The 112,830-nt window shown below is 71.0% G+C and carries 103 protein-coding genes, 4 tRNA genes and 3 pseudogenes (1 of these 110 only partly in view); 53 read left to right on the top strand and 57 right to left on the bottom strand.

Annotated features, from left to right (window positions below; translation table 11 throughout):
- From IF22_RS0112020 to rdgB, 3 genes are all read left to right on the top strand, one after another.
- On the top strand, positions 1-559 hold the 3' portion of the coding sequence (locus tag IF22_RS0112020; RefSeq protein WP_030331266.1) for an MBL fold metallo-hydrolase. It extends 185 nt beyond the left edge of the window; the window shows 559 of its 744 coding nt (coding positions 186-744); its start codon lies off the left edge, out of view; the stop codon is at positions 557-559.
- 157 nt (positions 560-716) lie between these two features.
- Positions 717-1,448 (top strand): ribonuclease PH, encoded by a 732-nt coding sequence (rph, locus tag IF22_RS0112015; protein WP_030331265.1) that lies wholly within the window; start codon positions 717-719, stop codon positions 1,446-1,448.
- A 52-nt stretch (positions 1,449-1,500) separates the two neighbouring features.
- Positions 1,501-2,115 carry an RdgB/HAM1 family non-canonical purine NTP pyrophosphatase gene (gene rdgB / locus IF22_RS0112010; protein WP_030331263.1) on the top strand — a complete coding sequence of 205 codons (615 nt, stop codon included), beginning with the start codon at positions 1,501-1,503 and terminating at the stop codon, positions 2,113-2,115.
- 79 nt (positions 2,116-2,194) lie between these two features.
- Here rdgB and IF22_RS0112005 read toward each other — a convergent pair whose 3' ends face one another.
- From IF22_RS0112005 to IF22_RS0111975, 7 genes are all read right to left on the bottom strand, one after another.
- The gene (locus IF22_RS0112005; protein ID WP_030331262.1) at positions 2,195-3,664 is read right to left on the bottom strand and encodes a glycosyltransferase family 39 protein; all 1,470 of its coding nucleotides are present in this window, start codon (positions 3,662-3,664) and stop codon (positions 2,195-2,197) included.
- 271 nt (positions 3,665-3,935) lie between these two features.
- Positions 3,936-5,474, bottom strand: coding sequence for a histidine ammonia-lyase (gene hutH / locus IF22_RS0112000; RefSeq protein WP_030331260.1), 1,539 nt, complete (start codon positions 5,472-5,474; stop codon positions 3,936-3,938).
- Complete coding sequence (gene hutI, locus IF22_RS0111995; protein WP_030331259.1) at positions 5,471-6,667, bottom strand: imidazolonepropionase; 1,197 nt, start codon at positions 6,665-6,667, stop codon at positions 5,471-5,473. Before hutI ends, hutH begins: the two co-directional genes overlap by 4 nt.
- A complete protein-coding gene (locus tag IF22_RS0111990) occupies positions 6,664-8,025 on the bottom strand; it encodes a formimidoylglutamate deiminase (RefSeq protein ID WP_030331258.1) in 1,362 nt (453 codons plus the stop codon). Before IF22_RS0111990 ends, hutI begins: the two co-directional genes overlap by 4 nt.
- Positions 8,026-8,281: 256 nt before the next feature.
- On the bottom strand, positions 8,282-9,484 hold the full coding sequence (locus tag IF22_RS0111985; protein ID WP_030331257.1) for an allantoate amidohydrolase: 1,203 nt from the start codon (positions 9,482-9,484) through the stop codon (positions 8,282-8,284).
- A complete protein-coding gene (hutU, locus tag IF22_RS0111980) occupies positions 9,481-11,139 on the bottom strand; it encodes a urocanate hydratase (protein WP_030331256.1) in 1,659 nt (552 codons plus the stop codon). The genes IF22_RS0111985 and hutU overlap by 4 nt, the downstream gene beginning before the upstream one ends.
- Before the next feature lie 16 nt (positions 11,140-11,155).
- On the bottom strand, positions 11,156-12,007 hold the full coding sequence (locus tag IF22_RS0111975) for a MurR/RpiR family transcriptional regulator (protein ID WP_030331255.1): 852 nt from the start codon (positions 12,005-12,007) through the stop codon (positions 11,156-11,158).
- A 200-nt stretch (positions 12,008-12,207) separates the two neighbouring features.
- On the opposite strand from IF22_RS0111975, the gene IF22_RS33730 reads away from it, so the two are divergent.
- From IF22_RS33730 to IF22_RS0111960, 3 genes are all read left to right on the top strand, one after another.
- Positions 12,208-14,202, top strand: a complete 1,995-nt coding sequence (locus IF22_RS33730; protein WP_051708390.1) for a trypsin-like peptidase domain-containing protein — start codon at positions 12,208-12,210, stop codon at positions 14,200-14,202.
- Entirely contained in the window at positions 14,202-15,944 is a 1,743-nt protein-coding gene (locus IF22_RS33725; RefSeq protein WP_030331253.1) for an O-antigen ligase family protein, read from the top strand. The genes IF22_RS33730 and IF22_RS33725 overlap by 1 nt, the downstream gene beginning before the upstream one ends.
- 269 nt (positions 15,945-16,213) lie before the next feature.
- Positions 16,214-17,179, top strand: a complete 966-nt coding sequence (locus tag IF22_RS0111960; RefSeq protein ID WP_081883808.1) for a glycosyltransferase family 2 protein — start codon at positions 16,214-16,216, stop codon at positions 17,177-17,179.
- Positions 17,180-17,239: 60 nt separating this feature from the next.
- On the opposite strand, the gene IF22_RS0111955 is transcribed toward IF22_RS0111960, so the two are convergent.
- Genes IF22_RS0111955 through IF22_RS0111935 form a run of 5 tightly spaced genes read right to left on the bottom strand, consistent with a single transcriptional unit; the run spans position 17,240 to position 22,480 of the window.
- Positions 17,240-17,950, bottom strand: a complete 711-nt coding sequence (locus IF22_RS0111955; protein WP_030331248.1) for a nucleotidyltransferase family protein — start codon at positions 17,948-17,950, stop codon at positions 17,240-17,242.
- The gene (locus IF22_RS0111950) at positions 17,947-18,963 is read right to left on the bottom strand and encodes a GDP-mannose 4,6-dehydratase (RefSeq protein WP_030331246.1); all 1,017 of its coding nucleotides are present in this window, start codon (positions 18,961-18,963) and stop codon (positions 17,947-17,949) included. Before IF22_RS0111950 ends, IF22_RS0111955 begins: the two co-directional genes overlap by 4 nt.
- 20 nt (positions 18,964-18,983) lie before the next feature.
- On the bottom strand, positions 18,984-19,928 hold the full coding sequence (locus tag IF22_RS0111945) for an NAD-dependent epimerase/dehydratase family protein (RefSeq protein WP_030331244.1): 945 nt from the start codon (positions 19,926-19,928) through the stop codon (positions 18,984-18,986).
- The gene (locus IF22_RS0111940) at positions 19,925-20,956 is read right to left on the bottom strand and encodes a glycosyltransferase (RefSeq protein ID WP_030331241.1); all 1,032 of its coding nucleotides are present in this window, start codon (positions 20,954-20,956) and stop codon (positions 19,925-19,927) included. Before IF22_RS0111940 ends, IF22_RS0111945 begins: the two co-directional genes overlap by 4 nt.
- A gap of 33 nt (positions 20,957-20,989) precedes the next feature.
- On the bottom strand, positions 20,990-22,480 hold the full coding sequence (locus IF22_RS0111935) for a lipopolysaccharide biosynthesis protein (RefSeq protein ID WP_156057491.1): 1,491 nt from the start codon (positions 22,478-22,480) through the stop codon (positions 20,990-20,992).
- Between the two features lie 307 nt (positions 22,481-22,787).
- Between IF22_RS0111935 and IF22_RS0111930 the strand changes: the two genes are divergently transcribed.
- Positions 22,788-24,008 carry an endo-1,4-beta-xylanase gene (locus tag IF22_RS0111930; RefSeq protein WP_245233612.1) on the top strand — a complete coding sequence of 407 codons (1,221 nt, stop codon included), beginning with the start codon at positions 22,788-22,790 and terminating at the stop codon, positions 24,006-24,008.
- Between the two features lie 200 nt (positions 24,009-24,208).
- Positions 24,209-25,666 (top strand): sugar transferase, encoded by a 1,458-nt coding sequence (locus tag IF22_RS0111925; protein WP_051708389.1) that lies wholly within the window; start codon positions 24,209-24,211, stop codon positions 25,664-25,666.
- Positions 25,667-25,785: 119 nt separating this feature from the next.
- On the opposite strand, the gene IF22_RS0111920 is transcribed toward IF22_RS0111925, so the two are convergent.
- Positions 25,786-26,865 (bottom strand): LCP family protein, encoded by a 1,080-nt coding sequence (locus IF22_RS0111920; RefSeq protein ID WP_081883806.1) that lies wholly within the window; start codon positions 26,863-26,865, stop codon positions 25,786-25,788.
- Between the two features lie 140 nt (positions 26,866-27,005).
- Between IF22_RS0111920 and IF22_RS0111915 the strand changes: the two genes are divergently transcribed.
- From IF22_RS0111915 to IF22_RS0111905, 3 genes are all read left to right on the top strand, one after another.
- Positions 27,006-27,839, top strand: a complete 834-nt coding sequence (locus IF22_RS0111915; protein WP_030331232.1) for a class I SAM-dependent methyltransferase — start codon at positions 27,006-27,008, stop codon at positions 27,837-27,839.
- A 4-nt stretch (positions 27,840-27,843) separates the two neighbouring features.
- On the top strand, positions 27,844-28,662 hold the full coding sequence (locus tag IF22_RS0111910; RefSeq protein ID WP_030331230.1) for an MOSC domain-containing protein: 819 nt from the start codon (positions 27,844-27,846) through the stop codon (positions 28,660-28,662).
- 111 nt (positions 28,663-28,773) lie between these two features.
- Positions 28,774-29,766: an expansin EXLX1 family cellulose-binding protein gene (locus IF22_RS0111905; RefSeq protein ID WP_245233611.1), complete on the top strand. Its 993-nt coding sequence runs from the start codon at positions 28,774-28,776 to the stop codon at positions 29,764-29,766.
- A 4-nt stretch (positions 29,767-29,770) separates the two neighbouring features.
- Here the strand turns inward: IF22_RS0111905 and IF22_RS0111900 are convergent, their stop codons facing one another.
- From IF22_RS0111900 to bcp, 4 genes are all read right to left on the bottom strand, one after another.
- Entirely contained in the window at positions 29,771-30,298 is a 528-nt protein-coding gene (locus tag IF22_RS0111900; protein ID WP_030331226.1) for a GNAT family N-acetyltransferase, read from the bottom strand.
- 108 nt (positions 30,299-30,406) lie between these two features.
- Positions 30,407-30,480: transfer RNA gene (locus IF22_RS0111895), tRNA-Leu, on the bottom strand.
- The gene (locus IF22_RS33720; RefSeq protein WP_209444544.1) at positions 30,471-31,067 is read right to left on the bottom strand and encodes an HNH endonuclease signature motif containing protein; all 597 of its coding nucleotides are present in this window, start codon (positions 31,065-31,067) and stop codon (positions 30,471-30,473) included. Before IF22_RS33720 ends, IF22_RS0111895 begins: the two co-directional genes overlap by 10 nt.
- Positions 31,068-31,097: 30 nt before the next feature.
- Positions 31,098-31,574 carry a thioredoxin-dependent thiol peroxidase gene (bcp, locus tag IF22_RS0111885; protein WP_030331222.1) on the bottom strand — a complete coding sequence of 159 codons (477 nt, stop codon included), beginning with the start codon at positions 31,572-31,574 and terminating at the stop codon, positions 31,098-31,100.
- 296 nt (positions 31,575-31,870) lie between these two features.
- Here bcp and IF22_RS0111880 point away from each other — a divergent pair, with 296 nt between their 5' ends.
- Genes IF22_RS0111880 through IF22_RS0111865 form a run of 4 tightly spaced genes read left to right on the top strand, consistent with a single transcriptional unit; the run spans position 31,871 to position 34,570 of the window.
- Complete coding sequence (locus IF22_RS0111880) at positions 31,871-32,587, top strand: energy-coupling factor ABC transporter permease (RefSeq protein ID WP_030331220.1); 717 nt, start codon at positions 31,871-31,873, stop codon at positions 32,585-32,587.
- Positions 32,584-33,030 (top strand): PDGLE domain-containing protein, encoded by a 447-nt coding sequence (locus IF22_RS0111875; RefSeq protein WP_051708385.1) that lies wholly within the window; start codon positions 32,584-32,586, stop codon positions 33,028-33,030. Before IF22_RS0111880 ends, IF22_RS0111875 begins: the two co-directional genes overlap by 4 nt.
- A 14-nt stretch (positions 33,031-33,044) precedes the next feature.
- Complete coding sequence (gene cbiQ, locus IF22_RS0111870; RefSeq protein ID WP_030331216.1) at positions 33,045-33,815, top strand: cobalt ECF transporter T component CbiQ; 771 nt, start codon at positions 33,045-33,047, stop codon at positions 33,813-33,815.
- Entirely contained in the window at positions 33,812-34,570 is a 759-nt protein-coding gene (locus tag IF22_RS0111865; protein WP_030331215.1) for an energy-coupling factor ABC transporter ATP-binding protein, read from the top strand. Before cbiQ ends, IF22_RS0111865 begins: the two co-directional genes overlap by 4 nt.
- Here the strand turns inward: IF22_RS0111865 and IF22_RS0111860 are convergent.
- The 4 genes from IF22_RS0111860 to IF22_RS0111845 are packed head-to-tail and all read right to left on the bottom strand — an operon-like array spanning position 34,554 to position 37,516.
- On the bottom strand, positions 34,554-35,666 hold the full coding sequence (locus IF22_RS0111860; protein ID WP_081883805.1) for a hypothetical protein: 1,113 nt from the start codon (positions 35,664-35,666) through the stop codon (positions 34,554-34,556). The genes IF22_RS0111865 and IF22_RS0111860 overlap by 17 nt on opposite strands.
- A complete protein-coding gene (locus IF22_RS0111855) occupies positions 35,663-36,379 on the bottom strand; it encodes a DsbA family protein (protein WP_030331213.1) in 717 nt (238 codons plus the stop codon). Before IF22_RS0111855 ends, IF22_RS0111860 begins: the two co-directional genes overlap by 4 nt.
- Positions 36,372-36,893, bottom strand: coding sequence for a MauE/DoxX family redox-associated membrane protein (locus tag IF22_RS0111850; RefSeq protein ID WP_030331212.1), 522 nt, complete (start codon positions 36,891-36,893; stop codon positions 36,372-36,374). Before IF22_RS0111850 ends, IF22_RS0111855 begins: the two co-directional genes overlap by 8 nt.
- A gap of 32 nt (positions 36,894-36,925) precedes the next feature.
- A complete protein-coding gene (locus IF22_RS0111845) occupies positions 36,926-37,516 on the bottom strand; it encodes a sigma-70 family RNA polymerase sigma factor (protein ID WP_030331211.1) in 591 nt (196 codons plus the stop codon).
- A 172-nt stretch (positions 37,517-37,688) separates the two neighbouring features.
- Here IF22_RS0111845 and IF22_RS0111840 point away from each other — a divergent pair, with 172 nt between their 5' ends.
- From IF22_RS0111840 to IF22_RS36440, 3 genes are all read left to right on the top strand, one after another.
- Entirely contained in the window at positions 37,689-39,356 is a 1,668-nt protein-coding gene (locus tag IF22_RS0111840) for a copper resistance CopC/CopD family protein (RefSeq protein WP_030331209.1), read from the top strand.
- A 17-nt stretch (positions 39,357-39,373) separates the two neighbouring features.
- Positions 39,374-40,111 carry a YcnI family copper-binding membrane protein gene (locus IF22_RS0111835; RefSeq protein WP_030331207.1) on the top strand — a complete coding sequence of 246 codons (738 nt, stop codon included), beginning with the start codon at positions 39,374-39,376 and terminating at the stop codon, positions 40,109-40,111.
- Positions 40,112-40,261: 150 nt separating this feature from the next.
- Positions 40,262-41,293, top strand: a complete 1,032-nt coding sequence (locus tag IF22_RS36440; RefSeq protein WP_051708383.1) for a hypothetical protein — start codon at positions 40,262-40,264, stop codon at positions 41,291-41,293.
- Positions 41,294-41,439: 146 nt separating this feature from the next.
- On the opposite strand, the gene IF22_RS0111825 is transcribed toward IF22_RS36440, so the two are convergent.
- Positions 41,440-42,723 carry a glycosyltransferase 87 family protein gene (locus tag IF22_RS0111825; RefSeq protein WP_030331204.1) on the bottom strand — a complete coding sequence of 428 codons (1,284 nt, stop codon included), beginning with the start codon at positions 42,721-42,723 and terminating at the stop codon, positions 41,440-41,442.
- 72 nt (positions 42,724-42,795) lie between these two features.
- Here IF22_RS0111825 and orn point away from each other — a divergent pair, with 72 nt between their 5' ends.
- Positions 42,796-43,386 (top strand): oligoribonuclease, encoded by a 591-nt coding sequence (orn, locus tag IF22_RS0111820; protein WP_036411320.1) that lies wholly within the window; start codon positions 42,796-42,798, stop codon positions 43,384-43,386.
- Positions 43,387-43,490: 104 nt separating this feature from the next.
- Positions 43,491-43,566: transfer RNA gene (locus IF22_RS0111815), tRNA-His, on the top strand.
- A 114-nt stretch (positions 43,567-43,680) separates the two neighbouring features.
- Here the strand turns inward: IF22_RS0111815 and IF22_RS0111810 are convergent.
- Together IF22_RS0111810 and IF22_RS0111805 are read right to left on the bottom strand one after the other, a co-directional pair.
- Positions 43,681-44,973 carry a L,D-transpeptidase gene (locus IF22_RS0111810; RefSeq protein ID WP_030331200.1) on the bottom strand — a complete coding sequence of 431 codons (1,293 nt, stop codon included), beginning with the start codon at positions 44,971-44,973 and terminating at the stop codon, positions 43,681-43,683.
- Between the two features lie 247 nt (positions 44,974-45,220).
- Positions 45,221-46,483 (bottom strand): L,D-transpeptidase, encoded by a 1,263-nt coding sequence (locus IF22_RS0111805; protein WP_030331198.1) that lies wholly within the window; start codon positions 46,481-46,483, stop codon positions 45,221-45,223.
- Between the two features lie 188 nt (positions 46,484-46,671).
- On the opposite strand from IF22_RS0111805, the gene IF22_RS0111800 reads away from it, so the two are divergent.
- Positions 46,672-46,747: transfer RNA gene (locus IF22_RS0111800), tRNA-Lys, on the top strand.
- Positions 46,748-46,828: 81 nt separating this feature from the next.
- Here the strand turns inward: IF22_RS0111800 and IF22_RS0111795 are convergent.
- Positions 46,829-47,677, bottom strand: a complete 849-nt coding sequence (locus IF22_RS0111795) for a LysR family transcriptional regulator (protein ID WP_030331196.1) — start codon at positions 47,675-47,677, stop codon at positions 46,829-46,831.
- A gap of 108 nt (positions 47,678-47,785) precedes the next feature.
- On the opposite strand from IF22_RS0111795, the gene IF22_RS0111790 reads away from it, so the two are divergent.
- On the top strand, positions 47,786-48,517 hold the full coding sequence (locus tag IF22_RS0111790) for an SDR family oxidoreductase (protein WP_030331194.1): 732 nt from the start codon (positions 47,786-47,788) through the stop codon (positions 48,515-48,517).
- A 101-nt stretch (positions 48,518-48,618) separates the two neighbouring features.
- Here IF22_RS0111790 and IF22_RS0111785 read toward each other — a convergent pair whose 3' ends face one another.
- Together IF22_RS0111785 and IF22_RS0111780 are read right to left on the bottom strand one after the other, a co-directional pair.
- A complete protein-coding gene (locus tag IF22_RS0111785) occupies positions 48,619-49,554 on the bottom strand; it encodes a GlxA family transcriptional regulator (protein WP_030331193.1) in 936 nt (311 codons plus the stop codon).
- Positions 49,555-49,570: 16 nt separating this feature from the next.
- Positions 49,571-50,005, bottom strand: a complete 435-nt coding sequence (locus IF22_RS0111780) for a DUF6010 family protein (RefSeq protein WP_245233610.1) — start codon at positions 50,003-50,005, stop codon at positions 49,571-49,573.
- 215 nt (positions 50,006-50,220) lie between these two features.
- Here IF22_RS0111780 and IF22_RS0111775 point away from each other — a divergent pair.
- A tRNA-Lys gene (locus IF22_RS0111775) sits at positions 50,221-50,296 on the top strand.
- 105 nt (positions 50,297-50,401) lie between these two features.
- On the opposite strand, the gene IF22_RS0111770 is transcribed toward IF22_RS0111775, so the two are convergent.
- Positions 50,402-50,986 carry a transglutaminase-like domain-containing protein gene (locus IF22_RS0111770; protein ID WP_030331189.1) on the bottom strand — a complete coding sequence of 195 codons (585 nt, stop codon included), beginning with the start codon at positions 50,984-50,986 and terminating at the stop codon, positions 50,402-50,404.
- 191 nt (positions 50,987-51,177) lie between these two features.
- On the opposite strand from IF22_RS0111770, the gene IF22_RS0111765 reads away from it, so the two are divergent.
- Entirely contained in the window at positions 51,178-51,735 is a 558-nt protein-coding gene (locus IF22_RS0111765) for a hypothetical protein (protein WP_030331187.1), read from the top strand.
- Positions 51,736-51,776: 41 nt separating this feature from the next.
- On the opposite strand, the gene IF22_RS0111760 is transcribed toward IF22_RS0111765, so the two are convergent.
- Positions 51,777-53,312 carry a sigma-70 family RNA polymerase sigma factor gene (locus IF22_RS0111760; protein ID WP_051708416.1) on the bottom strand — a complete coding sequence of 512 codons (1,536 nt, stop codon included), beginning with the start codon at positions 53,310-53,312 and terminating at the stop codon, positions 51,777-51,779.
- Between the two features lie 82 nt (positions 53,313-53,394).
- On the bottom strand, positions 53,395-53,865 hold the full coding sequence (locus IF22_RS0111755) for a TspO/MBR family protein (RefSeq protein ID WP_030331183.1): 471 nt from the start codon (positions 53,863-53,865) through the stop codon (positions 53,395-53,397).
- Between the two features lie 273 nt (positions 53,866-54,138).
- Between IF22_RS0111755 and IF22_RS0111750 the strand changes: the two genes are divergently transcribed.
- On the top strand, positions 54,139-56,619 hold the full coding sequence (locus IF22_RS0111750) for a M14 family metallopeptidase (RefSeq protein ID WP_036411317.1): 2,481 nt from the start codon (positions 54,139-54,141) through the stop codon (positions 56,617-56,619).
- Between the two features lie 124 nt (positions 56,620-56,743).
- The gene (locus IF22_RS0111745) at positions 56,744-57,958 is read left to right on the top strand and encodes an FUSC family protein (RefSeq protein WP_081883803.1); all 1,215 of its coding nucleotides are present in this window, start codon (positions 56,744-56,746) and stop codon (positions 57,956-57,958) included.
- Positions 57,959-57,974: 16 nt separating this feature from the next.
- Here IF22_RS0111745 and IF22_RS0111740 read toward each other — a convergent pair whose 3' ends face one another.
- Positions 57,975-59,654: a Na+/H+ antiporter gene (locus tag IF22_RS0111740; RefSeq protein ID WP_030331177.1), complete on the bottom strand. Its 1,680-nt coding sequence runs from the start codon at positions 59,652-59,654 to the stop codon at positions 57,975-57,977.
- Positions 59,655-59,861: 207 nt separating this feature from the next.
- On the opposite strand from IF22_RS0111740, the gene IF22_RS0111735 reads away from it, so the two are divergent.
- The 3 genes from IF22_RS0111735 to IF22_RS0111725 all read left to right on the top strand — a co-directional run bounded on the left by IF22_RS0111735 (position 59,862) and on the right by IF22_RS0111725 (position 63,654).
- Entirely contained in the window at positions 59,862-60,170 is a 309-nt protein-coding gene (locus IF22_RS0111735) for a hypothetical protein (RefSeq protein ID WP_030331175.1), read from the top strand.
- Positions 60,170-62,824 carry a DUF4132 domain-containing protein gene (locus IF22_RS0111730; RefSeq protein ID WP_030331173.1) on the top strand — a complete coding sequence of 885 codons (2,655 nt, stop codon included), beginning with the start codon at positions 60,170-60,172 and terminating at the stop codon, positions 62,822-62,824. Before IF22_RS0111735 ends, IF22_RS0111730 begins: the two co-directional genes overlap by 1 nt.
- Before the next feature lie 155 nt (positions 62,825-62,979).
- Positions 62,980-63,654, top strand: coding sequence for a YdcF family protein (locus IF22_RS0111725; RefSeq protein ID WP_030331171.1), 675 nt, complete (start codon positions 62,980-62,982; stop codon positions 63,652-63,654).
- Between the two features lie 6 nt (positions 63,655-63,660).
- Here IF22_RS0111725 and IF22_RS0111720 read toward each other — a convergent pair whose 3' ends face one another.
- Complete coding sequence (locus IF22_RS0111720) at positions 63,661-64,887, bottom strand: helix-turn-helix domain-containing protein (protein WP_030331169.1); 1,227 nt, start codon at positions 64,885-64,887, stop codon at positions 63,661-63,663.
- A 370-nt stretch (positions 64,888-65,257) separates the two neighbouring features.
- On the opposite strand from IF22_RS0111720, the gene amcA reads away from it, so the two are divergent.
- The 3 genes and pseudogenes from amcA to IF22_RS36295 all read left to right on the top strand — a co-directional run.
- Complete coding sequence (gene amcA, locus IF22_RS35375) at positions 65,258-65,422, top strand: multiple cyclophane-containing RiPP AmcA (RefSeq protein WP_167337295.1); 165 nt, start codon at positions 65,258-65,260, stop codon at positions 65,420-65,422.
- Complete coding sequence (locus IF22_RS0111715) at positions 65,419-65,766, top strand: hypothetical protein (RefSeq protein WP_030331167.1); 348 nt, start codon at positions 65,419-65,421, stop codon at positions 65,764-65,766. The genes amcA and IF22_RS0111715 overlap by 4 nt, the downstream gene beginning before the upstream one ends.
- Positions 65,763-65,956, top strand: a pseudogene (locus IF22_RS36295) (cyclophane-forming radical SAM peptide maturase AmcB); the annotation flags it as partial. The gene IF22_RS0111715 and the pseudogene IF22_RS36295, both read left to right, overlap by 4 nt.
- Positions 65,957-66,031: 75 nt before the next feature.
- Here IF22_RS36295 and IF22_RS0111710 read toward each other — a convergent pair.
- The 4 genes from IF22_RS0111710 to IF22_RS0111695 form a co-directional block, all read right to left on the bottom strand.
- Entirely contained in the window at positions 66,032-66,376 is a 345-nt protein-coding gene (locus IF22_RS0111710) for a YnfA family protein (protein WP_030331165.1), read from the bottom strand.
- Positions 66,377-66,521: 145 nt separating this feature from the next.
- Entirely contained in the window at positions 66,522-66,854 is a 333-nt protein-coding gene (locus tag IF22_RS0111705) for a hypothetical protein (RefSeq protein ID WP_030331163.1), read from the bottom strand.
- A gap of 128 nt (positions 66,855-66,982) precedes the next feature.
- Positions 66,983-70,105, bottom strand: coding sequence for a hypothetical protein (locus IF22_RS0111700; protein WP_156057485.1), 3,123 nt, complete (start codon positions 70,103-70,105; stop codon positions 66,983-66,985).
- 65 nt (positions 70,106-70,170) lie between these two features.
- On the bottom strand, positions 70,171-70,806 hold the full coding sequence (locus IF22_RS0111695; protein ID WP_030331159.1) for an acyl-CoA-like ligand-binding transcription factor: 636 nt from the start codon (positions 70,804-70,806) through the stop codon (positions 70,171-70,173).
- A gap of 95 nt (positions 70,807-70,901) precedes the next feature.
- Here IF22_RS0111695 and IF22_RS0111690 point away from each other — a divergent pair, with 95 nt between their 5' ends.
- Both IF22_RS0111690 and IF22_RS0111685 read left to right on the top strand, forming a co-directional pair.
- Positions 70,902-71,840 (top strand): oxidoreductase, encoded by a 939-nt coding sequence (locus IF22_RS0111690; RefSeq protein ID WP_030331157.1) that lies wholly within the window; start codon positions 70,902-70,904, stop codon positions 71,838-71,840.
- Positions 71,841-72,248: 408 nt separating this feature from the next.
- A complete protein-coding gene (locus tag IF22_RS0111685; protein ID WP_030331155.1) occupies positions 72,249-75,233 on the top strand; it encodes a glycoside hydrolase family 3 protein in 2,985 nt (994 codons plus the stop codon).
- Between the two features lie 52 nt (positions 75,234-75,285).
- Here the strand turns inward: IF22_RS0111685 and IF22_RS36435 are convergent.
- The 4 genes and pseudogenes from IF22_RS36435 to IF22_RS0111670 all read right to left on the bottom strand — a co-directional run.
- A pseudogene (locus IF22_RS36435) lies at positions 75,286-75,663 on the bottom strand (cellulose binding domain-containing protein); the annotation flags it as partial.
- A 90-nt stretch (positions 75,664-75,753) separates the two neighbouring features.
- Positions 75,754-77,382: pseudogene (locus tag IF22_RS36430) on the bottom strand (CotH kinase family protein); the annotation flags it as partial.
- Positions 77,379-78,200 carry a polyphosphate polymerase domain-containing protein gene (locus tag IF22_RS0111675; RefSeq protein ID WP_030331152.1) on the bottom strand — a complete coding sequence of 274 codons (822 nt, stop codon included), beginning with the start codon at positions 78,198-78,200 and terminating at the stop codon, positions 77,379-77,381. The pseudogene IF22_RS36430 and the gene IF22_RS0111675, both read right to left, overlap by 4 nt.
- On the bottom strand, positions 78,197-78,799 hold the full coding sequence (locus tag IF22_RS0111670) for a DUF4956 domain-containing protein (protein WP_030331150.1): 603 nt from the start codon (positions 78,797-78,799) through the stop codon (positions 78,197-78,199). Before IF22_RS0111670 ends, IF22_RS0111675 begins: the two co-directional genes overlap by 4 nt.
- 1,212 nt (positions 78,800-80,011) lie before the next feature.
- Between IF22_RS0111670 and IF22_RS0111665 the strand changes: the two genes are divergently transcribed.
- The gene (locus tag IF22_RS0111665) at positions 80,012-82,708 is read left to right on the top strand and encodes an RICIN domain-containing protein (RefSeq protein WP_030331148.1); all 2,697 of its coding nucleotides are present in this window, start codon (positions 80,012-80,014) and stop codon (positions 82,706-82,708) included.
- A gap of 105 nt (positions 82,709-82,813) precedes the next feature.
- Here the strand turns inward: IF22_RS0111665 and IF22_RS0111660 are convergent, their stop codons facing one another.
- Positions 82,814-83,116 (bottom strand): amphi-Trp domain-containing protein, encoded by a 303-nt coding sequence (locus tag IF22_RS0111660; RefSeq protein WP_156057482.1) that lies wholly within the window; start codon positions 83,114-83,116, stop codon positions 82,814-82,816.
- A 153-nt stretch (positions 83,117-83,269) separates the two neighbouring features.
- On the opposite strand from IF22_RS0111660, the gene IF22_RS0111655 reads away from it, so the two are divergent.
- Positions 83,270-83,566, top strand: a complete 297-nt coding sequence (locus IF22_RS0111655) for a DUF6582 domain-containing protein (RefSeq protein WP_030331144.1) — start codon at positions 83,270-83,272, stop codon at positions 83,564-83,566.
- Between the two features lie 4 nt (positions 83,567-83,570).
- Here the strand turns inward: IF22_RS0111655 and IF22_RS0111650 are convergent, their stop codons facing one another.
- Positions 83,571-83,996, bottom strand: coding sequence for a VOC family protein (locus tag IF22_RS0111650; RefSeq protein WP_030331142.1), 426 nt, complete (start codon positions 83,994-83,996; stop codon positions 83,571-83,573).
- A gap of 151 nt (positions 83,997-84,147) precedes the next feature.
- On the opposite strand from IF22_RS0111650, the gene IF22_RS0111645 reads away from it, so the two are divergent.
- Positions 84,148-85,980: a glycoside hydrolase family 15 protein gene (locus IF22_RS0111645; RefSeq protein WP_030331140.1), complete on the top strand. Its 1,833-nt coding sequence runs from the start codon at positions 84,148-84,150 to the stop codon at positions 85,978-85,980.
- Between the two features lie 10 nt (positions 85,981-85,990).
- Here the strand turns inward: IF22_RS0111645 and IF22_RS0111640 are convergent, their stop codons facing one another.
- Complete coding sequence (locus IF22_RS0111640; RefSeq protein ID WP_209444547.1) at positions 85,991-86,806, bottom strand: DUF72 domain-containing protein; 816 nt, start codon at positions 86,804-86,806, stop codon at positions 85,991-85,993.
- 118 nt (positions 86,807-86,924) lie between these two features.
- Between IF22_RS0111640 and IF22_RS0111635 the strand changes: the two genes are divergently transcribed.
- Both IF22_RS0111635 and IF22_RS0111630 read left to right on the top strand, forming a co-directional pair.
- Positions 86,925-87,944, top strand: coding sequence for a glycosyltransferase (locus IF22_RS0111635; RefSeq protein ID WP_030331136.1), 1,020 nt, complete (start codon positions 86,925-86,927; stop codon positions 87,942-87,944).
- A 61-nt stretch (positions 87,945-88,005) separates the two neighbouring features.
- Positions 88,006-88,773, top strand: coding sequence for a Clp protease N-terminal domain-containing protein (locus tag IF22_RS0111630; RefSeq protein WP_030331134.1), 768 nt, complete (start codon positions 88,006-88,008; stop codon positions 88,771-88,773).
- A 52-nt stretch (positions 88,774-88,825) separates the two neighbouring features.
- Here IF22_RS0111630 and IF22_RS0111625 read toward each other — a convergent pair whose 3' ends face one another.
- Positions 88,826-89,344 (bottom strand): hypothetical protein, encoded by a 519-nt coding sequence (locus IF22_RS0111625; RefSeq protein ID WP_030331132.1) that lies wholly within the window; start codon positions 89,342-89,344, stop codon positions 88,826-88,828.
- Positions 89,345-89,479: 135 nt separating this feature from the next.
- Positions 89,480-89,674, bottom strand: coding sequence for a hypothetical protein (locus tag IF22_RS0111620; RefSeq protein WP_030331130.1), 195 nt, complete (start codon positions 89,672-89,674; stop codon positions 89,480-89,482).
- 171 nt (positions 89,675-89,845) lie between these two features.
- Here IF22_RS0111620 and IF22_RS0111615 point away from each other — a divergent pair, with 171 nt between their 5' ends.
- Positions 89,846-90,508: a GNAT family N-acetyltransferase gene (locus IF22_RS0111615; protein ID WP_030331128.1), complete on the top strand. Its 663-nt coding sequence runs from the start codon at positions 89,846-89,848 to the stop codon at positions 90,506-90,508.
- Positions 90,509-90,899: 391 nt separating this feature from the next.
- Here IF22_RS0111615 and IF22_RS0111610 read toward each other — a convergent pair whose 3' ends face one another.
- On the bottom strand, positions 90,900-92,354 hold the full coding sequence (locus IF22_RS0111610) for a glycoside hydrolase family 3 protein (RefSeq protein ID WP_030331125.1): 1,455 nt from the start codon (positions 92,352-92,354) through the stop codon (positions 90,900-90,902).
- A 169-nt stretch (positions 92,355-92,523) separates the two neighbouring features.
- Between IF22_RS0111610 and IF22_RS0111605 the strand changes: the two genes are divergently transcribed.
- Complete coding sequence (locus IF22_RS0111605) at positions 92,524-93,699, top strand: ROK family transcriptional regulator (protein ID WP_030331123.1); 1,176 nt, start codon at positions 92,524-92,526, stop codon at positions 93,697-93,699.
- A gap of 126 nt (positions 93,700-93,825) precedes the next feature.
- Here the strand turns inward: IF22_RS0111605 and IF22_RS0111600 are convergent, their stop codons facing one another.
- Both IF22_RS0111600 and IF22_RS0111595 read right to left on the bottom strand, forming a co-directional pair.
- Entirely contained in the window at positions 93,826-94,836 is a 1,011-nt protein-coding gene (locus tag IF22_RS0111600; protein WP_030331121.1) for an ABC transporter permease subunit, read from the bottom strand.
- Positions 94,833-95,831: an ABC transporter ATP-binding protein gene (locus IF22_RS0111595; protein ID WP_030331119.1), complete on the bottom strand. Its 999-nt coding sequence runs from the start codon at positions 95,829-95,831 to the stop codon at positions 94,833-94,835. The genes IF22_RS0111600 and IF22_RS0111595 overlap by 4 nt, the downstream gene beginning before the upstream one ends.
- A 131-nt stretch (positions 95,832-95,962) precedes the next feature.
- On the opposite strand from IF22_RS0111595, the gene IF22_RS0111590 reads away from it, so the two are divergent.
- Both IF22_RS0111590 and IF22_RS0111585 read left to right on the top strand, forming a co-directional pair.
- Positions 95,963-96,805, top strand: a complete 843-nt coding sequence (locus IF22_RS0111590; RefSeq protein ID WP_030331116.1) for an ABC transporter ATP-binding protein — start codon at positions 95,963-95,965, stop codon at positions 96,803-96,805.
- A 23-nt stretch (positions 96,806-96,828) separates the two neighbouring features.
- Positions 96,829-97,725, top strand: coding sequence for a ribokinase (locus IF22_RS0111585; RefSeq protein WP_030331114.1), 897 nt, complete (start codon positions 96,829-96,831; stop codon positions 97,723-97,725).
- A 44-nt stretch (positions 97,726-97,769) separates the two neighbouring features.
- Here IF22_RS0111585 and ftrA read toward each other — a convergent pair whose 3' ends face one another.
- Positions 97,770-98,798, bottom strand: coding sequence for a transcriptional regulator FtrA (gene ftrA / locus IF22_RS0111580; protein ID WP_081883802.1), 1,029 nt, complete (start codon positions 98,796-98,798; stop codon positions 97,770-97,772).
- A gap of 70 nt (positions 98,799-98,868) precedes the next feature.
- Between ftrA and IF22_RS0111575 the strand changes: the two genes are divergently transcribed.
- Positions 98,869-99,327 carry a rhodanese-like domain-containing protein gene (locus IF22_RS0111575; protein ID WP_030331110.1) on the top strand — a complete coding sequence of 153 codons (459 nt, stop codon included), beginning with the start codon at positions 98,869-98,871 and terminating at the stop codon, positions 99,325-99,327.
- A gap of 24 nt (positions 99,328-99,351) precedes the next feature.
- Here IF22_RS0111575 and IF22_RS0111570 read toward each other — a convergent pair whose 3' ends face one another.
- The 3 genes from IF22_RS0111570 to IF22_RS0111555 form a co-directional block, all read right to left on the bottom strand.
- Positions 99,352-100,080, bottom strand: coding sequence for a hypothetical protein (locus tag IF22_RS0111570; protein ID WP_030331108.1), 729 nt, complete (start codon positions 100,078-100,080; stop codon positions 99,352-99,354).
- 64 nt (positions 100,081-100,144) lie between these two features.
- Positions 100,145-100,624 (bottom strand): DUF6232 family protein, encoded by a 480-nt coding sequence (locus IF22_RS0111565; RefSeq protein WP_030331106.1) that lies wholly within the window; start codon positions 100,622-100,624, stop codon positions 100,145-100,147.
- Positions 100,625-100,936: 312 nt separating this feature from the next.
- Entirely contained in the window at positions 100,937-101,416 is a 480-nt protein-coding gene (locus IF22_RS0111555) for a DUF6232 family protein (protein ID WP_051708379.1), read from the bottom strand.
- A 98-nt stretch (positions 101,417-101,514) separates the two neighbouring features.
- On the opposite strand from IF22_RS0111555, the gene IF22_RS0111550 reads away from it, so the two are divergent.
- Positions 101,515-102,288, top strand: coding sequence for an enoyl-CoA hydratase/isomerase family protein (locus tag IF22_RS0111550; RefSeq protein ID WP_030331104.1), 774 nt, complete (start codon positions 101,515-101,517; stop codon positions 102,286-102,288).
- 82 nt (positions 102,289-102,370) lie between these two features.
- Complete coding sequence (locus IF22_RS0111545) at positions 102,371-103,993, top strand: acetolactate synthase (RefSeq protein WP_030331103.1); 1,623 nt, start codon at positions 102,371-102,373, stop codon at positions 103,991-103,993.
- A gap of 47 nt (positions 103,994-104,040) precedes the next feature.
- Here IF22_RS0111545 and IF22_RS0111540 read toward each other — a convergent pair whose 3' ends face one another.
- The 3 genes from IF22_RS0111540 to IF22_RS0111530 are packed head-to-tail and all read right to left on the bottom strand — an operon-like array spanning position 104,041 to position 105,179.
- Positions 104,041-104,457, bottom strand: coding sequence for a PLD nuclease N-terminal domain-containing protein (locus IF22_RS0111540; protein ID WP_030331102.1), 417 nt, complete (start codon positions 104,455-104,457; stop codon positions 104,041-104,043).
- Between the two features lie 27 nt (positions 104,458-104,484).
- Positions 104,485-104,790 carry a DUF202 domain-containing protein gene (locus tag IF22_RS0111535; RefSeq protein WP_030331101.1) on the bottom strand — a complete coding sequence of 102 codons (306 nt, stop codon included), beginning with the start codon at positions 104,788-104,790 and terminating at the stop codon, positions 104,485-104,487.
- Positions 104,787-105,179 (bottom strand): YidH family protein, encoded by a 393-nt coding sequence (locus IF22_RS0111530; protein WP_030331099.1) that lies wholly within the window; start codon positions 105,177-105,179, stop codon positions 104,787-104,789. The genes IF22_RS0111535 and IF22_RS0111530 overlap by 4 nt, the downstream gene beginning before the upstream one ends.
- A gap of 42 nt (positions 105,180-105,221) precedes the next feature.
- Between IF22_RS0111530 and IF22_RS0111525 the strand changes: the two genes are divergently transcribed.
- The 4 genes from IF22_RS0111525 to IF22_RS0111510 all read left to right on the top strand — a co-directional run bounded on the left by IF22_RS0111525 (position 105,222) and on the right by IF22_RS0111510 (position 108,371).
- Positions 105,222-106,019, top strand: coding sequence for a GNAT family N-acetyltransferase (locus tag IF22_RS0111525; protein ID WP_030331097.1), 798 nt, complete (start codon positions 105,222-105,224; stop codon positions 106,017-106,019).
- Positions 106,016-106,429, top strand: coding sequence for a hypothetical protein (locus tag IF22_RS0111520; protein ID WP_030331095.1), 414 nt, complete (start codon positions 106,016-106,018; stop codon positions 106,427-106,429). The genes IF22_RS0111525 and IF22_RS0111520 overlap by 4 nt, the downstream gene beginning before the upstream one ends.
- A 187-nt stretch (positions 106,430-106,616) precedes the next feature.
- Positions 106,617-107,396 (top strand): electron transfer flavoprotein subunit beta/FixA family protein, encoded by a 780-nt coding sequence (locus IF22_RS0111515; protein WP_030331093.1) that lies wholly within the window; start codon positions 106,617-106,619, stop codon positions 107,394-107,396.
- 15 nt (positions 107,397-107,411) lie between these two features.
- Entirely contained in the window at positions 107,412-108,371 is a 960-nt protein-coding gene (locus tag IF22_RS0111510) for an electron transfer flavoprotein subunit alpha/FixB family protein (protein ID WP_030331091.1), read from the top strand.
- A gap of 95 nt (positions 108,372-108,466) precedes the next feature.
- Here IF22_RS0111510 and IF22_RS0111505 read toward each other — a convergent pair whose 3' ends face one another.
- Together IF22_RS0111505 and IF22_RS0111500 are read right to left on the bottom strand one after the other, a co-directional pair.
- Positions 108,467-109,264 carry an anti-sigma factor gene (locus IF22_RS0111505; RefSeq protein WP_030331089.1) on the bottom strand — a complete coding sequence of 266 codons (798 nt, stop codon included), beginning with the start codon at positions 109,262-109,264 and terminating at the stop codon, positions 108,467-108,469.
- Positions 109,218-109,820, bottom strand: coding sequence for an RNA polymerase sigma factor (locus IF22_RS0111500; RefSeq protein ID WP_030331088.1), 603 nt, complete (start codon positions 109,818-109,820; stop codon positions 109,218-109,220). Before IF22_RS0111500 ends, IF22_RS0111505 begins: the two co-directional genes overlap by 47 nt.
- A gap of 230 nt (positions 109,821-110,050) precedes the next feature.
- On the opposite strand from IF22_RS0111500, the gene IF22_RS0111495 reads away from it, so the two are divergent.
- From IF22_RS0111495 to IF22_RS0111485, 3 genes are all read left to right on the top strand, one after another.
- Entirely contained in the window at positions 110,051-110,881 is an 831-nt protein-coding gene (locus IF22_RS0111495) for a DUF4397 domain-containing protein (protein ID WP_030331087.1), read from the top strand.
- Positions 110,878-111,537: a class F sortase gene (locus IF22_RS0111490; RefSeq protein WP_030331086.1), complete on the top strand. Its 660-nt coding sequence runs from the start codon at positions 110,878-110,880 to the stop codon at positions 111,535-111,537. Before IF22_RS0111495 ends, IF22_RS0111490 begins: the two co-directional genes overlap by 4 nt.
- Positions 111,538-111,644: 107 nt before the next feature.
- The gene (locus IF22_RS0111485; protein ID WP_030331085.1) at positions 111,645-112,820 is read left to right on the top strand and encodes a cysteine desulfurase family protein; all 1,176 of its coding nucleotides are present in this window, start codon (positions 111,645-111,647) and stop codon (positions 112,818-112,820) included.
- Positions 112,821-112,830 lie beyond the last annotated feature (10 nt).

Below are 112,830 nucleotides of genomic sequence, written 5' to 3'. Positions count from 1 at the left end.
CGACCACATGTTCGACGCCGTGCTCTACGTGGTGGTGCGCCGCTACGCCCCGGACGGCCCCTACCCGGCCCTGCCGGTGTACGCGCCCGCCGGCGCCCCGGACCGGCTCAGCGCCGCGTACGGCGACGACGGGTCGGTGGAGGACGTGTACCAGTTCTACGCGCTCCAGCCGGGCACCTTCCCGATCGGCCCGTTCGCCGTCACCGTCGACCGGGTCAACCACCCCGTCGAGACGTACGGCGTGCGGCTGGAGCACGACGGCCGGTCGCTGTGCTACTCGTCGGACACCGCGCCGTGCGAGGCGCTGCTGCGGCTGGCGCAGAACGCCGACGTCTTCCTCTGCGAGGCCAGTTACCTCGACGGGATGGACAATCCACCGGATCTGCACCTCACCGGTCGGGAGGCCGGTGAGGCGGCCACCAAGGCCGCTGTGGGCCGGCTGCTGCTGACCCACCTGGTGCCCGCCTGGGGCAGCGAGGCGCACACCCTGGAGTCGGCCGCCTCCGCGTACACCGGGCCACTCGAGGTGGTCCGGCCCGGCGCCAGCTACGACGTCTGACCCGGCACGTCCGTCTCACGGTGCCGGGCCGCCCCAGGCGCGAGCCGAGGAGTTCGGCTGGCCGGCCGCTGTCGACGGGTTCCTCGGTGTGCACGGCGCCGACGTTCGCCGGGGCACCCCGAGCGCGGCGGATCACCGCACCGCATAAGGTGCAGGCATGGCGCGACCTGACGGGCGAGGGCCCTCTCAACTCCGACCGGTGACAGTGACCCGTGGCTGGAGCACCCACCCGGAGGGCTCGGTGCTCGTCGAGTTCGGTGGCACCCGGGTGCTCTGCACGGCGAGCGTCACCGAGGGCGTGCCCCGCTGGCGCAAGGGCTCCGGGCTCGGCTGGGTGACCGCCGAGTACGCGATGCTGCCCCGGGCCACCAACACCCGCTCCGACCGGGAGAGCGTCAAGGGCCGGGTCGGTGGCCGCACCCACGAGATCTCCCGGCTGATCGGCCGTAGCCTGCGGGCCAGCATCGACCTCAAGGCGCTCGGCGAGAACTCGATCGTGCTCGACTGCGACGTGCTTCAGGCCGACGGAGGCACCCGCACCGCCGCGATCACCGGCGCGTACGTCGCGTTGCACGACGCGGTGGGCTGGCTTGCCGCCCGCAAGGCGTTGGCCGGCAAGCCGGAGAAGGTGATGCACCGGTCGGTGGCCGCGGTCAGCGTGGGCATCATCGCGGGGGAGGCCCGGCTCGACCTCTGCTACGAGGAGGACGTCGCCGCCGAGGTGGACATGAACGTGGTGTGCACCGGCGCGGGCGACTTCGTCGAGGTGCAGGGCACCGGCGAGGCGGGCGTGTTCGCCCGCGACCAGCTCGACGCCCTGCTCGACCTGGCCGTCGCCGGGTGCGCCGAGTTGGCGGAAGCCCAGCGAAAGGCACTTACCTCCCCGTGAGCGCGAGGAGTGAGCTTGCGAGCCCCGCAGTCGCGAACAAAGGTGATTCAGCATGAACAAGGTCCTGCTCGCCACGCGTAACCGCAAGAAGCTCGTCGAGCTGCAGCGGATCCTGGACGGTGCGCTCGGCGCGCACCGGATCGCCCTGCTCGGGCTGGACGACGTCGAGCAGTACGCCGAACTGCCGGAGACCGGCCTGACCTTCGGCGAGAACGCGCTGATCAAGGCGCGGGAGGGGTGCCGGCAGAGCGGGTTGCCGACCATCGCCGACGACTCCGGGCTCGCCGTCGACGCGCTCAACGGGATGCCGGGCGTGTTCAGCGCCCGCTGGTCCGGCAAGCACGGCGACGACCGGGCCAACCTTCAGCTGGTGCTGGATCAGATCGCCGACGTGCCCGACGAGCAGCGGGCCGCCTCGTTCGTCTGCACCGTGGCGTTGGTGCTGCCCGGCGGCAAGGAGCACCTCGTCGACGGCCGGCAGCCTGGGCGGGTGCTGCGCGCACCGCGCGGTGACGGCGGCTTCGGCTACGACCCGATCTTCCTGGGCGACGGGCAGGACCGGACCAACGCCGAGCTGACCCCGGCGGAGAAGGACGCCATCAGCCACCGGGGCAAGGCGTTGCGTGAGCTGGCCAAGCTGGTCGCCAAGGTGCTGCCGCCCGCCTGAACACCCGGCCCGTTCCAGCTGAGCCCCGAGTGGGCTGGCTGGCGAAGGTGACTGACGGACGACCGTAACGGCCCGTCAGTCACCCCTTCTTGGGCCGGGGGGTGAGCAGTGAGACGCTCACGTCGGTGAAGCGGTCCACCTGGGTCACCACGAACCGGGCCCGCAGCGCCTTCTCCACCTCGGGATTCATCCCCGCGAACGAGGTCAGCTTGGTGGTGGACGGTTTCGTGTTGATCAGCCAGATCCGGGCCCTGGTGTCCAGGCACTTGGCCGGCCCGCCGCACCACGCCCGGTAGTTCGGCGTCGCCTGCCCCTCGGTCGCTTGGAACACCTCGGGGAGCGGCTTCTCCTGCAGGTAGTACTTGATGCCAGCGTTCGCCCACCACGGGAACGGGCCGGTGTACGCCACCAGGTCACCCGTACGTCGCTGCTGGTCGATCACCGCCGCGGCGCCCCGCAGGTCGGGTTCGAACTCGGTGACCGGAACCCTGAGCGCGACGTGGCTGCTGAGACCCACGAGGAGCACCAGCACCGGGACCGCCACGGTGAACGTACTCAACCGCTGGGCGGCGACCTGCACCCCGGCAGCCGCCAGCAGGCACCACGCGGGCAGCACGAACAGCAGGTAGCGCTCGGTGAAGAGCAGCATGACGGGAGTCAGCGCCCACAGCAGAATCAACGGACCGAGGGCCCAGGCGGCGAGGTAGCCGACGCGGGGTCCACCGCCGACACAGCCGAGGATGCCGAGGCCCAACAGCACCCCGCCGACCCCGATCGCGCCGGGCAACTCCAGCATCCACTCGCTGAGGTCGCCCACCGGGACGGGTTGGATCCACGCGATCTGACCGCTCTGCGCCTTGGCCAGCCACACCAGCGGTGACAGGACTGCGACAGCGGCCGCTGTCGCACCCATCCACCAGGTGACCGGCTGCCAACTCTGCCGTCGGCGGGCCTCCAGCAGGACGAGCAGGCCATGTGCGGGCAGCACCACCAGGGCGATCAGGTGCAGCCAGCCGACCAGGACGAGCATGAGGGCGTAACAGATCCAGGCCACGCGGGAGTGCCGCTGCGTCGCCATGACCGCGAACAGGCCGGCCGCCGCCACCGCGGCGATGACCAGACCGTAGGGCCGCGCCTCCTGCCCGTACCGGGTCACGACCGGTAGGAGCCCGAACAGCACGCCAGCCAGCAGACCCACCCGTGGGCCGTACAACATTCGGCCCTGCAGGGCCGTCAGGGCGGCCGCGATCGCCACGGCGATCATCGAGGGAAGGCGGAGCGCCACCTCGCTGTCGCCGAAGAGCCGCACCCAGAAATGCATTCCGAGGTAGTACGGAAGGAGCACCAGATCCTTCTGCTGCACCAACGCATACAGCTCTCGGAGCCCCATTCGGGCGGCGTCGAGTGTCGCGAACTCGTCTCGCCACAGCTGGCGGCGTCCCGCGGCGATCAGCACCACGACGAGGGTCAGCGCGCCGGCGGCCAGCGGTACCGCCGCGGGCCGCTGCCACCACTGCTGGCCAGTGCCGGTGCCGGTGTCGGTGGCCACCGGCGACGCGGTGCCATCACCATCACCACCAGCGGCTGGCGTTGCCGCCGCCGCAGACCTCTGTGCTGGTATTCCGGAATAGCGATCGCCGAGATGCAACTCTTCAGTGACGTCGTTCACGCCTGCTCACCTTCGGAACCCATTCCGGACGCCCCCGTCGGGCGGGAGGCTCCGGATACCCCCGCCGGGCGGGAAGCCTAGCAAGGGCCTGGACCAGCGAAATCCACCTGAACGGCTCAACCTTCCGGACGGTGGGCGCGTCTTTTCCGCGTCAGCTGAGCGTGCCGATTTCCGATTCGATGGCGGCTCGCAGGTTCGGACCGCTCACCACCGCACGGGCCGTCTCCACCAGGGGAGCGAGGAACACGTCGGGCCCGGGCTCGCCGATCACGTCGGTGAGCGCCTCCACGGCGGCCTTACCGGCCGGTGACGGCTGCAGCGGGGCCCGCAGTTGAAGGCCGCGTACGCCGGCCAGCAGCTCCACGGCGAGCAGGCTGGTCAGGTTGTCCAGCACGGTACGCAGCTTCTTGGCTGCGGCCCAGCCCATCGAGACGTGGTCCTCCTGCATTCCGCTGGTGGGCAGCGAGTCCACCGAGGCGGGGGCGGCGAGCCGACGGTTCTCGGCGACGATCCCGGCCGCCGTGTACTGGGCGATCATCAGCCCGGAGTTGACCCCGGCGTCGGGGGAGAGGAACGCCGGCAGCTCCCGGGAGCGGGTGACGTCGAGCAGCCGGTCCACCCGCCGTTCGGCGATCGCGCCCACCTCGGCGGCGGCGATGGCGAGGAAGTCCGCGGCGAAGCCGAGCGGCGCGCCGTGGAAGTTCCCGGTCGACTCGACCCGGCCGTCCGGCAGCACCACCGGGTTGTCCACAACGGACACCAGCTCCCGGGCGGCGACGGTGCGGACGAAGTCCAGGGTGTCGCGGGCCGCGCCGGCCACCTGCGGCGCGCACCGCATCGAGTACGCGTCCTGCACGGCGTGCGCCAGGTCGTCGCGGTGTGAGTCCATCACCCGGGAGTTCTGCAACAGCCGGTGGATGTTCGCCGCCGACGCCGCCTGACCGGGGTGGGGCCGGATCGCGTGCAGCTCGGGCAGGAACGGTCGCTCCGAGCCGAGCATCGCCTCGATGGCCAGCGCGGCCGTCACATCGGCCATGGCGAACAGGTGCGCCGCGTCGTGGATGGCCAGCAACAGCATGCCGAGCATGCCGTCGGTGCCGTTGATCAGCGCCAGCCCCTCCTTGGCGGCCAGCTCGATCGGCTTGAGCCCGGCGGCGGTCAACGCGTCGGCCGCGTCCTGCCGCTCACCGGCCGGGCTGAGGACCCAGCCCTCGCCGAGCAGCACCAGCGCGCAGTGCGCCAGCGGCGCCAGGTCGCCGGAGGCGCCCAGCGAGCCGTGCTCCGGCACCCACGGGGTGATGTCGTGGTTGAGCAGGTCGACCAGGGCCTCGGCGACCAGCGGCCGGACCCCGGAGCGGCCCAGGGCGAGCGACCGGACCCGTAGCAGCATCATGGCCCGGACCACCTCGCGCGGCATCGGAGCGCCCACCCCGGCGGCGTGCGAGCGGATCAGCGCGTGTTGCAGCTCGGCCCGTCGCTCCGGGGCGATGAAGGTGTTGGCCAACGCCCCGAACCCGGTCGAGACCCCGTAGACGGGGCGACCCGACGACTCGATGCCGTCCACGATGGCCCGGCTGGTCGCCATCGCCTCGATGGTGGCGGGGGCGAGGACGACCGTGGCGGTGCCGCGGGCCACCGCGAGAACGTCGTCGGCGGTGATCCCGGTGGGCTGGATGGTCACGTTCGTCATTGCGGAACTCCGTTGCGTATTACCTGGCGGATCAGGGGGACACCGGGCCGGTAGGCCAGGTGCAGGTGTGACGGCGCGTCGAGGACGACGAGGTCGGCCCGCGCGCCGGGGGTGAGGACACCGATGTCGTCGCGGCGCAGCGCCCGCGCGCCACCGGCGGTGGCGGCCCAGACCGCCTCCGCCGGGGTCATCCGCATCTCGCGGACCGCGAGGGCCACGCAGAAGGGCATCGACGAGGTGTACGACGAGCCGGGGTTGCAGTCCGTCGCCAGCGCCACTGTGACACCGGCGTCGAGCAGCCGGCGCGCGTCCGGGTACGGCGAGCGGGTGGAGAACTCCGCGCCGGGCAGCAGCGTGGCGACTGTGGTGGTGTGCAGGCCTTCATGGCACATGCAGTCGATCCGGTTCGACGCGAGCGCGTCGATGTCGGCGTCGGACAGGTAGGTGCAGTGGTCGACGCTCGCCGCGCCCAGCTCCACGCCGAGCTGAACGCCGGGGCCGGGGCCGAGCTGGTTGGCGTGGATCCGGACGCCCAGACCGACGGCCTGACCGCAGGCCAGGATGGCGCGGGCATGGTCCACGTCGAAGGCGCCCCGCTCGCAGAAAACGTCGACCCACTTCGCGTACGGCGCGGCGGCGGCCAACATCGGGCCGCAGACCAGCCCGACGTAGTCGTCGGGGCGGTCGGCGTACTCGGCGGGCACCACGTGCGCGCCCAGGAAGGTGGTCTCGGTGCTGCTTTCGGCGGCGATCCGCAGCGAGCGGGCCTCGTCGGCGACGGTCAGCCCGTACCCACTCTTGATCTCCATGGTCGTGGTGCCCTGGCGCAGCGCCTCCCCGCGCAGCCGGCGCACGTTGGCGCGCAGCTCGTCGTCGGTGGCGGCCCGGGTCGCTCCGACAGTGGTCCGGATGCCGCCGCCGGTGTAGGGCTCACCGGCCATCCGGGCGGCGAACTCGGCGGCCCGGTCCCCGGCGAAGACCAGGTGGGCGTGGCTGTCCACGAAGCCGGGCAGCACGGCGGCCCCGCCGGCGTCGATGTGATGGTCGGCGGCCGGCGCGTACGCGGACGGCCCGACCCAGGCCACCCGGCCCTCCTCGACCAGCACGGCGGCGTCGCGGCGGATGCCGAGCGGGCCCTCGCCGGCACCGTTGGTGACCAGCTCCCCGATGTTGTCGACCAGCAGGCTGCTCATGTGGGGTTCACCGCCTCGACGGCCGCCGCCAGCTCGGCCGGCACGTCGACGCTCAGGTGCCGGCCCTCGGCCACCACCACCCGGCCGTCCACCATGACCTGCTCGACGTCCGCCGCACCGGCCGCGAAGAACACGCCCACCGGCGGCACCCCGGCGGTGCGGGCGCTGTCCAGGCGTACCGTCACCAGGTCGGCGCGGGCACCCACGGCGATCCTCCCGGCGTCGGCCCAGCCCAGCGCGGTGTGCCCGGCGGCGGTGGCCGCCGTCAGCAGGTCGAGCGGTGCGAAGTGGCCGCGCCGGCGGGTACGCAGCCGCTCGTCCAGCTCCACCGCCCGGGCCTCCTCGAACAGGTCGATCACCGCGTGACTGTCGCTGCCCAGGCTGAGCCGGATGCCCGCCTCGGCCATCAGCCGGGCCGGGCCGATCCCGTCGGCGAGATCCCGCTCGGTGGTCGGGCAGAGGCACACGCCGGTCCGGCTGTCGGCGAGCAGGGCGAGGTCCGCGCTGGTCGGGTGGGTGGCGTGGACGGCTGTGGTGTTCGACCCGAGCACGTCGTGCTCGGCGAGCAGCGCGGTCGGCGAGCGCCCGTGCACCGCCCGGCACTTGTCGTTCTCGGCCGGCTGCTCGGAGAGGTGCACGTGCAGCGGCGCCTGCCGCTCCCCGGCCCACTCGGCGACAGTGCGGAGCTGGTCGGCCGGGACCGCCCGCACCGAGTGCACAGCCGCGCCGACCCGGACGTGCGGGTCGGTCGGCTGGAACGCCGCGGCCCGTTGTGCCCAGCGGGCCGCGTCCCCGTCGCCGAAGCGGCGCTGCGGCCCGGCCAGCGCCTGGCCGTCCACCGTGGAGGTGAGGTAGGCGGTGTCCAGCAGGGTGAGCCGGATCCCGGCGTGCGCGGCGGCCTCGACCAGCGCCGCGCCCATCTCGTTCGGGTCGTCGTACGCGCCGCCGCCGGGCCGGTGGTGCAGGTAGTGGAACTCGCCCACACAGGTGACCCCGGCGAGCGCCATCTCCGCATAGACAGCGCGGGCCAGGGCGAGATAGGTGTCCGGATCCAGCCGGTCCGCGACCGCGTACATCTGGTCCCGCCAGGTCCAGAAGTCACCCCGGCCGCCGTGGGTGCGCCCACGCAGCGCCCGGTGGAAGGCGTGCGAGTGCGCGTTGGCGAGACCGGGCACCGTCAGGCCGGGCAGCGGTACCGCGTCGGGGTACACCTCGACCCCGGCCGGTGGCCTGCTGCTGGGGGTCAGTGGCGTCACCGCCGCGATCCGGCCGGCTTCGACCTCGATGAGCACGTCGGGTGTGGGTTCGGCGTGCTCGGGCAGCCAGGCGTACTGGGCGAGCCAGCGGGCGGTGGTCATGCTCCTCGCTCCCTTTGGAGCTGAATCGTCTGCGACATCAGCGGCCGGGATGATGTCGACGGCTCGGGTGACATCCGCGGCCGGGGCGCTGTCGACGGTTCGGGTGGTGTCAGCGTGTGGGGCGCGAGGGCTGATTCGTTTGCGACATCAGCTCCAAAGCACGACGGCAAGAGGTGCCGACCAGCGCCGCGCCGCAGACCACGCACCCGCGCTCGCCGGAGATCCGAGGCCCCCGGCCACCAACTCGCCAGCTCGTTCACACGCATGTCAGCTCCTCCAGCACCTGGGCCAGCGCCCGTACCCCGGCCGCACAGTCATCGTCCGTCGCGGCCTCGGCGGGGGAGTGCGAAATCCCGGTCGGGTTGCGCACGAAGAGCATCGCGGTGGGCAGGTGCCCGGCGAGAACCCCGGCGTCGTGGCCCGCCCCGGTGGGCAGCACCGGGGCGTCGAGCAGCGTGGCCAGCCGCTTGGCCAGCCCACCGTCGAAGGCGACCAGTGGAGTGGCCGACTCCTCGGTGACTGTCACCTCCGTACCGTCGCGGCGGGCCCGCTCGGCGAGCTTGCCGCGCACCGCGTCGATCAGCCCGGTCAGCGTCTGCGGGTCGGCGGCCCGGGCGTCCAACCAGCCGGTCACCTTCGACGGGATCGCGTTGGTGGCGTTGGGTTCGACGGCGACCCGGCCCACCGTGGCGTGCGCGCCGCGCAGCCGGGCCTCCTTGTTGGCGGCCAGCACCGTGAACGCGTAGGTCAGCATCGGGTCGCGCCGGTCGGCCATCCGGGTGGTACCCGCGTGGTTGCCCTCGCCGACGACGTCGAAGCGCCACCTGCCGTGCGGCCAGATCGCGCTGGCCACCGCGACCGGCGCGTCCGTGTCGACCAACGCGCGGCCCTGCTCGACGTGCAACTCCACGAAGGCGCCGAACCGGCCCAGCAGCTCCGGCCGGGCGCCCGCCGGCCGGTCGCCGAGCGCCTCGGCGAAGCTCACCCCGGCCGCGTCGCGCAGGCCGGCCGCGCGCTCGGCCGACAGCGCGCCGGTGAGCAGCCGCGACCCCAGACACGGTACGCCGAAGCGCGCCCCCTCCTCCTCGACAAAGGCACCCAGCACCAGCGGCCGGGCGGGGGTGACGCCGGCGGCGCGCAGCTCGTCCACGGCGAGGAACGCGCTGACGATGCCGAGCGGCCCGTCGTACGCCCCGCCGTGCGGCACCGAGTCGAAGTGGCTGCCGGTGAGCACCGCGTCGGGCGCCTCCGGGTCACCCCAGTGGGCGAAGAGGTTGCCGTTGCCGTCCTCGGTGACCGGCATGTCCCGACGCTCGGCCTGCGCGCGGAACCAGGCGCGCAGCTCCCGCTCCGGCTCGGTCAACGCGTAGCGCAGGTAGCCGCCGCTGTCGGCGTCCCGCCCGACCGGCGCGATCTCGTCCCACAGCGCCCGGAACCGGGCCGAAAGGTCGTCGCTCACGCCGGTCCGCCCTCGGTCATCGGCACCCGGACGCCGGTGCGGTCGGCGACCTCGCGGGCGCTCTCGTAGCCGGCGTCGACGTGCCGGATGACACCCATCGCCGGGTCGTTGGTGAGCACCCGCTCGATCTTCTGACCGGCCAGGGCGGTGCCGTCCGCCACGCACACCTGTCCGGCGTGGATGGACCGGCCGATGCCCACCCCACCGCCATGGTGAATGGACACCCAGGACGCGCCACTGGCCGTGTTGACCAGGGCGTTGAGCAGCGGCCAGTCGGCGATGGCGTCGGAACCGTCGGCCATCCCCTCGGTCTCCCGGTAGGGGCTGGCGACGCTGCCGGTGTCCAGGTGGTCCCGGCCGATCACCACCGGGGCGGAGAGTTCGCCGGAGGCGACCATGTCGTTGAACCGCACGCCCGCCAGGTCCCGTTCGCCCTGGCCCAGCCAGCAGATCCGGGCCGGCAGGCCCTGGAAGGCGACCCGCTCACCGGCCAACCTGATCCAGCGGGCCAGCGACTCGTTCTCCGGGAACAGGTCGAGGACGGCCCGGTCGGTGGCCGCGATGTCGGCCGGGTCGCCGGAGAGCGCCGCCCACCGGAAGGGACCCCTACCCTCACAGAACAACGGCCGGATGTACGCGGGCACGAAACCCGGGAAGTCGAAGGCGCGCTGATAGCCGGCGAGTTGCGCCTCGCCCCGGATCGAGTTGCCGTAGTCGAACACCTCGGCGCCGGCGTCGAGGAAACCGACCATCGCCGCCACGTGCCGGGCCATCGACGCCCGGGCCCGCTCGGTGAACTCGGCCGGCTTGGCCGCCGCGTACTCCCGGGCGTCGGCCAGCTCCACCCCCACCGGCAGGTACGACAGCGGGTCGTGCGCGCTGGTCTGGTCGGTCACGATGTCGATCTCCACGCCCCGCACCAGGAGTTCGGGGAAGACCACCGCCGCGTTGCCGACCACACCGACGGAGAGCGCGCGCCGGTCCCGCTTCGCGGCGAGCACCCGCCGCACCGCGTCGTCGAGCGAGTCGGCCACCTCGTCCAGGTAACGGTCGTGCACGCGGCGGTCGAGCCGGGTGCGGTCCACGTCCACGATCAGGCAGACGCCGCCGTTCATGGTGACCGCGAGTGGCTGCGCGCCGCCCATTCCGCCGCAACCGGCGGTCAACGTCAGCGTGCCGGCGAGAGTGCCCGCGAACCGCTTGGCGGCCACCGCCGCGAACGTCTCGTAGGTGCCCTGAAGGATGCCCTGGGTGCCGATGTAGATCCACGAACCGGCAGTCATCTGCCCGTACATGGTCAGGCCGAGCTGTTCGAGGCGGCGGAACTCCGGCCAGGTCGCCCAGTCGCCGACCAGGTTCGAGTTGGCCAGCAGCACCCGGGGCGCCCACTCGTGGGTGCGCATGACCCCGACCGGGCGGCCCGACTGCACCAGCATCGTCTCGTCCTCGCGCAGGTCGGTCAGGGTGCGGACCAACGCGTGGTACGACGGCCAGTCGCGTGCCGCCTTGCCGGTGCCGCCGTAGACCACCAGGTCGTCGGGGCGCTCGGCCACCTCGGGGTCGAGGTTGTTCATCAACATCCGCAGGGCGGCCTCCTGCTGCCACCCGCGGGTGGTGAGCTGGCTGCCTCGTGCGGCACGAATGGGCTGGGTCATCTCTGGTCTCCTCCGGTCAACCGAGGAACAACTGTCGGCGGGCCGCCGAGGCTTCGAACGCCTCCAGTCGGCGCTGGGTGTCGGCCGGCGCGGCATCGCAGATCGCCTGCAGCAGCACCATGGCCAGGGTCATCGGGGCGGTGTGCAGGTCGAAGACGAGCTGCGCGCCCACCGCGGCGGCGAGCACCACGTCGGCGTGCTCGGTGGCCGGGCTGACCGGTGAGTCGGTGATCGCCACCACTGTCAACCCGGCGTCGCGGGCGTCGCGCAACGCGTCCAGGGTTTCCCGGGGGTAGCGGGGCAGCACGAAGGCGAGCACGGCGCTCGCCCCGGCCTCGGCGGCCTGCTCCAGGCGGTCGGTGAGCAGGCTTCCCCCGTCGTCGAGGACGCGCACGTCCGGGTGCACCTTGGCCGCGAAGTAGGCGAAGTACGCGGCCAGCGGTGCGGCGGCGCGCAGGCCGAGCACCGGCAGCGGACGACTCGCGGCGAGCAACCGCCCGGTTTCGGCGATCCGGTCCCGGTCGGCGAGCTGACCGGCCAGTCGGTCCAGGTTGTCCATCTCGGCGCGGACCGCCTGCTGGAGCTCGTTGCCGGCGTCCGCCGACCCGCCCGGTGCGGTGGTGGTGAGGTCGCGCAGCCGGCGGCGCAGCGCCGGGTAGCCGTCGTGGCCGAGCGCGACGGCGAACCGGGTGACCGACGGCTGACTGACGCCGGCCAACTCGGCCACCTCGGCGGCGGACAGGTAGGCCACGGTGGGCGCGTGCTGCACCAGACAGTGCGCGATCCGGCGCTGGGTGGGGGTGAGCCGCACCCCCTGGAGCAGGTCGAGCACCTGCTCGGCCGGTGCCCCGACAGCTCCTTCATTCACACGGTGACTCTATGCATGAAAACTTTCAATAAGCAACAGGCGTCACACGTCGCTTGCCGGCTGGCCGGGGAACCCCTTGACGGGCTGGGAAAGTGCGCCTCGCGGGCCCCGTCAACCGGCTGTCGGGCCGACGACCACCAGGGCGGCGGACGAGCGCGCTCTCTGTAGTATCCGCACGGCGGTTGAGCAGAGGAGTGCGCATGCAACCGGTTGGTCCGTACAGGTTCACCCACATGCTGGGCACCTGCCCGGCCGGTAAGGCATGGGCAGCCATCGACGGGCAGGGCCGGTTGGTGACGATTGCCGTGCTGAACGCGGCCGTCGCGGACGCGCCGGGCTGGCGGGAGGCCTTCGTCGGCACCGCCAACGGGTTGGCGCAGGCGCCCGGCGGTCAGACCTTCGCCTACGCCGACTTCTCCGCGGCCGAGCCGTGGGTGGCGTACCCCGCGGAGGCAGGCCCGGGCGCGGAGCGACTGTTCCGGGCGCTCGGCCAGGACTACCAGCCGGTGCCCACCGAGGGCGTTCCCGCCGCCCCGGTCTCCGGCATCCCGCAGCAGGTTTCCGGCGTGCCGCAGCAGGTGTCGGGCATCCCTCAGCAGGTGTCTGGTGTGCCGCAGCAGGTTTCCGGGATCCCGCAGCAGGTGTCCGGCGTCCCGCAGCAGGTGTCCGGCGTCCCGCAACAGGTGTCGGGTGTGCCGCAGCTGACCTCGGGCCCTCCGCCGGCGCCCTGGGCGCTGCACGCCGGCCCGCCGGTGGCGCCCAACCCCAACCCCGCGCCCACGCAGCCCGCCACCGACGAGCCGCAGCCGCCCGCCGTCGGACCGGTGGACGCCCCGCCACCGCACGATCCGTTCGCCGCGCCGGTGCGACGGATCCAGCCGTCGGCCCCACCGAAGCGGCGCACCGGCCTCTGGGTCAAGGTGGCCGCGCTCGCGCTGGCGGTGGCGGTGGGCAGCGGTGTGGCGGTCTGGGCGCTCGCCCCCGACGAGCCGACCGACCCCGACATCCCGCCGACAGTTGGCGCCACCGCGTTCCCCACTGCCGCCGCCGTCGACCCGCCACTGAAGCCATGGGCGCAGGCCGCCCCGTACAGCCCCGAGGAGCGCGCGTTGGCGGTTGCCGCGCCCGCGCTCGTCTTCGTCGAAACGGTCTTCACCGGCTACGTCCGCGACGCCAGCACCAACGCGCCGATACGGGCCACGCCCATCACCTTCACCCGCAGGTGCAGTGCCTTCGTGGTCACCCCGGACGGGCACGCCCTCACCAGTAGCGCGTGCGTCAAGCCCACCCAGGAAACCGCCCGGCAGATCGCGCTCGACACGGTGGCCCGGATGCTCGTGCGCGAGCAGACACTGGTCCCCGCGCAGGTCCAGGAGTACATCCGGACCAACATGGGCAAGACGAAGTTCACCGGCATCGATCCGGGCACCGAGCCCGGTACCGAGATCCACGGCCAGCTCAACACCGCCAAGGGCAACCTCACCACGGAGCCGGCGATCCCGGCGCAGGTCGTCCGGGCGCTGCCTCCCGACACCGGCAACATCGCGCTCATCAAGCTGGGCCGGGGGAGCCTGCCGGTGGCGGAGCTCAACCCCTCGGCGACCCTCACCGACGGAAGTTCCCTGCTGATTGTCGGCTTCGCCACCACCGATGACGACTTCCGCACCGCAACCTACGGCCCAAAGTCGAAGCTCGTCGGTATCACCGGCACCGGGCGGCGGGGGTCGGCGTCGATCTCCCGCATCAACCAGGATCTCGGAACCACGTCCCACGGCGGTATCGCCCTGGACGCGAGCGGCCGGGTGGCGGGGATGATCGACCAGGATCAGGCTCGCCCCGACAGGGCAAATCGGGTGATTGTCCCGTCGTCGAGCCTGAACGCGCTGATCGGCGAGGCCGGAACCGCCAACAAGCTCGGTGACTCCGACAAGCTGTATCGCAAGGCCCTGGACGCCTACTTCGCTGGTCAGCACTCGGCGGCGATCACCCAGTTCGACGCGGTCGCGCAGGCATCCCCCGGCAACCTGCTGGCGAAGGCGTACCGGCAGAATGCCGTGGAACGGCAGCAGAACGAGTCCGAGCCGAGCGACCAGTCGGTCTGGCTGATGGCGTTGCTCGCCGGTGCCGGCGGCGCGATCTTCGTCGGTCTCATCGTGCTCGTGGTGATGCTGGTCCGACGCCGTAGGGACGTGTGATGAACGGTTCCATCCAGAGCATGGCCCCGCCGACGGACCGGCCCGCCCGGCCCATCTCGGGGCTGCTCTCCACCGCGATCGTGGTGGTCGTCGGCGCGCTGCTGGTGCATGTGCTGCTCGAAACCTGGGCCCAGGTGCTGAGTGGGCCGACGAGCGTGGATCCGCGCGCCAACCTCGACGGCTCGGCCCAGTGGCCCAAGCAGCTGAAGACCGTCCTCTACCTGGGGCTCGCCGGGCTGACGGTGGTCAAGGTCGCCGTCGATCGGCTGTGGCACCGGTTCCTTACCGGCGCCGACCTCGCCCTGGTGGTGCTGGGACTGGTGATGGTGCTCGCCGGTCTGGTGAACGACTCCTCGATGTCCCTGATGGGCGAGGCGCTGTTCGTCTACTTCCGTGGCGTCATCGTCTTCTACGCGCTGCGCGCGGCCGACCTGAACTCGATGATGATCCGTCGCCTGCTCATCGTGGTGGCCGTGGTGGTGAGCGTCAACGTTCTGCTCGCCCTCGTCCAGATGATCGTGGGTGAGCCGGCCTACCGCGTACTCGGCTGGGTGGACCTGACCTGGTCGGAGCAGAGCCGCGCGCAGGGGCTGCTCTCCCACCCGAACCACCTCGGCCACGTCCTGGGGCTGACCCTGCTCGGTTTCGTCGCCTGGCTGGCGACCGCCACCGACGTCCGACGGCGCTGGTGGGCGGTGGCCGTCGTCGCCACCGTCGCCATGTCCGCGACACAGTCCAGGGAAACGCTGCTGGGCGTCCTGATCGGCGCTGTGGTGATCGCGGTGGTGGCCCGCACGAACACGCGACGCATCCTCGCCGTCTGCCTGCTGGTGGTCCTCTGCACCGTCGCCCAGATCGCCGCCCGGCCCGACAACCGGGCCGAATGGGAACGCCGCATCGGCAACGCGTTCACGAGCTTCAATCACCCGGCGGGCAGCGAGTCGTCCCCGCCAGCTCCGCCGGCGGCGGCCACGGCCAAGCCCTCCCCGACGGCCACCCCCCGGCCGGACGGCGGCTCGACCGCGTCAGGTGGCCCCAAGACCTCGGCGAAGCCGTCGACGTCGCCCGGGACCAGCGGATCCGGCGGTCCGGGCGGATCGCCGGGCGCGGCCACGCCGCAGCCCACCCACTCGCCCGCGCCGGTCCGCGAGATCCGGGTGCTCTACCTCCAGCAGGCAGGGAAAATCCTGCCGCGTCAACCCCTTCTCGGCTTCGGTATCGGCCAGTTCGGCGGTGTGGTCGCCGAGAAGGACAATCCGAACTGGCACAAGAACCCGAAATTCGGCCCGGGTGGCTTCAACCGCTACGGCTTCCAGGCGGTTCAGGTGGACTCCTTCTGGCTGCACCTGATCATGGAGGTCGGCGTTCTGGGGTTCGGCGCGTACCTGGTGTGGCTCTTCATGATTGCCAAACCACTGCTGGCCCGGACCCGTCAACTGCGTCGTACGGGCCACCGGCCGGCACCCAACGTGCTGTGGGGAATCGCCGCACTCATATTCGCCTGCATCGTTGGCTTCCTCTCGCCGTCGATGGAGGATCCCCTGCTCCCGCCCCTTCTCTGGACGGTCGTCGGTCTGGCCTGGTGGGCCGCACGGCGCTCCGCCCCCATCGATCAGAAGGACGGCGGGCCCGCCGATACCACGGGCCCCGCCGGTGCCCGGGAGGACGACACCCGCATCCTCGCCACCGACGAGATCCTGGCGCAGGCGCGTCGGGTGCGACCCCCGGCGGGGTTCCGCTGAGGTAGCGCGACACGCGTTTGTGTCACTACTCGTCCACATTCAGTAGTGGTGCGATCATGAGTGCGTCGCTAGAATCCATCTGCCGCGCGCGGCGTTCAGATCGGGCATCCTTCGGCGTGACGGTCCTACCGGAGCGTCGCCAAGGGACGACCAGCAGTGACCATCACGGGGGTTGTGGGCATGGGCGATACAAGTAGAGCCGATGGCTCGTCCGTTGGCCGGGCACCGGTCGACGCGAGCCTCGCCCCGAGCGGCGGTCGACGCTCGCGGTGAGCGAGGGCCCTTTCGCGGTGCGCGCCGCTCAGTTGACCGACCGGGATCCTCGCGCACTCCAGCCACTGCCGGGCGCCCCCGGCCGTCACGTCGACGCGCCGACGGTCGGGCTCACCGGGCCGGTCCGTCCCTCCGTCGACGCGCCGACGGTCGGGCTCACCGAGCCGGTGCGCCGGGTAACTCCGGCGATCTCGGTCTGCATCGCGGTACGGGACCGTCCCGAACTGCTCGTGACGTCCATCCGCAGCGTGCTCAGCGGCACCTTCGACGACTTCGAGATCGTCGTGGTCGACGACGGCTCCACCGTGCCGGCCCAGGAATGCCTGGCCGCCGCCGATCTCCTGGCCGATCAGCGCATTCGACTCGTGCGTCAGAAGCCGTCGGGCATCAGCGCAGCCCGTAACACGGCCCTGCGCGTCGCTCGTGGCCGTTACGTCACCGTCCTCGACTCCGACGACGAGTTCACTGAGGACGGGCTGGCCCGCATCCAGGAGTTCCTGACCCGGACCGGGGCCGTCTGGATCTACACCGACTACGAAGAGCTGGTGGGCAACTCCGCTCGGTCGATCAGCCTCCCGTCCTACCCGACGGCACGCCGCATGCTCTGGTCGGTCCTGACCCGTCCGCGGCTGCCGTTCAAGCACTCCGGCATGTCCATCGAACGCGAGCTGCTGGTCCGCCTCGGCGGCTACGACGAGAAACTACCGATCAAGGTCGACGTCGAGCTGGTCCTGCGGGCGCTCGCCAGCGGCGTCCACCCGGCGCACCTCGACCATCCGGTCGTCCGGTTCCACCGGCACGAGGGCAGCATCAGCCGCCGCCGGATCGCCGGGCTCAGCGTCTGGTTCCAGCTGATCAGCCGGTACACCCGCCCACGGGTGCCGGGCCTGGCGCTGGTCATCAAGGCGGTGCGCGCCAGCAGCGAGATCGGCAAGTGGTTGGTTTCCGCGCTCGGTCGCTGAACCAAACGACTCGGCCCGGCCACCCCTCGGGGGCGGCCGGGCCGAATCGTCGTGGTGGCGTTAGTCGGGCGGCAGGAACCCGGTCGGGTTCTCCGCGAACATCTTGTTGGCCAGGCTGTAGTCGTCCACCCGCCCAATGTCCAGCCAGAAGCCGCGGTGCCGCCAACTGGAGACCCGCCCGTTGGTGCTCAGCTGGTCGAGGATGAGTTGCGGCATGTCGTACGCGCCGGCCGGAATCTTCTCGAGCGCCTTGGGTGACATGGCGTAGGCGCCCATCGAGACGTCGAGGTTCAGCGTCGGCTTCTCGTCGTAGCCGACCACGTCACCGGACTCGTCAATCTTGAGGATGCCCAGCTCGATCTTCTCCGACCGGGTGTACACGCTGATCGTCACCGGGGCTCCGCTGCCCCGGTGATGCGCCATCAGGGCCGTGAAGTCCAGGTCGGTGAGCAGGTCGCCGTTCATCACGAAGAAGTCGTCGTCCAGGGTGCCCGCCAGTTGGCGCAACGGCCCCGCCGTACCCAGGGGCTGCTCCTCGCGGACGTAGTCGATGTGCAGGCCCAGCTTGCGGCCATCCTCGAAGTACCCCTCCAGCAGGTACGCCAGGTGACCGGTCAACAGTGTCACGTCGGTGACGCCGTGTGCCTTGAGCTGGCGGAGCAGGATCTCCAGGATCGGGATGTCACCGACCGGCATCAGCGGCTTCGGGAAGCTGGTGGTGAAGGGACGCAGCCGGGTGCCGCGCCCACCAGCGAGAATGATCGCCCTCATACCACGTACCGGTCCACATCGAACCGGCCCAGATTCGCCCGCACGTAGTCGACGACCTCGGTGAGGCCCTGACGCAGCGACACCGTGGGCTCCCAGCCACAGCGTTCCCGCGCCCGCTCGGTGCCGGCGATCAGTTCGAACACCTCGCTCTGCGGGGGCCGCAGCCGCTGGCTGTCCTCGACGATGTCGATGTCCGGTCGCCCCGCCACCTCCGCGATGAGGCGCGCCAGGTCACCGATGGCGATGCCCCGGCCGTTGCCGATGTTGGTGACCTGCCCGACGCACTGGTCGGCAGCCGCCACGGCCATGAACCCGGCCGCCGTGTCGGTGACGTACGTCAGATCGCGCACCGGCCGCAGGTCGCCGAGGGCGATCTTCTCCCGCCCCGCCACCACCTGGGCGGCGACGGTGGGGATCACCGCGCGTGCGCTCTGCCGGGGACCGTAGGTGTTGAACGGCCGGATCACGGCCACCGGCAGATCGAACGACCGGTAGAACGACTCGGCCATCGCGTCGGCGCCGATCTTCGAGGCCGAGTAGGGCGACTGGGGCTGAATCGGGTGGTCCTCGTCGATCGGCGTGTAACGGGCCGTCCCGTACGTCTCGGACGTGGACGTGTGAACCAACCGGCGCACCCCGAGGTCACGCGCCGCCTCCAGCACGTTCAGCGTGCCGGTCACGTTCGTCGCCACGTAGGACGCCGGGGCCACGTAGCTGTACGGGATCGCGATCAGCGCGGCCAGGTGGAAGACCGTGTCGCAATCGGCGATGGCACGGCGGACCGCGAAAGGATCGGTGATGTCGGAGTGCACCACCTCCACCGACCGGCGGACCTCCGGGTCGACGTCGGCGAGCATGCCGAGGTCGGACCGGCCGGTGTACCGGACCATGGCGCGTACCTCCGCCCCGGCCCTGACCAGTCGCTCGGTCAGGTGGGAGCCGATGAACCCGCCGGCACCGGTGACCAGAACTCGGCGCCCCGCCCAAGCCCCATCGGTTGATAACGCCGTCATCCCGTGCCTCTCCTTGTCATTCATTGGCCGGCTCCGGCCGGCGTTGCCAACTCCGTCAGCAGGCCACGTAGGCTATCCCGCAACGGCGTCTCAGCCTTCCAGGGTGTCTCGGCGGCGAGTTTGGCCGCCGAACCGACCTGACAGCGAAGGTCGCTGTGCCCGGCGACCACGTCAACGACGGACCAGTCCAGCCCGGCCAGGTCCAGCAGGATCTCCAGGACCCGCCGGACGGTCACCCCGGAACCCGAGCAGACATTGTAGATTTCACCGGCCCTGCCCAGCTCCGCCAGCTCGACGTACGCCCGCGCGACATCTCTGACGTCGGTGAAGTCGCGCACCGCGTCGAGGTCGGCGACCTGGACCCGGTCGGCGCGCCCGGCCACCACGTCAGCCACCCGTCGGGCCAGCGAGCCGGCCACCGTGGCACCGTCCTCGCCCGGGCCGACATGGTTGAAGGGACGGGCGGCCACCACCGCGATCCGCCCGTCGGCGCCGAGCGCGAGGGCCAGCGACTCCGCGGCCGCCTTGGCATGACCGTAGGCGCCCACCGGTCGGGGCAACGTCTGCTCGGTGATCGGGTTCAGTTCCGGCGGCACCGCGCCGTACTGGGCGGAGGATCCCGCCAGGACGAGACGCGCCGGCCGGCCCGACCGGGTGTCGACCCGGCGCAGCTCCTGGCACAGGTTGTAGGTGGTGTGCACGGCATCGGCCACCACGTCCGCCCCGCTGGCCCCCCGCTGGGGGAGGGTCGCGGCCAGGTGGAAGACGACGTCGGGGCGTACCGCCTGGAGCCGGGCGCGGACCGCCGCCGGATCGTGCAGGTCCAGCTGGTGGTAGGTCTCGCCTGGACCAGGCTGCCGGGGCCGGCGACCCAGCCCGACCACCCGCTCACCGTTGGCGGCGACCAGGCGACGCAGGTGGGTGCCGACCCAACCGTGCGACCCGGTCACGAGCGTGGTGCTCACGACCCGAGCACCGACCGGTAGATCTCGGCGATCCGCTGCGCCACCAGGCGCTCGTCCAGCCAGCTGCTTCGCTCGCGCCCGTTTGCCCGTACGCCGTGGTGCAGCACCTCGCGGACCCGGTTGGCCAGCTCCGACACCAGGTGGTCGCGGGCCGCCCCGGTCAACGGACCGGCCGGGAACGGCACGACCGCTCCCGGTCGTACGTCGGCCAGCACCTCCCCGACGTCTCCGACATCGACGGTGACGACCGGCAGGCCCATTGCCGTGGCTTCCTTGACCACCGTGGGGGAGCCCTCACTGCCCGGCCGTGACGTGAACAGCATGACGTCGGCCGCGTCGTACTTGCGGACCAGGTCGGCCTCGGGCTGACCCGGCGCGGACAGGATCAGCTCCTGCACCGAGGGGTCCTGGCGCCGCAGCTCGGCCAGCGCGTCACGAAAGACGTCGTAACCCTTCACCGCGCGGCCGGGGTCGGCGCCGAAGAGCACCACCCGCGCGTCGGGGGCGATGCCGAGTGCCTGCCGGGCGGCGAACCGGTCACCGGGCTGGAACAGCTGGAAATCGACCCCGTTGGCCACCACGTGGCCGGCGGCGTCACCGGCCGTCTCGGCCAGCCGGCGGGACACGTAGATCCGGGCCCGGGTGCCACCCCAGCCCAGCTTCGTCATGAAACGTTGGCGGGGTGCGTTGACGTCACTGCCGTAGAGCGACAGCACGCGGGCCGGGTGACCGGCGAGCCGCGCCGCCGGTGCCGTCATCCCGTAGTGCACGTGGACGATGTCGTAAGCGCCGGACCGGGCCCGACGACGGATCCGGCTGGCGGCGGTGAAGTAGTCCAGTTTGCCGCGGGACTGGGCGACCACCTCGACATCGACGTGGTGGCCCAGCGCGCGCAGCGCGGACACCTGTCGCTGCACGAAAATGCCCCGGTAACTGCCCTGCTCCGGCCACAGGTTCGTGACCGCCAGGATCCGCAGGGTGCGCTGCTGGGCGAGGGGTGGGGACAACTGCTCGGACGTCTCGTTCACGCTTTTCTCTTTCTTCAGACGCTCTGTCGGGTCTCAGACGGCAGTGGTGACCGGGGTGGACGCGGAACCGCGGCGGTGGCTGCGGGCGAGGACGAGCAGCCGGCGAATGTCACCACTGAGCACGAGCCCGGCCACGACGAACCCGGCGAGGGTCACGCCGGCGGCGGTCCACGACCAGGTCTGCATGACGTCCAGGCGGGTCACCAGCGCGGCGACCACGACCAGGGCGATGCTCCGGACCAGGGTCATCGTCCAGGCGAGCCGGTGCAGCCACCAGACCGCGACGACCGGAATGGTCGCGGTGACGGCGGTGCCCACCAGGTAGCCGATGCCGACCCCGGTGGCACCCATCGACCTGGCCGCGGCCACCACCACGGCCAACCCGATCAGGCAGCCCACCACGGCGGAGATCACCGGCACCCGGGCCTGGGTCAGCGGGCCGCTGGCCAACGCGTTCACCGACGGCACCTGAAGGATGCCGAGGAAGGCGGCGCACAGCATGACGCGCAGCACGGTGGCGCCGGCGGCGTACTCCTGGCCGCCGAAGAGGCCCAGCACGAGGGGCGCGGCGAGCAGGCCCACCACGAAGACCGGGGCCATCGTCACCGCCAGGGCACGCGTGGACGCGTCCACCTGTCGGCGTACCGCTGTGGTGTCCCCGGCGCCCTGAGCCCCCGCCATGGCCGGGAAGAGCGCCAACGCGAGCGCCCGGGGCAGGAACCACAGCGGTGCGATCAGGGCGACGGCCGCGACCAGGTAGGCCACCTCGGACGGGTCCGCGAAGTGACCGCCGAGAAGCTGGGTCGTCTGGAGGAAACCGGCGCTGGCCAGCGTGCCGATGCTGCCCAGGACAGCGAACGTGACGACCTCGCGTCGGTCGAACCGGCCACCGGCCGGCACCCCCTCCCGCCGACGGTGCGCGCGCAGCTGGTGCCGGCACAGTGCGACGAAGACGCCGTAACCGAGGCAGAGCGGCAGGAGGTAGGCGGTCTCACCGGTGGCGATCACCACGACGGTGGTGACCACCGCCAGCGCGGACGTGGCCAGTTCGATGCGGGCGTACTGGGGGACGAGGCCGTGGCCGTACATGGCCGCCTTGTCCACGGTGTAGAGCGAGTAGGTGGCTGTCAACACCGCGAGCGTCAGGGTGTCCACCACGCCGAGGTGGTAGATCCCTTGCACCACCAGCGCCGTCGCCGCGCCGAGCACCAGGCAGGCCGTCAGGCCGAGCCGGGAGAGGAACCGGTGTACGGCCCAGGCCCCGGGCAGGTCGCCGGCGCCACGATGAAAGGCGACGAACTTGGACAGGCCGCTGGAGACGCCGCCGGGCAGCAGCAGGCTGGCCACCATGCTCGCGGCCAGCATGATGCCGACCAACCCGTAGGTGGCGCGGTCCGTGGCGTGACTGGTGAGTGAGCCGTGCACCAGACGGGTCGCGCCCACCGCCACCAGGGCGAGCATCGAGAGCGCGCCGCTGCGCACGATGGTGGAACCACCACGAACCGGAGGCTTCGGTGGGGGCACCGCGGCGACTCCGCGCGCGGCGGCGTCACCAGGTGCGCCGCCGAACGGTGGGACCCCCGGATCCCGCAGGCGTGCCGCGCTGCCGTTGATGGGATGACCGTGCTGCACTGTCAGACCGCCGATGTCTCTATGGGTCGCGGCGCGACCGGGGATGAACGCTGGCTGCGGTCGGCCTGCACGGCAACGTCGGCGCCGAGGAGGTCAGCCGACAGGCGGGCGGACCCTTATGGTCGAGGGTCGTAGGATCGATCAGGCGCATCAGTTGGGCCTCGTCATGCTGCGTCGCAACTTCTGTCTGGGGATGCTAATGACCGAAGAGGTCCGCGCCGGTGCCGCGACGGGCACCGTTGTCCGAACGGACGACGGCTGGCCGGTGTCGCCATCGCGGGTGCCGACATCGGTCGACCGCACGATGTCACGGCTGCCCCGGGCTCGTGTGGTGGTGCTGTCGGTGGTGGTGCTGGTCCTCGTCGCCTGCGCAGCATACTTTGGCTGGGACCGCGGGGTGGGCCCGGTCGAGTCGGTCGCCGCCCCCACCGCACAGCCGTCGGCAACCCCGGGTCCGCCGGCGCTGCGGGACCTGATGCCGCCGAACGTCAGGATCGGAACCGCCGTCAGCGGGCAGATGTTGGCTTCGGACCCGCGGTACCGCGCGACGCTGTCGAGTCAGTTCAACGCCGTCACGTCCGAAAACGCAATGAAGTGGACGATCCTGGAACCGAAGCGCGGCGTGTACGACTGGTCGGCCAGTGACCAGTTTGTCGACTTCGCCAAGGCCAACGGGCAGGCCGTCTACGGTCACACCCTGCTCTGGCACAGCAACACTCCGGTGTGGGTGACCGAGAGCTGGTCGCCCGAGCAGCTGCGCGCCGTGCTCAAGCAGCACATCACCACAGTCGTCAGCCGCTACCGGGGCAAGATCTGGGCCTGGGACGTGGTCAACGAGGTGCTCGCCGAGGACGGGTCGTTGCGAGACTCGTTGTGGCTGCGCAAGCTGGGCCCCCGCTACATCGCCGACGCGTTCCGCTGGGCCCACGAGGCGGACCCGGACGCCCGACTGTTCATCAACGATTACGGCACCGAGGGTCGCACCCGGAAGGCCGACGGCCTGCTGCGGCTGGTCAAGGAGCTGCGCGCGGGTGGCGCGCCGGTGCACGGGGTCGGCTTCCAGAGCCACATCCGGTTGGGGGCGCCGCCGAAGGACGCGACGGGAAACCTGCGCCGCTTCGCCGCGTTGGGCGTCTCGGTGGCCATCACCGAACTGGACGTACGGATTCCGTTGCCGGTCACCACCCAGAAACTGCTGGACCAGGCGCTGCTCTACCAACACATGCTCAAGGCCTGTCTCGCCGTCGCCACCTGCGAATCGGTGACGTTGTGGGGCTTCACGGACGTCAGCAGCTGGATCGGTTCGCACTATCCCGGGTACGGCGCCGCCTGCGTCTTCGACGAGGAGTTCGCGCCGAAGCCGGCGCACGGTGCGCTCGCCCAGGAGTTGAGTGCCCGGAAGTCGCGACCACCGAACTGATCCGGCTGAGGAAGGACCCGAACCGCCACTAGGCACGACGTGGCATGGACGCATAGGGTGCACGTCGCGATCTCCCGACGGGGGCGACATGGGAAAGGAAGGTCGTGTCCGCACACACGCAATTCCTCACGGCTGTCTCGTCGCAGCAAAGACCGAGCTTCGACCCCGACCTGGGTGTGATCACGCCTCCGTCCAACGGCATGGCCCGGTCGGTGTTCGCCCGTCCGGTCGCGCCTCGGGCCAACTGGCGTCGCCGCTACGTGGCCTGGCTGGTCCTGCTCGACGTCCTCGCGGCCCTGGCCGCCAGCCGGACGGTCGTCACCCTGCTGGCCGACGCCGACGCCGGTTTCTGGGACCAGCGGGTGCTCGGGAACGTCAGCTCCTTCAGCCTCGCGGCCTTCGTCGGCGTTCCGGTGGGCTGGCTGATTTTGCTCGTCGCGTCCGGGGCGTATGACCAGCGGGCGCTCGGGCTGGGCACCGAAGAACTCAAGCGGGTCGCTAGGGCGAGTCTCGCGATGGCCGCCGCTGTCTCGTTCCTGGCGCTCGGCTTCAAGAAGGACCTGTCCCGGGCCACTGTCGCTGCCATCATCGTCTGCCTGCTGCTCTACACGCTCGTCGTTCGGTTCGCCGCCCGGGTGGTGCTTCGGCGGATCCGGCGTACCGGGCGGGCGTCGCAGAAGGTGCTGCTGGTGGGCCGCCTCGTCGACGCGCTCGCGCTGCACGAGGTGGTGACCCGCAACTACGGGGCCGGGTTGCACCCGATCGCCATCCACCTGCCCCACCATCCCCGTCCGGGCGAGCGGGTGAACGCCCCGGTGCCGGTGTACGTGGGCTGGGACCTGGTGCCGCTGGTCCAACAACTCGGCGCGGACACCATCGCGGTCTGCGGGCCCGCCAGCCTGGAGTCGTACGAGCTTCGCAAGCTCGCCTGGCAGTTGGAGGGCACCGGCCTGAACCTGGTGGTGGTCCCCCAGGTCACCGACGTCACCGGTCCCCGCATCCACGTCCGGCCCATCGAGGGCCTTCCCCTGCTCAATGTGGACGAGCCGACCATCTCCGGTCTCTCGCTGTTGGCCAAGAGCGTGCTGGACCGGGTGACCGCGCTGGTCGGGCTGGTGCTGCTGAGCCCGGTGCTGTTCGCCATCGCGCTGGCCATCAAGATCAACGATCCCGGGCCGGTGATGTTCCGGCAGACCCGCATCGGCCACGAGGGACGCGCCTTCAAGGTGTGGAAGTTCCGGACCATGTACACCGACGCCGAGCAGCGGCTGGCGACCTTGAAGGATCGCAACGAGAGCGACGGCCTGCTCTTCAAGATGAAGGACGACCCCCGGGTCACCCCGATCGGCCGGCACCTGCGGGCGCTCTCCCTGGACGAACTGCCCCAGCTGATCAACGTGCTGCGCGGGCAGATGTCGCTGGTCGGGCCACGTCCACTGCCCACCGAGGACGACGACTACCGCGGTGACGTCCGCCGGCGGCTGCTGGTGCGGCCCGGCATCACCGGCCTCTGGCAGATCTCCGGCCGCTCCGACCTCACCTGGGACGACGCGGTCCGACTGGACCTGCACTACGTGGACAACTGGTCGCTGGTGTACGACCTCGCCATCCTGTGGAAGACGGCCAGCGTGGTGCTGGCCCGGCGCGGAGCGTACTGACCGACACCCGATCACCGGGGTTTCCCGGAAGAACCACCGACAGCGACGGGCGGCGGCCGTGAGGCCGCCGCCCGTCTGGTGTCTCGACTGCCGGCGGTTCCCGCGCCGGCTCCCAGGTGTTACTTCTTGCCCAGGCTGACGATCTCGCCGACCGAGTCCCGGCGGACCGCGTCGTAGAACGTCTTGGCTCGGGCGTTGTCGGCCAACACCACGCTCTCCGAGCCGATCCGGCCGGTGCCCTTGGTCGGGCTGGTCACGAAGGTCATGTTCCCGCCGCGAACGCCACGCATCTGCGTCGCCATGTCGAACAGCGACAGTTCCTTGTCCACCGAGACGGAGTTCGAAGTCGCCTTGAGGAAGCTGTTCAACTTGCCGGGGTTGGTGAGGATGCCGCCGGAGGAGGCCTTGTCGATGATGGCGCGGATCACCTGCTGCTGGTGGCGGATCCGGGCGAAGTCACCGTCGGCGAACTGCTTGCGCTGGCGGGAGTAGTCCAGAGCCGCCTCGCCGTCCATCCGCTGCACACCCTTCTTGAAGGTGCGGAACGGCTCGTGGATCGAGGTGAAGCTCTTCTCCGAGTCGATGTCCACGCCGCCCAGCGCGTCGATGATCTCCTTGAAACCAGCGAAGTCGATCAGCGTCACGTGGTCCACCCGGACCCCGGTGAACTTCTCCACCGTCTGCACCATGAGGGGCACCCCACCCCAGGCGTACGCGGCGTTCACCTTGGCGTCCCGGCCACCGTTGTTGCCGTCCGCCGACTTCGGCACCGAAACCCAGGTGTCGCGGGGAATCGAGATCAGCTGGGCGCTCTTCCGGTCCTTCGGCAGGTGGGCCAGGATGATCGTGTCGGTACGCGAGCCGCTCGTCTTCTCCGGGTCGCGGGAGTCGCTGCCCAGAATCATGATGTTCATCGCGCCGTCGACGGCCGCTTGGGGGCGCGACTCCTCGGGCACGCCGTCGAAGGCGTCGACCCGCTCGATACCCGACTCGACCGACCGCAGGTAGAGACCGCCGGCCACCATGCCGCTGCCCCCCAGCACCAGCAGGATCAGCAGGCTGAACAGGGCGATCCGGCGCCAGCGGCGGCGGCGCGGCGGTGCGGCGGCCGGCGGAATGTCCTCGGTCGGTTGAGGCCCGCCGGCGGCGCCGTAACTCGGTTCCGTCCAGTGCTCCGCTGTATGTTCACGACGTGGCATGGGCGCGATGCTACTGAACGTGGTTTCTCAGCGCGTACCCTCGTCCGGACACCATCGTGCGACGTAAGTCCCAAATCGGGCGGCGCACCATCCGCCGTTTCCCTCTGCCGACGCTCCCGGGGAAGTGGTATGAACCTTCGGTGGACGCAACGAAGCTCCGCCGAGCCATCGCCCGTACCCCGCTCGCACCCGTCGCCGCCTTCCCCAAGCGGTTCGCCCGGGTCGCCCGCCACGACGCCAAGGTGCTGCGCGCCTCGGCCCGGTGGCTGGTCACCTCCCGTGAGCATCACAACTACACCTACGAGCTGACCAAGCTGAGCCGCCACCACCTGACCTGGTTCGTCAGCGTCGTCTGCGACATCCCCGTGCAGCAGGTCCGCGGCTACGTCGCCGAGATCGAGTCCGACGACGCGCTGCGCCACCACATCGAGCAGGCCACCGCCACCGCAGCCCGCCGTGGCCTCGCCGACCGGAAGGTCCGCTACGCCCGACGCGTCGGCTGGTACGCGATCGTCCGGGCCACCCACCCCGCACACGTCGTGGAGACCGGCGTCGACAAGGGGTTGGGCACCTGCGTCCTGGCGTCCGCCCTGTTGCGCAACGCGCAGGAGGGGCACCCCGGGCGGGTCACCTCCCTGGACATCAACCCGGAGGCCGGCTACCTCGCCCGGGTCGCGCCCTGGTCCGAGGTCGTCGACCTGGTGATCGGCGACTCGATCGCCTCGATCGGCGCGCTGGACCGCCCGGTGGACCTGTTCCTGCACGACAGCGACCACAGCCGTGCCCACGAGAAGCGTGAGTTCGACGCCGTGGAGCCCACGCTCGCCCCCGGCGCGATCCTGCTCACCGACAACGTCACCAGCACCAACGTGCTCGCCGAGCACGCCGAACGCACCGGCCGCCGGTTCCTCGCGTACCGGGAGAGCCCGGTCAACCACTGGTACCCGGGCGACGGGATCGGCGTGGCATGGTAGCCGGGTGCGGCTGACCTCCATTCACACGTACCCGATCAAGGGTTGTCACCGGCTCGACCACGACGGTGCGTTCGTGCACCGGTGGGGGCTGGCCGGCGACCGGCGCTGGATGGTCGTGGACGCCGACGGCGTCGGCGTCACCCAGCGGGACACCACCCGGCTCGTGGGCCTGCGCGCCTCGGTGCGCCCCGGAGGTCTGTCGCTGCGCGCCGACGGGCAGCCCGACCTCGACGTGCCCGAGCCCGCCGGCGGTGAACCGGTACCGGTGCGCACCTTCCGCAGCCGCGCCTTCCCGGTGCCCGCGCTGCCGGCCGGCCAGGACGCCGACGACTGGCTCACCGCCCTGCTCGGCCGACCCGTCCGGTTGGTCTGGCTGGCCCAGCCGACCCGCCACCTGGCCGCCGGGTCCCGCGAACACGACACCGGTGACCAGGTCAGTTTCGCCGACGCCTACCCGGTGCTGCTGGCGAACGCCGCCTCCCTCGACGGCCTCAACGACTGGCTCGCCGAGGCGGGGGAGGAACCGGTGCCGATGACCCGGTTCCGACCCAACCTGGTGGTCAGCGGCGCGCCGGCCTGGGCCGAGGACGACTGGGTCGGTCGGCCACTGCGCATCGGCGACCGGCTGTTCCGCGCCGCCGGGCCGTGCGACCGCTGCGTGGTGACCACCACCGACCAGGAGACCGGCGTACGCACGAAGGAGCCGCTGCGCACCCTCGGGCGGCACCGCAACGTCAAGCAGAAGCTCCTCTTCGGACTGAACCTGGTGCCGATCGACAGTGGACCCCTGGCCGTGGGCGCCCCGATCGTCGTCGAGCCCTGACCCTGCCAGCAACCGGCAATCCGCACCCCTTCATCACCGTCCGTCGATGCTGTCTTAGCTTTGGCTTAGCCCGCTTGTCGGCACCCGCCAGAATCCGGCAGCATCGCCGTCGTGCCGGACGGAAGCGTTGTCGACATCACCATCGACCTGGACCATCCCCCAGCGGACCGGCCGGCACCGTCGTCCGGCGCGAAGCCCTGGCTGGTCGCCACCGGCGTCACCGTCCTCGCGGCGACGCTCGGGCTCACCCTCGCCCTACGCTCCGGATCCACCCCGGCCTGCGCCGCCGGCCGGACGCTCGCCGCCGCGCCGCCCACCGGCAACGCCACGCACACCGGAAAGGCGACCTTCTACGACTCCAAGGGAGCCGGCGGCAACTGCTCGAACCCGTCCGCCCCGGCCAACCGGCTCTACGTCGCGCTCGGGCCGACGGAATACTCCGTCGGTGCCGCCTGCGGCGGATTCCTCGACGTCGTCGGCCCGAAGGGCACCGTCCGGGTGCTCATCATGGACCAGTGCCCGGAGTGCCAGCCCGGCCACCTCGACCTGTCCCGTGAGGCGTTCGCCCGGATCGCCGACCCGGTCCAGGGCGTCGTTCCGGTCACCTACCGCGCGGTCGTCAACCCCCCGCTGCCCGGACCACTCACCTTCCGGATCAAGGAGGGCGCGTCGCAGTGGTGGTTCGCCGTCCGGGTCGGCAACCACGGCAACCCGCTGCGGTCCGTCGAGGTCCGGCAGAGAGACAGCGACCCCTGGCAGCCGGCCGCACGGCAGGACTACAACTACTGGTTGATCGCCTCCGGCGTCGGGCCGGGTCCGTTCACCCTCCGGGTCAGCGACGTGTACGGCAACCGGGTCACCGTCGGCGGCATCCGGATGGCCCCGGGCCAGGTGCAGAACAGCACGGTCCGGATGTACGCACCCGGCGGCGCGGCGGCGGCCACCCGGCGTCCCGCCGCGTCGACCCGACCGCCGGGCAACCGACCCGCCGCCACGCCGACGCCGACCCGTCGCCCGGTCGAGGTCGCGAAGGCGAGCGCGCCGGCCACCGCCACGTCGACCACCAGTTCGGCCCAGGCGAACGCCCGTCGGTGCGCCGGCTGACCACTCAGTCGGCCACAGCCAGATCGAGCCACATCAGGATCTCGTCCCGGTCGTCATCGGGGGCCACCCGCAACGCGCCCGGCAGACGGCCGATCTCCCGATACCCGAGGCCGGCGTAGAACCTGTCCAACCCCAGCCCGTCGCGCACCGTGACGTGCAGCGCCTCGTGGCCGAACGCCCTGCCCAACCGGGCCGCCTCCGTCATCAGCGCCGCGCCGTAGCCGGCGCCCTGGGTGTCGGGGTGGACCATCACCCGCTTCACCACACACCAGTGCGTCTTGAGCGCGAACCGGTTGTCACCGAAGATCAGCATCGCCGCCAGCCGGTCACCGGCGTAGCCGACCAGCAGCCGATCCGGCCCGTCGGTGATGCCCGCGAAGGTCGGCTCGGAGATGACGTGCACGTCGGCGGTGCTGACCGGTGGCACGAAACCGACGGCGCCGCCGGCGTTGCTGACGTCCACCCAGAGGTCGACGATCTCGGCGCGCAGCTGCGGGGTCAGGTCGGGGTCGAGGACGAAGCGCAGACTCACGCCCGCCATCCTGACCCGATGACCAGGCCCGCGACCCACGACAGTGACGCGCCCAACAACAGTCCTGGCTCTGACCGAGCCAGGATCCGTCGTCATTCAATGGCGATGTGGGGCCGACGGGATTCGAACCCGCACTGGTGCGGACCTAAACCGCATGCCTCCTGCCGTTGGGCTACGGCCCCTTGAAGCTGAACTCCACCAGCGTCCACGGCCACTCCATCCGGCGCGGCAGTCGCCTGCCCAGTGGGAAGCCGGTGGGAGTAACCGCATCAGGATCGTAGACCACCTCGGGCGCAACGACCGCAGGCCGTCGCTGACCTGCGTAGGTGGAGGTCTGGCTGTGGCAATTAGGGCAGAGCAGACGGAGGTTGCGTGGTCGGTTGTCGAGAAAATCGCCATTGATGTGGTCGACGTGCAGCGTCAGTTTGGCGCCTTGCCACGTTGACCCCGTGCCACACACCTCGCAGGTCTCGGGTAGGCCGATTGTTGCCAGGGCGCGTTTGAGGCGGACTCCCGGGATTCGCCGAGAGTCGGGCGGCAGCACCACCAGCAGTTCCGTCGGGGACACCCGTCGCCACCGCACGCCTCGATTGTGTGCCTGACCGGTGAAGTGTGACGTGTCGATGCCGAACCGCTTGAGCTGCCGGCTGATGTGCGCGTGCGAGCCGCCGCTGACGCGTACGCCGAGCAGCCGCATCACCTCGGTGATGTTGCGGGCGGCGGCGGCAGCGGCGGCCAGTGCTTCGGGCGTGTACTTGTATCGGACCACTGACGGACCGTAGCGAGCCGGTACGACAGGTCAGTCCAGGCCGAGGTCGCGGCGGAGTTTGGCGACGTGCCCGGTGGCCTTGACGTTGTAGAGCGCGCGTTCGATCTTGCCGTCGGCGTCGATCACGAAGGTCGAGCGGATCACGCCGGTGACGGTCTTGCCGTACAGCTGCTTCTCGCCGTACGCGCCGTAGGCGATCAGGACTGCCCTGTCCGGGTCCGACACCAGCGGGAAGGTGATCGCGTCGCGCTCGCGGAACTTCGCCAGCTTCTCCGGCTTGTCCGGGGAGATGCCGATGACCTCGTAGCCGGCGGCCTGGAGGGAGGCGAGCGAGTCGCGGAAGTCGCAGGCCTGCTTGGTGCAGCCGGGGGTCATCGCGGCCGGGTAGGCGTACAGGACGACCTTGCGGCCTCGGAGGTCGCTGAGGGAGAGCTGGTCGCCGGTGTCGGTGCCGAGGGTGAACTCGGGGGCGGGGTCACCGGGGGAGAGGCGGTCGGGCGCGGTCATTGCTCGACGATACCGCCGCGCTGGCGAACTCCGTCGTCGGCGACCCGCAGCCGGTCGCGTGTAGATCGAGGCACCGCCCGGGATGCCGAGGCGTCGGCACGTCGCGGGCGTCCAGAGTGCGGGAGAGGTCGGTTGATTGCCAGGAGGTCGAGCGCCCGAAACTTGCCGTTCACGGGCCTGACCTGGAGGAGGTGATCAACGCCATGCGTTGTTGCCATGCTCTGGCAACAACGACTGATGGGAAATAGGCTGAGGCCCGCCGGCCCGCTCGGGCCAGCTCAGGCGTGGGAGGTCGCGTGGAGACACTGGCGATGCACATCTCGAACGGGATCATCGACGGTCCCGTGGCAGCGGTCTTCGCTGCGCTCGCTCTGGCCGCGCTGACCGTCTGCGTTCTGCGCGGCCGACGGGACCTGGACGACCGACTGGCCCCGATGGCCGGCCTGGTGGCGGCCTTCATCTTCGCCGTCCAGATGCTCAACTTCCCGATCTTCACGGCCGGTGTCAGCGGGCACCTGCTCGGTGGCGCGCTCGCCGCCATGCTGGTCGGCCCGTGGGTCGGTGCGCTCTGTGTGGCAGTGGTGCTCGTCGTGCAGGCGCTGATCTTCGGCGACGGCGGCGTGGCGATGCTCGGCCTCAACATCACGAACATGGCGTTGCTCGGCACTGCCGCTGCGTACGCGCTGATCGCGCTGCTGTTGCGGGTGCTGCCCCGCACGCGGGCCGGCCTGGCCGTGACCGCGTTCGTCGCCGCGATGCTCAGCGTGGTCGTCGCCTCGCAGGGCTTCGTCCTGCAGTACTGGCTCGGCGGCACCACCGACCTGGGCGGCAACCTGGCCGGGCTGGCCGGCACCATGGCTGGCGTCCACCTGCTCATCGGCATCGGCGAGGGCCTGATCACGGCGACCACCGTGCTCACCGTCGCGAAGGTGCGCCCCGACCTGGTGTACGCGCTGCGTTCCCTGCGTACGCCCGCCGTCCCCGCCGTCCCGGTCGCCGGAGGTGTCCGATGAAGAACCGCTCCTGGGCCTTCCTGGCCGGCGGCCTGCTGGTCGCCCTGCTGCTCGCTGGTGTGGTCAGCAACTACGCCTCGTCGCACCCGGACGGGTTGGACTCGTCACTGCTCAAGGGCTGCACCGTCGACGCCGACGACAACATCGTCGGCGGGAGCTGCCCGGCGCAGCAGGCCCGCGACCACGAGTTGGCCGACAGCCCGCTCGCCGACTACGCCGTCCGCGGTGTGCAGAACAGTTTCGTCTCCACCGGCCTGTCCGGGGTGCTCGGTGTGCTGGTGACCTTCGCGATCGGCGCCGGCGGGTTCTGGCTGCTCCGCCGGCGGGGCACCCCGCCGACCGACGGTGACGCGCCGACGCCCACGCCCACCGACGGTGACGCGGCGGTGCCCACGCCCACCGACGGTGATGCGACAGCGTCGCGCGCCGGCACGGCCAGCTGAGCAGGGGTACGCGGATGGGTGCCGGTCACGGGCACGTGCTGTACCGCGAGTCGGACTCGCCGGTGCACCGGCTCCCGCCCGAGGTCAAGATCGTGGCGATGGTGGTCTTCACCATCGCCGTGGTGGCCACCCCGCGCGAGGCGTTCTGGGCCTTCGGCGCGTACGCGGTGCTGGTGGCCGTGGTGGCGGCGCTGGCCCGGGTGGGGCCACGGTGGTTGCTCAGCCGAGCGTTGATCGAGCTGCCGTTCGTGCTGTTCGCCGTCGCCCTGCCGTTCCTCGGCAGCGGCGACCGGATCGAGGTGCTGGGTCTGCGGCTGTCCGAGGACGGGCTGCACGGCGCGTGGAACATTCTGGCCAAGGGCACCCTGGGGGTGCTCGCCTCGCTCCTGCTCGCCGCGACCACCACCACCCGGGATCTGATCGTGGGGCTGGACCGGCTGCACTGCCCGCAGGTGCTCACCCAGATCGCCACGTTCATGCTGCGCTACCTGGACGTGCTGGTGGGCGAGGCCCGGCGGATGCGGGTGGCCCGGATCTCCCGGGGCGACGACCCGCGCTTCCTGTGGCAGCTGCGTGGCTTCGCCGCCGGGATCGGGGCGTTGTTCCTGCGCGCCTTCGAGCGCGGCGAGCGGGTCTATCTGGCGATGCTGTCCCGGGGTTACACCGGGCGGATGCCGGCCGTGTGGCAGGGCGAGGGTGCGGCGAGCGCCGGTCAGTGGCTGGTCGCGGCTACCGTGCCGGTGGTGGCGGCCTCCATCGCCGCCACCGCCGTCGTCCTGTCATGATCGGTGTCGTGCAGACCGCTGTCTCGCTCGACGTTCGGGGTGTTCGCTACGCGTACCCGGACGGGCACGTCGCCCTGCAGGGGGTTGACCTGGTCGTGCCGCGCGGCGACCGGGTGGCGCTGCTCGGGCCCAACGGCGCCGGCAAGACCACGCTGGTGCTGCACCTCAACGGCATCCTCAGCCCGACCGAGGGGAGCGTGAGCGTCGGCGGGCTGACTGTCACACCGGACCGGGCCACCCTGGCCGAGGTGCGTCGCCGGGTGGGCATCGTCTTCCAGGACCCGGACGACCAGTTGTTCCTGCCCACGGTGGCGGAGGACGTGGCGTTCGGGCCGGCGAACCTGGGTCTGCGGGGGGCCGAGTTGGCCGCCCGGGTGGACGAGGCGCTCGCCGCGGTGGGGATGGGTGAGCACCGGGACCGGGCCCCGCAGCACCTGTCGTTCGGGCAGCGCCGCCGGGTGGCGGTGGCCACGGTGCTCGCCATGCACCCGGAGATCCTGGTGCTCGACGAGCCGTCGTCGAACCTGGACCCGGCGGCCCGTCGTGAGCTGGCCGAGATCCTGCGCGGTCTGCCGGTGACCCTGCTGATGGTCACGCACGACCTGCCGTACGCGGCGGAGCTGTGTGAGCGTTCGGTGATCCTGGACGGCGGCCGGATCGTCGCCGACGCCCCCACCAACACCCTGCTCAACGACCCCACCCTGCTGGCACGGCACCGCCTGGAACTGCCCTACGGGTTCACCCCGCAGCCGTAGACCCACTCTCGGCGGGCTCGACCCGTGGTGCGGCCGCAGTGCTGCGGGAGGCGGCGTGCAGGCGCAGGATGCCGGCGGCTGTCGCGCCGGCGCCGGTGATCAGGAAGAGCGCCACCAGCACGCGGGCGGTCGTCGGCGGCCAGGGCACCGGGGCGATGGCGCGGGCGAACACGGCGGCGTTCGCCGCTCCGGCGAAGAGCGCCAGGCAGGCCCCGGCGAGCGCGACCACGAAGTCGGCGGCCGGGCGGCGGCGTAGCGCGTACCAGCCGGCGGCTATCGCGCCGAGGCCGGTGAGCAGGGACCAGATCTGCCCGGACAGCAGCCCGACCAGCACGCCACCGACGCCCTGGGCGCCGGCGTCCAACTCGCGTCCCACCGGGTAGCCGACGGTCAGCGCGCCGCCGACCATCAGCAGCACGCCCAGCGCGGACAGCGCGCGGGCGCCGGCCGGGCCGGCGGCGGGGAGCAGGCCGAGCGCGCCCACCGCGAGCAGCCCCACGATGGTCACCGCCCACCAGGTGTACGCGTCCGGTGGCGGCACCCAGTCCAGCGTGCCGCCGATCGCCACCGGGTCGGTGCCGTCGCGCAGCGGGATGCTCCAGTTCCGGACCCGGTGTTCGCGCTCCGGTGCGGCGCGGACGGCGGCCGGTGGAGCGGACTCCTGCCACAGCGCGCGCTGGTCGTGCCATCGTGCCGTGGTGCCGTCGGCGATCCGCCGCCAGACCGGTGCGGCGGCCGGGTCGGCCTCGGCCGGGAGCGCGGTCTCCCCGGTGATGGTGCTGTTGAGGTACGTGGCGGGGGAGCGGCTGTTCTCGAAGACCCCGTCCGGGCCGACGCGCAGGTACGGCTCGCCGGAGTAGCCGATGACCTCGATGGTGCGGCCGGTGTGGTTGGTCAGCTCCAGTCGGGCACCCGCCTCGATGACGCGTACCTCAAGTCCTGGCCGCGCCGGTGCGACGCCGGTGGTCCGGGTGCGGTAGTCGGTGCCGTCCGGGGCGTCCGCGCCGTGCGCGGCGGCGGGCGCCGCGCTGATCACTGTCGCGAGGCCGGCCGCGGCCGCGACCAGGCCGGCGCGGCCCAGCAGGGTACGGATCACTTGCCGGCCGCCGCCACGGCTGCGGTGAGCGCGTCCGGGGTGGGGTTCTCGACGGCTTGACCGTTGACCCTGACGGTCGGCGTGCCGGTGACGTTGTTCCGGCTGGCGTCGTCGGTGACGTGTTCGGTCCACGTCCGGTACGTCTGGTCCTTCACGCAGGTGCCGAAGGAGCCCCGGTCGAGGCCCACGCTGGTGCCGATGTCGATCAGCTGGTCGTCGGTGAGCCCGGCGCTGCCCTCGGGTGGCTGTTGGGCGAAGAGCGCCTTGGCGTACTCGTGGTACTTGCCGCCGGCCGCGGCGCAGCCGGAGGCGGCCGAGGAGCGGGTGGAGTACTCGGTGGTGGAGAAGCGGTTGAGGTACGCGACCGGGTGGTAGACGACAGTTGCCTTGTTCTCGGCCACCAGTTGTTCGAGCGTCGACCCGCTGGTCTGCTCGAACTGCTTGCAGGCCGGGCAGAGAAAGTCCTCGTAGACGTCGACGGTGACCGGGCCGTTGCCGGTGACGATGCCCGTGCCGGCGCTGTTGGCGCCGGGCGGGGTGGTGAAGTCGTCGGAGCGCTGGTTGGACCAGACGGCCCAGCCGACGACGCCGGCGATGACCAGGACGACGACCGCGGCGGCGGAGACCCAGATCGTGCGGCGGCGACGCCGTTCGCGGGCCAGTTGCTCGCGGACCACCCGGGCGGCGTCCCGCTGCCCCTTTCGACTACTCATCCTCGTCCTCCACAACGGGTTCGCCGGACAACCACCCGTCCACCGATACCGGCGTACGCGGCCAGATCAGCAGAAATCCGGCTAGAACCAAGAATCCCAGGTCCCGGAGGATCTCCGGGAGGTAACTGGGTGCCTGCCCGGCCGCCAGCTGCCCGCCGCTGCCGAAGCAGCCGCAGTCGATGGCCAGCCCTCGCGACCAGGCCGAGGCGATCCCCGCGATGAAGACCACCAGCAGTGCGGCGGAGACCCCGGCGACGAGCCGGGTGGCCAGACCGAGCAGCAGCAGCACGCCCAGTGCCAGCTCGACGAAGGGCAGGGCCGCGCCGATCACTGTCGCCACGTCGTACGGCAGCACCTGGTAGGCGTTGACCGCCCGTCCGGAGGCGGCGAGATCGCTGACCTTCGACGCGCCGGCGACCAACCAGACGGCGGCGAGGCCGAGTCGGGCGGCGATGCCGAGCCAGGGGCGGACCACTGGCCACCGGCCGCCCCGGGTGGAAGGTGTCACGCTCATTTGTCGTCCCGTCCGCGCCGGAAGTTCCACTGTCAGCCGGTCAGGGCGTCGCCGACCGCCTCGACCAGGTCGTCGCGGGCCCGGGCGACCCGGGAGCGGATGGTGCCCACCGGCACCCCTTCGACGGCGGCGGCCTCGGCGTACGACAGGCCGAGCAGTTGGGTGAGCACGAACGCGGAGCGCCGCTCGGGACCGAGGCGGCGGACCAGGTCGGCGGCGCCGAGCTGGCCGGCCGGGTCCGGGTGCGGTCGATCGGTGTACGCGTTCGCCGTCAGTCGCTCGTCGAGCCGCCGACGCCGGATGACAGTGCGTAGGTGGTCGGCGCAGGCCCGCCGGGCGATGCCGAGCAGCCAGGTGCGGGCGCTGGAGCGACCCTCGAACGCGGGCAGCGCCCGAAACGCCCGCAGGTAGGTCTCCTGGGTCAGGTCGTCGGCGCTGTCCGGGTCGACCAGGGCGGCGGCGAACCGCCAGACGTCGGCCTGGGTCAGCCGGACGAACGCCGCCTGGGCGGTGGGGTCACCGTCGCGGGCGGTCAACGCCCACCCGGTTGCCGGGTCCCGGGCGACGTCGTCGACCGGCTCCGCCGGACCGGCGGCACCGGAGTCACGCGGGACAGGGATCACGACACACCAGGTTACGCGGCACCGGGCGACGCGTCAGGGTCGTTCGGCCCTTGGATGGTCTGCGCCACGTCGGGAACTTTTCCCCGACCCGGGCCGACTACCCGTTCATGACGTGCGATCTCCGACGCGGCCACCCCCCTCGGGTCGCCGAACGGGACACCGATCGGCGACCATGGCCGGCATGACTGTCGCCCCCCGCCGCTGGGCCGCCCGACTGGCCGCCGCCGCCGGCCTCCTGGTCACCGTCGTCGCCTTGTTGATCGCGCCAGCCACCTCCGCCAGCGCCCACGCGGTGCTGCAGAGCAGCAGTCCGGCTGCCTCATCCGTCGTGCCGAGCGGGCCGTCCGAGGTGGTCCTCACGTTCAGTGAGTCGGTCCGCAAGGTGCCCGGCAAGATCCGGGTCATCGCGCCGGACGGGTCCCGGGCCGACCGGGGCGAACCGTCGTTCAGCGGCGGCGTGGTGACCATCCCAGTGGACCCGGGCGGCGCGCGCGGCACCTACCTGGTCAGCTTCCGGGTGATCTCCGCCGACAGTCACCCGGTCTCCGGGGCGTTCACCTACTCGGTCGGCGCCGCCTCGACCCCGCCCGTCGACTCCGGCACGGACAGCCGCGCCAACCCGGTGGTGGGGACGGCGGTGAAGGTGGCCCGCTTCCTCGGCTACGCAGGTCTGGTGCTGCTGGTCGGCCCGGCGTTGGTGCTCGCCGCGCTCTGGCCGCGCCGGCTCTCCCGGCGGGGGCCGACCCGGCTGGCCTGGACCGGCCTCGGTCTGGTGGCCTTCGCCACCCTCGCCGATCTGTGGTTGCAGGTGCCCTACACCGCCGGCGGTGGTCTCTTCGACGTCACCGGTGAGGGGTTCGGCAGTGTCTTCGGCAGCGCCTTTGGCGCCGCCCACCTGGTCCGGCTCGGCCTGCTGGCGGCGTCGATCTTCCTGCTCCGCCCGCTGCTGGCCCGGCCCGCCGGTAGGGCGGACGCGATCATCCTGGCCGTGCTCGGCGGTGCCGCCCTGCTGACCTGGCCGCTGGCCGGGCACCCGGCGGCCTCCCCGGCGCCGGCGGTGTCGGTGGTGGTCGACGCGGTCCACCTGGGCAGCATGGCGGTCTGGCTGGGCGGGCTGCTCATGCTCGCCGTCTTCCTGCTGCGTCAGGCCGACGAACGGGAGCTGGGCGCGATCCTGCCGATCTGGTCACGCTGGGCGGCGCTCGCCGTCTCGGCGCTGCTGCTCGCCGGCACCGTCCAGGCGCTGATCGAGGTGGCCACCCCGCGGGCGCTGATCGACACCACGTACGGGCGTCTGCTGCTCGCCAAGATCGGGCTGTTCGCGATTGTCATCGCCGTGGCCGCGTACTCCCGGCACCTGGTGCGCAGCCGGGTCGCGGCGCAACGCCCGGCGCCGGTGCGCCGGGCGGTCCTGGTGGAGTTGGCAGTCACCGTGGTGGTGCTGGCGGTGTCCGCCACGCTCGTGCAGACCACGCCCGCCCGCACCGCCGTGGCCGGCCCGTCGGCCGGGGCCGAGTCCGGCTTCTTCAGCACCAGGCTGGACAACCCGTTGTTGGCAGTGGAGGTCGAGGTGAGCCCGGCCCAGCGGGGCAACAACTCGGTGCACCTGTACGCGTACGACAAGAACAACCAGCCGCTGCTGGTCGCGGAGTGGAAGGCGACAGTCGCGCTGCCCTCGGCCGGGATCGAGCCGATCGAGGTGCCGTTGCTGCGGTTGACGGACAGTCACGCCTACGGCGACATCAGCCTGCCGACCTCCGGCGAGTGGCAACTGAAGATCACCGCCCGAACGACCGACATCGACCAGGCCACGGTGACCGCCACCGTGCCCATCCGTTAGAGAGGTTCGCGAAACCCATGACCCGATTCCGGCGCACCGCAACCGCCGCTGCCGCCCTGGCGTTCACCGCCGCCGCCACCGCTGTGCTCGGCTTCGCCGGGCCGGCGTCCGCGCACGTCACGGTGAACCCGAAGGAGGCGACCCAGGGCGGCTACGCCCGGGTGGCGTTCCGGGTGCCGAACGAGAGCGACACCGCGTCGACCACCAAGCTGGAGGTCGTGTTGCCGGAGAACGCCCCGGTCGGTTCGGTGTCGACGATGCCGGTGCCCGGCTGGACGGTCACCACGGAGAAGCGCAAGGTGGACCCGCCGATCGAGGTGCACGGCAGTCAGCTCACCGAGGCGGTCTCCAAGATCACCTGGACGGCTTCCGGTGACGCGGGGGTGAAGCCGGGGCAGTTCCAGGAGTTCCCGGTGTCGCTGGGGCCGCTGCCGCAGGTCGACTCGATGATCTTCAAGACCCTGCAGACCTACTCGGACGGCAACATCTCGCGTTGGATCGACGAACCGGTGGCGGCGGGTGCCGAGGAGCCGGAGCACCCGGCGCCGGTGCTCACCCTGGCCGCCGCGGCCGCGCCGGCGGGTTCGGCCTCGCCGAGCGCCGCCGTCGCATCGCCCGACGATGATGACGACGACGACGGCAACGGGCTCGCTGTCGGCCTCGGTGTGGCCGGTCTCGTCGCCGGTCTCGCCGGCCTGGTGCTGGGTGGGCTGGCGTTCACGCGGACCCGCCGGGAGCCGGTCGCCAAGGCCTGACCCCGGTCTGACCCGCTGGCCCGCCGGATATTCCGGCGGGCCAGCGTGCTTTCCGCAGTCGGAGTCGGCCGTGCCGTGGATATCCCCTGATCAGGCGGGTTGCGTCGGTAAGGTCGGCCGGGTATTTGGCTACGGAGGGGGACGGTGCGGATGCGGTTCGTGCGGGCGATCGCCGGGATGCTGCTGTTGGTTGTGGGAATTCCGGCGCTGTTCGCCGGTGGCGGGCTGTGGCTGGTGACCCGACACGCCGACCCCGGCGGGGTCTTCACCGCCCGCTTCGAAACGGTCCGCACGCCCGGTCACGCGGTGGTGGTCACCGACCTCGACCGGCTGCTGCGACAGGAGGCGCCCTTCGCGCGTACCGCGCAGGCCCGGCTGCACCTGGACGCCCGCACCACTGGCGGGCCGGCGTTCGTCGGGCTGGCGCCCACCGCCGAGGTGCGTGGCTGGCTGGCGGCGGTGCCGCACGCCACGGTCCGCCGGGTGGCGCTGGCCCGGGGGCCGCTGCCGGTCCGGCTCGACCCGGCCGGACCGGCCATCGACACCCCGCGCACCGACCCGTCGGGCGCCGCGACGGCCGACGGCCTGGTCACGCCGCTGGGTCGGCCCTTCTGGGTACGCGAGGGAATCGGCTCGCTGGAGTGGAGCGCGGACGACCTCGCCGACGAGCCCATGAGCCTGGTGGTGATGCGCCCCGACGGCGGTGCCGACCTGGCCCTGGACCTGCGCGCGGAGTTGCAGGTCGGGTGGACCGGTCCGGCCGCCTGGGGTCTGCTGGCGGTCGGCGTGCTGCTGGTGGTGGGCGCGGTGCTGATCCTGCTGCGACCGCTGCGCCCGCGCGAGGTGATCTTCGTGGTCGAGCCGGACCAGGTGCCGGTGCTCGCCGGCCGCCTCGGGGTCACGTCGCTCAGTGGCCTGGGCCCCCGGAAGCCGGAGCCGACCGAGCCGTTGGCGGTACGTCAGCTCACCCCGGTCGGTGCCGGGGCGGCGGAGCGGTCCCGGTCGGCGATCGGTGCCCGCCCGGCCACCCTCGCCGACCTTGACGAGCCGGTACGGCTGCCCCGTCCGCCGGAGGTGACGCTGAGCCTCGCCTGGCCGCCGGCCGACGCGGAGGAGCCCACGGCCCGACCGGTGGTGGCCCCACCGGCTGACGGTCGGCCCGATGGCGATCCGGCCGGCTGACGGTCCGGCTGTTGCCGTGCCTGGTGGCGGCCGGCCGCTGGCGGCGGGTGGAACGGCGAGTGGCCCTTCGCGCTGCCGACGCGGAGGGCCACTCTCACCGGGGGATCGGTGCTACCCGAGCGACGCTTGAGGTAGATGAGGACAGGTTAGCGCCGATCATGGCTACTCGGGAGGTCTGTCCAATTGGTGCGATTTTCCGCACGCAGCCTCGACCGCATCGGCAGCGCGACCAGCAGCAGCAGACTGAGCAGCACGTACGTGTTCTGCAGGAGGAAGTCCAACGGGTCACGGGTGCGGACCGGCGCCACACCCCAGGCCTGGAACGTCACCACCCCGTAGATGGTCAGGGCGGTGATGCCCACCGCGAGGGCGGCCAGCCACCGACGTCGGCGTGCCTCGTCGGGGCGGTTGGCGCTCAACGCCGCGTCGGCGAGCAGCACCACCGCCGGCACGAACCAGTAGATGTGGTGGGTCCAGGTGATCGGGCTAGCCAGGGAGCCGACCAACCCGGTCAACGTCAGGCCGGTCAACGGGTCACCGGCCCGGGCCGCCCGGGCGGCCCGCCACAGCCCGTAGCCGGCGACCACGGCGACCAGCAGCAGCCAGAGCAGCCGGTCCGGCTTCTCCGGGGCGGTGAACCGGCTGAGCAGGCCGAACAGCGACTGGTTGCCGACGATGTCGGTGCGCCCCACCCGCTCGGTGGCCCACAGCTCGTGGGTCCAGAACCGCCACGAGTCGCGCGGGGCGATCGCCGCCGCCAGCAGTGTCGCCGCCGCCGCGGTCGCGCTCGCCACCGCGGCGGCCCGCCACCGGCGGGTGACCAGCAGGTACACGATGAAGATGCCGGGGAAGATCTTGAGCGCCGTCGCCAGCCCCACGCCCACCCCGGCCCAGCGTCGCGCCCGCGGTACCGCGAACAGCAGATCGGCCAGGATCAACACGACCAGCAACATGTTGATCTGGCCGAAGGTGATCGTCTCCCGGATGCCCTCCACCGCCAGCACCAGCAGGACGGCGGTGACCAGTGTGAACGTTCGGGGCAGGCCGTGTCGGTCGATCACCGGCATCACCAGCCACCGGGTGGTCAGCACCACTGCCAACACTGTCAACGCCGTGAAGATCGCCACGGTCGCGCCGAGCCGCAGCAGACCGAACGGCCACAGCAGCAGCGCACTGAAGGGCGGGTAGGTGAAGTACAGCTCGCCCTGCACCCGGTCGGGTTGCACGTAGTCGTAGAGCGGGTGGCCGACCCGCCACCAGTCCATCGCGGACATGTAGATCTTGAGATCGAAGAAGTCGTGCACGAGGCCGGGCAGGTAGAGCGCTGGCAGCACGGCGCTGAGCGCCACCACGGCGACCAGGCGACGGACCGTACGACCGCCGGGATCGTCTTCGGTGACGGCGGGCGGTGCGACGGGTTCTGCTGGCACCCCGAAACCCTAGCGGTCCGGTCCGCCGAGAGCGCGCAGCCACAGGGCGTGGGCTGCGCGTAGGCTGTCCCGGTGGCTGATCTCCTCGTCTGGATCGACTGTGAGATGACCGGGTTGGACCTCGGCAGGGACAAACTGATCGAGGTTGCGGCACTGGTCACCGATCCCGACCTCAACGTGCTGGGTGACGGTGTCGACGTGGTGATCCACGCCGACGAGGCGGCGCTGGAGGGGATGCCGGAGATTGTGCAGACGATGCACGCCAAGTCCGGCCTCACCGAAGAGGTCCGCCGCTCGGCGGTCACTCTCGCCGAAGCCGAGGACCTGGTCCTGGAGTACGTCCGCGGCTTCGTGAAGGACCCGCGTACCGCCCCGCTGTGTGGCAACTCGATCGCCACCGACCGGGGCTTCATCGCCCGGGACATGCCCCGCCTCGACGCGCACCTGCACTACCGGATGATCGACGTGTCGTCGATCAAGGAACTCTGCCGTCGCTGGTACCCCCGGGTGTACTTCGGCCAGCCGCAGAAGGGTCTCGCGCACCGGGCGCTGGCCGACATCCGGGAGAGCATCCGGGAGTTGGAGTACTACCGGCGCACCGTCTTCGTCCCGCTGCCCGGCCCGGATGTCGAGACCGCCAAGGCCATCGCCGCCGAACTCTGACCCCGGCCGCGCCGACCGGCAACCCGCTGGACGTGCCCGGCTGTGGTGTGGCTATTATTGGTCCGCACCCCGCCCGGAGCGATCGACCGGGCGACGGCGGCATGGTGGCTGTAGCTCAGTTGGCAGAGCACCGGGTTGTGGTCCCGGTTGTCGTGGGTTCAATTCCCATCAGTCACCCCACTGCTTTCAACGACTCAGGCCCCCTCTTCGGAGGGGGCCTGAGTCGTTTTGGGGGTCAGGCAGGGGCAGCCACGAGAAAGCCCCCTCCGCAGAGGGGGCTTTTGCTCGGGTGGCTCAGGCGGTCGGCGTGGCGGACGGGGCGCTCGTCGCGTCCGGGCTCGGGGTGGTGGTGTCCGGGTCGGCCGGGGGCTCGTACGGAATGGCACTGCCCTTGACGTACTCGTCCCAGCTCATGTTCCAGTCGGTCCAGCCGTTGCCGTTCTGCAGCTTGCGCTCGGTGCCCTTGACGGTGATCGGGTCGCCGATCTGGGTGTTCTTGAAGAGCCAGTCGCCGTTGGCCATCGACACGTTCACGCAGCCGTGTGACACGTTCACGCTGCCCTGCTGCCCCTCGGACCAGGGTGCCGCGTGGATGAACTCACCACCCCAGGTAAGGCGCTGCGCGAAGTCAATCTTGGTGCGGTAGCCCTCCTCCGGGCCCAGCTCCTCGAACGTGTCGAAGACCGTCTTGCGCAGCTTCTCGATCACGACCATGGTGCCGCTGGACGACGGGGTGCTCTTCTTGCCCAGGCTGACCGGGATGGTCTTGATCACCGAGCCGTTGCGGGTCACCGTCATCCGCTTGGTCTTGTTGTCGACCGTCATGACCACCGCCGCGCCGATCTTGACGTCCACCGAGAGGTCGGCGCGGCCGTACCAACCCGCACCCATCGGCAGGCCACCCGCCTGCACCCGGTAGGAGACAGTGCTGTTGGGCTTCCAGAACTCCTTCGGCCGGTACCGGATCTCGGTGGGGCTGACCCAGTGCCAGATCCCCTCCTGCGCCGGGGTCGAGGTGACTGTCATCCGGCGCTGCACGTCGTCGCGGTAGTCCTCCGGGATGTTCCGGCTGAACTTCACGATCAGCGGCATGCCCACCCCGACCACCTGGTTGTCACCGAGGAAGCTGCTCACCCGAACCTGGTTGCCGGGCTTGGCCATGGTGGTGAAGGTGCTGGTGGCGGTGGCCGGACGCCCGTCGTCGCCGGTGGCGGTCACTGTCGCCGTGTAGCTCGTGCCGTACGCCAGCGCGCCGGCCGGCAACCACGACGTACCGTCCTTGGCGAGGCTGCCCTCGACCGTCTTGCCGGCGGAGTCCTTCAGCTCGACAGCGGTCTCCACGGCGTCCTTCGTGGTGAAGGTGATGCCGGTGGACGCCGGCACGTCCTTGGCGTCGGCCGCCGGCTCACTGATCGTCGCCGCGGCCTTCGGTGCGGGGTTCTCGCCGCCGCCGTGCCACGAGGACGGCTTGCCGCCGTCGCCGTCGGTGCAGGCGGAGGTGAAGGCCAGCGCCACGGCGAGAAGCCCCGCCGCGAACACGCGGCGTCGCCCACCGGGCCTGATCAGCTGGTCCTGGCTAGCTCGCATGGTTTCCCTCACAGTCGTGGTCGCTGCCCCATCGTCTCCTACTGACGCGCCAGAGCCGGCCCCGGTTGCCGAGGGTGAACCGAAACACGCCATCAATAGTGTCCAAATTCTGCTACTATTCGGCGTTTCGTGAGCCTGGCTCGTCTCCGTGCGGGGATCGCGGGGTCGCCGTGCAGCCCTCGCGCGGCGGGAGTGCAAGGGTACGCCGGCCCCGCCAACGACGGAGCCGGCGTAACGCGCCGACGCCTCAGATCGCCGGACCGGCTCCACCACTGGGCACCGGCAACGCGCTGCCCTTGACGAACTCCGACCAGCTCAGGCTCCACGCCGTCCAACCGTTGCCAGCGGCGATCCTGCGCTCGGTCCCCTTGATCGTGATCGGATCACCGATCCGGGTCTTGTCGAACAACCACCGGGCGTTTGCCATCGACACGTTCACGCAGCCGTGCGAGACGTTCCGCCGCCCCTGCACGTGCTCCGACCAGGGCGCGGCGTGGATGTACTCGCCACCCCAGGTCAGCCGCTGGGCGAACTGAATGTCGGTCACGTAACGGTTGGCCGGGTCCGGGTCGTCCCGGGTGTCGAAGACTGTGGCTTCCTTCTTCTCCATCACCACCATCGTGCCGCTCGACGACGGCGTGCTCTTCTTGCCCAGGCTCACCGGGATGGTGCGCACCGGCGCGCCGTTCTCGTACACCGTCATCTTCTTGTTGGCGTTGTCGACCTTCATCTCGAACGACCGGCCGATCTTGGCGGTGGCCTTGCGGTCGATGTCGCCGTACCGGCCGTTGCTCAGCGGCATGCCGGCCAGGGCGATCCGCACGGTGATGGTGGTGCCGGGCTTCCAGTACTCGGGGGCCCGGTAGTAGGCCTGCGTGCCGTTGCTGACCCAGTGCCAGGCACCCGGCTGCGGCGGGTCGGTCTTGACGAACATCCGCTTCTGCACCGCCGCGCGGTCCTTCTTCGGGATGCCCGGGTGGAACTCGGTGACCACGGGCATGGCCACCCCGTAGCTCTTGTCGTCGAAGAGGTACAGGCCCGAGCCGATCGTCGACTTCGGCTTGGCCATCGTGGTGAAGCTGCTGGTGCCCTGGCTGCTCGTGCCGTCCGACGCGCTCGCCGTCACCGTGGCCGTGTAGCGGGTGCCCCACTTCAACGGCGCGGACGGCACCCAGGACGAACCATCGGTACGCAGCTTGCCCTCGACCGAGCCACCACCGTCCGCCGTCAGGGTCACCGCTGACACCTTCCCGCCACCCGGGAGCTTCGCGCTGATCTCCGTGCTCACCGGCCGGTTCTTCGTGCCGTCGGCCGGGCTCAGGGTGAGCGGCGGGCCGCTCGGTGCGCTCGGCGCCGACGGCGCGGCTGAACCAGGGGCGGCACTCGCGTCCGACGACGCCCCGCCAACGAATTCCGGCTTCTTCTCGTCGCCGCCGCACCCGGCCAGTGCCAGCGACGCCGCCAGGGCCAGGGCGCCCACCACCGCCCCGGCTCGCGTGAACCGTGCCATCCCCACCTCTGTTCTCGCGTACCTGGCGGACATCGTGCCGTATCAGCGCCGCCACCCACGCCCCGGACTTTCGTACACGGGGGCTTTTGTAGCCATATGCCCGGTAAGCTCGACCGAAGGGGGGAGCCGGGTAACCGGATTGGAGCCCGGCTCGACCGGGTGCTAATCTTCTCTCCGTTGCCGATCGAGCGCCGCTAGCTCAACTGGCAGAGCAGCGGACTCTTAATCCGCGGGTTCGGGGTTCGAGTCCCTGGCGGCGCACCAACGAGCAAGGCCCTGACCTGGCAGATCTCTGCCGGTCAGGGCCTTTTCGCGTACGTCGGTGCGACGAGGCGATGTCAGCCGCTAGAGGCGGAGTGCGGCTCGTACAAGATCAGCGACGGCTCGGGAACGGCTGTGCGGGGGCCAGGCGATGACCGTGGTGACGTCCGGCGCGTCCACGATCGGCACTGCGACGACATCGTCGTTCAGCTGGGATCGGGCGGAGTCAGGCACGACCAGCAAGGTCCGGCCAAGGGAGGTGAGCTGCAAAAGTTGTGAGTGGCTCCGTGCCTCAGGACCCGGGCCGTCGGGATAGGTGCCATCATCCCCGGGCCAGCGCGGTAGAGGCAGGTCGGGCAGCTCGGTCACCTCGCTCAGCTGCAAACTCCCGCGAGTGGTGAGGGGGTGGCCGGCCGGGAGGATGGCGACCTGGCCCTCGGTGAACAGTTCCTCGGTGTCGAACCCGCTGAGGTTGTCGAACGGGTGGTGAAGGATCGCGACATCGGCACGGCCGGTTCGCAACAGTCGTTCCTGTTCGCCGGGGCCACACAGCATCACGTCGACGTCGACCGATCCAGGTTCGGTGGCGTAGGCGTTCAGCAGCTTCGCGAGCAACTCGCTGGACGCTCCAGCCTTGGTCGCCAGGACGACGCCAGGGTGACCGGTGACGGCGAGAGCTGCGCGGCGGGTGCGATGTTCGGCAGCTTCCACAGCGTCCAGCGCTGCTCGTCCTTCGTGCAGCAGGACCGCACCGGCTTCGGTCAGGGTCACCGACCGGCTGTCACGCCTCAACAAGGTGGCACCCAGACGACGTTCGAGCTGACTGATCGCCCGCGACAATGGAGGCTGGGCTATGCCCAGGCGTTGCGCTGCTCGGCCGAAATGCAACTCCTCGGCCACGGCGACGAAGTACCGCAGCTCTCGTGTCTCCACCCGTAGAGCCTAGCTGGGAGGTACGTAGGTGCGGCGATACCGTGAGGGTATCGCCCGTGACTCAGGTGGTCTTGGACGGCTCGCCAGCCGCGATTCAGAGTCGAAGACATGAGTGACAAGAAGATCGCCCTGGTCACCGGGGCCAACAAGGGCATCGGGTACGAGATCGCGGCAGGCCTGTGTGCGCTGGGTTGGAGCGTGGGTGTCGGGGCGCGTGAGCAAACCCGGCGGGACGCGGCGGTGGCGCGGCTGCGGGACGCCGGCGTCGACGCCTTCGGTGTCCCGTTGGATGTCACCGACGACCGCAGTGTCGCCGCCGCAGCCGACCTGATCGCCGAACGCGCCGGACGCCTCGATGCCCTGGTCAACAACGCCGGAATCACCGGCGGCGGGCCGCAGCAGCCGAGCAGCGTCGATCCGGCCGTCATCCGCACGGTGGTGGAGACCAACGTCATCGGCGTCATCCGGGTGACGAACGCCATGCTGCCGTTACTCGGCCGGTCGGCCTCGCCGCGCATCGTGAACATGTCCAGCAGCGTCGGTTCTCTGGCCCGACAGTCAGGTCCCGGTGGTGAGACCTCCACAGGGCCGGTCGCTGTCGCCTACGCGCCCTCGAAGTCGTTCCTGAACGCGGTGACCCTTCAGTACGTCCGGGAACTGGCGGACACGAACATCCTCATCAACTGCGCCTGCCCGGGCTACGTCGCCACCGACCTCAACGGCTTCCGTGGCGTGCGTACTCCCCGGGAGGGCGCGGCGACCGCCATCCGCCTGGCCACACTGCCCGACGGAGGCCCCACCGGTGGATTCTTCGAGGACGCAGGTGTGGTGCCCTGGTGACGGTTCGCGGCTCTCGCGCTGGCCCGACGCTGCTCGGCGTCGGGCCGGCTGCTGCACAGCGGCTGCGTCATCCCTGCCCATCGGGTGCCCGGGCGTCGCGGTCACCGGAAGCTCCGCCGATACGCCTGCGGGCTGGTGCCGGTGATGCGCTTGAAGCAGTCCCGGAAGGCGGTGGTGGAGCCGAAACCCACCTGCGTCGCCACCCGGTCGACGGGATGGACGGTGGTTTCCAGGAGATGCTGCGCCTGGTGAACGCGGACCCGGTGCAGCCACCGTAGCGGGCTGGTGCCGGTCTGGTCGCGGAAGTGCCGGTTCAGCGTCCGGGTGCTCAAGCCGGCGTGGCGGGCGATGTCGGCGAGGGTCAGCTCGCGCCGGGCGTTGTCGCGCATCCAGGTCAGCAGCGGCTCCAGGGTCGCCCCGTCGGCGGCGGGCGGTTCGTACGTGATGAACTGCGCCTGCCCGCCCGCGCGTTCCAGCGGCATGACGGACAACCTCGCCGTGGCGGCCGCGACAGCGGCGCCGTGGTCGCGGCGGACCAGGTGCAGGCACAGGTCGAGCCCGGCGGCGGCGCCCGCGGAGGTCAGGAACTGGCCGTTGTCCACGTAGAGCACGTTGGGGTCGACCTGGATCCGCGGATGTTCGGCGGCGAGCCGGTCGGTGGCGAGCCAGTGCGTGGTCGCGCGCTGCCCGTCGAGCAGGCCGGTGGCGGCGAGGGTGAACGCGCCACCGCAGATCGAGGCGATCCGGGCACCGTTCGCGGCGGCGGCGCGCAGCGAGTCGAGGACCGTTGCGGGCGTCGCGGCGGCGGGGTCGGAGACGCCCGGCACGACGACTGTGTCGGCGTCGACGAGCACGTCCAGGCCCCACGGCACCGCCATGCTGAACGCCCCAGCGGTGACCGTCGGTGTGGCGGCGCAGACGAGAACGCGGTAGCCGGCGCGGCCGTCCGGCAGGCGGGTGCGCTGGAAGACCTCCATCGGGGTGGCCAGATCGAACGGGACGACACTGTCGAGGGCGAGCACGGCCACTGTGTGCATGGCGGAATTCAACCAGTCAGGACCGTGCGGTCACCGACGGCCGCGCATCGGTCGCCCGCCGCGCGACCCGGCCGTACAGGTCTCTCACCGACAGGCCACCGGCGAAGCACCAGAGCGCGATGACCGGATCGCAGAGCGCGCAGCCCAAGGACGAGTCATGCAGTGACGGGATGATCGGGGTGCCGCGCCGGTGGTGCAGCACGTCCCAGACCGTGTGCAGGAGCCACCCGACGCCGATGAAGGTGTACGAGGTGAGCCCGGCGTAGCCCACCACCAGCAGCAGCGCGCAGAAGAGCAACTCCCACAGCCCGAACCCGCCACCGCTGATGTAGGCGGCCCCGGCGCCGGTGACGACGAGCGCGTTCAGGCGTCGCCGGTGCGGCTCCGGGACGAGGGAGTTGAGCCCGACGTAGACCAGCCCGATCACCACGGGCATGACGTAGCGCAGCACGGTCCGCCCCGTTTCCGTTCCAGTTGAGGAGTGTCGAGAGGGAGCCTAGGAAAGCTCGCAGTCGGCGACGAGAGGCGAAAATGCCATGGTCCGCCGGATTCTCGCCACTGATCCCGGCGGTCCTGACCGGGTAGCCCGCGCGGACACTGAGGCGGGTGTCCCTGTTTTCCCAGCGGCACCCTGGCGTGCTAGCGTCTCGTCCCGTTGCCGATCGAGCGCCGCTAGCTCAACTGGCAGAGCAGCGGACTCTTAATCCGCGGGTTCGGGGTTCGAGTCCCTGGCGGCGCACCAACGATCAAGGCCCCGACCTGGTGGTTCACACCGGGCCGGGGCCTTTTTCGTGTACGGCCGCGGCGGATGGCGGCTCGGCGGGTGCCCGGCATCCGCTGTCCCAGCTCAGGGCGTAGCGGGCAACCCGGCGCGGCACAGTTCAAGAGCGTCTCGAGCACCGCGCAGGGCTGCGATCACATTGGGCGAGGGGCGCACGTGCACTTCAGGAAGACCGAGGCCAGTCGATCCGTCGGTGATCGGGTAGGCCAGTTGCTCACGCCCGAGCCGGAACTGGGCGTCGATGCCGGTGCGGTTGCCGCGCGGGTCCTGGCGATGCCAGCCGCCCGCAAGGTATACGGCAACGAGGCCGTGCAGGAAGGGCTTTCCCCCGTCGGTCAGCTGTTGGTAGCACAACCCGGCCGGAACGCCGGCGGCCCGGGCCACGGCCACCAGCAGGTGCGACTTGGCATAGCAGAGGCCCACGCCGGCGCTGAGAACCTCGCCGGCGGTGACGGTGATCCGCGGATCCTGGGCGTCCACCGAGTGCCGGATCCGGTCACGAACCCATTCGAAGGCGGCCCGCGTGAAGTCGACGTCGTCCGGGTGCGCCGCGCGGAGTTCGCCAGCTAACGCTCGCACTGCCGGGTGGTCCACCTCGACGACCGTGTCACCGCCCAGGTACTCCATCGGTTCGCCCGCGACCAGTTGCACAGCTGTCCTTTCCCCGCCGCTTGTCGGATCGAGGCTGCTCCATCGCGCCATGACCCGTCGCGTACGGTAACGGTCCCATCTCACCGCGGCCATGCTCGGCCTGTCACCCTCATTCCCGGCCACAGCTGCGGCAACGCGCCGGCAGGGTCTAGGTTCTTCGCGGCTGGCATCGACGACGGTGAGGGGTACGCGTGAGCGACGTGAGGCTCAACGAGGGAGGATTCCGGGGCGGGTTCGACCTGCTCGTCACTCCCGACGTCCGGTTCACGCGGTTGCTGCGACGGGATCTGCGGCGGATGAGCTGGTTGTTCGTCATCTCGGGTCTGCTGTTGTCGATCACGAGCCTCGGTACGTTCACGGCCGACGGCGGGTGGCTCCTGGCGGGGCTGTTCGGCGTCCCGTTCGGGGCGGTCTGGTGCATCGCGGGGCTGATCAACGGCTCGGCGTACCTGCGACGTCACGCCGAGTTGAGCGCGCCGGTGCGGTACGTGTTCACCGCGGAGGCCATCGAGTGGCACACCGCTCATGCGGCGTTGCGGTTGCCGTGGACGGCGATCAGGCACGCCGTTCGGATGCGGGAGGCGTACCGCCTGGACTGCGCGGACCAGCAGCCGCGGTACCTGTGCCGGACGACGCTGGCCCCGGCCGAGGATGCGCGGGTGGCCGCGTACCTCGATGAACGGTTGGCGGCGCGGCTGGCCGCCGAGGCGTCAGTGCGGCCGATGCCACCTGTCGGGGGTGGGGCGTAGGCGGGCCGGCCCGGCGACGACCGTCGCCGGGCCGGAGAGCCTCAGTAGTCGATGTTGATGGCGGCGATCTGGCGGGTGCCGTTGGAGACGATGGCGGGGCCGGCGAAGCGGGAGCTGGCGTAGGTCAGTGCCGTCTTGTGGCCGGGACTGTTGAACCAGGCCTCGATCATCTGCTCGGGCGAGGAGTTGCCCGACGACGCGAACAGGACCTCGTGCCCGCAGTGCGTGAAGGTGCCCGCGTCCAGGTTCTGCTTCACGCAGGTCTCCGCGGCGTCCTGCTCGTTGGTGCGCATCTTGACCTCGGGCAGCCCGAGCGCGCGGCGTCGCTCGTTGAGCAGCACCAGGAGGCGTTGTTCGGCGGCGGACACACCGGCCGGCAGGGCGGCGGTCGACTTCCTGGCCGGCCTGCTCGGCGTCGGTGACGAGGTACGCGTCGGCGTCGCCGATCTGCTGGGGGTGGGGCTCGGGCGTGCGGCGCTCGGGGAGGGTACGGGCGCTGTGGGGGAGGGCGACTCGACAGCAGGTTCGCTCGGCTCGGGGGCGGCGTCGGTGACCTGCGCCGAGGGCTCGGCGGCTGCGGCGCTCGCCGGCTGTTTCGTCGGCCCGTCGGCGTAGGTGGTGAGGACGAGCCCGCCCCCTGCTACCAGGGCGACGGCCGCGACGGCGCCGACCAGGGTCTTGGGGAGCGACAGTGCCGTGAGGCGGGCCTTGGGCACCATCCCGGCCTTCGCGTACGCGCCTGCCGATGTGGCGCCCTGCGAGGAGGCGACGAGCTGGACCTGGTGGGAGACGTCCGACGCGAGGCGGGCCGGGACCGGCGTGAGCGCGAGGCCGGCGAGCAGCCGCTCGGCGGGAACCAGGTCCGAGGTGGTGTTCGGGCAGTACGTGCAGTCGCGGATGTGGCGTGCGAGCCGCTTGCGCCACACCGGCGCCGGTTGACCGTCCCAGTCGGCGGCCGTGTCGAGGAGGCCGGCGCAGCCGGGCCGGGCGATGAGGGCCCGCACCACCAGCCGAGCGGTGTCCAACTGCGCCTTCATCCGGGCCACGCGGACGGTCACGTGGTGCGGGTCGATCTGCAGCGCGTCGACCAGGTCGGCGCGGGACAGGTGACCGGCCTCGACCAGCCACCACAGGGAGAGCAGGTGGCGGTGGTCGTCGTCCAGCCAGCGCGTGGCCAGGACGACCTCCCGGCGCTGATCGGACAGGCGCAGCTGGGTCAGGGTCAGATCCTCGAAGTCCGAACCCGGGGCGACCATGTTGTCGATGTCCTCCGGCGGCGTCGGTGTGGTGTGCCGGTGCTGCCGGTAGGCGCGGACCTCGTTCATGGTGACGGCGACCAGCCAGGACCGGAAGAGCCGCGGATCGCGTACGCCCGCCAGCCCTCGTACGACGCTCAACATCGTGTTCTGCACGACGTCGTCGACGTCCGCGGATCGATTCAGTGCCCGTCCCACGATGTTGTACACCAGTGGCAGGTAGTGCGAGACCAACTCGTCAGTCGCGGCGTGGTCACCGCGGCGGGCCGCGTCCACCACCGCCGACAGGTCGGTTCTGTTCGGGTACGCGTGATAGGTCACGCTCACAACCTCGCCTTCACGGGACATCGTCGTACACCGTGGAGATGGGTTGCGGCCCGCTCAGGTCACACAAACTGAGCTGTCACCTGGTGCTGTTGAGGCGGACGATGGCGCCGTTGAGCGCGGTGGCGAAGAGCGTCCACGCGGCGTACGGGGCCAGCGCGGCACCCGCGACCGGGTCGACGCGGGAGGCGCGGCGGACGAGCGCGAAGTTCGAGGCGTTGAGGGCGGCGATCTCGGCCAGCGCGACGGTGGGCCTGCGGGCCTTGAAGAACAACGCGCTCCAGCCGAAGTTGAGAGCCAGGTTGAGCGCGTAGGCGCGGGTGAAGGCGGCGCGATCGGCACCGTCGGTGCGGTCCAGTACGCGGGCGCCGGCCACCGCGATCAACGCGTACAGCGGCGTCCACGCCAACGGGAACGCCACCGGCGGTGGCTGCCAGCTCGGCTTGCGCAGCCGCCGGTACCAGCCGTTGGAGGTGTCGTTCACCGCTGTCCCGGCGGCGGCCGTGACGGTGACCGCCGCCGCGGTCTTGACGAGGGTCGGTAGTCGCATGGTGTTCAGCTACCCGGCCGGCGGCGGATCAACCACGGGTGGTCGCCGGGGCTGGGCGAAGGCGGGCGACCGCAGGCACCCGCGATGCCTCAAGTAATGCTCAAATTACGTTGATCCCGGCCGATGCCGATGAAGATCCGCATACGCTCACCGGACTCGCGCAGGGCCCCGGACCTTCTCGCCACGCCAACCATCACCCGTGCTCAGACCCAGGATGCGCGAGCGTCATCCGTCCGTCCTATGTGGATCAGTGTGAACACGAAGGAGGGGATAATGCGACGCAGACAACGGCGCATCGCGTTTGTGGTGCTGCCCGCCCTGATGGCGGGCGTCCTCGTGTCGACCGGGCCAGCGGGTGCGGATCCCGCGGGTCCGACCGCCACGGCCGGCTCCGCGCCATCCCAGCTTGAGACCGTGGACCAGGTACGCCGCGTACACGTCAAGCTGGCCGGCGCCGACATGCTGGACAAGGTCGTCGCTGCCGGCTTCGACCTCGAACACGGCCTCCGGCGCGTGCCGACCGGCATCGAGGGCGAGGCGGTGGTCACCGCCGAGCAGATCATCGAACTGACGGCGATGGGCGTCGAGGTCCTCCGCGATGGCGTCGGGTTCGGCTGGAGTGACGAGGCCGATGGCGGCATCGCGGGCGCTGCCGCGCGGGTGGCGCAACCGGCCAGCCACGAGGCGACGGTACGGATCGCCCGTGCCGACTGGTTCACCACCAAGGGCCAGGGCTTCCTCTACGTCGAGGCGCGCACCACGGAGGGGCAGCAGGCCGAACCGGTCGTCGAGATGCAGCTCGAGAACGACTCGGGCAGGGCCACGCCGTTCGGCTTCGCCCGGACGATGAGCCGCTTCGTCGACTCGGGGCAGTACATGTTCCACCGCAACCTGTTCAAGCTCGACGCGCGCCCGAACCAGATCCGGGTCACGAGCTCAACCGGCGGCGTCGCCACCGGCACGGTCTCCGACTGGCTTGAGGACGCTCCGCCGCCGCTGACGGCGAACCCGTCCTACAAGTCCGACTTCGTGGACGGCTACCGGCACCCGCAGCAGCTCTACAGCCGCGCGAAGGAGATCGCCCGCCAGTACCCGGACATCGCCGAAATCGTCTACCTCCCGAACCAGACCAACGGCTACCAGCGCAAGGCGCAGGCCACGATCGGCGGTACGGGTCAGTCGGCAGTCGTGGTCAGCTCGGCGGCGTGGGGCCACGAGGGTGGCAACGACGTCACTGTCGAGTTCGTGGACCGGCCGGGGGCGGACCTCCCGCTCACCGTGGAGGTCGCGGGCAAGGCGGTCCGCGTCCTGCTCGGCACCGACGCCTCCGGCGCTCCGGCGAGTACGGCCACCCAGGTCGCGGACGCGCTGATGACCCGGTCCCAGGGCCTCATCGACCGGGCGCACCCGTACCGCACCAACGCGGGCACCGGCATCGTCGCGGCGACGGCCGGCCCGGTCGCGTTGACCGACTTCCTCGACCAGAAGCGCGTCGGCGCACCGGACGGTGAGGTGCCGCGGGGCCCGGTCACCATCCCCGTCCTGCGGATCGGCAAGCACCGTGACGGCAGCAAGCCCGGCGTTCTCATCCAGGCGCAGGACCACGCCCGCGAGTGGGTGCCGGCGACGACCAGCCTGGAGTCGGCCGAGCGCCTGGTGCACAACTACCGGTCCGACCGGGAGACGAAGAAGATCGTCGAGAACACCGACGTCTTCTTCATCCTCTCCAACAACCCCGACGGGGCGAACTACAGCTTCTACAACTTCGCCTCCCAGCGGAAGAACATGACGAACCACTGCCCGAACGCGACCGCCGACCCGGGGCAGCGGAACTCCTGGGGCGTCGACCTGAACCGGAACTACCGGGTCGGGTCGGGCCACGACGGCTACGCGGGAGGGTCGACCAACTGCGTCAGCGGCACCTACCAGGGGCCGGAGGAGCTGTCCGAGCCGGAGTCGAAGAACATCATCTGGCTGGTCGAGAAGTACTCGAACATCAAGTTCATGATGTCCGTGCACTCCAACGGCGGGCAGCTGTTCTGGCAGCCCGGTGCGTACATCGCGGACGGGCGGATCACCACGCCGCGCCCGCCGCTGGGCGACGAGGCGTTCTACTGGCAGTCGGCCTCCCGGATCCTGTCGCAGGTCAAGGCGCACCGGGAGACGGTCGTCACGCCGGAGAACGTCGGCGGCTCGTCCGACGTCCTCTACTCCTCCGCGGGCAACGTGCGCGAGGACCTGTACTACACCTACGGGATCTACGCCTTCGGCTGGGAGGTCGGCGGCTCCGTCTACAACCCGGCCACCGGCGACTGGCAGGGCGGTTCGTTCCAGCCGGAGTGGGCGGGCAACCCCGAGCTGGTCAGCGGCCACGCCGAGACGATGGAGTACGCCAACGGGATCATGGAGATGTTCCGGGTGGCGGCGGACTGGGGACGGGACAGGAAGAACCCGACATCGCAGCTCGTTCCCGGCGCAGGGACCTACCGCGGGCCGGTGGACGTACGCTTCGAGACGAGCGAGCCGGCCACCATCTACTACACGACCGACGGCAGCCGGCCCACGCTCCAGTCGCCGCGCTACGCGGCCACCGAGTTCCGGGAGCCGGGGCAGGTGTTCCACGTGACCGAGACGACGACGTTCCGCTGGTTCTCGGTGGACAGCGCCGGCAACATCGAGAAGAACTACGACCCGACGAAGAACGACAGGCGCAACAACTACCGGACGGCGACGATCAAGATCGCCAAGAGGTAGTCCGCGTACCGTGATCGAAGCCCCGCCGGTCGGTGTCACCCGCACCGGCGGGGCAACGGTCAACAGGGCCCGCGCGGGCGTCGGCAGCGCGGATAGGTCCTCATTTGGTGGGTAAGCGGCGCGCATGCCCGCGAGCGAGGATTCGGCCGCCGACCTGGATTCGGCACCACACGGGCGTTCTCGCGTCGACCGGATGTTCGGCAGCCTGCGGGAGCGGGCGCGGGAGGCGTGGCGCGTACGTTCCTGGCGGTTCCGGCTCTACGGTCTGCTCGCCGTGCAGGCCGCCATCGCGGCGGGGCTCGCCTGGTTCGTCGTGTACCAGTTCCTCGGCAATCCGTCCCCGGTCTTCGCGCCCACCACTGCGGTCGGCATCGCGGCCGCCGCGATGGGCTCCCGCCTGCGGCGCACCATCGAGTTGCTGGTCGGGGTGGTGCTCGGGCTCGCCGTGGGTGACACGCTCATGCCGCTGTTCGGCATCGGCCCGTGGCAGACCGGTGGGGTCGTCCTGCTGGCGATCATCGTGGCCATCCTGCTCAAGGGTGGCGGGTCGCTGCTCACCCAGGCCGGCGGTACGGCGGTGCTCATCGCCACCCTCGAACCACCGGTCCGTGACCTGTCCATCCCCCGGTTCGTGGACGCCACGGTCGGAGGGCTGATCGGGTTGGCGGTCAGTCTGCTGCTGGTGCCCATCCATCCGCGGCGGACACTGCACCGACTGGCCGAGCCCGTGGTCGGCCCCGCGGTGGTCGCCATGCACCATGTGGCGGCGGCGCTGCGCCTGCGGGATCTCGGGCAGGCGGAGCAGGCCCTGCGCGAGCTGCGGAACATCGGCCCGCAGATCATCGCGTTACGGGACGGGCTGCAGGCCGCCGGGGAGGTGGTGCGACTCGCGCCGCTGCGCTGGCATGAACGCGACTCGTTCGCCCTCCACGCGGAGGCGATCCGACATCTGGAACGCAGCGTGCACAGTTGCCGATCTCTGGCGAGGCAGCTCACGACGGCACTCAAGGACCACGAGCCGCTGCCGGAGGAGCTCTCGGCCGCCATCGACCTGCTGGCCGACAGCGCGCTGGACCTGCGCGCGGCGATCGTCGCGCGGGAGGAGCCACGGGAGCCGCGCGAGCGGATCCTGGAGGCTGTCGAACTAATCGGACGGGCACAGGGCCTGTCCGCCCGCGACCCCACCCGCCTGCACCGTCACCGTCTGGGCTACTCCGGGATGATCGCCGTGGGCGAGTTCCGGACCATCGCCCATGACCTGCTCATCGCCAGCGGCCTGGACCCGGAGAAGGGCGCGGCACTGGTGCGGCAGGCGATAGGCCGGGGCCAGCACGACTGATCGCACTGTCGGCCGGTCAGCTGGACGTCCGCCTGGGCAGCAGCAACTCCTCGTGATCGAGTTCCCGTTCCAGGACGCGCAGTTCCTCGTCGGGCAGCCGACCGCTGTCGCGCCAGCGCACGAGTTCCTCCCGCTGGGCGTCGATGGCCGTCCGGCGGACCTGGAGCGCCGTCTCGTACTGCGGTGAGGTCGGTAGCTCCGACGACCCGCTCTGTTCGAGCAGGTCGAGTCGCCCGCGGTAGCGCGCCAGTCGGGCCAGCAACTGGGTACGGGTGGTGTTGACGGCCATCGCGCTGTCCGGATCGGCGGCGGCGACCTCGTCCAGGCGGGCCAGGGCGGCCTCGACCGCCGCCGAGCGGGCCTCGTTGCGTACCCGGGCCTGGTCGGTCTCGTTGGCGCGCAGGCCGAGCCTCCGCACGAGCGGCGCGAACGTCAGGCCCTGCCCGACGAGCGTCACGAGGACGACCACGAAGGTGCAGAACAGGAGCAGGTCCCGGTCGGGAAAAGGCGCCCCGCTGTTGGTGGTCAACGGCAGGGTGAAGATCGCGGCCAGGCTGATCACCCCACGGGTGCCCGACCAGCTCAGCGCCGTCACCTCGCGCAGGGACAACCGTTCGGCGTTGCGGTCGGCGCGGGCGACCTGCCGGGCACTACCGGGCTCGTCCGGGTCGTCCTGCTCGGATACGCCGCCCAACCGACTGTGCAGCGACCGGGGGAGGGACTGGGTCAGCACCAGCCAGGCGGGGCGCAGCAGCAGCACCACGCCGACCGACACCGCGACGGCGATGACGATGGTGGACGTCTCGTACTGGCGCAGGCCCTTGACGACCTCGGGGAGCTGCTGGCCGATCAGCAGGAAGACGAAGCCCTCAAGGAGGAAGTCGACAAGCCGCCACACGGCGCTCGTCTGCAACCGGGCGGCGCCGGAGCCGAGCTGGGGCGTCTGGTGGCCGACGATCAGCCCGGCGATCACCACGGCGAGCACGCCGGAGACGCGCAGCTCCTCACCCACCAGGTAGGCCACGAACGGTGTCGCGAGCGAGATGGCGTTCGACAGCAACGGATCGGTGGTGAGCGGTCGGGCCAGACGTACCAGCCAGGCGATGGCCGCCCCCACCGCCACCCCGCCGACCGCCGCCAGCACGAACTGGCCGACGGCGGCCGGGAACGAGAATTCGCCGCCCACCGCGGCGGCCACCGCGACGCTGAGCATCGTCAGGGCGGTGGCGTCGTTCAGGAGCCCCTCACCCTGGATGATCGTGACCATCTTCGGTGGCAGGTTGACCCGGCGGCCCACCGCGAGCGCGGCCACCGGGTCGGGTGGCGCGACGGCGGCGCCGACCGCGATTCCGGCGGCAAGTGTCGCGCCGGCGACGAACAGATGGAAACCGATGCCGACGAGAACGCCGGTGAGAAGCACCAGCAGCACGGACAGGCTGACCACGATGCGCAGGTTGCGGCGGATGTCCAGCAGCGAGGAGTCCAGTGCGGCGCTGTAGAGCAGCGGCGGCAGCACGACCATGAGCACGAGGTCAGGATCCAGCCCGACGTTGGGGCCCGGGAGCAACGCGTACGCGATGCCGATGAGCGGCAGCAGCGCCGCCGCCGGCAGTCCGGTGCGGGCCGCCACCCACCGCACGGCGACGATCACCGCGACGGCGGCGAGCACGAACAGCAACATCGAGTGGGTGCTCACGTGGTGACGTCCCCCTGGAGCGGCGCGAGCGAGATTGTTCGGGGTGCCGGGCGGTCAGCGCAGCACGCAGCGGTGACGAGCCTACCCGCTTGATCAGCCGAACTTCCTGGTCGACCGGGCGGGGTCCCTCCCGCGCGGCGCTGCGCCGCGTTGCCCCACCCACCTTCGCCGGACGCCGTGTCGGACGGCTGCGTTACCTTCTCCGCCATGCCGATGATCACGATCGCCGATGAAGTGACCGGAGCCCTGAGCGGACCCGAGTGGAGCGTGGAGGTCTTCGAGGAGTCGCTACGCCTCGACGAGTTGATCCGGCGGCGGACATTCCTGGAGATCGCCGAGTCCGGTGCTGACGTCGACGCGGAGGCGCGGACGCAGGTGGCACTCGACGCGTTCCGTCGCAACGGGTTCGTCGTGCTTGTCGACGACCGGCAGGTGACAGCCCTGGACGAGAAGGTCCGCCTGCACGCGGGGTCGCGGATCACCTTCCTCAAGCTCGTCCCGCTGGTGGGTGGCTGATGGACACGCGCGACGCGGAGTTGGCACTGCGTGACGTGGTCGACACCGTCAGGGGATGGTGTGAGCGGAGCGACAACACCCTCAACGAGCATGGACGGCGGGATTTCGTCAGCCGGATGACCACGGTGCTCGGCTGGGTGTCGGCCGGCACGCTGCCCGCGCTGCTCGCCGCGCTCACCGATCCGCACGGGCCCTACCAGCTCGCTGCGCCGCAGGTCGAGCTGCTGCCGGAGGCCATCCGGCAGGGTGAACTGCTTGCCGCCGCGGTGGCGGACCTGGGCGGCCACGACGCGGACCATGATCGCCGTCGCGCCGCGGCGATGACAGTGGTCGAAACCCTGCCGATGTTGGCGTACCAGACCGAGACCCCGTGGGACCGCGCCCGTCGCGAGGTGTGGGCCCGGGCGGCGCAACTGCTGGCCGCGCAACCGGCGCCGGTCCGGCAGACGGTGTTCGACGCCTTGACCGTACCGGGGGAGGACAGCGACGGGCGGGGCACGCTGATCAGTGCCGTGCGCTCCGGCGGCGGGCTCGACGGCGCCGTCTGGCTCGACCGGCTGGGCGGTCAGGCATGGTTGGGCTTCGGTTACTGGAGCACGCAGCTCAAGCGGTTCACCTGGGAGTCCATCCAGGCGGAGGCGTCGGCCGGGCGGGTGAACCCGGCGGCCCTGGCGACCTGGCGCCGGACCCGGGTCGAGCGTTCGCTGCGCGACATGAGCGACGAGGCTGACCGGGTGTGGCCGATCCCCAATGTCGGCGAACAGTGGGCCGACCGCGCGATCGCGGACGTCGAGGCGATGCCGGAGGACCGCCGGGCCGCGTGGCAGGCGCTGCTGGCCCACTGTTCGGTCGAGGCGGACAAGGCGAAGCCGTCGGCGGGCTGGCGCAAGCAGGCTCGGTCGCTGCTCGACGCGGTGGGCGGCGACGAGTTCACCGCCCGGCTCGACGATTGGCTCCCGCTCGTGGGGCAGGCGCGTACCTTGCCGCTGCGCATGACCAAGTGTTGTCCCGGCCACCTCGCGGACGTCCCGCCCCGGATGATCGACCGCTACAACGTCGGGCTGCTGTGGGGCCTGGTCTGGCTGCGGACGATGCTGCCGTCGTCGGAGGAGACCCTGCGCAGCCTCGGCCAGATCGCGGAACGAGCAGCCCGCAAGATTCCGGGCCACGGCCCGGCCAGCCCGAAACTGGCGAACGTCGCGGTCGCGGCGCTCATCGACTCCGATCATCCCGCCGCCCTCGCGCAACTGGCCCGGCTCGCGTCGCGGCTGACCTACAAGAGCACCCTGCGCATCGTGGAGAAGGGGCTGACCCAGCACGCAGAGGCGCTCGGCGTCAGCCGCGAGGACGTCGAGGAGATGGGCCTGCCCGGCTTCGGCCTTCCCCTCGCGGACAAACTGGGTGACTGCTCGTACGAGCTGGAGGTGCGCGGCATCGACGCCGTCCTGGTGTGGCGCAACGCGGACGGCAAGGTGGTCAAGGCCCCACCCGTGCAGGTGCGTAAGGAGCACGGCGACGAGCTGAAGGAGCTGAAGGCGACCGTCACGGACGTCGCGGCGACGCTGATCGCCACCCGCGACCGCCTGGAGGGGCTGCTGCGGCGGGACCGGGCGTGGACCGTCGAGCAGTGGCGGGAGCGTTTCCTGGACCACCCACTGGCCCGGACCCTGGCCCGGCGTCTCATCTGGACCGTCGACGGCGTGGCCTGCTGCTGGGGCGGCGACGCCCTGCGGAGCGTGGACGACAGGGTTGTCGAGCCCGCCAGCGACGCCACGGTACGGCTGTGGCACCCGGTCGACGACCCCGCCGCGGTCCAGGCTTGGCGGGACTTCCTGGGCCGGCACACGATCACCCAGCCGTTCAAGCAGGCGCACCGTGAGCAGTACCTGCTCACCGACGCGGAGCGCGCCACCGGCACGTACTCCAACCGGTTCGCCGCGCACATCGTGCGCCAGCACCGTCTCAACGCGCTGCTGTCCCGGCGCGGCTGGTCGTACGTCCAGCACCGCAACGACGGTGCCAGCTACGACCTGCCCTGGTTGGCCCTACCCGACTGGGGTCTGCGGGCCCAGCTGAACATCGCGGGCATCGAGGATCGTGCCGACGACGCGGTGTTCGACACGATGGGAACCGACCAGCTGTGGTTCGCCCGGGGTGAACGCACGCCGGTGCCGCTGGAGGAGGTTCCGGCGGTCGTGCTGAGCGAGGTGATGCGCGACGTCGACCTGTTCGTGGCCGCGGCCGGCGTGGGCAACGACCCGAACTGGTACGACGGTGGCCCCCAGGGCCGGTACCGCGACTACTGGTCGCAGAGCAGCTTCGGCGACCTCACCCCGACCGCCCAGACCCGCCGGGAGGTGCTGGCCGAGCTGATTCCCCGGCTGGCGATCGCCGACCGGTGCACGGTCACCGACCGGTTCCTCGAAGTGCGCGGTGACCTGCACACATACCGCATCCACTGCGGCTCGGGCAACATCCTGATCGCCCCGGACGACAGGTACCTGTGCATCGTTCCTGCCTCGGCGAAGGCGAAGGAGCCGGAGATGTTCCTGCCCTTCGAGGGCGACAGCCGGCTCGGCGAGATCATCAGCAAGGCGTTGCTGTTGGCGGCCGACAAAAAGATCAAGGACCCGGTGATCCTGCACCAACTCTGAGGCACCAACGGGAGCGGCCGTGCTGTCGCCAGGACCCGGCGACAGTTGTTGTTTCGCCACTGGCCGAACGAGTTCAGCGGCCTGGTGCCGGAGTCGGCGGGGTCGTGCTACCCCGCTGCCCCTACGCTGGCGACACGAGGGAATGGTAGGTACTGATGAACCAGCACGCAGCGGCACGTGCCAGGGCGATCCCTGACACGATCCGGGCAGACGTGGAGACGCTGTGGAGCTACCACGACATGCGCCACGAGTTGCGCCCGTGCGACGTGGGAATCGGGTTGGGCAGTCATGACCTCGGTGTGGCCGTCATCGCGACGCGCTTGTTTCACGAGGGGCTGTTCCCCAGGATCGTGTTCACCGGCGCGAACGCTCCGACGACCGTCGAGCGGTTCCCGAGCGGTGAGGCGGTGCACTACCGCGAGTACGCCGTCGAGCGGGGCGTTCCCGTGGAAGCGATTCTCGTGGAGCCGCGTGCGACGAACACCGCCCAGAACCTGGAGTACTCGCGTCAGATCCTGACCGAACACCGGATCCCGGTGAGGTCGGTGCTGATCATGTCGCGGCCCTACCAGCAGCGTCGGGCCTACGCCACCTGCAGGTTGATGTGGCCGGAGGTTGATGTGGTGTGCGCGTCGAACCCGCTCGAACTGGACGACTATGTAATCAGCATCGGTGACCCGCGGCGCGTGGTGGACATGCTGGTGGGCGACACGCAGCGGATCGAGGTGTACGCCGAGCGCGGGTTCGCGATCCCGCAGGAGATGCCGGACGAGGTGCGGACGGCGTTCGAACGCCTGGTGGCGGCCGGCTACACGAGCCGGCTGATATGAGCCCAGCTACCAGCGCGGCTCTCCTGACCGGACGCCCATCCGGTCGCTGAGTTCGACGGCCAGTCGGGGCGGCCGAGGGCGGGTGAGGATGTCCCGGACGAGGTCGCGGGAGAGCTGGTGGTAGCGCACCTGGTCAGCACCGATGACCTCTGCGTTCAGGAGCGCGGCGAGCGCGTCGTCGATGCGGTTCCATCGGGCAAAGGCTCGGGCGGTTTCGATGGCGTGGCGAACCTGTCGCTCGACGGGCACGGTGCTGGTGTCGAGTGGGGCGCCGATGGCGATGGCGCGCTGCACGTCGCCGAGTTCCATGGCCACGGTCGTCTTGTGGATCGTCACGTTGGTCGGCCCGAACGCGGTCCACACGTGGTTGCCATCGGCACCGAGCCGCTGTGCGGCGGCATCGGCCTCGGCGATGTGGGTGTCGGCGGATGCTCGGTCGTCGTCTCGAGCGGCGGCCAGCGCGCAGACGAGATGCAGGCTGCCGTAGACCGACAACAACTGCGGAGTCGCCTTGGCGAGCCGTGGTTCCAGAAACTGCGCTGCGGTGGCGGCGAGGCGGCGGGCTTGGGCGTATTCACCGATGGAGGCCAGGGAGTGCGCAGCAGAGCGGCTGAGTGAGCCGATGACGACGTGGTCGTGGCTGGCGTTGGCGGCGGCCAGCCCTCGGCTGGCTGCGGTCCACGCGAGGTCACCTTCGCCGAGCTTGGTGAGGAACAACGCGGCGAGCTGGTGGGCGTAGGCGGTCATCGCGTGCGCTCGCTGGCCGTTGTCTCCGTCGTACACCTCGGTGGCGGTGAGGCAGTCGTGGATGAGGTAGGGCAGCCGGCGGGCGAGGGTGCCGTACCGGGAGTGCTGGTAGGCGGTCCAGATCTCGGCGACGTCGTCCTCGATCTCGCGCAGTGCGGGAGCTTCGACGTCCCCCGTGCTGGCCAGCGTCGGCGCGAGGTGCCGATAGTCGTGGAGCGCGGCCCGCAAGGCCGGGATGGTCTCGCGTCCTGAGTCGTCCGACCACTCGAACAGGCTCGGTGCGCCGATCAGGTCGCCGAGGGACACGTCGAGGGCTTTGGCGATCGCGCGTATGACCGATAGCCGGTCGAGGTCTGCCCGGTTCGTCTCGACCTTGCGTAACCATTCCTGGGTCTTGCCGACCAGACCGGCCAGCACCTCCTGGGAGAGCCCTCGTCGACGCCGGTAGAAGGCGACGCGCTGGCCGATGGTCATGTCTTCCGTCATCCCTCGCACACCATCACCCTGCCCGCTGAAGGCCGCCGGACCCGGTACGGATTTTCCCGGTCCTCCACACGGGCCGCCCCTACGTTCAGTTCACCTCGGATCACCGGCGTGTGTCGATGCCGGTGTCGGGATGGCTGACAGGGAGCTGCAGATGGAGGGATCGATGGGCGGCGCAGCACACCACGGCTTGGGCCGCTGGCTCGGTCCGTCCGGGAGCGAAACTGTCTCGGTGTTCTCCCCGCCTGCGTACCGCCATGAGGGCTGCGTGGGTGGGTGATCGGCGGCCTGCTCCCAGCCGCCGTGATGCGGCGGCGGGCTCGCCATTCCCCCGGCGAGCCCGCCGCTCATCGTTCCTGGCGGGGGTGGCGGCATGACGGTGTACGTCTCGCGCAACGCGATGGCCGGTCAGTCCCGACGCACCGAGCCCAGGTGGACGTCCTCACAGGGGCGGGGGTGGCCCGCTGATCCGCCGCTGCTCACCTTCGTGTGGCGTCGGTTGTTCGAGCAGCAGGCCCGCGAGGGCGGTCGCCGATGACCGGGCAGCAGCGCCGTCTCGCGGCGAACCGGCTCGCGCCAGCCGAGGTGGAACATCTGCCGATGCGCCCGCTGTGGCTGTGCCGCCGGTGCGGGCAGCCGTGGCCCTGCGGTGCGGCGAAGCTCGCGCTCCTCGCGGAGTACCGGGAAGAGCCGATGAATCTGTTCCTCTACCTGGCCGGCTGCCTGCACGACGCGATCGACGACCTGCACCGGCTCAGCCCGAGCGTCACGGGAAGCGCCGCCGACATCTTCGACCGGTTCCTCGGCTGGCCCGCTCGCCGCACCCACGCCTACCGCGTCAACACCACCACGGCCGTCAGCATCGAAGAGGCCTCCTCGTGAACGGCATTGCCCTCATCAACTTCATCGGCCATCCGGCGATCGTCGGCAGCTTCCACACCCTGGTCGTGCAGCCGACCGCATCTGCAACCTCGGCTGCATCTACCGCTACCTGTCTGACCGGAGTATCCCCAGCCTGAGCGGCGCGGTCGCGCAGGCTTGTGCCGAGTCGATCGCACAGCAAGACAGCGGTCTCGTTCTACCGCGCACGCACGAGCCGGCTCTCCATGACTGTGAACTTGCGCTCGATCAGCCCGCCTTTGGGCGATCAGGAGCCGCCTGCCGAACGCGGCGCGTACATGATCAAGGCGACGCCGACGAGGCAGATGCCTGCGCCGATGACGTCCCACCGGTCGGGCCGGAACCTGTCGACGATGACGCCCCAGGCGAGGGATCCGGCGACGAACACGCCGCCGTAGGCGGCGAGGATGCGCCCGAAGTTGGGGTCGGGTTGGAAGGTGGCGACGAATCCGTACGCGCCGAGGGCGATGACCCCGGCGGCGATCCACCACAGGCCGCGGTGTTCGCGCCAGCCCTGCCAGATCAGCCACGCCCCGCCGATCTCGAACAGGGCGGCGACGGTGAACAGCAGGATCGAGCGGACGACGGTCATCGGTGGACCGTACCGAGGTGGCGCGGTCCACGATCATGCCGGTGGGCTGGTCGGGCGTCGGCAGTCGCTCCCGCCGAGCCGCCCGCGGCGGATCGGCCAAGGTGCTCCTCGGCTGCGGTGGCGACCTGGCTGCTGGGCGATGCGCTCACGCCGTCATCCGGGCGGCGGCGCGCAGCGCGAGCGCGTCGAGGACGTCGACGTGCGCGGCCGGCACCTGCACGTCGAGGCGTAGCGCGCCGGCGTCGGCGGCGATGGTGAACGAGAAGAACGAGCAGCAGGAGCTTTCCCGGGCGGTCAGGTCCCGGGTGGTCGCCTCGGCGGCCGGGTCGAGACGCCACCGCAGTGCGGTGGGGGACAGCCGTTCCTGCTGGAGCAGAGCGGTGGCGAACAGGTCGTCGAATTCGGCCAGCCGCAGTGGCTGTTGGGCGCTCGGCAAGGTGCACGACTCGGGCACCCACGTCTGGGGATCAGTGGTCATGTCAACGACGGTAGGCCTTGTTTCGTCGATCGCCGCCGGTTCGAGGGCGCTCAGACGGTTGGGCGCTGGGTTCACGCCTTGGGTGGTGTGACACGTTGCCGGCGCCCGGAGGCGCCGGCAACGGTGGGTCAGCTGGCGTGGGACAGCCGCGTGGTGATGCGCAGGCCCACGAGGGTGTCGTTCAGCCACGGCACCCGCTCGTGGTGCAGCCCGGCGGTCATCTGGTCCGCCCAGACCTCGTACCGCTGCATCAGCGCGTTGGCGCGGGACCGCGCGCTGGTGATCAGACAGTCGCCGAGGGGGTCACCGGGCAGGTTGGACGAGTCGACAGCGGGCTCGCAGGGCACCTTGAGGCTGACCTGGTCGCGCAGCGGACGGCTGAGGTCGAGCGGGCACGGCGTGGGCCCGCAGAGGGTGTAGTTCCCGCTCGCCCTGGCATAGGCATTGCCGATCTTGGCGTCCGTCGGCATGTTCACCGGAAGCTGGTACTGCCCGAACAGGTTCGCCGATAACACGTCGTCGGAGTCGAGGGCGTTGGGCAGACCCAACCTGGTGTACGCCTGCAGCAGCCGCGCGGCGGTGTTCACCTTTTTCAGGGCGGTGGGGATCGACCCGCTGACCTGCGTGCTCTGGTCCCGGACCCGGTCGTACATCAGCTTCTGCCGGGCCTGGAGGAAACCGCGCAGGGTCGGTGTCAGCGTGGTGTCCAGCGCCGTGTTGGTGGTGGCCGTCGCGGCGCTCGCGAAGGCGTACCGGCCGGTTGGCCACTTCTGGGTCAGGGCCTGGTCGGGCGTGGTCTCGCTGTCGCAGTTGAACAGCTCGCAGTCGACCTGGTAGACCTGCTCGTCCGGCCAGGTGTAGTCGGCGGTCCGGGAGTTCTGCCAGGCCGCGTTGGAGTTCAGTCGGAACCGGCTGTGGATCTGCAACCGCAGCTTGCCGTAGTGGCGGATCACTCCGGTGCCGTAGCCCGTCGTCCGCGTGTAGACCCAGCTCGGCGTGTAGCAGTGGCCGACCTCGGGCAACTCCCGCACCCCGGCCGGCGGCTCGTCGAGGCGTGGCGTGTACGCGTACTGGAGTGCCCGCACCACGTTCGACATCAGGTCGTAGCGGACGTTACCGGGTCGGTCGATCTGCCTGCTGCCGCCACACGAGGGCACCGTCGCCTCGTCGGCCTTGGCCGGGGCAGGGGCGAGCGGCTTGTCGGTGTCCCAGAACAGGTCGTAGTTCTTGAGGGTCCTCACCTGTACGCCGTTGGCGTCCGGCTCGTAGCGGGCCTGGACCTCGTTGGTCCGGAGAGCGGCGAGCGCTGTCGACAGCTCGTTGGTGGCGCCGACGTACTCGTCGACCAACCCGGTGATCAGGCTGTTGGCGTTGCCGTTGGCCGGCCGACCGAAGCTGGCCGCGAGGTCGGCGATGCGGGTGCCCTCCGCCTCGATCTGCGCCGCGCGTCCGGTGCTGACCTGGGCGGCGTACGTCGGGTTCTGCAGCATCAACATGGCGTACGCCTGCGCGCCGAGGTTCCACACGGTCGGGTTGCCGACCGGTGTGGACGGTTCGACCATCGACGGGTCCCGCCCGCTGGCGACCCGGGCCAGGTAGTTGATCGACCGGGCCTCGCCGAAGCTGTTCAGCACGGTGGTCGGGTCGATCGCCGGGTTGTCGGCGTCGGTGGCGGGCACCACGAAGGCGGCGCCGCTGGTCAGCTGCGTCGCGGTCAGGTGGAATTCGTTCTCCGGGCCGACGAACTCGTTGTACGTCGGGATGGGTTGGCCGAAGTTCTCCCGGTAGCCGAGGTACTTGTTGATGTCGGCGCGGGCGTCGTGCAGGGTGGCGTCGCCGATCGCGGCCAGGACGGTGGCGGCGATGTCCTCCAGGCGCAGGCCGAGCTGGGCGACCTGCTGCTGGACGAGGGTGATCTGCGCGGTGTTGCCGGCGATCGCCGCGTTCAGCTTGTCGAACTGGGCCATCATGTTCGCGTACACCGTGTTGATCTGGGCCTCGACCCGCGCGAAGCTGGCCCGCATCTCGTCGCCGAGGGCCCGCACCTCGTCGCGCAACGCTTTGACCTGGGCGAGGATCTGCGCGTCAAGCGACGGGGCGCTGCTGCCGAAGAGCCCGACGACCGACATCACCGCACCGAAGATGTTGCCGGTCATCGCCAGCGTCGCGGTGCTGAAGATCGATCCCGCCAGGCCGCGGCCGGTGATCGCCGCCGCGTACTTGGAGATCGCGCTGATCGTGGTGAGCACCGCCTCGCCGATCACCTTGGACTTCTTGCCGGCGTCGGGGTCGGCGAACCCGATGAGGGTGGAGACCATGCCCACCCCGGCCTTGATGTCGGAGATCGTCTGCTGCCGGTCCTTGTCCCGGTCCTCGGCGGCCTTCTTCGCCGCCGCGGTGCACGCGGCGCTGGGCGGCCCTTCGGGCGGACACTTCTGGTTGTTCTCGCCGATTTCGAGACGGATCTCCAGGCTGAGGCCGAGCAGCTGCGCATGCAGGGCGGCCAACTGCTGCTTGGCCGCCGCGACGAACGCCCCCGAGTCGCCCTGCAACGCCAGGATCGCGGCGAGGTCCACGTGGGACAGCCCGGGGTCCTGGCTGAGTTCCTGGTAACCGCTGGTGATGTCGACCCCGAACGGTTCGCCCAGGACGGCGTTCCAGGCGGTGGCGACAGGTGCGCTGGCTGCCGCCGCCTGCCGGATCGCGGACCAGACCGTGGCGAGAGCGTCGTCACGGCCGCGCAGCCACTGGGCGGTCCGCAGCGCGCCGGATGCGAGTTCCTCACGGGTGTCCCACGCCTCGACCGTCTTCCCGATGACGGCCCCGATCAGGCCGGTGATCTCCGGTGAGGTCCGGGTGTCGCCGCCGGGCGCACCGAGCAGGATGTCGACGGACTTGAGCAGCAGGTCCTGCTCGGGCAGGAGCAGGTCGAACGCGGTCAGCGAGTCGTCGAGCAGCTGCCTGCGGGTGGTGAGCTGGGTCTGTGCCTGTTCGGCGGTGGCGGTCGGGTGCAGCCGGTGCCACTGGACGAATTCGGCCGACAGCACTGCCGCCGTGATCCGATCGGCACCCTGGAGGTGGGTCTCGGCGACCTGGCCGAAGGCCCGATCGGTGAGGGCGGTCTGCGGGACGGGGACGGGGACGGGATCGGCCGACGCGGGTTCGCCGAAGAGCGCGCTCGCCGCGGTGACCGCGATCATCGCCAGCACGGCGGTCCCGCGCCTTGCGCGCGGGCAACGTTTGGGTGTCATGCCGCGAACGTATTGAGCGGCCTGAAAGGGTGCTGAAACCGCGCTGATTCGCTCGGGGGCGCCGCTCAGCCGGCGTCGGGTGACGTGGTCGGCGCGTCGAGGGCCGGAGCCACCACGGCGAACGCCCGATCGGTCAGCTCGGTCAGGCGCTGCTCGTCGTCTCCCGGCTGCCACTGCTGGAGCACCGTGTCGAGGGCCAGCAGGGCCATCCCGGCCGCCATCCGTGGGTAGGGGTCGGTGTGCGGGTCGAGGCCGCAGCGACTGGCCAGTTCGGTGGCCAGCTCGGCGCGCCACTGGATCTGGCTCTCCAGCCAGCGGGCGTGCAGGGCCGGGGTGTCCAGGATGAGACGGACGACGACGCGGGCCCGCTCGGAGTGTTCCGGGTGGTCGTTGCACGCGGCCAGCGGCACCCAGAGGGCGTGGCGCAGCGCGACCGACGGTGGTTCGGCGGGTGGTCGGGCGGCGAGTTCGGTGATGACGTCCACGCTCATGTCGGCCAGGAACCGGACGACAACGTCCTCCTTGGACGCGAAGTAGCGGAAGAAGGTACGCCTCGACATGCCGGCCGCCGCCACGATGTCGTCGACGGTCACCACGTCGAAGCCCTTGGTGGCGAGCAGCATCAGGGCGGCGTCGCGCAGTTCGTCGGCAACGAGCTGGCGTTTGCGTTCGGCCAGGCTGCTGTCCGCGCGGGATCTCATTCGCCGATGCTACGCCATAAGGTGCTACCTCCTGCCAACGTTGACACCAGACGTATTCCTTGACACTCGGTGTCACCAGTTGCACAGTGGGTCGCATGACTGTCAATGGCTGGTCCACCGAACAGATCCCCGACCTGAGCGGTCGCATCTTCGTCGTCACCGGTGCCACGGCGGGCCTCGGCCTGGCCACCACCCGGGCGCTCGCCAGCCGTGGCGCAGCCGTCGTCATGGCCGTCCGCAACCAGGCGAAGGGTCACCAGGTGGCGGCCGACATCGCCGCGGCCCAGCCCGGCGTCGACCTGGAAGTCCGGCGGATCGACCTCGCCGACCTCGACTCGGTGCGGATGTTCGCCGACGGGATGCACGCCGACCATCGCCGAGTGGACGTGCTGATCAACAACGCCGGGGTGATGGCACTGCCGCGCACTCTCAGCCCGCAGGGGCATGAAATGCAGTTCGCCACCAACCACCTCGGGCACTTCGCCCTCACCGGTCTGCTGCTCGACCTCCTGCTGGCCGGTCGGGACCCGCGGGTGGTCACCGTCACCTCGGTCAACCATCGGCAGGCGAAGGTGCGGTTCGCCGACCCGACCGGCGAGCGGGGCTACTCCCCGATGGGCTTCTACAACACGTCCAAGCTGGCCAACGCCATCTTCGGCTACCAACTGCACCGGCGGCTCAGCGCCGCGGCCAGCCCACTGCGCAGCTTCCTCGCCCACCCCGGCTACACCGCGACGAACCTGCAGAGCAGCGGCAGCACCCCGATCTGGCGGCTGCTGCTGGGCCGGATCGGCAACCCGCTCCTCGCCCAGCCGGTCGACAGTGGCGTCTGGCCGCAGCTGTTCGCCGCCACCGACCCCGCCGCGCAGCCGGGACAGCTCGTCGCACCCGGCGGGCCCGCCGAGCTGCGCGGCCACCCCGCACCCGGGAAACTCTCCGCCACGGTGACCGACCCGGAGCACGGCCGCCGACTGTGGGAACTGTCCGAACAGGCCACCGGCGTACGGTTCGAGTCGCTGCGGCCAGCGAGCTGATCGCAGGACCGTCCGGCAGCCGTCACATCCCAGCGTGCCGGATCGCCCAGGTGGCGAACGCCCGCCTCACTGCCGCTGGCTGTTTCACCCGCAAGCTTCGTACCCATTGGGGTGAAGCATGATTCATCGATGCTCCTAGGGGTGGGTCCGTCCGCCTGTGCCGCTATGGCATCGTCACCCGATCTTGGGGACGACCTCGACGAGGTTGCGGTGCCGGGCAACGGTTGCCCATTGATAGGCGCACATCTATAGTTGCGCGGATCACCACAATCATGGCCGTCGTGACGCGGCCGGGTCGTCGAAGCGCTTCGACGATTCGTCGTTCAGGCCCGTCAGCCGGGTGTCGAGCCTGGTCACACGGCCTCGGCGCCCGCATGGGCGTCTGTCGTACGACATGAGGAGAACCGCATGCGGAACTGGCGCCTTCGGCGCGGAATCACCGCGCTCGCGCTTGCCCTGCTAGCCCTACCGGCCGTTCCCGGCACCGCGCTCGCCGAGCCCACCTACCCGTTCCGAGATCCCGATCTGCCCGTGAGCGCCCGGGTCGACGACCTGCTCGGCCGTCTCACCCAGGACGAGAAGATCTCCTGGTTGCACCAGTACCAGCCGGCCGTTCCCCGGCTGGGCATCGGCCTGTTCAAGACCGGCACCGAGGCGCTGCACGGGGTGGCCTGGTCCACCGACATCGACAACGGCGGCGCGGTGGTCAAGGCTCGCGGCACCGCCTTCCCCCAACCGGTGGGCATGGCGAGCACCTGGAACACCGACCTGATCCGGCAGGTCGGGTCGGCCGTCGGCGACGAGGCGCGCGGTTACCACGCGCAGAACCCCCGGGTCTGGGGGCTCAACCTCTGGGCGCCGGTGGTCAACCTGCTGCGCGACCCCCGCTGGGGTCGCAACGAGGAGGGCTACTCCGAGGACCCGCTGCTCACCGGCGCGATCTCCACCGCGTACGGCGTGGGAATGACCGGCGGTGACCCGAACCACCTGAAGAGCGCACCGACCCTCAAGCACTACCTGGCCTACAACAACGAGGTCCGGCGGGACGTGACCTCCTCGAACGTGCCACCTCGGGTGCTCAACGAGTACGACCGCGCCGCCTTCAAACCAGCCATCGCCGCCGACGCGGCGACCGGGATGATGGCCGCCTACAACCTGGTCAACGGACGTCCCGCGACAGTCGATCCGGACCTGGACACCGTGGTCCGCGGCTGGACCGACCAGACCCTGATGAACGTCACGGACGCCTGGGCGCCGAACAACCTGGTGAACTCGCAGAAGTACTACAGCACCCAGGCCGAGGCGAACGCGGCGATCATCAAGGCCGGGCTCAGCAGCTTCATCACCGACGACACCAACGCCCAGCCGACAGTCACCGCGATCAAGCAGGCCCTCGCCGCCGGCCTGCTCACCGAGGCGGACATCGACGCCCGGATCCGGGACATCCTGACCATCCGGTTCCGACTGGGTGAGTTCGACCCGGGCGGCGGCCGGTACGGCGGCATCACAGCGGATGTCATCAACAGCCCCCACCACCAGCGACTGGCCCGGCAGGCCGCCGGCGAGGCGATGGTGCTGCTGAAGAACGAGCGGCAGGCACTACCGCTGGACCCGGCCCGGACCCGCAAGGTGGCGGTGCTCGGCCCGCTGGGCGACACCCTCTACTCCGACTGGTACGGCGGCGACCTGCCGTACCAGGTGACGGCGCTGGACGGCATCCGCGAACGGTTGGGCGGCTCGGCCAGTGTGAGCGGGCTCGACGGCGCGGACCGGATCGCCCTGAAGGATGTGCGGACCGGCAAGTACGTCTCGGCCACCGGCACCACCGACGCCAACCCGGTTCTCGGGACCGGCGCGACCCCGGCGCTCGTCGCCCAGTTCGACGTGGTCGACTGGGGGCAGGACGTGGTGACGCTGCGCAACGCCGCCAACGGCCGCTACCTCGGTTACAACTGGGGGCCGTTCGTCACCCGCGACGAGCAGCCGAACGGTTGGTACGTCCAGCAGCAGTTCAAGCTGGAGCCGCAGCCAGACGGAACGGTGGTGCTGCGCTACGTCGGCTACGAGACCAAGGAGAGCTGGTTCGGCGCCGACACGTACGTGACGATCGGCGACGACGGCGCCCTCAAGCTCGGCGCATCGACCCCTGCCGCCGCCACCCACTTCAGTCGCGAGCTGATCAGCAGTGGGATCCACCGGGCGGTGGCGGCGGCCAAGGCGGCCGACACCGCTGTGCTGGTGGTCGGCAGCAACCCGTTCATCAACGGGCGGGAGGCGCACGACCGGACCTCCACGGCGTTGAGCGCCGGCCAGGAGGCGCTGGTCAAGGCCGTGGTCAGGGCCAACCCGCGGACCGTGCTGGTGCTCCAGACCAGCTACCCGGTCACCATCCGGTGGGAGCAGGAGCACGTACCGGCCATCGTCTGGACCACCCACGCGGGCGCGGAGACCGGTCACGCCGTCGCCGACGTCCTGTTCGGTGACCGCAACCCGTCCGGCCGGCTCACCCAGACCTGGTACCGCTCGGACTCGCAACTGCCGCCGGACCTGCTGGAGTACGACATCATCTCGTCCCGGCAGACCTATCTGTACAGCACCGCGAAGCCGCTCTACCCGTTCGGCCACGGGCTGTCGTACACCAGGTTCCGGTACGGCCAGCTACGTGCCGGCGCCCAGTCGGTGGCTGCCGACGGGACCATCACGGCCAGCGTCGACGTGACGAACGTCGGCAGCCGGGCCGGGACCGAGGTGGTTCAGCTCTACACCCACCAGCGCACCTCGCGGGACATCACCCCGATCCGTCAGCTCAAGGCGTTCGAGCAGGTGAGGCTCGCGCCCGGGCAGACCCGTACGGTGACCCTGCGCCTGCCCGCCACGGACCTGGCGCACTGGGACGTCACCCGCAGCCGGTGGGTGGTCGAGTCGTCAGTGCACGACCTGATGGTCGGAGCGTCCGCCGAGGACATCCGGGCCCGCGCCGCGGTCCGGGTCCGCGGTGAGACCATTCCGGCGCGGGACCTGTCCCGGCCCACCAGGGCGGAGAACTTCGACCGGTACGCGGGGGTCCGGCTGGTCGACGAGACGAAACCCAGCGGTACGGCGGTCGGTGCCACCGGGGCCGGTCAGTGGATCTCCTTCGACGGTTCCGCGTTACGGGCCGGCGCGCAGACCTTCAGCGCGAAGGTCGCCAAGGCCGGTGCGGGTGCCGGCACCATCCAGATCCGGTTGGGGTCGCCCACCGGCCGGCTACTCGGCACGGCCACCGTGCCCAGCACCGGCGACGACTACCGGTACGTCAGCACCAGCACCGAGTTGGCCCGTGCCGTCGGCACCCGCGACGTGTACCTGGTGTTCGACTCCCCGCTGCGGCTGGCGGACTTCTCCATCAGCTGACCGGCTTTCGGGGCCGGGTCGATCGTCGGCCCGGCCCCGAACGGGTGGTCGGTCAGCTCGCCGTGCAGGTCAGCGTCGGTGTGCCGGGTGTGCCGGTGGACGATCCGAGGAACCCGAAGGTGGTGCTCGCGCCAGCGCCGAGGGCGCCGTTGTAGGCGACGTTGCGGGCGGTGACCGCGGAGCCCTGGCTCGTGACTGTCGCGTTCCAGGCCTGGGTGATGCTCTGACCGCTGGCGAAGGTCCACGTCACGGTCCAGTTGCTGATCGCCGAGGCGCCTGCGGTGACCCGTACCTCGCCCTGGAAGCCGCCGGTCCACTGGCTGGTCACCGCGTACGCAGCGGTGCAGCCAGCCGCCGGCGGTGGGGTGGTGGGTGGTGGCGTGGTGGTCGGTGGCGTGGTCGGCGGCGGAGTGGTGGGTGGCGGCGTGGGGACCGACCCACCCCAGCCGGCGGTGGAATCGAGCCAGGCGGCCCGTCGCAGCATCCAGTCCCGCATGACCTGGACCTGCCCCTGCCAGGTGGGCGAGGTCGGTGTGCGGAAGAAGCTGACCGTCGGTGACGTCAGGTTGGGCCAGCGTTGGAAGTTGCGCTGGGCCGCGTTGGTCAGCGGGGCCGCGAGAGCGTCTATCCGGGTCTGGAGCGCGGCGTCGGAGAGCAAGCCCTGTCGCAGCGTCTGCCAACGCGATCGGGCCTGGTTGACGAACGCGGGGTCGCGTAGCAACTGGGCGAACCAGTCGTTGGCCGACGGCTGCCGGGTCTGCTGGTGCTGCCAGCCCGACACCTGGTCGTTGGCGAAGAAGCCGCCGACGCCGAAGCTGAGGTCGAAGTCCCACAGCGACAGCGGCCCGGCGAAGATCTTGCTGTCCCGGTCCTTGTAGAAGTGCGAGCTGCGGACGTACGCGTCCATCTCCCGGCTCAACTCGTTGACGATCATGAGGTCGATGAACGAGTCGACGTCGATGTACTTCCGGTAACCGGTGGTCGGGTCGGCGAAGTTCGACGAGTGCAGCACGTCGTGGAACTCCTGGATGTGACCGCGCAGCCAGTCCCGTTGCTGCGGTTGCAGCGGCGACGGGTCGGCCACCTCGAGGTAGTTCCAGCAGGTGGCGGCCGGCCCGGTGCACGGCAACGTCGGCTCTTCGGCGGCCATCCACTCGAACTTCCAGATGTACCCGCCCTGGATCTTCGGCAGGGTGATGTCGTCGGAGTCCAACTGCTTGAGGTCGAGCCGGTCCTTGGAGTTCTTGATCGTCTCCATGAACATGTAGACGCCCAGGTAGTCGCTGGCACCCACCGGGCCGGCGTCGGTGTTGAGATAGAACTCGACGAACCTGTAGCGCGGCGCCGGCAACCCCATCTCGCGTCCGAGGTCGTAGACGAGCGCCTCGCGGATCAACGCCTTGTCGGGGAACGGGCCGCGCAACACCCAGTCGGAGTCGGCGGGCATGCCCAGCACCGGGTGGTCGGCGTCGTCGTCCTCGTTGTCCCAGAACTCGACGCGGAACGGCGTCTTCTCGAACGTCGCCGACGAGTTGCCGCGCAGTCGGAAGCCAGCTCTGGTGCTGAGCGTCGGGGCGGCAGCCAGCGACGTGGTGCCGCCGCCCGTCGGTTCGAAGATCATGGTGGTGGAGTCGAAGTACTCACGGTCCGGCCGGCCCGCACCGTACGAGTCGATAAGGACCACCGGCAGGTCGTGGGCGGTGGTGACGTTCTGCGCGGCGTACATGGCGGTGCCGGGCGCACCCGTTGGCGCCTGGCCGACGAACGCCTGTGCCCGCAGTTGGGTGGTGCGGGTGAAGCGCAGCGCCGAGCCCGAATAGAGCGCCGACTGGGCGGTGGGTGGCTGACCGTTGGTGGTGTAGCGGATCTGGGCACCGCTGATCGTGCTGCCCAGCGTCACCGCCACCTCCCCCTGGAAGGTGCCGCTGGGCACGGAGAAGGTGATGTCGCCGGTCAGGTCGTCTGCCGCCGCCGCATCGGCGGTCTGGGCGCCGGCGAGGAGCTCGGAGACGGGCTGGGCGGCGGGGACGGATTCGGCGCCGGCCTGTGGCGACGACACCACGAGGAGGCCTGCGACGAACACGGTGGCGGCGGCGATCCCGGCGGCCCGAAAGGCCGCCACTGGAAGACCGGTGTTGCGGGTGGTCATGCGCACGATGCCTCCTGTTCTGATCGGTGGGGAACGGTCAACTCGGGCAGCGCCGAGGACGGGACGGTGCGGAAGTGGCGGCGTAGCGTCCGTCGCCACGGCACGTCTGGGAGGTCCAGGCGGAGGGCCGCGAGACCGGTGGCGTACTTCGAGATCCGGACCGGTCTGGTCCCGCGCTGCCACAGCGCCCGGTCGGCAAGCGACGGGGCCGAGCTGGTCTTGGTCTCGACCACAGCGATGCCGGGCAGCCGGAGCGCGCGGTCACCGTCCTGCCAGGTGAGCCCGGTGTCGATGGTGACCCGGCTCGCGGTGGCCGGCAGCAGCAGGGTGGCGCGACGGTAGGTGGTGACCAGCACCGGATCGAAGAGACGGGCCGCGAGGTCGGTCAGGATCGCCTCCTGATCGAGGACGTCGTTCACGAACCCGCGACCGGACCGGACGGTGCTGCGGTCCTCGGCGCGATACGGCAGTCGGTGCTTGGTGACCCGTCCGCGCGCTCCGCTGATCTTCACCTCCAGCCAGCACTGAGCCGAGTCGAGGTAGGTCCGGGTCCGTACCTTGAAGCGCCTGCGCCGTCGGTACGCGGCGCAGTGGTAGCTGGCCAGACAGGGAGTGTCGAAGTACACCGACTCGTAGCGGAAGGTGCGCTCACCCTCGATGTCCAACACCCGGGCGTACGGGGTGAGGTGGTCCAGCAGGTGCGGCAGCTCGTCCACGGTGATCACGTACTTGCGGTCCACCCTGCACTGCAGCGCCGCTCGGTCGATCACCTCGGCGAGTGTGACCGGCGCCAACCTCGCCAGCGGTGGTGTGGTCATTGGAGCGCTCCGACCCGTACCCGCTTGCTGGTGCCGGCCGCCGGGCTGCGCCGGGCGACCGAGTATCGGACGTCCACCACTGTGGTCTCGTTGACCAGGTCGAGTCGCTGGACGATGGCATTGTGCACCCGGGCATTGAGCAGCTGCTCCAGCTGGGCGACGAGAGCGACGTGATCGGTGACGGCGGAGTCGAGCACCATGATCTGGTGCCGGTAGTGCCGGAGCAGCCGCCGGTGGTCCCCGACGAACATGACCGCGACGATGAGGGCCATCAGACCTCCGCTGAGCCAGACCGAGGTGGTGCTGAGCGCGCCGAGAATGCCCAGTGCGAGAGCGGAGAAGTAGTACGCGACCTCGTGCTGGTCGAGTTCCGTCGAACGAAGTCGAATGATGGAGAGCACCCCGAACAGCGCCAGCCCCAGCCCGAGCCCGGCACCGACGTCGCTGGCGCTCAGTGCGCTCGCCACCGCGAGGACGCCGACGTTGACGCCCAGGTAGGCGACGACCAGGTCGCGCCGACGGTGCCGCGGGAAGTAGAGCCCGAAGACGAGCAGCGCCACCGCGCAGATGTCGATCGCGAACAGGACGAGCTGCGACATCGCTGGGGTTCCTCCTGATCTGCCGCAGGAACGGACCGGCGTCCGCCATTGCTGCGTGGCGACCTGCGGAAGGCGGCCGGACCTCCGGGTTACTTTTCGGTAAACTTTCGGTATTTCGTTGGTGACTGTAAGCAGAACATCCATGTAAGTCAATGCGTGGTTCGTGTGGCCACCGGGGCGCTGGGTCGCCTGGCTAGGGTGCAGTGCGGCTGACGTGGGCAGAGTGGGGGCACCGTCTCGGGTTCCGGGGTCGCCGAAACTTTCGGAGTTTTTCGGGATCGTGGGTGGACCCGTGGGCGGCAATTGCCTCACCGGGTCGCCTGTGCCGAACCTGGCGCTGTCGGCAGCCGTGCCGGCGACCCGGCTCGGTGCAACGGGCATGAATGGAACCGGCGGCGGGTCGGAGCGGGCCGGTTGACTTGGCCGCCTCGATTGATCGGGCCGGGGAGTGGGCTGATCGTCGCCCGGCCCGGCCCAGCCGGCGGCCGTTGGCTCTCTTCCGTGGCCGCCGGTGTGGGCGGGGTGCGGTACCGCAGTGCCTATGGAGCTGATGCCGCACACGAATCAGGTGAGGGAACCCGTGGCGGTGGTGTCGCGACCAAACCGCGCGAGGGGACCGTGCGGAGGCGGTGTCGTGGGGGACCGCGCGGAGGCAGTCCTCGGCCCAGACGGCGAGGCTACCCGTCGAGCTGTCGTGGGTGATCGTGCGGAGGCGGCGTCGTGGGTGATCGTGCGGAGGCGGCGTCGTGGGTGATCGCGCGGCGGTGATGTCGTAAACGATTCAGCTCCGAAGGCGCGTCGTGCCACCTGCGCCACCTGGCCGGCGGGCCTGGACCACCCTGAACGGTCGTGGCCGGTCAGCGGGCCGCGCGCGTGCGGCCGCGTCCCGAGTCGGCGTAGTTGGTGGCACCGACATTCGGCGAGGGGCAGCTCGTCGGCGCTGATTCGTCGGACGACGCACCCGGGGGTGCCCGAGCGCCCTGGCCGATCTGCCCGGTCCGGGCGCATTTAGGCATAGACGCCCCCCAATTGACGGTTGCATTGGTCAGACGTGTGACCTACGCTCCCACTAAGAATTTCGGGGCGGTTAACAAAGAGTGCGGTCGGGGCGACGAAAGTCCCCGCCGGCCTTGGTGGCGTCCCTGTTCCGTACTCGTCGCTCGATACCCACATTGGGCACCCACACGTCGACGACCAGTGAGAGGAACAGACGTGAAGTCAGCCATATCCACCGCGCGAACGTCATTGTTGGCGGTGGCGGCGCTTGTCGCCGCCACGCTGCCGGCCGTGCTGGCACACCAACTGCCGGCCTCGGCCGCAGTCCAGGCGACCTACTATGTGGCCCCGGACGGCAACGACGCCAACCCAGGCACGTTGCAGTCCCCGTTCAAGACGATTCAACGGGCCCGGGACGTCGTCCGCCCGATAAGCGCGAACATGACCGGCGACATCAACGTCTATCTCCGTGGCGGCACCTATCCGGTGAGCAGCACGATCGAATTCGGGGCGAGCGACTCCGGCACCAACGGATTCCGGGTCAGCTACGGGGCCTACTCCAACGAGAAGCCGATCCTTGACGGTGGCGTCCAGGTGACCGGGTGGACCCAGCACAGCGGCAACATCTGGAAGGCCCCCCTCGACCGCGCCAACAAGCTGCGGGCGCTCTACGTCAACGACAAGCGCGCGGTCATGGCGACCAAGACGGTCAGCTCGGGCGGGTGCTTCGGGACGTACAACATCACGGCCGGCCAGGCCGCGTGGGCCTGGGAGTCGGGGTCGCAGTGCGACGGCGCCAGGTACAACCAGAACGACTTCCCCGCCATCGCGCGCAACCAGGACGACATCGAGATCGAGACGGGCACGACCTGGACCACGGCCATCGTCGGCGTCCGGCAGGTGACCACCGACGGCGCGAACCGGGTCGCCCTCTTCCAGCAACCAGGTGCGGCCATCGCCCAGGGCGCGTTCAACGGCAACGCCCAGGTCGGCGGCACCCACAAGCTCATGAACGCGTACGAGTTCCTGGACGCGCCCGGCGAGTTCTACTTCGACAAGGGCGCCAAGACGGTCTACTACTACAAGACCAGCGCCGAGAACATGTCGACAGCGACGGTCTACGCGCCGAACAACGTCACCACGGTGCTCCGGGTCGCCGGCACCTCGACGACCAGCCATGCCCGCAACATCACGTTCTCCGGGCTGACGGTGCGGCACTCGGACTGGAATCTGTTCAACGTCGCCGCATCGTCCTTCAAGCAGGCGCAGCAGGGCAACCTCGGAGCGCAGGTGTACGCGAAGGGCAACTTCCACGTCTACTACTACCGCAACGTGGATGTCACCCCCGCCATCGTCCAGATCCAGAACGCCGACGGCCTCCTGCTGCAACGCAACCGGATCGAGCACACCGGCGCCGACGGGATCAGCATGGTCAACGACGTGCAGGGCACCCAGTTGATCGGGAACGCCACCAACGACATCGCCGGGTCGGCCATCAATGTCGGCCATCCCCAGCACGTCTACATCGGAGACGGCACGTCGACCAACCGGGAGAAGTACTCCGCGTCGGTCGAGGGGCTGCCGAAGAACATCGACATCAAGAACAACTACCTGTACGACAGCGCGGTGCTGTTCAACGGGCACAGCCCGATCTCGGCGTACTTCGCCGACACCCTCACCATCCAGCGCAACCGGATCGAGAAAGCCCCGTGGTCCGGCATCACGCTCGGCTGGGGCTGGTGGAACTTCGACGGATCGTCGGGCTCGATCGTGCCGAACCGACCGACCACGACGGCGCGCAACAACACCATCAGCTACAACCACATCATCGACACGGTGCAGCGACTCAGCGACACAGCGCCCATTTACACGCTCGGTAGTCAACCCGGGACGACCATCACCAACAACTACCTCCAGGGTGTTCCGTCCGGCCACAAGTACGGCCTGCACCCGGATGAGGGATCGGCGTTCATCACCTTCCGGGACAATGTCCTGAGCATCGACAAGAACGTCACCTGGATGATCAACTCAGACGACTTCGGGCGGAAGCACGACCTGAGCATCACGCAGATCTACGGGCCGATCAACAAGGTCTCGAACAAGAACCTGCCGAACAGCACGATCGGCGACATCATCGTCTCCTCGGATTATGTCTGGCCGGCCACGGCGTACGGAATCGCCGCGAATTCCGGTCTGGAGGACGCGTACCGGGACATCATTCCGGCGAGCAATTTCTCCGCGCCGAACTACGTGCTGCCGGCCAGCACCTTCGTCACCAGTGCCACCGCGTCGATCCCGATTCGCAGCACCGGCGACGCCACCAGGTCGGTCTGGCTGGCTCCGTACGGCACCACCACCTTCACCGCCGGCGCGACGATGACCAGGGCGTCCGGCACCGCGACGTCCATCGCCGTGCCGAGCACCCAGGGCGAGTACCGGCTCTACGTCGTCGACGCCCAGGGCAACCGGTCGGCCGAGTCGACGTCGATCGTCCGGCAGCAGCAGGGCGGTGGCAGCGGTACGGGCAACGGGCAGCTCGTGGGTGGCCAGTCCGGCCGCTGTGTCGAGGTGCCCAACTCCTCGACCACCAACGGCACCCAGACCCAACTCTGGGACTGCTCCACCGCCAGCAACCAGCGGTGGACCCAGACCGCCAGCAAGCAGTTGACCGTGTACGGCAACAAGTGCCTGGACGCCTCCGGGGCCGGCACGGCCAACGGCACCGCGGTCATCATCTGGGACTGCCACGGTGGCGCGAACCAGCAGTGGAACGTCAACGCCAACGGCACCATCACGAACGCCCAGTCCGGGCTCTGCCTCGACGCCAATGGCGCTGCCACCGCCAACGGCACCAAGATCATCCTCTGGTCCTGCAACGGCGGCACGAACCAGCAGTGGACGCTGCGTAGCTGACCGACCAGACCCCGGGGGCCAGGCCGACACGGGCCTGGCCCCCGGCTGCTCGTGACAGCCCGAGTTGTCACAGGTCCGGCGCCCGGCTCGGCGCCGCCGACGTCGCTAGCTCGCGGGCTCCGGCGTGGTCTCGGCCGGCTCGGCGGCCTCGGCGTCCTTGGCGGGCTCCTGCTCGTCGGCCACCGTGACGCGCGCCGGCTCGGTCCAGGAGAACTCGATCTCGACGGACACCTCCGTCTCGCTCTCCCGTTCGATCTCCAGCTCGCAGCGCACCGTGTCCGCGACGGTCACCGCGCCGGCCGCGCCGTAGAAGAGCCGCCCGTCAGACTCCAGCTGGTTCGCCAGCTGGCGCAGCCAGGCGGCCAGGTCGGAGCGGGACGCCATACGGGAATCCTCGTAAATATCCATGCCGGCAATGCTCGCACTCCACAAAGGACAGCCAGCGAAGGGCTTCGGCTCCACCCGGTGGTGCCGGCATGGTATGGATCTTGTCGGTGGCGATCGTCCGGATAATGCCGGCTCCGGAGGTGCTACCGGGCCGCGTGCGGGTAATGCTGGGCGATGACATCAACCTGGAAGCCCCACGAGAAGCACGGCACCCTGTCGGACAAGGACAAGCGCGAGCTGCCGGAGAGCGTCTTCGCGTTCCCCGGGAAACGCAAGGAGCCGATGACCGACGCGGGTCACGTCCGCAACGCCATCGCCCGGTTCGACCAGGTGCAGGGCGTCACCGACGCCGACCGCGACCTGGCCTTTCAGAACATCCTCGCCGCGGCCAAGCACTACGGCGTCGAGGTCGCCGAGACGAACTGGCGTCAGCTGGGCAAACTACCGCACACCCCGAATCCCGCCCACTAACCGGTCATTTCGTCTTCAATGCGGCGAGGACGTCGAGGTAGTGCGGGTTCTGCATGACACCCAGCACGTTGCCGAACGGGTCGACCACCGCCGCGGTGATGAACCCGCCGTCCCCGTGCGCGGTGATCGGTTGGTACTCGGTGGCGCCCATCGCCAACAGCCGCTCGACGGTCGCATCGAGGTCGTCGACGTGCCAGTGCATCACCACGCCGCCGGGCCCGCTCGCCGCGCCGGCCGGCCCGAACCTGCGGTCGATGATGCCCAGCTCGGCCTGGTAGTCCCCGATGCGGAACTCGGTGTAGGCCGGGCGTCCGTCGGGGCCCGGGCGCATGAAGTACGCCTCGACGCCGAGGAGATCCGCGTACCACCGTGTGGCCGCTGCCACGTCGTCCGCCCAGATGTTGAGTGTGGCAAATCCGCGCAGGCTCATGGGTTGTCCTCTCGTCGATGGCGGTGGTGCCGGGACGGGGTGATGTCGACGGTACGCGTCCTCCCGGGCCGGAACCGACACCGACGGGCGGCATCTTTCGTCAGCTCACGGGTAGTCCCCGCCATTGCCCGTACGAGCGGCGGGGGACAGCGTGGAGAGCTACCCGGCAGTCGAGAACCACGGTCTGATCGGTGATCTGCAGACCGCCGCACTGATCAGCACGGACGGCACTGTCGACTGGTTCTGCGCGCCCCGCTTCGACTCGCCGAGCGTCTTCGGCGCGCTGCTGGACCGCCGCAACGGAGGCCACTTCCAGCTCTCGCCCGACGGTGTCGACTACACGAGCAAACAGCTCTACCTGCCCGGCACGCCAATCCTGATCACCCGCTTCCACACCGCCGACGGTGTCGGTGAGCTGCTGGACTTCATGCCCGTGACGGGAGCGCAGGCCACCGATGAGCACCGGTTGATCCGGCTGGTCCGGATGGTGCGGGGGACCATGCGGTTCCGCGTCCAGTGCCGCCCACGGTTCAACTACGGGCGCGACCCGTTCGAGCTGGAGGTGCACCCCGAGGGTGACCTCTTCCGGAGCCCGACGCTGACCTTCACCCTCGCCGCGTTCAAGGACGTGGAGCGGGCGTTCCACGTGGGGGACTTCCACCGCGACGCCGACGGCGTGTCCGCGCGGTTCACGCTGCACGCGGGCGACATCGGCGGGGTTGCCCTGGAGACGGTCGGTGCCCCGCGCGCGCCCCGCGCACTCAGCACCGAGCAGGCGTGCGACCTGCTCGCCGAGACCCGTGACCACTGGCGACGGTGGGTGGGCGGTTCCCGCTACAAGGGCCGCTGGCGGGAGGTGGTCGAGCGGTCGGCGATGACCCTCAAGCTGATGACGTACGCGCCGACCGGTGCTCTGGTCGCCGCGCCCACCGCGGGGCTTCCCGAGCAGATCGGCGGGCAGCGGAACTGGGACTACCGCTACACCTGGATCCGGGACGCGTCCTTCTCCGTGCACGCGTTGCTGCGCCTGGGCTTCACCGACGAGGCCCAGAAGTATCTGCTCTGGCTCAATGCGCGCATCCGTGAGGCACGCGACGGCGCCATGCCCCTGCAGATCATGTACCGCATCGACGGCTCACCGGACCTCCCCGAGGAGGTGCTGGGCCACCTGGAGGGATACCGCGGCTCGGCGCCGGTGCGGATCGGCAACGGCGCGGCGGACCAACTCCAACTCGACATCTACGGCGAGGCGCTCGTCTCGTTGGAGCTGGCCGACCGCAACGGCCTGATCGCGCCGTACGACGGGTGGCGCAAGACGGCCGGGTTGATGGACTGGCTCTGTGAGCACTGGAACCAACCCGAGGACGGCATCTGGGAGACCCGGTCCGGTCGGCAGGACTTCACGTACGGCCGGGTGTTGTCCTGGGTCGCGCTGGACCGGGCCATCCGCATCGCGCGACGCCGGGGCCGCCCCGGCGACATCGCCCGCTGGTCCGCCGAGCGTGACGCCATCTACGAGCAGGTCATGACCCGTGGTTTCCACAGTGGGCGACGCGCGTTCGTGCAGCACTACGGTTCGGACATCCTGGACGCCTCGTTGCTGGCGATGCCGGGGCTGAACTTCATCTCGCCCACCGATCCGATGTGGGAGTCGACGCTGCGCGCCATGGACACCGGCCTGGTCTCCGACAGCCTGGTCTACCGCTACGACCCGAGCGCGTCGCCGGACGGTCTCGCCGGCACCGAGGGCACGTTCAACATGTGCACCTTCTGGTACGTGCAGGCGCTCGCGCTGGCCGGCCGAGTCGACGACGCCCGGTTGACGTTCGAGAAGATGCTCACCTACAGCAACCCGCTGGGCCTCTACTCCGAGGAGATCGCGCCGACCGGCGAGCAGATCGGCAACTTCCCGCAGGCGTTCAGCCATCTGTCGCTGATCAGCACGGCGACCCACCTCGACGAACTGCTCGACCAGCAGGGCTGAGCGGTCCCGGTCAGAACAGGGTCAGCGGCTCGACCGGGATCGGCTCGGGCAACGCGGCGAGTCCCGGTACGCGCGCCCGTACCTCGTCGTGGAACCGGCGGGCGAGCGCCGGTGCGTCGGAGTTGTCCGGGGTGTGGATGAACACCGTCGGGGAGCGCCCCTCGTGCAGCCAGGTGACTGTCACGTCGATCCAGCGCTGCCATCCCTCGACGGTGCGCGTCGGGTCGTCGCGACCGAGGTAGCGCACGATCGGCCGGTCGGTGAGCGCGAGCGATCGCAGCGGCACGCGCGGTTTCTTGGTCCAGGCGTCCCGTTCCGCGTCGCTGGTTGGTGGGCTGGCGAAGAAGGCGGTGGTGTCGAAGGGGATCCATTCGGCGTTGGCGGCGGCGAGGGTCGCCCCGAGCAGTCGGGCCGGGTGGGCGTCGGTGAAGAACGCGGGATGGCGGACCTCCACCGCGTACCGGTGGGACTGCGGAAGCTGCTGCAGGAAACGGCCCAGGGTCGGGACGTCGCCGGGCGCGAACGAGCCGGGTAGCTGGATCCAGAGGGCGTGGGCGCGCGGGCCGAGCGGTTCGATCGCGTCCAGGAAGGCGCGCAGCGGTTCGCCGACGTCGGTGAGCCGCCGTTCGTGTGTGATGACCTTGGGGAGCTTCAGGACGAAGCGGAAGCAGGAGCTCGTCTGGGCGGCCCACGAGGCGACGGTGTCCCGGGTCGGGGTCGCGTAGAACGTGGTGTTGCCCTCCACCGCGTCGCACCAGCTGGCGTAGTGCCGCAGGCGCTCCGTGGGCGGCAGCCGGTGGCCCGGCCACGACCGGTGACTCCACATCGCGCACCCCACGTGCAGACGCATGACCCGCCCTTCCCGCCGGTGACCGCGTTCGACCGGAGCCCACGGTATATGGGCCGGCGACGGGGCCCCGGTGTGGCGGGTAGGGTCCGACGCCATGCGCGTGCTGTTCGCCAGTCTTGCGTCAGTCGGTCACACGTATCCGTTGATCCCGCTGGCGATCGCCGCCCGGGACGCCGGGCACGAGGTCCACTTCGCCGCCGGTACGGAGGTGCACGCGCCACTGGCCGCGCACGGCCTGCGGCCGTTCCGCCCCGGCGACGCCTTCTACGAGGTGTACGCCGAGGACCTCGCACCGGAGTTGGCGCGCCTGCGGCCGGACCTGGTGGTGCACGAGTGGGGGTTGCCGGGAGCGGCGGTGGCGGCCCACCGGGCTGGCATCCCGGGTCTGTGGCACGGGTTCGGCCGGATGTTTCCCGAGGGCATCGGTCTGGAGCTGCCCACCAGGAACGTCGAGGTCGTCGGTCGACCGCACCTGGACATCTGGCCGCCGTCGCTGCAGGACAGGGACTTCCTCGCCACCGAACGCCGGATCGAGCTGCGACCGGTCGCCTTCTCGACGCCGGCTCCGCTGCCCGAGCGGGTGAGCCGTCGGACCCCCCGCCCGTTGATCTATCTGACCCTCGGTACCGCGTTCGGCACGCCGGAGCTGCTGCGCACCGCCATCGCCGGTCTGGCGGCGCTGGACGCGCAGGTGGTGGTCGCGGCCGGCCGGGTGCCGGTGGAACAGCTGGGCGAGATTCCCGACCAGGTCAGCGTCCACCGGTGGGTGTCGCAGGCGGAGCTGCTGCCGCTGGTCGACGTGGTGGTGCATCACGGGGGCAGTGGCACCACCCTCGGCGCGCTCGCGGCGGGCGTACCCCAGTTGTTGTTGCCGCAGGGCGCGGACCAGTTCGCCAACGCGGAGGTGCTCGCCGCCGCCGGGCTGGGTCTTCGGCTCCTCCCCGGGGAGGTGGACGCTGCTGCGGTCGCCGAGCAGGTCCACCGGCTGCTGCCCCGGCACGGCACCGTCGGGCAGCGCGACGCGGCCCGCGCGGTCGCCGAGGAGATCGCCGCCATGCCGTCCCCGGCGTCCGTCGCCCGACGCCTACCGGAGTACGCCCGGACGGGTGCGTGATCGGAGACGGAAACGTCAACCCAGCGTTGACGAAGGGGGGTCGTCAACCTATAGTTGACGCATGACGGAACCCAGCGAGATGAGTAACGCGCTGAAGCTCGACGACCTCATTCAGTCGATCAAGAAGCTGCACACCGACGCGCTCGACCAGCTCACCGACGCGGTGCTCGTCGCCGACCACCTCGGTGAGGTCGCCGACCATCTGATCGGGCACTTCGTCGACCAGGCCCGGCGCTCGGGCGCCTCCTGGACCGACATCGGCCGCAGCATGGGGGTCACCAAGCAGGCCGCCCAGAAGCGCTTCGTGCCGAAGGCGACCGACGCGGCCGCGCTCGACCCCAACGCCGGCTTCGGCCGGTTCACCCCGCGCGCCCGCAACGTCGTGATGGCCTCCCAGGAGGAGGCCCGCGCCAGCGGCAACGTCGAGATCGGCCCCGAGCACCTGGTGCTGGGCCTGCTCGCCGAGCCGGACGCGCTGGCCGCCAGGGTGATGGCCGGTCGCGGGGTCACTCCCGAGGCGGTGCGCGAGGCGGTCGCAGCCGTCCTCCCGCCGCGGTCCGAGCAGGTCCCGGACCTCATCCCGTACGACGCACGCGGCAAGAAGGCGTTGGAGCTGACCTTCCGGGAGGCGCTGCGTCTCGGGCACAACTACATCGGCACCGAGCACCTCCTGCTCGCCCTGCTCGAACAGGAGGACGGCGCTGGTGTGCTCACCGACCTCGGCCTGGAGAAGGCAGCGGTCGAGACCGACCTGGTCGCCGCCCTCGCCGCGGCGGTCAACGCCACCAGGGCGGTCAACGACGCCGAACCAGGTGACGACGCCCGATAGCCCGACGCCGCCATCGGTCAGCGGGCCGGGAAGGCCCGCTGACGCGGGTCGGTCAGGAGACGTCGGGGAAGCCGTACCGCAGGGCGTGCTCCGGATCGGTCGGGTCGATCTGGCGTACGCCCGCGTCGGCGAGGCGCTTGTTGACCTCGTCGAGCTGCTCGCGCACCAGCCGCGCCTCCTCCTCGGTGACCCGACCCCGGTGCGGCTTTCCGGCGTGCTCCAGCGTGCCGTAGTCGATCTTCTCGGCGCTCTTGCGGGCCTTGGGAGGGCGGACCCGCTCGGCCGTCTTCAGCAACTGCGCCATCGGCACGTCGGTGGCCATCGCGTCGAACTCGCTGGCCGTCAGCACCACCCGGCGAGGCTCGCCGCCACCGTGCCGGTCGTGGATCTCGACCACCGCCACGTCCAGCGCGGCGTCGTCGATGTTCTCCACCTCGCCCGGGGTGGCGTCCAACTGCACGGGCCCGGCGACCAGGTCCGGGTGCTCCAGCACGACGACGCGGACCACCTCGTCGTCCTGCTGCAGAACCGTGCCGGTGAAGTCGGAGACGTGGATCGTCTTCTTGCCCATGCGCGGAGCTTCTCCTGTCGTAGGCCGGGATGAGGGACCACAAGAAATTACCCGACAGGTGTGCGAAAGCCGCCGCTGGACCTCCTCCGGTGTGTCGCCCCCCGTACTCCCCGGCGGTCGCCGTGACGGCCGGCGTCAGTGGGTGTTCAGGCGGTGCCGACTGGAGCTGCCGGCGGGCAGCTTGTTCAGCCCGGCCCACGACAGGTCACCGCTGCCGATCGTCCGGGGGTTCCGGTAGCGCGGCTGGGGCGGATTGCCGCCGACGGCCTCCGCCGCCCGCCAGAGTCGCTCGGGGTCCTGCTCGTACTGGTCGTTCGGCTGAATCGGCATGCGTTCACCGTCCCAAAGAAAGGTGTCCAGGTATGGAAATACATATGACGGTCGATTTGTGCTCCTGGTTCCCGTACCCCTTGCCCACTCGGCTCTGACGTATCCTGCGCCCGGCCCCGCCGTCCGGGCGTACGGTGATCCACGACGGGTCGGGTGACCGGGGAGGTGCGCATGCTCGACCGGCGACTTCACCTGCACCTGGCCAGCTGGCTCGGCCAATGGCCGGCCGGGCCGGGGTTGCACGTGGTCGCCTCGCAGCGACGGGCCAAACCGGCCTGGGACGGCCGACTGCGCCCCGCGCTCGCCGTGGACACCGGGCGCAGCGCCGTGCTCTCCGTGGCGCCGGACCGCGTGGCGGCGATCCGCGCGCTGGTCAGCCGTACGCCGAACCGCCTGCTCGCCGCGCTGCCGGAGGCCGTCGGCCGGCCCGAGTTCTGCGTACACGACGGCCCCTTCCGGTGGAGCGTGGCCCCCGCGCCGCTGCCCGATGTGGGGGAGTGGACCGAGCCGACAGCTGCCGGGCTGCCGCCCTGGCTGCGGCTCTTCGATCGGCCGGTGCTCGTGGTCCGTGCCCCGGACGGCGCCTACCTGGCCGGTGCCGGGATCAAACGACACGACGCGTACGGGCACGAGTTGGCAGTTGGCACCGTGCCGGCCGCCCAGGGGCGCGGCCTCGCCCGTCGACTGGTGGCCCAGGCGGCACGGCGGGTGCTCGACGAGGGTGCGGTGCCCACCTACCTGCACGAGCGGGACAATCACGCCTCGGCCCGGGTCGCCGAAGCGGCCGGGTTCCCAAACCGGGGCTGGCGCGCGTACGGGGTCTATCCGCGCTGACCCGCGCCCCCCAGCCCAAGCGGCCCGCGATCTTGCGTTTTCTGTTGCGACATAGCGGGCATTGGCCCGCATCTCGACGACCGAAACTGCAAGATCGGCGCGGATGGGTCCGTGGCTGAGCCGGCATTGGGCGCGGACCGTGGATCCCGGGCCGGATCCACGGTCCGCAACCTCCCCCCAGGCCCCGGTTCCGGTGTAACGGCCCCGCCCGGGGGCGAGCCGCTACGTGTCGATCACGCTACGTATCGAGAAGGCTTGGGGCAAGGTTGAAGCTGTCGGTTCGGAGTGTCGAGAAGTGGACTTGACCTGCTTCTTCGCCCGATCGAGCGGGTCGGCGGGTCAGTGACGGAGCGTGCGAATGAGGTCGAGCACCGATCGGGGAACGGATGGCTCAGCCGGCCAGGCCGAGCGCCTCGGCGGCAGCGCGACCGTTGGCGTGGCTCGCTCCGTAGGTGGTGACGAAGGCGCGGACGCCCGCTGGCCGCCACTGCGCCGGCCAGCCCATCTCCACCACTGTCACCGGGTGCTGCGCGGCCAGGTCGGCGATCAGCTCCGGGCCGCCGGGCAGCCGGTGCAGGTGTCGCCCGACCAGCACGATGGGACGGTCGCCGGCCAACCCGCGCAGCGTGGCCGGGTCGGTCTCGGTGGCGATCACCCGGATTTCCGGCACCCCGTCCAGGTGCGGACCGAGGCCCCACGGCACCCGGCCCTCGGCGATCGTCGACTCGGTGTGCAGTTGCACCACCAGTGCCTGGTCCAGGCCGGTGAGCAGGCCGTCCACCCGGATCGCCCGGCGCGCCGCCGCGTACCCCAGGTCGGCGTCCTCGGTGCCCGGCGACCCGCTGGCGGCCCGGGTCCAGGCGGCGAGATCGGCGGCGCGACCGGCGGCCTCCTCGACCCGGGCCATCGCGAGCCGGCCGTCGGCGAGCGCGTCGACGATCTCGGCGGCCACCCGTTCGACCAGCTCGGCGTCGACCCGCGCGCCGATGCAGAGCAGGTCGGCGCCCGCGCTCAGGGCCCGGACCGCGGCCGGCCCGACGCCGCCGGCGGCCACCGCGGCCCCCTTCATCTCCAGCGCGTCGGTGATGACGGTGCCGGTGAAGCCGTACTCGGTGCGCAGCAGGTCGACCAGGACGGCGCGGCTGAAGGTGGCCGGGTCGGCGCCGGTGAGTGCCGGCACCCGGATGTGCGCGGTCATCACGGCGCGAGCGCCGGCGGCGACGACGGCCGCGAACGGCGGTAGGTCCCGCTGGCGGAGCAGGCTCAGCGCCGCGTCCACGGTGGGCAGCTCGTGGTGGGAGTCCTTGACGGTGGCGCCGTGCCCGGGGAAGTGTTTGGCGCAGGCGGCCACGCCGGCGGCCTGCAACCCGGTCACGGCGGCGGCCGAGTGGGCGGCCACCCGCACCGGATCCGCGCCGAAGGACCGGGTGCCGATCACCGGGTTGTCGTCGGCGGTGTTGACGTCGACTGTGGGGGCGAGGTTGACGGTGATGCCGAGCGCGGCCAGTTCGGCGCCGATCGCCTGGTAGACCCGCCGGGTGAGTGCCACGTCGCCGATCGCACCGAGGGCGGCGTTGCCGGGGTACGGGCTGCCGGTGGCGTGCGCCAGCCGGGTCACGTCGCCGCCTTCCTCGTCGATGGCGATCAGCGCGTCCGGCCGACCGGCGCGCAGCGCGGCGGTGCTCGCCGCCACCTGGGCGGGGTCGTGCACGTTGGTGCCGAACAGGGTGTGCCCGGCCAGGCCGTCGGCCAGCAGGTCGACCGCCCAGTCCGGCGGGACCGGTCCCGGGTACGCGGCGAGGAGCGTGCCCAGCGCCAGCCGGCGCAGTCCTGGATCCAACCCCACGTGATCTTCCCCCTTCGGTGTCCCGCGGGTACGAAACGTCGTACCGGTGGTGGTCCTGGCCCTGCCGACTTGGCCGAGCGTCCCACCGCCGGGTGGCCGTTACGCTACGGCTACCCGTTCGCAGGTTGGTTTACAGTTAGCAAAGTTTACTAAAACTAGAGGACGTGTCATGAGTGCGACCCGGCTGCCCGGCACCCCCCGCCTGTTGCGGGCGCTCAACGACCGTGCCGCACTGGAGCTGCTCCTTGAGCGCGGCCCGCTGACCCGCGCCCGACTCGGCGAGCTGACCGGGCTGTCGAAGGTCACCGCCTCGCAACTGGTCGAGCGGCTGGAGGAGCGCGGCCTCGTGGCGCGGGTCGGCGAGCAGGCCGGCGGGCGCGGGCCGAACGCCCAGCTCTACGCTGTCCGCCCGGGCAGCGCGCACGTGGTCGGCGTGGACGTCGGGCCGGACCGGGTGGTGGCCGCGTGCGCCGACATCACCGGTGCCGTCATCGGCCGGGTGGAACAGTCGACCCGGGACACCGACGACCCGGTGGGCGTGGTGCACAACGCCGTCGTGCAGGCGGCGAGCAGCGCCCAGGCGCAGCTGAGCAGCGTACGACGCATCGTGCTCGGCACGCCGGGCCTGGTCGACCCCGGTACCGGCGACATCACCTTCGCCTTCAACCTGCCCCGTTGGCACAGCGGCCTGCTCGCCGCGCTGCGGGACGACCTGCACACGCCGGTGGTCTTCGAGAACGACGTCAACCTGGCCGCGGTGGCCGAGGCGCAGTCCGGCGCCGCCCAGGGGCTGGCGGACTTCGTGCTGGTCTGGGTGGGTGCCGGCGTCGGCCTGGCGATCATGCTGGGCGGGCGGTTGCACCACGGCAGCAGCGGTGCGGCCGGCGAGATCGGCTACCTGCCGGTGCCCGGCGCACCCATCCCGCGCGATGTCTCCCGGCGCGCCAAGCCGGCCTTCCAGCAGCTGGTCGGCGCGGACTCGGTGCGCGCGGTGGCCGCCGAGCACGGCTACCCGGACGCCGACGCCGCCGAGGCGGTCCGCGCGGCCGTCGCGGCCGGCGCCGACGGCGGCCCGATGCTCGACGAACTGGCCCGCCGGCTCGCGCTCGGCGTGGCCAGCACCTGCGTGGTGCTGGACCCACCGCTCGTCGTGCTCGCCGGCGAGGTGGGCCAGGCCGGTGGGGCGGCCCTCGCCGACCGGGTGCAGCAGGAGGTCGCCGCGATCACCCTGGTCCAGCCGCGGGTGGTGCCGACCGGGCTGACCGAGGAGCCGATCCTGCACGGCGCGCTGCGCACCGCCCTGGACGCGGTGCGCGACGAGGTGTTCGGCTCCACCGTCGGCTGAGCGCGCTGCGGCGGTCATGTGAAGGAATATTTCACCGCGCCTCGGTGAGTCGCAAGCCCTTGCCGCGTACCGGGCTGTCCCGGTGCGCCGGGCCGCCCATTGCGGGACGGGCGGCCCGGTGCGGCGTCAGATCAGGTCGCGGCGACGGAACACGGCGAACGCCAGCACGGTCAGCCCGCCGGTCAACGCGACCAGCACCAGCAGCGCCGGGCCCCAGGTCAGGGTGTAGAGGCCCGAGCAGTAGCCGGTGCCCGCGGTGGCGGCACAGAGCTGCGGGTCGAAGAACCGTGACTCGCCGCTGAGCCACGCCCCGATGTAGCTGGAGAGCATCAGTCGGTCCGGCCGTCGGGCGTCGATGATCTGCAGCACCAGACGGCCGCCCAACTCCCACACCACCGCGTACGCCGCCACCGCCCCCAGCGCCGCCGACGTGTGCCGACCCAGCGTGGCGATCGCGAAGCCGAGCGCGGAGGCCAGCAACACCAGCACCATGCCCCGGCCGTGCACCGCGCCGAGCGAACCCCAGAAGTCACCGTCCAACCGGCCCGGCAACCCGGCGCTCTGCCCGATCACCCAGAAGGTGGCGAGGTAGACCACCGACGCCAACAGGGACAGGGCCAGCACCGAACCCAGCAGGGTGCCCAACTTGGCCGCGAGCACCGTCAACCGGCGCGGTCGCCAGAGCAGGAGATTCACCACGCCGCCCGAGTTCAGATCCGCGCCGATGTAGGAGGCGCCGACCAGGAAGCCGAACAGCACCAGGAACGCGATCAGGAAATAGAGCAGCGACTCGGCCTGCTCGGCGAAGCTGAACACCCCCGGCAGGAAGTCGGCGGCGATCGGCAGCCGTTCCTGCCGGACCGGATCGAGATCCGCGCAGTCGGCGAAGTACTCGCTCGTGTCGGTCGGCGACCTTTCCTGCAGGCGGGCCAGGCACTCCTGGTGCGTGGTCTCCATGCTCCGACGCGCGTCGACGGCCTGCTGCCGCGCCGAGTTCAGTTCACTGGCGGTCGGCTTGTGCGAGCCAGCCAGCGTGGTCGCCGCCGTGACGGCGAACGCGAAGACCAACAGGACGACCATGAGCTGCACGAAGCGGCGCGCGGACAGCCGCTCCAACTCGGCACGAACCAGGTTCACGCGTCCACTCCCCGATCGAGATCGATAACAGCGCCGTCGCGCGGCGGCGACGAGTCGTCGACCTGCCGCGGCACCGACGAAGGCCCGTACGCGCCCGTCAGCTCCAGGAAGACGCTCTCCAGATCCGGCCGCAGCGGCGTCAGCTCGCCCACCCACAGCCCCTGCTCGCCGAGCGCCCGACTGACCACCGTCGGGTCACCCACCCCGCTCACCACCAGCGCCTCGCCGTCGACGACCGCCGTCAGGCCGGCCGCGTGCAGCAGCTCGACGGCCCGCTCCGGCTCGGCCACCCGCACCAGGAACTCATGCCGGTCGTGACCCGCCAGCACCTCGTCCACCCGGCCGGCCGCCACCCGACGTCCCCGCGAAATGATCGTGACGTGGTCGCAGATCAGCTGGATCTCGCCCAGGATGTGACTGGACACCAGCACCGTCACACCGTTGGCCGCCAGCGATCGCATCAGGTCCCGCATCTCCCGGATGCCCGCCGGGTCCAGCCCGTTCGCCGGCTCGTCCAGGATGAGCAACCGCGGGTCCTTCAACAGCGCGGACGCCACCGCCAGGCGCTGCTTCATGCCCAGCGAGTAGCTCTTCACCCGATCATCGCCCCGGTCGTGCAGACCCACCAGATCCAGCACCTGGTCCACCCGCGAGACCGGCACCCCGCCGGCCCGGGCCAACAGCCGCAGGGTGCGGTGACCGGTGAAGTTGCCGAAGAACTGCGGGCTCTCCACGATGGCCCCGACCTGGCCCGCCACCCGGGGCAGCAGCTCCGGCGACGGTTCACCCAACACGGTCATCCGCCCGCTGTCGGCGCGTACCAGCCCGAGCAGGGCGCGCAGGGTGGTGGTCTTGCCCGAGCCGTTGGGGCCCAGGAACCCGTGCACCTGGCCCGCCTCCACCAGCAGGTCGAAGCCGTCCACCGCCACCCGTCGGCCGTTGCGCAGGCTGTGGAAGGTCTTGCGCAGACCCTCGATCTCGATGACCGCGCTCATCCGCGTGGCTCCGTACGTCGACGGGGCATGGGCCGTCCTTCAGACTTGGTGATCAACGACACGGTGCCTCACCCTATGGCCGAGGCGCCGCCCATGGGGGGCGCCTGGGCGCTGCGTGGTTGGATGGTGTGGTGACTGGTGACCTGATCCCCGGCGCTGCCGGTGCCGCGCCTGCCGCCGCTCTCGTGGACCCGGATCTGGTGGTCAGCCTCGACGGCGTCGGCGTACGCCGCTCTGGCACCGCCCTCCTGCAGGACCTGACCTGGCGTGTCGAACTGGACGAGCGGTGGGTGGTGCTCGGCTCCAACGGCGCGGGCAAGACCACACTGCTCAACCTCGCCGCCGGCCGGCTGCACCCCACCACAGGTGTCGCGCACGTGCTCGGCGAGCGGATCGGCCGCACCGACGTCAACGAGCTGCGTACCCGGATCGGGCTCACCACCGCCGCGGTCGCCGAGCGACTGCCCGCCGACGAGCGGGTCAGCGACGTGGTGGTGACCGCCGCCTGGTCGGTGGTCGGCCGCTGGCGGGAGAACTACGACCGCGGCGACGAGGCGCGGGCGCGGTCACTGCTGAGTCAACTCGGCGTCGGCGGCCTCGCCGAGCGCCGCTACGGCACCCTCTCCGAGGGTGAGCGCAAGCGGGTGCAGATCGCCCGGGCCCTGATGACCGACCCGGAGCTGCTGCTGCTCGACGAGCCCGCCGCCGGGCTGGACCTGGGCGGTCGGGAAGACCTGGTCGCGCGGCTGGCCGAGCTGGCGTACGACCCGGACGCCCCGGCGATGGTGCTGGTCACCCACCATGTCGAGGAGATCCCGCCCGGGTTCACCCACGCGCTGCTGCTGCGTGAGGGTGGGGTGGTCGCCCAGGGCCTGCTCGCCGACACGCTGACCGGTGACAACCTGTCCAAGACCTTCGGGCTGCCGCTGGTGGTCGAGCGGTCCGGCGACCGCTTCACGGCCCGCGCCGCCTGAGCGCCGGACCGGCGGAGACGATCGTGCCGCAGACCCGGGTCGCCGTGGTGGGCAGCGCCAACATGGACCTGGTCGCGATGGCACCCGCGCTGCCGCGACCGGGCGAGACCATGCTCGGCACCGACTTCGTGATGGTGCCCGGCGGCAAGGGTGCCAACCAGGCGGTGGCCGCGGTCCGGGCCGGCGCCTCCTGTGCCTTCCTCGGCGCGATCGGCTCGGACGCCTTCGGCGTCACCCTCAAGGCCCGCATCACCGCGGCCGGCGTGGACACCAGTCAGCTGCGCGTGGTCTACGGCGCCTCCGGAGTGGCGCTGGTGATGGTCAACGCCCAGGGGGAGAACGCCATCGTGGTCACCCCGGGCGCCAACGACGCCCTGCTCGGTCTCACCGAGGAGGAGCTGACCACGGTGCGCGCGGCGGACGTCCTCGTCGCCCAACTGGAGATCCCGGTGCAGACCGTGACCGCCGCCGCGGTGGCCGCCCGCGACGCCGGCACCACTGTCATCCTGAACGCCGCACCCGCACGGGACCTCCCGCCCGAGCTGCTCGCCGCGGTGGACCTGCTGGTCGTCAACGAGGGCGAGGCGCAGGCGCTCGCCGGTCGTGGCCGGGAGGAGCCCGGGGCGCTGCTCGACCTGGCCCCTCGGGCCGTGCTCACTCTCGGCGATGCGGGCGCCTGGTACGTCGACCGGGACGGCACCGAGGTGCACGTACCGGCGGTACCGGTGGACGTGGTCGACTCCACCGCCGCCGGTGACGCGTTCACCGCCGCGCTGGCCGTCGGCTGGGGCGAGGGGCGGGACGTGGTCGACGCGGTGCGCTGGGCATCGGCGGCCGGTGCCGCGTGCGTCCGCAAGCTCGGCGCGTCGGTGGCGCTACCGCAACGTGCCGAGATCGACGAGCTGTACGCGTCGGTCTGACCGCGTCGCCCGCCCCGCCGCCTCGGCCTGACCGCGTCGGCGCGTCAGGCCCGCTGGCCAGCGCCGGTGCGGAAGGCCCGACGGTACGCCGTCGGTGAGGTCAGCATGGACCGACCGAAGTGGTGGCGGTAGGTGACCGGGGTGTCGAAGCCGACCGCCCAGGCGACCTGCTCGACAGCGAGGTCCGTCTCCTCCAGCATTGCCAGGCTGGCGCGGATCCGCTGGTCGATCAGCCAGCGGATCGGGCTGGTCCCGGTGGCTCGGGCGAAGTGCCGCAGGTAGGTGCGGGACGACATGTGCGCTTGCGCGGCGAGCTGGGCCACGGTCAGTGGTTCGCCGAGGTGGGCCAGCGCCCAGTCGATGCTGCCGGCGATCCGGTCGTCGTCCGGGTCGGTGGGCACCGGAGCCTCGACGAACTGGGCCTGCCCACCGTCGCGGTGCGGCGGGATGACCAGCCGTCGGGCGACCGCATTGGCGATCGCCGCACCGTGGTCGCCCCGGATCACGTGCAGGCACAGGTCCAGCCCGGCCGCGCTGCCGGCACTGGTGAGCAGGTCGCCGTCGTCGAGGTAGAGCACGTCCGGGTCCACCTCGACCCGTGGGTAACGCCGCGCCAGCAGCTCCGCGTACCGCCAGTGGGTGGTGGCCCGCCGGCCGTCCAGCAGCCCGGCACCCGCCAGCGCGAACGCGCCGGAGCAGATCGACATGATGCGGGCGCCACGACGGTGGGCCTGACGCAGCGCGGTCACCAGCTCGGGGGAGGGGTCGGCGGTCACGTCCGCCACGCCGGGCACGATCACCGTCCGGGCCGCCGCCAGCTCGGCCAGGCCGTACGGCGTGTGCAGGCTCGCGCCGCCGACCACCGGCAGCGGTCCCGGTTGCTCGGCGCAGAGCACCAGGTCGTACCAGTCGACGTCGAACTCGGGCCGGGCCAGCCCGAACACCTCGGTGACGATGCCGGTCTCGAACACCGACATCCCCGGGTACGCGAGCACGGCGACCCGGTGCGCGGCTGCCGGGCGTCGGGGAGTCGGCAGTGGGCGGGAGCCGGTGGTGGTGGCCGGGATCGGCATGGCGGGATGTTAGCGCAGGACGTCGTCCGCGCCACTCGTCGCGGGCACCCGTACTGGCGAGGATCGGTGCATGACCTTCACCTTCGCCGTTGCGCCGGCCGAACCGGCCACCGCCGCCGCCCACTTCCGCGCCCGACTCAGCGTCGAGACCGACGTCAGCGACGTGCACGCCGACCTGTCGGCGGGTACGCCTGCCCTGGTGGTGGTCGACTCCCGGGGCGCGGCCGCCTGGACCCAGGGGCACCTGCCGGGCGCGGTGCACCTGCCCACCGCCGAGATCGCGGCCCGGGCGGCGGAGCTGATCCCGCCCGGCTCGGCGGTGGTCACCTACTGCTGGGGTCCGGGCTGCAACGGGGCGACCCGGGCGGCGCTGGAGTTCGCGGTGCTCGGCTACCCGGTCAAGGAGATGCTCGGCGGGTTCGAGTACTGGGTGCGGGAGGGGCTGCCGGTGGTGACGGAGACCGGGCTGACCCGGCGCCCGGTCGACGACCTGACCGCCCCCACCGCGACGATCACCTGCGACTGCTGACCCCCGGCGCGGGCGGTCGAGGGCTCAGCCGGCGGGCTCGTCGGCAAGCTTCTCGCCGCGTCGGCGCAGCATGCCCAGCCCGGGGATGCCGGCCACGGCGAGCTTCAGGTCGCGGGTCACGTCGAGCAGGTCGTGCAGGTCGGGCCCGACCCGGTCCAGGGTGGCCAGTATCGGCAGGATGTCGGCCGTCAGGTGCTCCTTGAGCTTGGGCAGCTCGTCGATCAGGTGGATCGCCGCGGTGATCTCCTCGTGACTGAGCTGCTCGACGAAGCGCTCGGTCATCGGTGCGGCCCGGCGCAGCGCCGGCTCGTACGCCGTCATCAGCTCGGCCGCCGTGGCGGCGGCCTCCGCCGCGGTGCCCACGGTGACGGCGGCCCGGCCGGCCACCCCGTCTGCCTTGGCGATCACGGTGGCGGCGGTCCGGGAGACCCGGTCGGCGTCGGCGACCACGTCGGCGGCGGCGGTGGCCACGGTGGTGGCGGTGTCGATGGCGGTGGTCGCGGCGGCGCTGATGACGGCCACCTCACGGACCGCCGCCTCGGCGTCGGTGAGCACCTGGTCGGTCCGGTCCAGGGTCGTCTCGATGCGGTCGACCACGCCGTTGATCCGGGCCAGCAGAGCTTCCACCCCGTCCAGCACCGCGAACGCGCGGGTGGGCACGGCGGCGAACGAGGCGGCCGAGCCGAGTGCCTGGTCGAGAGCGGAGCGGGTCAGGCCGACCACGGCGGACGGGGTGGGGAGGGGAATCGCCATGGGATCAAGTGTGCGTCGGCCGCACCACAACCGCCCGACGAGCCTGGTCGGCGGCGGGTGGTCGTCAGTGGTCGCCCTGCTGTTCGACGGCACGCTGCACGGCCCGGTAGATCTGCCCGAACCGTAGCGCGTCCGGGGTGCGCACCAGCAGGTCCTCCCGGCCGTGGTGCTGCACCCACAGCTCGTGCACGTGGCTGCCGCGCTCGTAGGAGCGGTCCAGCCAGCCCAACGGGATCTCCAGGAACGGCAGCAACGCCAGCGCCCCCACCGCGCAGGCGGCGAGGATGATCAGCGCGAGCTGCCAGTTGCCCCGGTCCTGTGCCGACCAGGCCAGTGACAGCACGCAGACCACGGCGACCAGCGGCGGCAGCGAGAGCAGCAGGACCAGGACACCGCGACCCAGCACCCGGCCGCGTACGGCCAGGGTTTTCTGCCCCCGGGCGTGCCAGACGAACGTCACGTCGGACAGGGCGATCACGTGACCGCCGGCCCGGATCGACTCGGAGGTCACCTGCACCGCGTCGTCCCGGTAATAGAGGGTCATCACTAAGCCTAACCACCGACGGGCAACCCTCGCCTCGTCTGTCCCATCCTGAGCGCGCCGGGAACGCGGGGTGGTGCGGTCGTCCTTTGGAGCTGAATCGCCTACGACATCAGGGCCGTGTCCCGCCGGTCGAGAACCCCGGTCGAAGCGGCGTCCCCCGCCTGATTCGTTTGCGACATCAACTCCAAAGGCTCCCGCAGCGGCACCTCTCCCGCGCTGACCCCGCCGGGTCGGGGATGGATCGACCACGCGCCCGCTGACGGTCGAAGGCAGGCCCGTGCTTGATCAGGCGGCTTCGGCGATCAGGCGCGCCTAGCGGCGGACGCCGGGGCGGGCCGGTTGGCTGTGCTCGACCGCGCGCTGCACCGCCCGGTAGATCTGCCCGAAGCGCAGCGCGTCACCGGTGCGCAGCAGCCGCACCGGCTGACCGCGCCAGCGGGCCCAGATCTCCAGTTGCCGGCTGCCCCGGGCGTACGAGCGGTCCAGGTGTTCGAAGAGGAAGTCGGCGACCGGCCCCACCGCCAACCCGACCAGCACCGATGCGCCGACGATCGCGATCGTCACTGTGGGTGAGCGGTGCAACCAGACGGCCACGCCGATGCCGAGCACCGCCGCGACCAGTGGGCCGGCGAGCGCGGCACCGATGGCACCCCGCCCCACCAGCACGCGCCAGGAACGGGTGCCACGGCGATGCCAGATCATGGTGATGTCGGCCAGCGCGTAACTGCGACCGTCGACGCGGACGCCGGTGGAGGTGACCTGCACCGATCTGTCGTCGTAGTACGTGACCATCGTTGAACTCCCGCCCACGGGGCTGACACCACACTACTTACCCAAACGACCCGGGTCGTAAGGTTGGCACGCGACTTCGACGAGGAAGTGAGGGCAGCGTGGGCGAGTTCGTTCGGCTGGAGACCACTGACGGCATCGGCACGATCCGGCTGGAGCGGCCGCCGATGAACGCGCTCAACACGCAGGTGCAGGAGGAGTTGCGCGCCGCCGCCACGGCCGCCACCGCCGACCCCGAGGTCCGCGCCGTCATCGTGTACGGCGGGGAGAAGGTCTTCGCCGCCGGCGCGGACATCAAGCAGATGGCCGAGATGTCCTACGTGGACATGGCCGAGCGGGTCGCGAACCTGTCCAGCGCCCTCGGCGCGATCGCCCGGATCCCCAAGCCGGTGGTCGCCGCGATCACCGGGTACGCCCTCGGTGGCGGTTGTGAGCTGGCGTTGGCCTGTGACTGGCGGGTCGTCGCCGAGGACGCCAAGCTCGGCCAGCCGGAGATCAAGCTGGGCATCATCCCGGGGGCGGGCGGCACCCAGCGGCTGGCCCGCCTGGTCGGCCCGGCCCGCGCCAAGGACCTGATCATGTCGGGGCGGATGGTGGACGCGCAGGAGGCACTGCGGATCGGCCTGGCCGACCGGGTCGTCCCGGCCGCCGAGGTGTACGACACGGCCGTCGCGTTGATCACCCCGTACCTGACCGGGCCGGTGCAGGCGCTGCGCGCCGCGAAGCTGGCTGTCGACGGCGGCCTGGACATGGATCTGAACTCGGGCCTGGCCTGGGAGAGTCAGCTGTTCGCGGCGCTGTTCGCCACCGACGACCGGCGGGAGGGCATGGCGGCCTTCGTCGAGAAGCGCAAGCCGGACTTCACCGGCCGCTGACGATTAGCCGAGAACGGTTCACATTGCTCCTACCGGCCAGTAGCGTGGGGCCTCGGTCACCAGGGACGAAGGGGAGCGGCGAATGACGGAGCGGATCGAGGGTCACGGCGGCGAGTTGGCGCTCGCGGCACTACGCGCGCACGGCGTACGGGAGATGTTCACGCTGTCCGGTGGGCACGTCTTCCCGCTCTACGACGCCGCGTACAAGACCGACTTCCCGATCTACGACGTCCGGCACGAGCAGTCAGCGGTCTTCGCCGCCGAGGCGGTGGCCAAGCTCCAGCGCCGCCCCGGTCTCGCCGTGCTCACCGCCGGGCCCGGTGTCACCAACGGCATCTCCGGCATGACCAGCGCCTTCTTCAACGCCTCACCGGTGCTGGTGCTCGGCGGCCGGGCACCCGCGTTCCGCTGGGGCTCCGGCAGCCTCCAGGAGATGGACCACCTGCCGCTGGTCGCGCCGGTCACCAAGCACGCCGAGACGGTGTTCAGCACCGACGACATCCCGCGCGCGGTGGGCGCGGCGCTGCACGCCGCGCTCACCCCGCACCGCGGCCCGGCCTTCCTCGACTTTCCGCTGGAGACGGTCTTCTCGGTCGCCGACGTCGAACTGCCCAGCGTGACGGGCGTCGACCCGATCGCGCCGGACCCGGAGGAGGTCGGCCGCGCCGCGCTGCTCATCGCCGGGGCGCAGCGGCCGGTCATCATCGCCGGCTCCGACGTGTACGCGGGGGACGCCGTCGCCGCCCTGCGTGAGGCCGCCGAGGCGTTGCAGGTGCCGGTGTTCACCAACGGCATGGGTCGCGGTTCGCTGCCGCCCGAGCACCCGCTCGCCTTCGCCAAGGCGCGCCGGGCCGCGCTCTCCGGCGCCGACGTGGTCGTGGTGGTGGGCACTCCACTGGACTTCCGGCTCAGCTTCGGTGACTTCGGTGACGCCAAGGTGGTGCACATCGTCGACGCCCCCAGCCAGCGGGCGACGCACGTGCAGCCGGCCGTTGCCCCCGCCGGCGACCTGCGCCTGATCCTCTCCGCGCTGGCCGACCACAGCGGCGACCGGGCCGACCACACCGACTGGATCGCCGACCTGCGCGTCGCCGAGGACGCGGCGAAGGCCCGCGACGCCGCCGAGATGGCCGCCGAGACCGACCCGATCCGCCCCGCCCGGATCTACGGCGAGCTGCGTCGGGTGCTGGCCCCGGACGCGATCACCATCGGCGACGGCGGCGACTTCGTGTCGTACGCGGGCCGGTACCTGGAGCCGGCCCAGCCCGGCACCTGGCTGGACCCGGGCCCGTACGGCTGCCTGGGCACCGGCATGGGTTACGCGATGGGGGCCCGGGTCAGTCACCCGGACCGGCAGATCTGCGTGCTGATGGGCGACGGCGCGGCCGGCTTCTCGCTGATGGACGTCGAGTCGTTGGTCCGCCAGAAGCTGCCGGTGGTGATCGTCGTCGGCAACAACGGCATCTGGGGGCTGGAGAAGCACCCGATGCGGGCCATGTACGGCTACGACGTGGCCGCCGACCTCCAGCCGGAGCTGCGCTACGACACGGTGGTCAGCGCGCTCGGCGGAGCGGGGGAGACGGTCGCCAAGGCGGCCGACCTGGGCCCGGCGCTCCAGCGCGCGTTCGACTCCGGAGTGCCGTACCTGGTGAACGTGCTCACCGACCCGACCGACGCGTACCCCCGGTCGTCGAACCTGGCCTGAGTCGGACCCGCCGCCGCCGTCGCTCGCGCGCCGGCGGCGGCGGGCGTTCACACCTCCGGTCGGTCACCCTCACGCGGCGGCTCACCGTCGCGGCGGCGCAGGTCGTCCTCGCGCCGCCGCAGGTCTTCCTCCCAGCGGCGGAAGAGCTCCTGGTCCTGCTGCTGGGCGCGTTCCTCGACGGAGCGCAGAAACTCCGGGTCGTCGTCGGGGGCCACCGGCCGGGGGCGCTGCCGCTGGGCGCCGCCGGTGCCGCCCGGCCAGCCCGCGCGGGCACCGGGGCTGGGCGTGCGGCCGGCGATGAACCAGGCGATCGAGCCGACCAGCGGGAAGAACAAGATGATCAGCACCCACGCGATCCGGGGCAGGGCCCGGATCTGGCTCTCCTCGGCGGAGAGACAGCTGATCAGCGCGCAGACCGCGAGGACGATCTGCACCAGGAAGAGAAGTACGCCAAGCCGGGCCATGCACCCATCATGGCTCACCGGATCCCGTCACCACAGTCCGCGCAGCACCAGCAGCACTCCCAGTAACGCGAGCACCACTGTGCCCGCCGTGACCAGGGGAAGTGTCCGGCCGCCGGTGCGGGTCGGACCGGTGCCGGTGCCGCGGCGCCAGCAGAGCACCAGCAGAGCACCCCACACCAGCACGGTCCCGCCAGCGAGCACCGCGCCGGTCGGGTCGCCGGTCGACGCCAGCCGGACGGCGAGCGCGGTCACCACCGTCACAGTGAGCAGGGTCCGCCGCCAGGCCAGCCGGGTCCGCTCCGGTTGCAGCCCCGGGTCGCGTCCGGTGCTCACCGACCGCCGACCGCCCGCATCAGGACGGCGACCACCAGCAGTAACGCGCCGCCGCCGACGGCGAGGGCCAGGATGGCGGGGAACCGGGACGCGGGCAGTTCCTCACCGAGCCGGATGGCCCGTTCGGTACGCGCCCAGTGGTCCACCGCGCGGATCGCGACCGCCGCGCCGAGCAGCAGCAACGCCACCGCGATCACCTCGCGCAGGTGGCTCATCGGCAGGGTGGGCAGGAACTGGGCGGCGGCCAACCCGCCACCGACCAGCGCCAACCCGGTGCGCAGCCAGGCGAGGAACGTCCGTTCATTGGCCAGTGAGAAGCGGTAGTCGGGCGTCTCGCCGACCGAGCCCAGCTCGGCCGGGTCGAACCAGCGCCTGATCACCTCCCACACAGTGGGAGAATATCCGCTTCCCAACCGGCTTAGCCTGGGTCGGTGACTGATCTCGACGTACAGACCCTGCGCGACGCCTACGACAACCAGCTCCGCCCGGAGATCCCCGACCCGGTTCCGGCCGGGGTGACGGTGGAGCGGGACGGGCCGTTGGTCCGGATCATCGGGCTCGACGCCGGTGGCTTCCTCACCTACCGCGACCTGGGCGGGTTGACCGGCGACGCGTTGGACGAGCTGATCTCCCGGCAGGTGCGGCTGTTCCGTGAGCGCGGCCAGTCGGTCGAGTGGAAACTCAACGAGCACGACGAACCGGCGGACCTGCCCGACCGCCTGCGCGCCGCCGGCTTCGTGCCGGAGGACCGGGAGACCGTCGTGGTCGGTCCGGTCGCGCCGCTGGCCGCCGCGCTTCCTGTCGTTCCCGAGGGGGTACGCCTGCGTGAGGTGACCGACCGGGAGGACCTGGAGCGGATCGCCGCCATGGAAGAGGAGGTCTGGCAGGCGGACCGCTCACACCTGGTGTGGGGGCTGGCCAAGGAGATCGACGCCGACCCGAACTCGATCACCGTGGTGGTGGCCGAGGCGGACGAGACGGTGGTGAGCGCCGGTTGGGTGCGGTTCCCGACGAACACCGGTTTCGCCACGCTGTGGGGTGGCTCGACACTGCCGCAGTGGCGGCGCAAGGGCATCTACCGGGCGCTGGTCAACTACCGGGCGCGGCTCGCCGAGCAGCGGGGCCGGACGCTCATGCAGGTCGACTGTTCCGAGGACAGCCGGCCGATCCTCCAGCGGCTCGGCCTCGTCCCGGTCACCACCACCACCCCGTACGTCTACACTCCGTGATCATGGAGCAGCGGTTGACGGACGAGGAGCGGCTGACCCTCAAGACCGGTGCCTTCGGCGCCGTCTTCCTGGTCTCCAACGCCGATCCCGGTGTCGTGGGGGTGATCCGGGAGAGCATCGCCGCGTCCGGCGCGCTGGCCGACGCCAGTGGGACTGTCAAGGAGGCGCTGACCACCGGCCCGTTGCCGCGACTTCCCCGGGACTCGCAGCTGGAGATCGAGTCGGTGGTGCTGCCGGCGCTGGGGCGGGCGGTGCGGATTCTGCGCGACAAGTCCCCGCAGGACGTGGACGCGTACCGGGCGCTGGTGTTGGCCGCGGCGGATCGGGTGGCCCGGGCGCACGACGGGGTGGCGCCCACCGAGGCGGCGGCCATCGACCAGATCCGGGCCGCGTTGGCCGAGCCAGCCTGATCGCCGGCCGGTCGGTGAGCTGTGTCACCCTGAGTGCTGCGGGGGCACAACCTACTGGCAGGTAACATTGCGCCGTGGGCAACTGCACAGCCGCCCTCGGTTGACCTGGCGTCGACCGACGCGCGACGCTGCGCCCCAGACCGGGCGAGCGAATCGCAACACCACACAGGAGGGTCGTCGAAGCGCGATGAACATCGTCGTACTCGTCAAGCAGGTGCCTGATTCGGGCGCGGACCGCAACCTGCGCAATGACGACAACACCGTCGACCGCGGTTCGGCGAACAACGTGATCAACGAGATGGACGAGTACGCCATCGAGGAGGCGCTGAAGATCAAGGAGGCGCACGGCGGCGAGGTCACCATCCTGACCATGGGTCCGGACCGGGCGACCGAGTCGATCCGCAAGGCGCTCTCCATGGGCCCGGACAAGGCCGTGCACGTGCTGGACGACGCCCTGCACGGCTCGTGCGCCGTCGCCACCTCGAAGGTGCTCGCCGCCGCGCTCGGTCAGCTCGGCGCCGACCTGGTCATCTGCGGTGCCGAGTCCACCGACGGTCGGGTCCAGGTCATGCCGCACATGATCGCCGAGCGGCTGGGTGTCGCGGCGCTCACCGGTGCCCGCAAGCTCACCGTCGACGGCGCGACGCTGACCGTCGAGCGGCAGACCGAGGAGGGCTACGAGGTGGTCACCGCCTCCACCCCGGCCGTGGTCTCCGTCTGGGACACCATCAACGAGCCGCGCTACCCGTCCTTCAAGGGCATCATGGCCGCCAAGAAGAAGCCGGTGCAGACGCTCTCGCTGGCCGACCTCGGGGTTGCCGCCGACGAGGTGGGCTTCGACGGCGCCACCAGTGCCGTCGTCGAGCACAGCAAGCGCCCCCCGCGCTCCGGCGGCGCGAAGATCACTGATGAGGGCGAGGGCGGCGTCAAGCTGGTCGAGTTCCTCGCCACCGAGAAGTTCGTGTGAGAGGGGGGTTCTGACATGTCTGAGGTTCTCGTCGTCGTCGAAGCCACCAAGGAATTCGGCGTCAAGAAGGTCACCCTGGAAATGCTCACCCTCGCGCGTGAGCTGGGCACCCCGAGCGCCGTGGTGCTCGGCGGCGCCGGCGCCGCCGAGGCGCTGAGCGGCAAGCTGGGCGAGTACGGCGCGGAGAAGATCTACGCCGCCGAGGGTGACGAGATCGACGGCTACCTGGTGGCCCCCAAGGCGACGGTGCTGGCCGAGCTGGTCAAGCGGGTGCAACCGGCCGCCGTTCTGCTGGCCTCCGCCCAGGAGGGCAAGGAGATCGCCGCCCGGCTCGCCGTCAAGCTCGACAACGGCATCCTGACCGACGTGGTCGGCCTGGACGCCGACGGCACCGCGACGCAGATCGCCTTCGCCGGCTCCACCATCGTCAAGTCCAAGGTCACCAAGGGCCTGCCGCTGGTCACCGTCCGGCCCAACTCGGTCACCCCCGCCCCGGCGGCGGCCACTCCGGCGATCGAGCAGCTCAGCGTGTCGGTCACCGACACCGACAAGCTGGCCACCGTCGTCGAGCGGGTCGCCGAGCAGAAGGGCTCCCGCCCCGAGCTGACCGAGGCCGGCGTGGTCGTCTCCGGCGGCCGGGGCGTCGGCAACGCCGACAACTTCAAGCTGGTCGAGGAGCTTGCCGACCTGCTCGGTGGCGCGGTCGGCGCGTCCCGGGCGGCCGTCGACTCCGGCTTCTACCCGCACCAGTTCCAGGTGGGCCAGACCGGCAAGACGGTCTCCCCGCAGCTCTACATCGCCCTCGGCATCTCCGGCGCCATCCAGCACCGGGCCGGCATGCAGACCTCGAAGACCATCGTCGCTGTCAACAAGGACGGCGAGGCACCGATCTTCGAGCTGGCCGACTTCGGTGTGGTGGGCGACCTGTTCAAGATCGTCCCGCAGGCCGCGGAGGAGATCCGCAAGCGCAAGTAACTCAGCGACAACAGCAGTGGCCGCCCGTGCGAACGGGCGGCCACTGCCGTGTGGGGAGCTGATCGGCGGGCCGGGGAGCTGAGCCGGCCCACCGATCAGCCCGTCAGGGTGCCCCTCAACAGGCTGTCGCCGGAGTGGCGGGTGTTGTTGTCGTACTGCTCGGCGGAGACGTCGACCACCGAGTAGCTCTTGAGGTCGACATTCGGCGGCAGGGGAAGCAACGCATCCGAGCCGCCCCCCAGGGTGCCGACCGAGAACATCTCCATCGTCGTCGGATTGATGAGCCAAACCTCGTAGTACCCCGGGACGCTCGGGAGATTCGCCACATGCAGATGTAGTTGGCCGTCCTGGAGAACCCGCGCGTCACCAGTGGCCGCCGGGGGCGTCGCCCCGTACGCCGCCAGCGGCGCGCTCGCCACCACCGCCTGCGGCGGGGTCGGAGCCGGGTCGTCCGGGCGCAGCACGGAGGCCGTGCCCACCACACCCACCGCCGCGGCGGCGACAGCGGTCACCGCTACCGACGCCCAACGGGACCAGCCGCGGCCCCGGCGGGGCCGGTCGGTCGGAGCCAGGCGGGTGACGGTGGCGGTGCTCGGCTCGGCCGTCGTGCCGTTCGGCTGCTCGGGCAGCACGTGCTGGCGCCGGGAGTCGGTGAGCGACGGCAGTGTCTCCGCCGCTCTGACCTCCGCAACGATGCCCTGCCAGATGTGCTCCGGTGGGTCGGGCAGGTCGCCGAGACCCTGCGTCTCCGCGCCGAGGCCGGCAACCTGCTGAAGCGTCTCCATCTCCCGCCGGCAGTGCGCGCAGCTGCCGAGGTGGGTGCTCTCGCCGTTGTCCGCCTCGCTCTCACCGAGCGCCAGAAAGACCAGCCGGTCGTGGTCCAGGTGCTGCACCGTCCACCTCCCATCTGCGTTTCAAGCTCGCCATACCGCGTCGGATGTGACTCTTCACGGTGCCCAACGGCACACCTGTCATCGCCGCTATCTGCTGGTGTGTCAGGTCGTCGTAGAACGCCAACTCCAGCATGCGTCGTTGGTCGTCCGGAAGTTGGGCCAGCTCGTCGGCGATGACCAGCCGGTCCACCACCCGGTCCGGGTCCGGGCCGGCCTGCGCCGGCTCGGGCAGCTGCCGAACCGTCTCCACGACCCGCGTCTCCCGGGCCGAGGCTCGCATCCGGTCGATCACCTTGCGCCGGCCGATGCCGAGCAGCCAGCCGATCAGCGACCCCTTGGCGGGATCGAAGGTGTCCCTTCCCAGCCAGGCGGCGACGAAAGTCGCCTGGGTCACGTCCTCGGCGTCGGCGCGGTTGGCCAGCATGGTGGTGGCCAGGTGCAGCACGGCACGGCCATAACGGTCGTAGGCCTCGCGCAGCGCCGCCTCGTCGCCAGCACGGAACCGGAGGGCTGTGTCGTCCACCGGGGGGTCTGGATTCTCGGGTGGCGCCGTCATCAGGCGGCTCGCCTTCGATGGGGCATACCCGACTGTAGCCGCCACAGCCCCCGCCCCACTTTCCCGGTCGATGTCATCTCACCTGCTCTTCGTCCCCCGACCCGGAAACGGATGCGGGTGACGCCGGAAAAGAAAAGTTCGTCCGGGGCGCATCCGTCCGTCGCGGAGCCGGCGTAACCCGTTCTGCAAGCCAGGCCTGACGAATCAGCAGTAATCACCAGGAGGCAGACATGCAGCTCTCGTACTTCCGTCGGGTCGCCGCGGGCGGCGCCGTCGCCGCGCTGGCCTTCGCCGGCGTCGGCGCGTTCACCGCCACCCCCGCGTACGCCGCCACGTCGAAGGTCTCCGTCGTGCACGGCATCCCGGACACCCCCGTCGACGTCTACGTCAACGGCGAGAAGACGCTCGACAACTTCAAGCCCGGCGACGTCGCCGGCCCGCTGAACCTGGAGGAGGGCGACTACGACATCGCGCTCACCAAGCCGGGCGAGCCGATCGGCAGCGCGATCCTCAAGGTCGACAACGCCGCGGTGCCGGGCGGGGCGAACATCAGCATCGCCGCGCACCTCGACGCCGCCGGCCAGCCGAAGATCACCCCGTTCGTGAACGACGTCTCGAAGGTCGACGCCGGCAAGGCCCGGCTGATCGTCCGGCACACCGCCGCCGCCCCGGCGGTCGACGTCCGCGCCGGTGGCACCCCGGTCTTCGAGGACCTCACCAACCCGAACGAGGCCAAGGGCGACGTCGACGCGGGCAACGTGAAGGCGGACGTGGTGCTGGCCGGCACCGACACCGTGGCCATCGGCCCGGCCGACCTCAACCTCAAGGAGGGCACCGCCACGATCGTCTACGCGATCGGCTCCGCCGAGGGCAAGACCCTCGACGTGGTGGCGCAGACCATCACCGGTCTGCACTCCTCCCCGGGCGGCGTGCCCAGCGGTGACGGTGGCCAGGCCGGCACCGGCGTGAACACCTGGTGGTACGCGCTGACCGGTGCCGGCGTACTCCTGCTGCTCGGTGGTGGGGTGCGGATGGCCACCGCGCGGACCGGCCGCAAGTGACGGTGCGCAACCGCGGCGCGCTGGCGGCCCTGGCCGCCGGCGTTGCCGCGCTCACCGTCGCCACCCTGGTGGCGTGCGGCTCCCAGCCGGCCGAGGACGTGGGCGCCGACGAGGCGGCCCAGCTCGCCACCGCCACCCCGTCGGCCGCCGGGACCGAGGGCCCTTCGGTCCCGGTGACCACCGGGGAGCTGCCGGCCGGGGCGGAGACCGTCAAGCCGGTCCGGCTGGCCATCCCGGCGATCGACGTCAAGGCCACGATCAACGCGGTGGGCATCAACAAGCGGACCAACGAGTTCGAGGTGCCGCCGAGCGTCGACGAGATCGGCTGGTACCGGTACGGCCCCGGCCTGGAGGCGGACGCCGGCTCGATCGTCATCGCCGGTCACGTGGACAGCGCCCAGCAGGGCAAGGGCGCGTTCTTCCGGCTGCGGGAGCTCGACCAGGGCGACACCCTGACCGCGACCGGCAGCGACGGCAAGGCCCGTGAGTACCGGGTCGTGGCCCGGGAGGAGTACGACAAGACCAAGATTCCGTTGGACCGCTACTTCGCCCGGGACGGCAAGCCGCGGCTGACCCTGATCACCTGCGGTGGGCCGTTCGACGCCAAGGCCCGCAAGTACCGCGACAACATCGTCGTCACCGCGGTGCCCGCCTGAGCGGGTACGCAGGCGACCGGCCGGGGTGGGGATCCCCACCCCGGCCGTTGCGCGGGAGGCCCCTCCGGCCTCCGCGTCCCGACCACACGGCCGTAGGCTGAACGGTGATGGCATACCTGGATCACGCGGCGACGACTCCGATGCTCGACGAGGCACTGGAGGCGTACGTCGCCACCGCCCGCGAGGTCGGCAACGCGTCCTCCCTGCACGCGGCGGGTCGCCGTGCCCGCCGCCGGGTCGAGGAGTCCCGCGAGCGGGTCGCCGCCGTTCTCGGTGCCCGGCCGTCCGAAGTGATCTTCACGGGTGGCGGGACGGAGAGCGACAACCTGGCGGTCAAGGGCATCTTCTGGGCCCGCCGGGACGCCTCCCCGGACCGTCGCCGAGTGGTCTCCAGCGCCGTCGAGCACCACGCCGTGCTGGACGCGGTCGACTGGATGGTCGAGCACGAGGGCGCCGAGGTCGGCCTGCTGCCGGTGGACGACGCCGGGCGACTGCACCCGGAGACCCTGCGCGCCGAGCTGGCCGCGTACGCCGACCGCGTCGCCGTGGTCACCGCCATGTGGGCGAACAACGAGGTGGGCACGGTCCAGCCGGTGACCGAGCTGGCCGCCGTGGCCGCCGAGTACGGTGTGCCGTTCCACACCGACGCCATCCAGGCGGTCGGTCAGGTGCCCGTCGACTTCGCCGCCAGCGGGGTCGCCGCGCTGACCGTCACCGGCCACAAGCTGGGCGGCCCGACCGGCGTGGGTGCTCTCCTGCTCGCCCGGGACGTACCGGCGACGCCGCTGCTGCACGGCGGCGGTCAGGAGCGCGACATCCGTTCCGGCACGCTGGACACGGCCGGCATCGTCGCCTTCGCCGTCGCCGTGGAGGCGGCGGTGAAGGGCCAGCAGGAGTACGCGGCCCGGGTCGCCGCGCTCCGCGACGACCTGATCGAACGGGTCCGCCGGGCGGTGCCCGAGGTGATCTACAACGGCGATCCGGCCGACCGGCTGCCCGGCAACGCGCACTTCTCCTTCCCCGGCTGCGAGGGCGACGCCCTGCTGCTGCTGCTCGACGCGCAGGGCATCGCCTGCTCGACGGGCTCGGCCTGCTCCGCCGGGGTGGCCCAGCCCTCGCACGTGCTGCTCGCGATGGGCGCCGACGACGACCGCGCCCGCTCCTCGCTGCGCTTCACGCTGGGCCACACGAGCACCCAGGCCGACATCGACGCCCTCATCGCGGCCCTCCCGGCGGCGGTCGACCGAGCCCGCCGAGCCGCCGCCCTCCGCACCCCCCGCTAACCCCCCGCCC

Origin of the sequence: Micromonospora parva (assembly GCF_000718515.1) — a bacterium.
In the GTDB taxonomy this organism is placed as follows: domain Bacteria; phylum Actinomycetota; class Actinomycetes; order Mycobacteriales; family Micromonosporaceae; genus Micromonospora; species Micromonospora parva.
This window is presented reverse-complemented; position numbering and strand designations above follow the sequence as displayed.

Bases quoted from the DNA above. Each gene is read 5' to 3' on its own strand.
- rph (WP_030331265.1), top strand. From the start codon at position 717: ATGGCGCGACCTGACGGGCGAGGGCCCTCTCAACTCCGACCGGTGACA.
- rdgB (WP_030331263.1), top strand. From the start codon at position 1,501: ATGAACAAGGTCCTGCTCGCCACGCGTAACCGCAAGAAGCTCGTCGAG.
- hutH (WP_030331260.1), bottom strand. From the start codon at position 5,474: ATGACGAACGTGACCATCCAGCCCACCGGGATCACCGCCGACGACGTT.
- hutI (WP_030331259.1), bottom strand. From the start codon at position 6,667: ATGAGCAGCCTGCTGGTCGACAACATCGGGGAGCTGGTCACCAACGGT.
- IF22_RS0111990 (WP_030331258.1), bottom strand. From the start codon at position 8,025: ATGACCACCGCCCGCTGGCTCGCCCAGTACGCCTGGCTGCCCGAGCAC.
- hutU (WP_030331256.1), bottom strand. From the start codon at position 11,139: ATGACCCAGCCCATTCGTGCCGCACGAGGCAGCCAGCTCACCACCCGC.
- IF22_RS33730 (WP_051708390.1), top strand. From the start codon at position 12,208: ATGCAACCGGTTGGTCCGTACAGGTTCACCCACATGCTGGGCACCTGC.
- IF22_RS33725 (WP_030331253.1), top strand. From the start codon at position 14,202: ATGAACGGTTCCATCCAGAGCATGGCCCCGCCGACGGACCGGCCCGCC.
- IF22_RS0111955 (WP_030331248.1), bottom strand. From the start codon at position 17,950: ATGAGGGCGATCATTCTCGCTGGTGGGCGCGGCACCCGGCTGCGTCCC.
- IF22_RS0111950 (WP_030331246.1), bottom strand. From the start codon at position 18,963: ATGACGGCGTTATCAACCGATGGGGCTTGGGCGGGGCGCCGAGTTCTG.
- IF22_RS0111930 (WP_245233612.1), top strand. From the start codon at position 22,788: ATGACCGAAGAGGTCCGCGCCGGTGCCGCGACGGGCACCGTTGTCCGA.
- IF22_RS0111925 (WP_051708389.1), top strand. From the start codon at position 24,209: ATGGCCCGGTCGGTGTTCGCCCGTCCGGTCGCGCCTCGGGCCAACTGG.
- IF22_RS0111920 (WP_081883806.1), bottom strand. From the start codon at position 26,865: ATGCCACGTCGTGAACATACAGCGGAGCACTGGACGGAACCGAGTTAC.
- bcp (WP_030331222.1), bottom strand. From the start codon at position 31,574: ATGACCGCGCCCGACCGCCTCTCCCCCGGTGACCCCGCCCCCGAGTTC.
- IF22_RS0111875 (WP_051708385.1), top strand. From the start codon at position 32,584: ATGAAGAACCGCTCCTGGGCCTTCCTGGCCGGCGGCCTGCTGGTCGCC.
- cbiQ (WP_030331216.1), top strand. From the start codon at position 33,045: ATGGGTGCCGGTCACGGGCACGTGCTGTACCGCGAGTCGGACTCGCCG.
- IF22_RS0111865 (WP_030331215.1), top strand. From the start codon at position 33,812: ATGATCGGTGTCGTGCAGACCGCTGTCTCGCTCGACGTTCGGGGTGTT.
- IF22_RS0111855 (WP_030331213.1), bottom strand. From the start codon at position 36,379: ATGAGTAGTCGAAAGGGGCAGCGGGACGCCGCCCGGGTGGTCCGCGAG.
- IF22_RS0111850 (WP_030331212.1), bottom strand. From the start codon at position 36,893: ATGAGCGTGACACCTTCCACCCGGGGCGGCCGGTGGCCAGTGGTCCGC.
- IF22_RS0111840 (WP_030331209.1), top strand. From the start codon at position 37,689: ATGGCCGGCATGACTGTCGCCCCCCGCCGCTGGGCCGCCCGACTGGCC.
- IF22_RS0111835 (WP_030331207.1), top strand. From the start codon at position 39,374: ATGACCCGATTCCGGCGCACCGCAACCGCCGCTGCCGCCCTGGCGTTC.
- IF22_RS36440 (WP_051708383.1), top strand. From the start codon at position 40,262: ATGCGGTTCGTGCGGGCGATCGCCGGGATGCTGCTGTTGGTTGTGGGA.
- IF22_RS0111810 (WP_030331200.1), bottom strand. From the start codon at position 44,973: ATGCGAGCTAGCCAGGACCAGCTGATCAGGCCCGGTGGGCGACGCCGC.
- IF22_RS0111805 (WP_030331198.1), bottom strand. From the start codon at position 46,483: ATGGCACGGTTCACGCGAGCCGGGGCGGTGGTGGGCGCCCTGGCCCTG.
- IF22_RS0111790 (WP_030331194.1), top strand. From the start codon at position 47,786: ATGAGTGACAAGAAGATCGCCCTGGTCACCGGGGCCAACAAGGGCATC.
- IF22_RS0111785 (WP_030331193.1), bottom strand. From the start codon at position 49,554: ATGCACACAGTGGCCGTGCTCGCCCTCGACAGTGTCGTCCCGTTCGAT.
- IF22_RS0111755 (WP_030331183.1), bottom strand. From the start codon at position 53,865: ATGCGACTACCGACCCTCGTCAAGACCGCGGCGGCGGTCACCGTCACG.
- IF22_RS0111750 (WP_036411317.1), top strand. From the start codon at position 54,139: ATGCGACGCAGACAACGGCGCATCGCGTTTGTGGTGCTGCCCGCCCTG.
- IF22_RS0111745 (WP_081883803.1), top strand. From the start codon at position 56,744: ATGCCCGCGAGCGAGGATTCGGCCGCCGACCTGGATTCGGCACCACAC.
- IF22_RS0111735 (WP_030331175.1), top strand. From the start codon at position 59,862: ATGCCGATGATCACGATCGCCGATGAAGTGACCGGAGCCCTGAGCGGA.
- IF22_RS0111730 (WP_030331173.1), top strand. From the start codon at position 60,170: ATGGACACGCGCGACGCGGAGTTGGCACTGCGTGACGTGGTCGACACC.
- IF22_RS0111725 (WP_030331171.1), top strand. From the start codon at position 62,980: ATGAACCAGCACGCAGCGGCACGTGCCAGGGCGATCCCTGACACGATC.
- IF22_RS0111720 (WP_030331169.1), bottom strand. From the start codon at position 64,887: ATGACGGAAGACATGACCATCGGCCAGCGCGTCGCCTTCTACCGGCGT.
- amcA (WP_167337295.1), top strand. From the start codon at position 65,258: ATGACGGTGTACGTCTCGCGCAACGCGATGGCCGGTCAGTCCCGACGC.
- IF22_RS0111715 (WP_030331167.1), top strand. From the start codon at position 65,419: ATGACCGGGCAGCAGCGCCGTCTCGCGGCGAACCGGCTCGCGCCAGCC.
- IF22_RS0111710 (WP_030331165.1), bottom strand. From the start codon at position 66,376: ATGACCGTCGTCCGCTCGATCCTGCTGTTCACCGTCGCCGCCCTGTTC.
- IF22_RS0111705 (WP_030331163.1), bottom strand. From the start codon at position 66,854: ATGACCACTGATCCCCAGACGTGGGTGCCCGAGTCGTGCACCTTGCCG.
- IF22_RS0111700 (WP_156057485.1), bottom strand. From the start codon at position 70,105: ATGACACCCAAACGTTGCCCGCGCGCAAGGCGCGGGACCGCCGTGCTG.
- IF22_RS0111695 (WP_030331159.1), bottom strand. From the start codon at position 70,806: ATGAGATCCCGCGCGGACAGCAGCCTGGCCGAACGCAAACGCCAGCTC.
- IF22_RS0111690 (WP_030331157.1), top strand. From the start codon at position 70,902: ATGACTGTCAATGGCTGGTCCACCGAACAGATCCCCGACCTGAGCGGT.
- IF22_RS0111685 (WP_030331155.1), top strand. From the start codon at position 72,249: ATGCGGAACTGGCGCCTTCGGCGCGGAATCACCGCGCTCGCGCTTGCC.
- IF22_RS0111675 (WP_030331152.1), bottom strand. From the start codon at position 78,200: ATGACCACACCACCGCTGGCGAGGTTGGCGCCGGTCACACTCGCCGAG.
- IF22_RS0111670 (WP_030331150.1), bottom strand. From the start codon at position 78,799: ATGTCGCAGCTCGTCCTGTTCGCGATCGACATCTGCGCGGTGGCGCTG.
- IF22_RS0111660 (WP_156057482.1), bottom strand. From the start codon at position 83,116: ATGGATATTTACGAGGATTCCCGTATGGCGTCCCGCTCCGACCTGGCC.
- IF22_RS0111655 (WP_030331144.1), top strand. From the start codon at position 83,270: ATGACATCAACCTGGAAGCCCCACGAGAAGCACGGCACCCTGTCGGAC.
- IF22_RS0111650 (WP_030331142.1), bottom strand. From the start codon at position 83,996: ATGAGCCTGCGCGGATTTGCCACACTCAACATCTGGGCGGACGACGTG.
- IF22_RS0111640 (WP_209444547.1), bottom strand. From the start codon at position 86,806: ATGTGGAGTCACCGGTCGTGGCCGGGCCACCGGCTGCCGCCCACGGAG.
- IF22_RS0111635 (WP_030331136.1), top strand. From the start codon at position 86,925: ATGCGCGTGCTGTTCGCCAGTCTTGCGTCAGTCGGTCACACGTATCCG.
- IF22_RS0111630 (WP_030331134.1), top strand. From the start codon at position 88,006: ATGACGGAACCCAGCGAGATGAGTAACGCGCTGAAGCTCGACGACCTC.
- IF22_RS0111625 (WP_030331132.1), bottom strand. From the start codon at position 89,344: ATGGGCAAGAAGACGATCCACGTCTCCGACTTCACCGGCACGGTTCTG.
- IF22_RS0111620 (WP_030331130.1), bottom strand. From the start codon at position 89,674: ATGCCGATTCAGCCGAACGACCAGTACGAGCAGGACCCCGAGCGACTC.
- IF22_RS0111615 (WP_030331128.1), top strand. From the start codon at position 89,846: ATGCTCGACCGGCGACTTCACCTGCACCTGGCCAGCTGGCTCGGCCAA.
- IF22_RS0111605 (WP_030331123.1), top strand. From the start codon at position 92,524: ATGAGTGCGACCCGGCTGCCCGGCACCCCCCGCCTGTTGCGGGCGCTC.
- IF22_RS0111595 (WP_030331119.1), bottom strand. From the start codon at position 95,831: ATGAGCGCGGTCATCGAGATCGAGGGTCTGCGCAAGACCTTCCACAGC.
- ftrA (WP_081883802.1), bottom strand. From the start codon at position 98,798: ATGCCGATCCCGGCCACCACCACCGGCTCCCGCCCACTGCCGACTCCC.
- IF22_RS0111575 (WP_030331110.1), top strand. From the start codon at position 98,869: ATGACCTTCACCTTCGCCGTTGCGCCGGCCGAACCGGCCACCGCCGCC.
- IF22_RS0111570 (WP_030331108.1), bottom strand. From the start codon at position 100,080: ATGGCGATTCCCCTCCCCACCCCGTCCGCCGTGGTCGGCCTGACCCGC.
- IF22_RS0111565 (WP_030331106.1), bottom strand. From the start codon at position 100,624: ATGACCCTCTATTACCGGGACGACGCGGTGCAGGTGACCTCCGAGTCG.
- IF22_RS0111555 (WP_051708379.1), bottom strand. From the start codon at position 101,416: ATGGTCACGTACTACGACGACAGATCGGTGCAGGTCACCTCCACCGGC.
- IF22_RS0111545 (WP_030331103.1), top strand. From the start codon at position 102,371: ATGACGGAGCGGATCGAGGGTCACGGCGGCGAGTTGGCGCTCGCGGCA.
- IF22_RS0111540 (WP_030331102.1), bottom strand. From the start codon at position 104,457: ATGGCCCGGCTTGGCGTACTTCTCTTCCTGGTGCAGATCGTCCTCGCG.
- IF22_RS0111515 (WP_030331093.1), top strand. From the start codon at position 106,617: ATGAACATCGTCGTACTCGTCAAGCAGGTGCCTGATTCGGGCGCGGAC.
- IF22_RS0111510 (WP_030331091.1), top strand. From the start codon at position 107,412: ATGTCTGAGGTTCTCGTCGTCGTCGAAGCCACCAAGGAATTCGGCGTC.
- IF22_RS0111500 (WP_030331088.1), bottom strand. From the start codon at position 109,820: ATGACGGCGCCACCCGAGAATCCAGACCCCCCGGTGGACGACACAGCC.
- IF22_RS0111495 (WP_030331087.1), top strand. From the start codon at position 110,051: ATGCAGCTCTCGTACTTCCGTCGGGTCGCCGCGGGCGGCGCCGTCGCC.
- IF22_RS0111485 (WP_030331085.1), top strand. From the start codon at position 111,645: ATGGCATACCTGGATCACGCGGCGACGACTCCGATGCTCGACGAGGCA.